General features: G+C 47.3%; 116 protein-coding genes, 3 tRNA genes, 2 pseudogenes, 2 riboswitches and 1 other annotated feature (1 of these 124 only partly in view). Of the genes and pseudogenes, 37 read left to right on the forward strand and 84 right to left on the reverse strand.

The annotated features are described in order from the left end of the window. The first annotated feature begins 50 nt into the window (after positions 1–50). The 3 genes from AC5LIL_RS11600 (at position 51) to AC5LIL_RS11610 (ending at position 2,986) form a co-directional block, all read left to right on the forward strand. Positions 51–311: a hypothetical protein gene (locus AC5LIL_RS11600; protein ID WP_026826759.1), complete on the forward strand. Its 261-nt coding sequence runs from the start codon at positions 51–53 to the stop codon at positions 309–311. 78 nt (positions 312–389) lie between these two features. Further along, positions 390–1,091: a lysophospholipid acyltransferase family protein gene (locus tag AC5LIL_RS11605; protein WP_214696387.1), complete on the forward strand. Its 702-nt coding sequence runs from the start codon at positions 390–392 to the stop codon at positions 1,089–1,091. Further along, complete coding sequence (locus AC5LIL_RS11610; protein WP_499824182.1) at positions 1,088–2,986, forward strand: ABC-F family ATP-binding cassette domain-containing protein; 1,899 nt, start codon at positions 1,088–1,090, stop codon at positions 2,984–2,986. The genes AC5LIL_RS11605 and AC5LIL_RS11610 overlap by 4 nt, the downstream gene beginning before the upstream one ends. An 83-nt stretch (positions 2,987–3,069) precedes the next feature. On the opposite strand, the gene AC5LIL_RS11615 is transcribed toward AC5LIL_RS11610, so the two are convergent. The 7 genes from AC5LIL_RS11615 to AC5LIL_RS11645 all read right to left on the reverse strand — a co-directional run bounded on the left by AC5LIL_RS11615 (position 3,070) and on the right by AC5LIL_RS11645 (position 8,127). Further along, entirely contained in the window at positions 3,070–3,999 is a 930-nt protein-coding gene (locus tag AC5LIL_RS11615; protein WP_499824183.1) for an NADP-dependent oxidoreductase, read from the reverse strand. 98 nt (positions 4,000–4,097) lie between these two features. After that, the gene (locus tag AC5LIL_RS11620) at positions 4,098–4,649 is read right to left on the reverse strand and encodes a GNAT family N-acetyltransferase (protein WP_499824184.1); all 552 of its coding nucleotides are present in this window, start codon (positions 4,647–4,649) and stop codon (positions 4,098–4,100) included. Further along, a complete protein-coding gene (locus AC5LIL_RS11625) occupies positions 4,646–5,281 on the reverse strand; it encodes a response regulator (protein ID WP_015880838.1) in 636 nt (211 codons plus the stop codon). Before AC5LIL_RS11625 ends, AC5LIL_RS11620 begins: the two co-directional genes overlap by 4 nt. A gap of 2 nt (positions 5,282–5,283) precedes the next feature. Continuing rightward, positions 5,284–6,306 carry a sensor histidine kinase gene (locus AC5LIL_RS11630; protein WP_499824185.1) on the reverse strand — a complete coding sequence of 341 codons (1,023 nt, stop codon included), beginning with the start codon at positions 6,304–6,306 and terminating at the stop codon, positions 5,284–5,286. Continuing rightward, complete coding sequence (gene liaF, locus AC5LIL_RS11635; protein WP_015880836.1) at positions 6,303–6,992, reverse strand: cell wall-active antibiotics response protein LiaF; 690 nt, start codon at positions 6,990–6,992, stop codon at positions 6,303–6,305. The genes AC5LIL_RS11630 and liaF overlap by 4 nt, the downstream gene beginning before the upstream one ends. A gap of 78 nt (positions 6,993–7,070) precedes the next feature. Beyond that, positions 7,071–7,715, reverse strand: a complete 645-nt coding sequence (locus tag AC5LIL_RS11640; RefSeq protein ID WP_499824186.1) for a PspA/IM30 family protein — start codon at positions 7,713–7,715, stop codon at positions 7,071–7,073. Positions 7,716–7,737: 22 nt separating this feature from the next. Further along, positions 7,738–8,127, reverse strand: a complete 390-nt coding sequence (locus AC5LIL_RS11645; protein WP_339963415.1) for a lmo0954 family membrane protein — start codon at positions 8,125–8,127, stop codon at positions 7,738–7,740. A gap of 244 nt (positions 8,128–8,371) precedes the next feature. Between AC5LIL_RS11645 and rsgA the strand changes: the two genes are divergently transcribed. Both rsgA and AC5LIL_RS11655 read left to right on the forward strand, forming a co-directional pair. Continuing rightward, positions 8,372–9,337 carry a ribosome small subunit-dependent GTPase A gene (gene rsgA / locus AC5LIL_RS11650; RefSeq protein WP_499824187.1) on the forward strand — a complete coding sequence of 322 codons (966 nt, stop codon included), beginning with the start codon at positions 8,372–8,374 and terminating at the stop codon, positions 9,335–9,337. Positions 9,338–9,482: 145 nt separating this feature from the next. After that, positions 9,483–10,715, forward strand: a pseudogene (locus AC5LIL_RS11655) (Nramp family divalent metal transporter); the annotation flags it as partial. Positions 10,716–10,782: 67 nt separating this feature from the next. Here AC5LIL_RS11655 and pflA read toward each other — a convergent pair. Beyond that, positions 10,783–11,499, reverse strand: a complete 717-nt coding sequence (gene pflA / locus AC5LIL_RS11660; RefSeq protein ID WP_499824188.1) for a pyruvate formate-lyase-activating protein — start codon at positions 11,497–11,499, stop codon at positions 10,783–10,785. Between the two features lie 56 nt (positions 11,500–11,555). Beyond that, on the reverse strand, positions 11,556–13,802 hold the full coding sequence (gene pflB / locus AC5LIL_RS11665) for a formate C-acetyltransferase (protein ID WP_339963412.1): 2,247 nt from the start codon (positions 13,800–13,802) through the stop codon (positions 11,556–11,558). A gap of 361 nt (positions 13,803–14,163) precedes the next feature. On the opposite strand from pflB, the gene AC5LIL_RS11670 reads away from it, so the two are divergent. The 3 genes from AC5LIL_RS11670 to AC5LIL_RS11680 are packed head-to-tail and all read left to right on the forward strand — an operon-like array spanning position 14,164 to position 16,447. After that, positions 14,164–14,586, forward strand: a complete 423-nt coding sequence (locus AC5LIL_RS11670) for a hypothetical protein (protein ID WP_214785699.1) — start codon at positions 14,164–14,166, stop codon at positions 14,584–14,586. Between the two features lie 53 nt (positions 14,587–14,639). Further along, positions 14,640–15,806 (forward strand): DEAD/DEAH box helicase, encoded by a 1,167-nt coding sequence (locus tag AC5LIL_RS11675; protein ID WP_214696412.1) that lies wholly within the window; start codon positions 14,640–14,642, stop codon positions 15,804–15,806. Next, positions 15,803–16,447 (forward strand): hypothetical protein, encoded by a 645-nt coding sequence (locus AC5LIL_RS11680; protein ID WP_015880828.1) that lies wholly within the window; start codon positions 15,803–15,805, stop codon positions 16,445–16,447. The genes AC5LIL_RS11675 and AC5LIL_RS11680 overlap by 4 nt, the downstream gene beginning before the upstream one ends. A gap of 22 nt (positions 16,448–16,469) precedes the next feature. Here AC5LIL_RS11680 and AC5LIL_RS11685 read toward each other — a convergent pair whose 3' ends face one another. The 26 genes and pseudogenes from AC5LIL_RS11685 to AC5LIL_RS11810 form a co-directional block, all read right to left on the reverse strand. Continuing rightward, positions 16,470–17,582 (reverse strand): hypothetical protein, encoded by a 1,113-nt coding sequence (locus AC5LIL_RS11685; RefSeq protein ID WP_499824189.1) that lies wholly within the window; start codon positions 17,580–17,582, stop codon positions 16,470–16,472. 9 nt (positions 17,583–17,591) lie between these two features. Next, positions 17,592–18,398, reverse strand: coding sequence for a hypothetical protein (locus AC5LIL_RS11690; protein ID WP_214785702.1), 807 nt, complete (start codon positions 18,396–18,398; stop codon positions 17,592–17,594). Further along, complete coding sequence (locus AC5LIL_RS11695; protein WP_214785703.1) at positions 18,395–19,075, reverse strand: ATP-binding cassette domain-containing protein; 681 nt, start codon at positions 19,073–19,075, stop codon at positions 18,395–18,397. The genes AC5LIL_RS11690 and AC5LIL_RS11695 overlap by 4 nt, the downstream gene beginning before the upstream one ends. Beyond that, positions 19,053–19,445: a GntR family transcriptional regulator gene (locus AC5LIL_RS11700; RefSeq protein ID WP_214822164.1), complete on the reverse strand. Its 393-nt coding sequence runs from the start codon at positions 19,443–19,445 to the stop codon at positions 19,053–19,055. The genes AC5LIL_RS11695 and AC5LIL_RS11700 overlap by 23 nt, the downstream gene beginning before the upstream one ends. A gap of 139 nt (positions 19,446–19,584) precedes the next feature. Then, complete coding sequence (locus tag AC5LIL_RS11705; protein WP_214785704.1) at positions 19,585–20,175, reverse strand: kinase; 591 nt, start codon at positions 20,173–20,175, stop codon at positions 19,585–19,587. A 163-nt stretch (positions 20,176–20,338) separates the two neighbouring features. After that, positions 20,339–21,685: pseudogene (locus AC5LIL_RS11710) on the reverse strand (IS1182 family transposase); the annotation flags it as partial. A 329-nt stretch (positions 21,686–22,014) separates the two neighbouring features. Continuing rightward, positions 22,015–23,700 carry a b(o/a)3-type cytochrome-c oxidase subunit 1 gene (locus AC5LIL_RS11715; protein ID WP_214785705.1) on the reverse strand — a complete coding sequence of 562 codons (1,686 nt, stop codon included), beginning with the start codon at positions 23,698–23,700 and terminating at the stop codon, positions 22,015–22,017. After that, positions 23,701–24,171, reverse strand: a complete 471-nt coding sequence (locus AC5LIL_RS11720; protein ID WP_074033048.1) for a cytochrome c oxidase subunit II — start codon at positions 24,169–24,171, stop codon at positions 23,701–23,703. It abuts the gene before it with no gap. Between the two features lie 24 nt (positions 24,172–24,195). Then, positions 24,196–24,351 (reverse strand): cytochrome c oxidase subunit 2A, encoded by a 156-nt coding sequence (locus AC5LIL_RS11725; protein ID WP_143406615.1) that lies wholly within the window; start codon positions 24,349–24,351, stop codon positions 24,196–24,198. A gap of 142 nt (positions 24,352–24,493) precedes the next feature. Beyond that, on the reverse strand, positions 24,494–25,204 hold the full coding sequence (locus tag AC5LIL_RS11730; RefSeq protein WP_214785707.1) for a Crp/Fnr family transcriptional regulator: 711 nt from the start codon (positions 25,202–25,204) through the stop codon (positions 24,494–24,496). 153 nt (positions 25,205–25,357) lie between these two features. Beyond that, entirely contained in the window at positions 25,358–26,743 is a 1,386-nt protein-coding gene (locus AC5LIL_RS11735) for an aldehyde dehydrogenase (protein ID WP_214785708.1), read from the reverse strand. 149 nt (positions 26,744–26,892) lie between these two features. Beyond that, positions 26,893–28,038 carry an MFS transporter gene (locus AC5LIL_RS11740; protein WP_214785709.1) on the reverse strand — a complete coding sequence of 382 codons (1,146 nt, stop codon included), beginning with the start codon at positions 28,036–28,038 and terminating at the stop codon, positions 26,893–26,895. A 121-nt stretch (positions 28,039–28,159) separates the two neighbouring features. After that, positions 28,160–28,873, reverse strand: coding sequence for a purine-nucleoside phosphorylase (gene deoD / locus AC5LIL_RS11745; protein ID WP_074033044.1), 714 nt, complete (start codon positions 28,871–28,873; stop codon positions 28,160–28,162). Positions 28,874–28,888: 15 nt separating this feature from the next. Next, on the reverse strand, positions 28,889–29,599 hold the full coding sequence (locus AC5LIL_RS11750; protein WP_214696432.1) for a response regulator: 711 nt from the start codon (positions 29,597–29,599) through the stop codon (positions 28,889–28,891). Continuing rightward, positions 29,596–31,347, reverse strand: coding sequence for a sensor histidine kinase (locus tag AC5LIL_RS11755; RefSeq protein ID WP_499824190.1), 1,752 nt, complete (start codon positions 31,345–31,347; stop codon positions 29,596–29,598). Before AC5LIL_RS11755 ends, AC5LIL_RS11750 begins: the two co-directional genes overlap by 4 nt. 102 nt (positions 31,348–31,449) lie before the next feature. After that, entirely contained in the window at positions 31,450–32,667 is a 1,218-nt protein-coding gene (locus AC5LIL_RS11760; protein ID WP_499824191.1) for a M48 family metallopeptidase, read from the reverse strand. A gap of 96 nt (positions 32,668–32,763) precedes the next feature. Then, entirely contained in the window at positions 32,764–33,861 is a 1,098-nt protein-coding gene (locus tag AC5LIL_RS11765; RefSeq protein WP_499824192.1) for a PQQ-dependent sugar dehydrogenase, read from the reverse strand. Positions 33,862–33,898: 37 nt separating this feature from the next. Then, entirely contained in the window at positions 33,899–35,359 is a 1,461-nt protein-coding gene (locus AC5LIL_RS11770) for an MDR family MFS transporter (RefSeq protein ID WP_499824193.1), read from the reverse strand. Between the two features lie 63 nt (positions 35,360–35,422). Next, positions 35,423–36,142, reverse strand: coding sequence for an ABC transporter ATP-binding protein (locus AC5LIL_RS11775; RefSeq protein ID WP_499824194.1), 720 nt, complete (start codon positions 36,140–36,142; stop codon positions 35,423–35,425). Continuing rightward, complete coding sequence (locus AC5LIL_RS11780; RefSeq protein ID WP_499824195.1) at positions 36,139–36,915, reverse strand: hypothetical protein; 777 nt, start codon at positions 36,913–36,915, stop codon at positions 36,139–36,141. The genes AC5LIL_RS11775 and AC5LIL_RS11780 overlap by 4 nt, the downstream gene beginning before the upstream one ends. A gap of 18 nt (positions 36,916–36,933) precedes the next feature. Next, positions 36,934–37,494 (reverse strand): nitrous oxide reductase accessory protein NosL, encoded by a 561-nt coding sequence (locus tag AC5LIL_RS11785; RefSeq protein ID WP_214696446.1) that lies wholly within the window; start codon positions 37,492–37,494, stop codon positions 36,934–36,936. Continuing rightward, on the reverse strand, positions 37,481–38,665 hold the full coding sequence (locus tag AC5LIL_RS11790; RefSeq protein ID WP_499824196.1) for a NosD domain-containing protein: 1,185 nt from the start codon (positions 38,663–38,665) through the stop codon (positions 37,481–37,483). Before AC5LIL_RS11790 ends, AC5LIL_RS11785 begins: the two co-directional genes overlap by 14 nt. A gap of 146 nt (positions 38,666–38,811) precedes the next feature. Further along, a complete protein-coding gene (locus AC5LIL_RS11795; protein WP_499824197.1) occupies positions 38,812–40,104 on the reverse strand; it encodes an ABC transporter substrate-binding protein in 1,293 nt (430 codons plus the stop codon). Positions 40,105–40,266: 162 nt separating this feature from the next. Further along, positions 40,267–41,247 (reverse strand): aspartate--ammonia ligase, encoded by a 981-nt coding sequence (gene asnA, locus AC5LIL_RS11800; protein ID WP_499824198.1) that lies wholly within the window; start codon positions 41,245–41,247, stop codon positions 40,267–40,269. 69 nt (positions 41,248–41,316) lie between these two features. Next, positions 41,317–41,557 (reverse strand) — a binding site (T-box leader). A gap of 110 nt (positions 41,558–41,667) precedes the next feature. Continuing rightward, positions 41,668–42,570 carry a carbohydrate ABC transporter permease gene (locus tag AC5LIL_RS11805; protein ID WP_499824199.1) on the reverse strand — a complete coding sequence of 301 codons (903 nt, stop codon included), beginning with the start codon at positions 42,568–42,570 and terminating at the stop codon, positions 41,668–41,670. After that, a complete protein-coding gene (locus AC5LIL_RS11810; RefSeq protein WP_074033036.1) occupies positions 42,567–43,472 on the reverse strand; it encodes a carbohydrate ABC transporter permease in 906 nt (301 codons plus the stop codon). The genes AC5LIL_RS11805 and AC5LIL_RS11810 overlap by 4 nt, the downstream gene beginning before the upstream one ends. A 243-nt stretch (positions 43,473–43,715) precedes the next feature. Here AC5LIL_RS11810 and AC5LIL_RS11815 point away from each other — a divergent pair, with 243 nt between their 5' ends. Both AC5LIL_RS11815 and AC5LIL_RS11820 read left to right on the forward strand, forming a co-directional pair. After that, positions 43,716–45,401: a formate--tetrahydrofolate ligase gene (locus tag AC5LIL_RS11815; RefSeq protein WP_499824200.1), complete on the forward strand. Its 1,686-nt coding sequence runs from the start codon at positions 43,716–43,718 to the stop codon at positions 45,399–45,401. A gap of 14 nt (positions 45,402–45,415) precedes the next feature. Continuing rightward, the gene (locus AC5LIL_RS11820; RefSeq protein ID WP_499824201.1) at positions 45,416–46,318 is read left to right on the forward strand and encodes an alpha/beta fold hydrolase; all 903 of its coding nucleotides are present in this window, start codon (positions 45,416–45,418) and stop codon (positions 46,316–46,318) included. A gap of 51 nt (positions 46,319–46,369) precedes the next feature. Here the strand turns inward: AC5LIL_RS11820 and AC5LIL_RS11825 are convergent, their stop codons facing one another. The 3 genes from AC5LIL_RS11825 to AC5LIL_RS11835 are packed head-to-tail and all read right to left on the reverse strand — an operon-like array spanning position 46,370 to position 47,696. Beyond that, on the reverse strand, positions 46,370–46,783 hold the full coding sequence (locus AC5LIL_RS11825) for a DUF3805 domain-containing protein (RefSeq protein WP_074033032.1): 414 nt from the start codon (positions 46,781–46,783) through the stop codon (positions 46,370–46,372). Next, positions 46,780–47,334 carry a hypothetical protein gene (locus tag AC5LIL_RS11830; RefSeq protein ID WP_499824202.1) on the reverse strand — a complete coding sequence of 185 codons (555 nt, stop codon included), beginning with the start codon at positions 47,332–47,334 and terminating at the stop codon, positions 46,780–46,782. Before AC5LIL_RS11830 ends, AC5LIL_RS11825 begins: the two co-directional genes overlap by 4 nt. A gap of 2 nt (positions 47,335–47,336) precedes the next feature. Further along, positions 47,337–47,696: a hypothetical protein gene (locus AC5LIL_RS11835; protein WP_214696459.1), complete on the reverse strand. Its 360-nt coding sequence runs from the start codon at positions 47,694–47,696 to the stop codon at positions 47,337–47,339. A 130-nt stretch (positions 47,697–47,826) separates the two neighbouring features. On the opposite strand from AC5LIL_RS11835, the gene AC5LIL_RS11840 reads away from it, so the two are divergent. The 4 genes from AC5LIL_RS11840 (at position 47,827) to AC5LIL_RS11855 (ending at position 49,559) form a co-directional block, all read left to right on the forward strand. Beyond that, positions 47,827–47,900: transfer RNA gene (locus tag AC5LIL_RS11840), tRNA-Gly, on the forward strand. Positions 47,901–47,914: 14 nt separating this feature from the next. Then, positions 47,915–47,988: transfer RNA gene (locus tag AC5LIL_RS11845), tRNA-Gly, on the forward strand. Between the two features lie 156 nt (positions 47,989–48,144). Further along, positions 48,145–48,945: an MBL fold metallo-hydrolase gene (locus tag AC5LIL_RS11850; protein ID WP_499824203.1), complete on the forward strand. Its 801-nt coding sequence runs from the start codon at positions 48,145–48,147 to the stop codon at positions 48,943–48,945. Between the two features lie 407 nt (positions 48,946–49,352). Continuing rightward, complete coding sequence (locus AC5LIL_RS11855; protein ID WP_015880796.1) at positions 49,353–49,559, forward strand: DUF3006 domain-containing protein; 207 nt, start codon at positions 49,353–49,355, stop codon at positions 49,557–49,559. 48 nt (positions 49,560–49,607) lie between these two features. Here the strand turns inward: AC5LIL_RS11855 and AC5LIL_RS11860 are convergent, their stop codons facing one another. Continuing rightward, positions 49,608–50,174, reverse strand: coding sequence for a TlpA family protein disulfide reductase (locus AC5LIL_RS11860; RefSeq protein ID WP_274664937.1), 567 nt, complete (start codon positions 50,172–50,174; stop codon positions 49,608–49,610). Positions 50,175–50,248: 74 nt separating this feature from the next. On the opposite strand from AC5LIL_RS11860, the gene AC5LIL_RS11865 reads away from it, so the two are divergent. Beyond that, the gene (locus tag AC5LIL_RS11865) at positions 50,249–51,103 is read left to right on the forward strand and encodes an aldose 1-epimerase family protein (RefSeq protein WP_499824204.1); all 855 of its coding nucleotides are present in this window, start codon (positions 50,249–50,251) and stop codon (positions 51,101–51,103) included. Between the two features lie 37 nt (positions 51,104–51,140). Here the strand turns inward: AC5LIL_RS11865 and AC5LIL_RS11870 are convergent, their stop codons facing one another. From AC5LIL_RS11870 to AC5LIL_RS11880, 3 genes are all read right to left on the reverse strand, one after another. After that, entirely contained in the window at positions 51,141–51,359 is a 219-nt protein-coding gene (locus tag AC5LIL_RS11870; protein ID WP_074033027.1) for a PspC domain-containing protein, read from the reverse strand. Positions 51,360–51,379: 20 nt separating this feature from the next. Further along, a complete protein-coding gene (locus AC5LIL_RS11875; protein ID WP_074033026.1) occupies positions 51,380–52,087 on the reverse strand; it encodes an SDR family oxidoreductase in 708 nt (235 codons plus the stop codon). A gap of 79 nt (positions 52,088–52,166) precedes the next feature. Continuing rightward, complete coding sequence (locus tag AC5LIL_RS11880) at positions 52,167–53,390, reverse strand: LCP family protein (protein ID WP_499824205.1); 1,224 nt, start codon at positions 53,388–53,390, stop codon at positions 52,167–52,169. Between the two features lie 196 nt (positions 53,391–53,586). Here AC5LIL_RS11880 and AC5LIL_RS11885 point away from each other — a divergent pair, with 196 nt between their 5' ends. Continuing rightward, positions 53,587–54,501 (forward strand): hypothetical protein, encoded by a 915-nt coding sequence (locus tag AC5LIL_RS11885; protein WP_074033024.1) that lies wholly within the window; start codon positions 53,587–53,589, stop codon positions 54,499–54,501. Between the two features lie 185 nt (positions 54,502–54,686). Here AC5LIL_RS11885 and AC5LIL_RS11890 read toward each other — a convergent pair whose 3' ends face one another. Next, positions 54,687–54,914 (reverse strand): hypothetical protein, encoded by a 228-nt coding sequence (locus AC5LIL_RS11890; protein WP_214785729.1) that lies wholly within the window; start codon positions 54,912–54,914, stop codon positions 54,687–54,689. 274 nt (positions 54,915–55,188) lie between these two features. On the opposite strand from AC5LIL_RS11890, the gene AC5LIL_RS11895 reads away from it, so the two are divergent. Then, a complete protein-coding gene (locus tag AC5LIL_RS11895; protein ID WP_224863328.1) occupies positions 55,189–56,058 on the forward strand; it encodes a hypothetical protein in 870 nt (289 codons plus the stop codon). Between the two features lie 66 nt (positions 56,059–56,124). Here the strand turns inward: AC5LIL_RS11895 and AC5LIL_RS11900 are convergent, their stop codons facing one another. Then, positions 56,125–56,496 (reverse strand): hypothetical protein, encoded by a 372-nt coding sequence (locus tag AC5LIL_RS11900; protein WP_074033021.1) that lies wholly within the window; start codon positions 56,494–56,496, stop codon positions 56,125–56,127. A 102-nt stretch (positions 56,497–56,598) separates the two neighbouring features. Between AC5LIL_RS11900 and AC5LIL_RS11905 the strand changes: the two genes are divergently transcribed. Beyond that, the gene (locus AC5LIL_RS11905; protein ID WP_371743058.1) at positions 56,599–57,012 is read left to right on the forward strand and encodes a VOC family protein; all 414 of its coding nucleotides are present in this window, start codon (positions 56,599–56,601) and stop codon (positions 57,010–57,012) included. Positions 57,013–57,024: 12 nt separating this feature from the next. Here AC5LIL_RS11905 and AC5LIL_RS11910 read toward each other — a convergent pair whose 3' ends face one another. Next, the gene (locus AC5LIL_RS11910) at positions 57,025–58,071 is read right to left on the reverse strand and encodes an NAD(P)/FAD-dependent oxidoreductase (protein WP_339963518.1); all 1,047 of its coding nucleotides are present in this window, start codon (positions 58,069–58,071) and stop codon (positions 57,025–57,027) included. A 178-nt stretch (positions 58,072–58,249) separates the two neighbouring features. On the opposite strand from AC5LIL_RS11910, the gene AC5LIL_RS11915 reads away from it, so the two are divergent. After that, positions 58,250–58,804 carry a methyltransferase family protein gene (locus tag AC5LIL_RS11915; RefSeq protein WP_499824206.1) on the forward strand — a complete coding sequence of 185 codons (555 nt, stop codon included), beginning with the start codon at positions 58,250–58,252 and terminating at the stop codon, positions 58,802–58,804. A gap of 34 nt (positions 58,805–58,838) precedes the next feature. Here the strand turns inward: AC5LIL_RS11915 and AC5LIL_RS11920 are convergent, their stop codons facing one another. Further along, entirely contained in the window at positions 58,839–59,648 is an 810-nt protein-coding gene (locus tag AC5LIL_RS11920) for a DUF368 domain-containing protein (protein ID WP_074033017.1), read from the reverse strand. 73 nt (positions 59,649–59,721) lie between these two features. Next, the gene (locus AC5LIL_RS11925) at positions 59,722–60,297 is read right to left on the reverse strand and encodes a GNAT family N-acetyltransferase (protein ID WP_224863336.1); all 576 of its coding nucleotides are present in this window, start codon (positions 60,295–60,297) and stop codon (positions 59,722–59,724) included. 100 nt (positions 60,298–60,397) lie between these two features. Between AC5LIL_RS11925 and AC5LIL_RS11930 the strand changes: the two genes are divergently transcribed. Continuing rightward, positions 60,398–61,147 carry a sugar nucleotide-binding protein gene (locus tag AC5LIL_RS11930; protein ID WP_499824207.1) on the forward strand — a complete coding sequence of 250 codons (750 nt, stop codon included), beginning with the start codon at positions 60,398–60,400 and terminating at the stop codon, positions 61,145–61,147. 56 nt (positions 61,148–61,203) lie between these two features. Here AC5LIL_RS11930 and AC5LIL_RS11935 read toward each other — a convergent pair whose 3' ends face one another. Then, positions 61,204–62,436: a cytochrome P450 gene (locus tag AC5LIL_RS11935; protein ID WP_339963519.1), complete on the reverse strand. Its 1,233-nt coding sequence runs from the start codon at positions 62,434–62,436 to the stop codon at positions 61,204–61,206. A gap of 87 nt (positions 62,437–62,523) precedes the next feature. Here AC5LIL_RS11935 and AC5LIL_RS11940 point away from each other — a divergent pair, with 87 nt between their 5' ends. Then, positions 62,524–62,889, forward strand: coding sequence for a potassium channel family protein (locus AC5LIL_RS11940; RefSeq protein WP_015880779.1), 366 nt, complete (start codon positions 62,524–62,526; stop codon positions 62,887–62,889). A gap of 17 nt (positions 62,890–62,906) precedes the next feature. On the opposite strand, the gene AC5LIL_RS11945 is transcribed toward AC5LIL_RS11940, so the two are convergent. Both AC5LIL_RS11945 and yidD read right to left on the reverse strand, forming a co-directional pair. Then, a complete protein-coding gene (locus AC5LIL_RS11945) occupies positions 62,907–64,259 on the reverse strand; it encodes an alanine/glycine:cation symporter family protein (RefSeq protein WP_214747338.1) in 1,353 nt (450 codons plus the stop codon). 129 nt (positions 64,260–64,388) lie between these two features. Next, the gene (gene yidD / locus AC5LIL_RS11950) at positions 64,389–64,658 is read right to left on the reverse strand and encodes a membrane protein insertion efficiency factor YidD (RefSeq protein ID WP_015880777.1); all 270 of its coding nucleotides are present in this window, start codon (positions 64,656–64,658) and stop codon (positions 64,389–64,391) included. Between the two features lie 192 nt (positions 64,659–64,850). Between yidD and AC5LIL_RS11955 the strand changes: the two genes are divergently transcribed. Next, positions 64,851–65,639 carry a pyrroline-5-carboxylate reductase family protein gene (locus AC5LIL_RS11955; RefSeq protein WP_499824208.1) on the forward strand — a complete coding sequence of 263 codons (789 nt, stop codon included), beginning with the start codon at positions 64,851–64,853 and terminating at the stop codon, positions 65,637–65,639. A gap of 33 nt (positions 65,640–65,672) precedes the next feature. Here the strand turns inward: AC5LIL_RS11955 and AC5LIL_RS11960 are convergent, their stop codons facing one another. From AC5LIL_RS11960 to AC5LIL_RS11985, 6 genes are all read right to left on the reverse strand, one after another. After that, complete coding sequence (locus tag AC5LIL_RS11960; RefSeq protein WP_224863342.1) at positions 65,673–66,371, reverse strand: DUF554 domain-containing protein; 699 nt, start codon at positions 66,369–66,371, stop codon at positions 65,673–65,675. A 149-nt stretch (positions 66,372–66,520) separates the two neighbouring features. Continuing rightward, a tRNA-Val gene (locus AC5LIL_RS11965) sits at positions 66,521–66,593 on the reverse strand. Positions 66,594–66,680: 87 nt separating this feature from the next. After that, positions 66,681–67,238, reverse strand: coding sequence for a GNAT family N-acetyltransferase (locus AC5LIL_RS11970; RefSeq protein WP_214696843.1), 558 nt, complete (start codon positions 67,236–67,238; stop codon positions 66,681–66,683). Between the two features lie 71 nt (positions 67,239–67,309). Next, positions 67,310–67,624, reverse strand: a complete 315-nt coding sequence (locus AC5LIL_RS11975) for a DMT family transporter (RefSeq protein ID WP_074033008.1) — start codon at positions 67,622–67,624, stop codon at positions 67,310–67,312. After that, complete coding sequence (locus tag AC5LIL_RS11980; RefSeq protein WP_214747352.1) at positions 67,621–67,965, reverse strand: DMT family transporter; 345 nt, start codon at positions 67,963–67,965, stop codon at positions 67,621–67,623. Before AC5LIL_RS11980 ends, AC5LIL_RS11975 begins: the two co-directional genes overlap by 4 nt. Further along, positions 67,958–68,548 (reverse strand): TetR/AcrR family transcriptional regulator, encoded by a 591-nt coding sequence (locus AC5LIL_RS11985; protein WP_224863346.1) that lies wholly within the window; start codon positions 68,546–68,548, stop codon positions 67,958–67,960. The genes AC5LIL_RS11980 and AC5LIL_RS11985 overlap by 8 nt, the downstream gene beginning before the upstream one ends. 105 nt (positions 68,549–68,653) lie before the next feature. On the opposite strand from AC5LIL_RS11985, the gene AC5LIL_RS11990 reads away from it, so the two are divergent. Beyond that, positions 68,654–69,436, forward strand: a complete 783-nt coding sequence (locus AC5LIL_RS11990) for an alpha/beta hydrolase (RefSeq protein WP_499824209.1) — start codon at positions 68,654–68,656, stop codon at positions 69,434–69,436. 37 nt (positions 69,437–69,473) lie between these two features. On the opposite strand, the gene AC5LIL_RS11995 is transcribed toward AC5LIL_RS11990, so the two are convergent. After that, positions 69,474–70,712, reverse strand: coding sequence for an aminopeptidase (locus AC5LIL_RS11995; protein ID WP_499824210.1), 1,239 nt, complete (start codon positions 70,710–70,712; stop codon positions 69,474–69,476). A 113-nt stretch (positions 70,713–70,825) separates the two neighbouring features. Between AC5LIL_RS11995 and AC5LIL_RS12000 the strand changes: the two genes are divergently transcribed. From AC5LIL_RS12000 to AC5LIL_RS12010, 3 genes are all read left to right on the forward strand, one after another. Further along, complete coding sequence (locus AC5LIL_RS12000) at positions 70,826–71,233, forward strand: YkvA family protein (protein ID WP_499824211.1); 408 nt, start codon at positions 70,826–70,828, stop codon at positions 71,231–71,233. A gap of 75 nt (positions 71,234–71,308) precedes the next feature. Further along, positions 71,309–72,175 carry a YitT family protein gene (locus AC5LIL_RS12005; RefSeq protein ID WP_499824212.1) on the forward strand — a complete coding sequence of 289 codons (867 nt, stop codon included), beginning with the start codon at positions 71,309–71,311 and terminating at the stop codon, positions 72,173–72,175. Between the two features lie 106 nt (positions 72,176–72,281). Beyond that, positions 72,282–74,897 carry a putative bifunctional diguanylate cyclase/phosphodiesterase gene (locus AC5LIL_RS12010; RefSeq protein ID WP_499824213.1) on the forward strand — a complete coding sequence of 872 codons (2,616 nt, stop codon included), beginning with the start codon at positions 72,282–72,284 and terminating at the stop codon, positions 74,895–74,897. A gap of 31 nt (positions 74,898–74,928) precedes the next feature. On the opposite strand, the gene AC5LIL_RS12015 is transcribed toward AC5LIL_RS12010, so the two are convergent. Further along, complete coding sequence (locus AC5LIL_RS12015) at positions 74,929–76,998, reverse strand: alpha-amylase (RefSeq protein WP_499824214.1); 2,070 nt, start codon at positions 76,996–76,998, stop codon at positions 74,929–74,931. Positions 76,999–77,150: 152 nt separating this feature from the next. On the opposite strand from AC5LIL_RS12015, the gene AC5LIL_RS12020 reads away from it, so the two are divergent. Further along, on the forward strand, positions 77,151–77,774 hold the full coding sequence (locus tag AC5LIL_RS12020) for a hypothetical protein (protein ID WP_499824215.1): 624 nt from the start codon (positions 77,151–77,153) through the stop codon (positions 77,772–77,774). Positions 77,775–77,815: 41 nt separating this feature from the next. Here the strand turns inward: AC5LIL_RS12020 and AC5LIL_RS12025 are convergent, their stop codons facing one another. Together AC5LIL_RS12025 and AC5LIL_RS12030 are read right to left on the reverse strand one after the other, a co-directional pair. Next, a complete protein-coding gene (locus AC5LIL_RS12025) occupies positions 77,816–79,861 on the reverse strand; it encodes a heavy metal translocating P-type ATPase (protein WP_499824216.1) in 2,046 nt (681 codons plus the stop codon). Positions 79,862–79,969: 108 nt separating this feature from the next. Continuing rightward, positions 79,970–80,332 carry an ArsR/SmtB family transcription factor gene (locus AC5LIL_RS12030; RefSeq protein WP_214747369.1) on the reverse strand — a complete coding sequence of 121 codons (363 nt, stop codon included), beginning with the start codon at positions 80,330–80,332 and terminating at the stop codon, positions 79,970–79,972. A gap of 152 nt (positions 80,333–80,484) precedes the next feature. Here AC5LIL_RS12030 and yhfH point away from each other — a divergent pair, with 152 nt between their 5' ends. After that, positions 80,485–80,643 carry a protein YhfH gene (gene yhfH, locus AC5LIL_RS12035; protein WP_214747372.1) on the forward strand — a complete coding sequence of 53 codons (159 nt, stop codon included), beginning with the start codon at positions 80,485–80,487 and terminating at the stop codon, positions 80,641–80,643. Between the two features lie 36 nt (positions 80,644–80,679). Here the strand turns inward: yhfH and AC5LIL_RS12040 are convergent, their stop codons facing one another. The 3 genes from AC5LIL_RS12040 to AC5LIL_RS12050 all read right to left on the reverse strand — a co-directional run bounded on the left by AC5LIL_RS12040 (position 80,680) and on the right by AC5LIL_RS12050 (position 82,695). Continuing rightward, positions 80,680–81,021, reverse strand: a complete 342-nt coding sequence (locus AC5LIL_RS12040; protein ID WP_499824217.1) for a fluoride efflux transporter FluC — start codon at positions 81,019–81,021, stop codon at positions 80,680–80,682. Next, positions 81,018–81,410, reverse strand: coding sequence for a fluoride efflux transporter CrcB (gene crcB, locus AC5LIL_RS12045; protein WP_499824218.1), 393 nt, complete (start codon positions 81,408–81,410; stop codon positions 81,018–81,020). The genes AC5LIL_RS12040 and crcB overlap by 4 nt, the downstream gene beginning before the upstream one ends. Before the next feature lie 82 nt (positions 81,411–81,492). After that, the gene (locus AC5LIL_RS12050; RefSeq protein ID WP_074032995.1) at positions 81,493–82,695 is read right to left on the reverse strand and encodes an ornithine--oxo-acid transaminase; all 1,203 of its coding nucleotides are present in this window, start codon (positions 82,693–82,695) and stop codon (positions 81,493–81,495) included. 155 nt (positions 82,696–82,850) lie between these two features. Here AC5LIL_RS12050 and AC5LIL_RS12055 point away from each other — a divergent pair, with 155 nt between their 5' ends. Next, a complete protein-coding gene (locus AC5LIL_RS12055; protein ID WP_499824219.1) occupies positions 82,851–84,905 on the forward strand; it encodes a sensor domain-containing protein in 2,055 nt (684 codons plus the stop codon). Between the two features lie 18 nt (positions 84,906–84,923). Here AC5LIL_RS12055 and AC5LIL_RS12060 read toward each other — a convergent pair whose 3' ends face one another. Next, positions 84,924–86,327 (reverse strand): basic amino acid/polyamine antiporter, encoded by a 1,404-nt coding sequence (locus tag AC5LIL_RS12060; protein ID WP_499824220.1) that lies wholly within the window; start codon positions 86,325–86,327, stop codon positions 84,924–84,926. Positions 86,328–86,550: 223 nt separating this feature from the next. Between AC5LIL_RS12060 and AC5LIL_RS12065 the strand changes: the two genes are divergently transcribed. Next, positions 86,551–88,176: a peptide ABC transporter substrate-binding protein gene (locus AC5LIL_RS12065; RefSeq protein ID WP_499824221.1), complete on the forward strand. Its 1,626-nt coding sequence runs from the start codon at positions 86,551–86,553 to the stop codon at positions 88,174–88,176. Between the two features lie 367 nt (positions 88,177–88,543). Here AC5LIL_RS12065 and AC5LIL_RS12070 read toward each other — a convergent pair whose 3' ends face one another. The 3 genes from AC5LIL_RS12070 to ade form a co-directional block, all read right to left on the reverse strand. Next, positions 88,544–90,136 (reverse strand): Na+/H+ antiporter NhaC family protein, encoded by a 1,593-nt coding sequence (locus AC5LIL_RS12070; protein WP_499824222.1) that lies wholly within the window; start codon positions 90,134–90,136, stop codon positions 88,544–88,546. 112 nt (positions 90,137–90,248) lie between these two features. Beyond that, positions 90,249–90,423: riboswitch (Lysine riboswitch) on the reverse strand. Positions 90,424–90,480: 57 nt separating this feature from the next. Next, on the reverse strand, positions 90,481–90,765 hold the full coding sequence (locus tag AC5LIL_RS12075) for a hypothetical protein (RefSeq protein ID WP_015880753.1): 285 nt from the start codon (positions 90,763–90,765) through the stop codon (positions 90,481–90,483). A gap of 118 nt (positions 90,766–90,883) precedes the next feature. Then, positions 90,884–92,593 carry an adenine deaminase gene (gene ade, locus AC5LIL_RS12080; RefSeq protein WP_499824223.1) on the reverse strand — a complete coding sequence of 570 codons (1,710 nt, stop codon included), beginning with the start codon at positions 92,591–92,593 and terminating at the stop codon, positions 90,884–90,886. Positions 92,594–92,712: 119 nt separating this feature from the next. Here ade and AC5LIL_RS12085 point away from each other — a divergent pair, with 119 nt between their 5' ends. Continuing rightward, positions 92,713–93,249 (forward strand): gamma carbonic anhydrase family protein, encoded by a 537-nt coding sequence (locus tag AC5LIL_RS12085; protein WP_499824224.1) that lies wholly within the window; start codon positions 92,713–92,715, stop codon positions 93,247–93,249. A gap of 109 nt (positions 93,250–93,358) precedes the next feature. Continuing rightward, positions 93,359–93,544: a hypothetical protein gene (locus AC5LIL_RS12090; protein ID WP_499824225.1), complete on the forward strand. Its 186-nt coding sequence runs from the start codon at positions 93,359–93,361 to the stop codon at positions 93,542–93,544. A 96-nt stretch (positions 93,545–93,640) separates the two neighbouring features. On the opposite strand, the gene AC5LIL_RS12095 is transcribed toward AC5LIL_RS12090, so the two are convergent. From AC5LIL_RS12095 to AC5LIL_RS12145, 11 genes are all read right to left on the reverse strand, one after another. Next, positions 93,641–94,195, reverse strand: a complete 555-nt coding sequence (locus tag AC5LIL_RS12095; RefSeq protein ID WP_499824226.1) for a nitroreductase family protein — start codon at positions 94,193–94,195, stop codon at positions 93,641–93,643. A gap of 95 nt (positions 94,196–94,290) precedes the next feature. Beyond that, positions 94,291–95,583, reverse strand: a complete 1,293-nt coding sequence (gene lysA / locus AC5LIL_RS12100; protein ID WP_271306075.1) for a diaminopimelate decarboxylase — start codon at positions 95,581–95,583, stop codon at positions 94,291–94,293. Continuing rightward, positions 95,553–96,641, reverse strand: a complete 1,089-nt coding sequence (gene alr / locus AC5LIL_RS12105) for an alanine racemase (RefSeq protein WP_499824227.1) — start codon at positions 96,639–96,641, stop codon at positions 95,553–95,555. Before alr ends, lysA begins: the two co-directional genes overlap by 31 nt. Positions 96,642–96,655: 14 nt before the next feature. Then, on the reverse strand, positions 96,656–97,582 hold the full coding sequence (locus tag AC5LIL_RS12110) for a branched-chain amino acid transaminase (protein WP_427373531.1): 927 nt from the start codon (positions 97,580–97,582) through the stop codon (positions 96,656–96,658). A gap of 49 nt (positions 97,583–97,631) precedes the next feature. Further along, positions 97,632–98,339 (reverse strand): 2,3,4,5-tetrahydropyridine-2,6-dicarboxylate N-acetyltransferase, encoded by a 708-nt coding sequence (gene dapD / locus AC5LIL_RS12115; RefSeq protein WP_499824228.1) that lies wholly within the window; start codon positions 98,337–98,339, stop codon positions 97,632–97,634. Further along, positions 98,317–99,066: a 4-hydroxy-tetrahydrodipicolinate reductase gene (dapB, locus tag AC5LIL_RS12120; protein ID WP_214785755.1), complete on the reverse strand. Its 750-nt coding sequence runs from the start codon at positions 99,064–99,066 to the stop codon at positions 98,317–98,319. Before dapB ends, dapD begins: the two co-directional genes overlap by 23 nt. Further along, complete coding sequence (gene dapA, locus AC5LIL_RS12125) at positions 99,063–99,944, reverse strand: 4-hydroxy-tetrahydrodipicolinate synthase (protein ID WP_214785756.1); 882 nt, start codon at positions 99,942–99,944, stop codon at positions 99,063–99,065. The genes dapB and dapA overlap by 4 nt, the downstream gene beginning before the upstream one ends. A gap of 12 nt (positions 99,945–99,956) precedes the next feature. Then, entirely contained in the window at positions 99,957–100,952 is a 996-nt protein-coding gene (locus AC5LIL_RS12130) for an aspartate-semialdehyde dehydrogenase (RefSeq protein ID WP_214785757.1), read from the reverse strand. A gap of 12 nt (positions 100,953–100,964) precedes the next feature. Next, on the reverse strand, positions 100,965–102,164 hold the full coding sequence (locus tag AC5LIL_RS12135) for an aspartate kinase (RefSeq protein ID WP_371743064.1): 1,200 nt from the start codon (positions 102,162–102,164) through the stop codon (positions 100,965–100,967). A gap of 114 nt (positions 102,165–102,278) precedes the next feature. Next, a riboswitch (Lysine riboswitch) is annotated at positions 102,279–102,458 on the reverse strand. A gap of 78 nt (positions 102,459–102,536) precedes the next feature. After that, positions 102,537–102,965, reverse strand: a complete 429-nt coding sequence (locus tag AC5LIL_RS12140; protein WP_427373528.1) for a GNAT family N-acetyltransferase — start codon at positions 102,963–102,965, stop codon at positions 102,537–102,539. Further along, a complete protein-coding gene (locus tag AC5LIL_RS12145) occupies positions 102,959–104,119 on the reverse strand; it encodes an alanyl-tRNA editing protein (protein WP_499824229.1) in 1,161 nt (386 codons plus the stop codon). Before AC5LIL_RS12145 ends, AC5LIL_RS12140 begins: the two co-directional genes overlap by 7 nt. Positions 104,120–104,215: 96 nt before the next feature. Between AC5LIL_RS12145 and AC5LIL_RS12150 the strand changes: the two genes are divergently transcribed. Then, a complete protein-coding gene (locus tag AC5LIL_RS12150; RefSeq protein ID WP_074032977.1) occupies positions 104,216–104,944 on the forward strand; it encodes a GntR family transcriptional regulator in 729 nt (242 codons plus the stop codon). A 218-nt stretch (positions 104,945–105,162) separates the two neighbouring features. Here AC5LIL_RS12150 and AC5LIL_RS12155 read toward each other — a convergent pair whose 3' ends face one another. The 4 genes from AC5LIL_RS12155 to AC5LIL_RS12170 form a co-directional block, all read right to left on the reverse strand. Then, complete coding sequence (locus AC5LIL_RS12155; RefSeq protein WP_499824230.1) at positions 105,163–106,266, reverse strand: LCP family protein; 1,104 nt, start codon at positions 106,264–106,266, stop codon at positions 105,163–105,165. A gap of 150 nt (positions 106,267–106,416) precedes the next feature. Continuing rightward, positions 106,417–107,181 (reverse strand): glucosamine-6-phosphate deaminase, encoded by a 765-nt coding sequence (gene nagB / locus AC5LIL_RS12160; protein ID WP_214747440.1) that lies wholly within the window; start codon positions 107,179–107,181, stop codon positions 106,417–106,419. Next, entirely contained in the window at positions 107,181–108,326 is a 1,146-nt protein-coding gene (gene nagA, locus AC5LIL_RS12165) for an N-acetylglucosamine-6-phosphate deacetylase (protein ID WP_499824231.1), read from the reverse strand. The genes nagB and nagA overlap by 1 nt, the downstream gene beginning before the upstream one ends. A 117-nt stretch (positions 108,327–108,443) precedes the next feature. Next, positions 108,444–109,805, reverse strand: coding sequence for an MATE family efflux transporter (locus AC5LIL_RS12170; protein WP_214696765.1), 1,362 nt, complete (start codon positions 109,803–109,805; stop codon positions 108,444–108,446). A gap of 39 nt (positions 109,806–109,844) precedes the next feature. Here AC5LIL_RS12170 and AC5LIL_RS12175 point away from each other — a divergent pair, with 39 nt between their 5' ends. Beyond that, a complete protein-coding gene (locus AC5LIL_RS12175) occupies positions 109,845–110,618 on the forward strand; it encodes a CHAD domain-containing protein (RefSeq protein WP_427373523.1) in 774 nt (257 codons plus the stop codon). On the opposite strand, the gene glsA is transcribed toward AC5LIL_RS12175, so the two are convergent. Both glsA and AC5LIL_RS12185 read right to left on the reverse strand, forming a co-directional pair. Next, positions 110,615–111,556: a glutaminase A gene (glsA, locus tag AC5LIL_RS12180; protein WP_074032972.1), complete on the reverse strand. Its 942-nt coding sequence runs from the start codon at positions 111,554–111,556 to the stop codon at positions 110,615–110,617. The two genes, AC5LIL_RS12175 and glsA, sit on opposite strands and share 4 nt — an antisense overlap. A gap of 48 nt (positions 111,557–111,604) precedes the next feature. Next, positions 111,605–111,766, reverse strand: a complete 162-nt coding sequence (locus AC5LIL_RS12185) for a hypothetical protein (protein WP_214761720.1) — start codon at positions 111,764–111,766, stop codon at positions 111,605–111,607. 118 nt (positions 111,767–111,884) lie between these two features. On the opposite strand from AC5LIL_RS12185, the gene hemG reads away from it, so the two are divergent. The 3 genes from hemG to AC5LIL_RS12200 all read left to right on the forward strand — a co-directional run. Further along, positions 111,885–113,249, forward strand: coding sequence for a protoporphyrinogen oxidase (gene hemG, locus AC5LIL_RS12190; protein WP_499824232.1), 1,365 nt, complete (start codon positions 111,885–111,887; stop codon positions 113,247–113,249). Further along, positions 113,246–114,328, forward strand: a complete 1,083-nt coding sequence (locus AC5LIL_RS12195) for a TIGR04053 family radical SAM/SPASM domain-containing protein (RefSeq protein ID WP_499824233.1) — start codon at positions 113,246–113,248, stop codon at positions 114,326–114,328. Before hemG ends, AC5LIL_RS12195 begins: the two co-directional genes overlap by 4 nt. A 72-nt stretch (positions 114,329–114,400) precedes the next feature. Beyond that, positions 114,401–114,595, forward strand: partial view of a hypothetical protein gene (locus AC5LIL_RS12200; RefSeq protein ID WP_499824234.1) — the 5' portion only. Its footprint extends 108 nt past the window's final position; the window shows 195 of its 303 coding nt (coding positions 1–195); the start codon lies at positions 114,401–114,403; its stop codon lies beyond the right edge, outside the window.

A 114,595-nucleotide genomic window follows, 5' to 3' on the forward strand; every position in this document is an offset into this window, starting at 1 on the left:
GGAACAGACAACGTACATTGGATTTATAATCGCAGGAGGCACACAATCGTATGAATGAAATTCCGTTATCGAATGAATGGCTACTTCGTTATTCACCCGTCATGGAGCTTTGGTTAAAGGAAGATGGAATCTTACTTGTCGATGACGACAATCGCATCCGCCTCACCCTTGAAATCGGGAACGACCAAGCCATGCAAATTAAAAGTATTGAACAAGACGGCGCTTATTTCGTCGTCGATCCTGTGAATAAACGCATTACGTTCGAGCTTGAGGAAGAGGAAGAAGAGAGCGATTCTCGCTTTTGGGAATAAGGATTCATGCCGAAGGGTCGGATTCTCGTCAAGAGAAGAAGACTCTTTCTTGTTGTCATTATGAGAGGAGAAAATAAAATGATTCGAACAGCTGTATGGTTTTTCTCATTTTTTGCGGTGTTACCGATCACCGTCCCATTTTTACAGAAGGCGAAAAAAATCGATCCACCAAAGCGTTATCGCTATGTGCAAGACATCGCTTATAAATGGGCACAATTCTTGTTGAAAATTGCCGGTGCCGACATTCGGGTCCATGGACAGGATCATATTCCGGATGAACCGGTCGTCTACGTATCAAACCACCAAGGAAACTTTGACGTTCCCATCATGTTGACGGCCACGAAACGACCAAAGGCATTCATTTCGAAAATTGAAGTACAGAAATTCCCGATTATCCCGCGTTGGATGGAATTGATGGGCTGTATTTTTATCGATCGAAGCGATCGTCGTCAATCAATTAAAGCGATTCGCTCAGGGGTCGAAACAATCCAATCCGGTCAGTCAATGATCGTCTTCCCAGAAGGAACACGCTCAAAAGGCGGTCCTATGAAAGAATTTAAAGCTGGAAGTTTGACACTCGCGACGTCAAGCGGTGCGAAGATTGTTCCGGTTGCCATTCAAGGGAGCTACAAACTGTTAGAAGCTAAAAATCGAATCACTCCGGCAACGGTCGACGTCACTTTCTTACCCGCGATCGATCCGGCTGACTTACCGAATAAGGAAATCGCTGCAACGGTCGAAGCAGCCATTCGTCAACAGATTGAAGGAGAGAACGCATGAGTTTATTAATGATTGAGGGCATTCATAAAGAGTTTGCCGACAAAGTCTTATTTGACGATGTGACAATGACGATTCATCCAGGAGACCGTATCGGAATCATCGGAGTGAACGGTTCTGGAAAGTCGACATTCATGAAAATCATCGCTGGTGCCGAGACGGCAGACAAGGGAACGATGCAACATCCGAACGATTATCGCATCCGCTATTTGACTCAGACGGTCCAGTTCGATGAAGGTCAAACGATTCTTGACGCCTTGTTCACAAGCGATACACCGTCCGTTCTAGCACTGAAACAATTCGAACGTTCCCGCCAAGCGCTCGAAGCGGATCCAACGAGTGAGCAATTACTCGAACGTTTCATGAAAGCTCAGCAGGCTGTCGATGCCGCAGACGCTTGGGAAACGGAAGCAAAACTGAAGTCGATCTTGAACCGTCTTGGTCTTCCTGACGTGTCCGTCGATGTGAACGCCTTGTCAGGTGGACAACAAAAGCGTGTCGCTCTCGCCGCAGCGTTACTCGACGAAGCAGACTTACTGCTCTTAGATGAGCCGACGAACGAACTTGATGCCGACACAATCGCATGGCTCGAGACGATGCTTGCGGATTATCGGGGAGCCATCCTTCTCATCACCCACGATCGTTATTTCTTAAATCGTGTCACAAACCATATCTTAGAGATTGCAGACGGAACGAGTTATTTCTATAACGGGAACTATGAGCTGTTCCTTGAGAAGCGAGCCGAACGAAAAGCACGGGCACAATCGATGGAACAGAAACGGCAAAATATTTTACGTCGTGAACTCGCTTGGTTACGTCGAGGCGCAAAAGCACGAACAACGAAACAAAAAGCACGCATTCAACGTGTCGAAGACTTGAAACATCAAGAAAGCTTGGCCGAAGAAGAGTCACTCGACGTTTCCGTCGGATCTCGCCGACTCGGTAAAAAGGTCATCGAAGTCGAGGACTTGTCTTTTGGCTACGACGATTCGCTCCTCATTCAGCAGTTCAATTGGATTTTCGGACGCCGTGAACGCTACGGCATTGTCGGACCGAACGGGAGCGGGAAATCAACACTTATGAACCTGCTCGCCAAGCGTTTGGAACCGACAAACGGTACCATCGTGCACGGGGAAACAGTCCATCTCGGCTATTACGGTCAACAAGTCGAGTTTGAAGACGAATCACGACGCGTGATCGACGAAATCGAGCGGATTGCGAAAGTGATTTATACGCCGGACGGCGAGACAATCACGGCCGGTCAAATGCTCGAACGCTTCCTCTTTTCACCGGACGCGCAATATAAACCGATTGCGAAGTTATCCGGTGGAGAAAAACGACGCCTTGTCCTCCTGCGGATTCTCATGGACGAACCGAACGTCTTGTTCCTCGATGAGCCGACGAACGATTTGGATACGGAAACGTTATCCGTGTTAGAAGACTATTTAGAATCGTTCCCTGGCACCGTCATCGCCGTCAGCCACGATCGTTATTTCTTAGACCGTGTTGCCGGACAGTTGATCGCATTTGAAGACGGGACCATCCAGGTGTATCATGCAGAATACAGTGACTACTTGACGATGCGCCATGAAGAGGTTCGTCAAGTGAAGAAAGAGAAAGAACCAAAAGAGAAAAAAGAACGAGCGAAGTCGGAAGTCGTGAAATTCACCTTCAAAGAACAGAAGGAATGGGACACGATTGAAGAAGACATCGCCGCGCTTGAAGAACAGATTGAAGCACAAGAAGCGACGCTTGCGACCGCGGGCAGCGACCTCGGAAAAGTGAATGAATTGTACGCAACAATCGCCGAACTGAAAGAATCACTTGATGCCAAGATGGAACGGTGGACATACTTGTCTGAAATCGATGAACAGATACAAGCACAGAAAAAGGGCTGACCGCCACATGAGGTAGCCTCTCAAATCAAATGAACAAAAGGTGGACTTCCGGCGCGCGTTCCGGAAATCCACCTCTTTTTTTATTACTTCACTTTAATGACGATTTTCCCTTTGGCATGCCCTTCTTCTCCATAATCATGAGCAAGTTTCGTGTCCTCTAAATCAAAGACACGGTCAATCACAGGTTTCAGTTCGCCTTTTTCAACAGCTTCCGCAATTTTTTTCAAGCGCTCCCCCGTCGGTTGCATGAAGACATACTCCGCGCGGGCATTCGCCTGTTCGGCTTCTTCTTCATTCGGTGGTGTGGAGATGGAGACGAGCATCCCATTTTCTTTCAGCATTCGATACAGTTTGCTCTGTCCGTCTCCTCCCATCGTATCGAATACGAAGTCAAGATCGCGGACGGTTTCTGATGGATCTTGTCGTTTATAGTCGATGACCTCGTCGGCCCCAAGTTCGCTGACCCAGTCCACGTTCGGCGTACTGGTTGACGTGACGACATACAATCCGTGTGCTTTCGCAAGCTGGATGGCAACCGTTCCGACACCACCTGAACCAGCACCGATGAAGATTCGGTCACCCGGTTTCGCATCCATCACTTCGAACATGACTTGCCATGCCGTATGCGCGACGAGCGGAAGTGACGCGGCCTCCTCGAAGCTCAATGAATTGGGTTTCTTGACGACGAGATGGGCATCGACCGCCACGTATTCGGCATATGTGCCTTGCCTCGCAATATCCGGACGGCTGAATACTTCCTCGCCGACCTCAAGCTCGGTCACATTCGCCCCGACTTCTTTGATGACTCCCGATACATCCCATCCGATGACGAGCGGCATTTCGAAATGAAGCATTTCTTTTAAGTATCCTTCACGCAACTTCCAATCCACCGGGTTGACACTTGCGGCATGAACCTCAATCAATACGTCATCTGCACCGATTGTCGGTTGCTCAAGCTCCCCTACTTTGAATTCATCTGATCCGCCATACTGTTCGATATATGCTGCTTTCATCCTATCGTCCTCCTTTGAGCGAATAACTCACCTTTACTCGGTTCCCATTTTGTTTGTCTCACAAACGAAAAAGCACACCACGCGTAATGCGGGTGTGCTCAAATCGACGGATGAGTCAGTTCGGTTGTCATATAGCTATAGACATAGACGTCATGGGCTTGTCCCCGCTGACGCATGTAATTATGTAGTCGACCTTCTTGAACGAACCCATTCTTCTCAAGCATGCGTTGCGATGCGAGATTGTCGATAAAGACAATGGCACCGACACGTTCAATCTCACATGTCTCGGCAAACTGTAGGGCCGCATGGAGGGCTTCGGTCGCATAACCTGAACGCCAATATTCTGGTCTGAGTTCATAACCGATTTCGGCGCGACGGTGTGACGGCGCCCGATTGTGAAAACCGATTGTTCCAATTAACGTTTTTGATTCTCGATGTTCAATCGCAAAACGGATGATGGTCCCCGTTTCAATTTGAGCGAGCATGTGGGTAAGCATCTGCTCCGTCTCTTCAAGCGTTTGATGCGGCTCCATCCCATAATGCTGGAGCACGCGTTCATTTGAAAAAATGGCGAATACGTGTGGAATATCCTCCATTTGAAGGGGGCGCAGTCGAAGACGTTCCGTATCAATCACCGGGAGCCGATTCATCCTTTACTCACCAGATTATGTTGAAACGCATACACGACAGCTTGTGTTCGGTCATAGACATCAAGTTTCGTCAAGATGTTCGAGACGTGCGTCTTCACCGTCTTCAGTGAAATAAACAATTCGTCCGCAATGACTTGATTCGACTTCCCTTCTGCCATGAGTTGCAAAATTTCTCGTTCACGTGCAGTCAAGCTCTCATGGAGGGTCATCTCCGGGTGACGTAGACGTTCGAGCATCTTTCCTGTCACTTGGGCAGCCATAACGGGATTGCCGGCAGCCGTCTGACGAATCGCGTCGGCAATTTCATTGGCGTTTGCCGTCTTGAGGACATAGCTCATCGCGCCGGCTTCAATCACCGGATATACTTTCTCGTCATCCAAGAAACTCGTCACGACTAGAATCTTTGCCTCTTTCCAGCTTGCTTTGATTCGTTTTGTCGATTCAACCCCATCCACAGGTTCCATGACTAAGTCCATGAGGACGACGTCCGGTTTTTCCGCAATCGCAAGCTCCGCTCCCGTCGCGCCGTCCGATGCCTCACCGACGACTTCAATGTCCGGTTGTGTCGATAAAAAGGCAGACACGCCCGCTCGGACCATTTCATGATCATCAATTAATACAACTCGAATCATCATTACCCCTCCACTTGTTGTTTCACACGTACTTCGATTTGTGTTCCGACATTCGGCACACTGACCAATCGTAACGTCCCACCGACTTCCGCCGTGCGCTCTCTTATCGATTGTAATCCATATGAGGCGACTTGTGTATCGTCCACGTTAAATCCGATTCCGTCATCGTTGATCTTTAAAATAACCGTCTGTTGCACGGTTCGCATCTCAATTTCTAGGCGAGTCGCCTTCGCATGCCGCAACGTGTTACTGATTGCCTCTTGGACGATGCGGAACAGTTCATTTTCGGTATGCCGTGATAGCTTCACTTCTTCTAGACGCCAGACGAGTTCAGTCGACTGTTTACGCGACAGTTCTTCTAATAGGCGTTCGATCCCGGTTTTTAACGTCATGCCCTCTAATTCCACCGGTCGTAGTTGTAGGAGTAACGAGCGCATCTCTGCCTGTGCCGTTTGAGCCATGAGCTCCACTTGCTCCATTTGTTTACTCGCTAATTCCGGTTTCGTTTGCATCGTTTGTTTGACCGCAGTCGTCATCATCGAGATGGCGTAAAGCTGTTGACTCACGGAGTCGTGCAGTTCGCGAGCGACGCGACGTCTTTCTTCGACGACCGCTTCACTACGCGCCTCTTCGACACTGACCGGGCGTTCGCCAACTCGTTTCGCCATTTCAATCATCTCTTGACGTTGTTTTGAGACGCGAACGATTCGTTCGAGCGTGTCTCGGTAAGGAGACAACGGTCGGAACGTGATCTCTTTTTGGTTCTCTAGTTTCCAAAGGGCGTTCGCGACTTCTCGAAAGTCTCGACGTAAGTAAAAGTATGATGCGACTCCAAAGATACTGCCAATCAAAACGGCAATTACCAAAATGGACACAACGAAAGGCAACCCTTCTTCACGCGAAAATAAGTCGCTAAGTGAAGTCGAGTCACCTATGAGAAACGCTACTGTAATCAAGAAAGCCGTCAAGAGGCTACTGAACAATTGATGCCAGACGACCGTTCGTGGATAAGAATCCTTTTTCATACCGTCATCACCTCAACACTTCCGCTCATGAGCACGATATGAATACGAACTTTCCGCGTAGCCTGGACATAATCATCAGACGCCGTATAGAAGCGACGGTTAAAAACCGGTGAATAGTTCGAATCATCGACTTGGACTTTTCCAAATCCAATCGACGCATCGATTGAATAATCGTAACCCGCTGGAATGAGGATTCGGATGTCTCCCGCAAGTCCGTTTAGGAGTAAAAATGTCTCTCCTTCAGGAATGATGGCTTGTGATAAATCCATCTCAACATCACGTAGCAAAAAGAACTCATTCGTATCGCGTAACACATAGTGTCCCGATTCTTTCATACCGAACGAGAAGGCTTGTTCCTGACGAAGCGGTGTCCGAATTTTTGATTCGACCGGTCGATTCTTATAGAGTCGGTACCCGAAAAGCAACAACAGACCCGAGAGCACAAACCCAAACGCGGCTGACGAGAAGATCAAGCCAATCAAGAGAATGCCTCCGATGGCGTAAAAGATATAGCTGGCCGACTGCTTACCTCGACGACTGAAGCGTCTTCCAATATAAAGAAGAAGCAATGGGAGGATCATGCTGAATAAGACGCTATTCCCACCCGTCACGATGTCGATAAAGAGTCCAACTGAAAATAAGATAATCATGAATCCAATGATTTGACGTGTGTTCCAACGTTCCATGTCCATTCCCCCTTTCTGTTCATATGTATGAAGCAAAGAAAGCGATGACCTTGTTCAGGTCATCGCCGAACCGTCACCTCACTCTTGTTTAAAGCGACGCTCCAGTTCTTTTAGTTTTGCTTCAAAATCATCTTCATCTGCTTGCGTATCTTTCTTCTCTTCAGCAGGTTGTTCTTTCTTCTCTTCCTCAGTAAACGGATGAGACTCCGACGTGTTTTGACCGAAGATTTGGTCGAGTGCCCCTTTTAGAAGATCTAAGTTTTCACGCATCGCAAATTCATATCGTTTGTTTTGCATTTCATCGAGCTTGAGTTTCATCTCGAGTGCACGACGCTCCAGCGCATCCAATTCACGCTCTCCCTCATCGATCAACCCTTCGAAGTAACGATACTGTTCTCCGTAGTGTTTTGACTCAAGAGCTGCACGTTCTGCCAACTTCTCTTCACCAGCTTGTTTCGCCAGTTCTGTCTGTTCATATCGTTTATCTGCCATCTTTTTGGCATCATCACGCTTTTCAGCAAGCTCTGCAAGTAGTGTGCGTTGACGTTCGACGAGACGCTCAACCGATAGCGCTTCCTTCTCCGCTCCACGGATATGACGGTTCAATTCCGCTTCTCCACTCGAACGTGGCATCTCTTTATCTTGATACTTCTTCACTTCTTTTGAAATCTCTTTCGTCAATTCATTCGCTAGTTCACGAAACTGATCAAACGGTGTCTTCATGGTGAATCCTCCTTATGAAATCTTAACGACGATTAACAAATTTTTGCCACACTTGATCGAACTGTTGGAAGCTGCTACGGCTAGCACGCGTTCCGTCGGCATTTAAAATTTCGACTTCCGGGTCGCGCTTCTCACCTGTATACATCATATACCCTTTAAACAACAACCACGCGACAATGATTCCGACGAGTGCCCAAATGTTTGAGAGCATCGTCCCAATCCCGATGACGGCAAGGATTCCGAAACCAACTTTAGCACCGATGTGTGTCACAGCCTGAAAACGGACTCCAGCCCAAAGCGTCAAGAGCGCTCCTAATCCGAATAAGATCATATTCGGTAAAGCACCGATCAACACGAGCACTAGAGCGATCGCGGCTACGATGAACAACACCTTTTTCACTTGGTGATTCATCTGTCATCCCTCCTTGTTAAGTACACTCTTATCATAATACGTTATTTTGTATAGGTCGACGAGCGGAAGGCTTGTTTCGCCTCGGTCTTTAGACTGAGATGTTACCGTTTCCAATAACTGTGGTACACTGATGCTATCGAACAATGAAAGGATGATGTTTTATGAGCAACATGATGCATGTACGTCACCAAATGTCAGCGAATCGGAGGGCTGTCGTCCTCCATCATTAAAAGGAGGATTCTTTTTGAATCAACAAACTGAAACGGGACGTGTCACGGCACAGTTCCAACATCTTTACACGGTATCAATCGGAGAGAACGCCTATATGTGCGGGGTTTCCGGAAAATTTCGACATGAGGCGACGAGCGAACGGGATTACCCGGTCATAGGCGATTATGTCACGATTCAAGTTCGCGAGCATGGTCAAGGTACGATTCATCATCTCCTTGAGCGTCGGACCGTTCTATCACGAGCGGCCGCCGGCAACGAGACGCGTGAACAACTGATCTGCGCGAACGTCGACTACGTCTTGATCACGATGGCATGCGGACACGACTTCAACATCCGCCGCCTTGAGCGCTATACTCTAGCTGCGTGGGACACCGGGGCAATCCCCATCATCGTTCTGACGAAGACCGACCAAGTCGAATCGGTCGACACACTGCTCGAAGACATTGAGTTAAATGCACCTGGGATTCAAGTATTTCCTGTCAGTGCCGTTACGGGAGAAGGGGTTACTGAACTTCGTCAGGCGTTACCGAGTGAAACTACGATTGCCTTCGTCGGTTCGTCTGGAGTCGGAAAATCTACACTGACGAACGCCCTAGCTCACGAGACACTTGCCGCCACGCAAGCTGTCCGGACGCAGGACGAGCGCGGGAAACATACGACGACACACCGCGAACTGTTCCGAATCGATGATTTATACGTCATCGACACACCAGGGATGCGCGAGTTCGGACTATGGGAAGGAAGCGAGCATCTCGATGAGACGTTCCGTGATATCGAAGCGCTTGCCGAGACATGCCGCTTCCGCGACTGCTCTCATCATAAAGAACCGGGTTGCGCCGTCCAAGAGGCGCTAACGAACGGTACGTTAGATGCGAAACGCTATGCAAGCTACGTCAAACTCGGGCGTGAGCTTCTCTACATGGAGAAGAAGCAAGCAGAGCAAGCACGGGTATTAGAAAAGAAAAAACGGCGGATATAAGTTCGTTGGACTGTGAGCGAAGCTGCTCGCAGTCCTTTTTTATTGTAATTTGACAGGTTCTCTAGGCAGGCGTAAACTTGCCATATACTTAAAAAGTTTACCTAAGTAAACAAATTAACCATTAGGCAAGAAAGAAGGATCTGTCATGTTGAATGAAGTCGAATTAATTCGAATACATCGCTCGATGACTCAAAAATTAAAAACACTTCTCCCTTTTCTAGGTCCAGCTTTTGTCGCTTCGGTCGCATACATCGACCCTGGAAACTATGCAACTAATATTGCAGCAGGCTCTCAATTTGGTTATTTACTCTTATGGGTCATTTTAATCGCAAACTTGATGGCCGGATTAATCCAAACGCTGTCTGCTAAAATCGGAATCGCGACTGGGAAAAACTTACCTGAAATTTGTCGTGACCGCTTCTCTAAGAAGACCGCAGTCTTTTTATGGATTCAAGCCGAATTAATGATTATGGCCACTGATTTGGCAGAATTTGTTGGTGCGGCACTCGGGATCTACCTTGTGTTTGATATAACGCTCATTCAAGCAGCACTACTTGCCGCGGCCGGTTCTTTTGCCATCTTAGAAGTACAAAGACGTGGCTATCGACCACTTGAAACGCTTGTGACTGGGATGCTACTCGTCGTTGCTCTTGCGTTTGCCATTCAAACGTTTAGCTCTCAGCCCGAAGTGAAACCCCTTTTGTCAGGTCTCCTCATACCTCGTTTTGACGGGACAGAGAGTATTTTATTAGCTGCCGGAATATTAGGTGCAACTGTCATGCCGCACGCTATTTATTTGCACTCTGCTTTGACACAACGGCGAATCAAGGGAAAAGATGCGGTAGCACGAAAACGCATCATGAAATTTGAACGAATTGATGTGACAATCGCAATGGTCCTCGCTGGTGCAATCAATGCCAGTATGTTGATTATCGCAGCTGCCGTCTTTTATAAGAATGGGATGTTCGTAAACGATTTAGAAATCGCTCACCAGCAGTTTGACTCTTTTTTAGGATCACCAATTGCCATGTTATTTGGCATCGGCTTAATGGTTGCCGGATTATCAAGTGCATCTGTCGGAACATTGGCCGGGGATGTCGTCATGCAAGGGTACATTCAAAAGCATATTCCGATTTATATACGTCGTGCGATTACGATGGCTCCTCCACTCTTACTCATTCTTTCCGGTGTCAACTTGTCAAACGCTCTCGTTTGGAGTCAAGTCGTTCTCTCTTTCGGTATATCATTCGCCCTCATCCCTCTGCTTCTCTTTACGAGTAATAAAGAGTTAATGGGCGGGCTTGTGAATCATCGCTTTACGACATGGATTGGATGGGGCATCACAGCGATTGTCATCTCATTAAATTTATTTTTGATTGTCCAAACCTTTATCTAATTTCTAAATATAAAAAATAAGCGCAGGCCGAGCGGCCTGCGCTTATCTTTTATACAGTTCCCTGCAAGATTCCTTCCGCCCATTCGACTTCATCAGACGTCGGGGGTTTTGTTCCTTTGAGGGGATAATCGAGTCCGAGAGCCTCCCATTTATAGACGCCCATCTCATGGTAAGGCAGAATCTCGACTTTCTCGACATGGTCTAACTTTTGAATGAACGCGGCGGTACGACGAAGCACCCCTTCTTCAAGCGTCCATCCAGGTACGAGGACGTGGCGAATCCACATTTTCGTTCCGCGCTCGGAAAGGTGTTCGGCAAGCGCGAGCGTGTTGGCATTGCTACGTCCCGTCAATTTTTTACACATGTCGTCGTCGATATGCTTGATATCGAGTAAGACGAGATCGGTGTGATCTAAAATCGCATCCAAGTTAGGAGGACGGAGTGCACCGGACGTATCGAGTGTCGTATGGAGCCCATGCTTTTTCGCTTCACGCAGCAGTGCCTCTAAAAATTCAGGTTGCGCGAGTGGGTCACCACCTGAGATTGTGATGCCGCCGTTCGATGCCTCCATGAACGGTCGGTAACTGAGCGCCTCTTGAATGACGTCTTCAGCCGAGCGGTGGTTATTCTTTTTGAAATCCCATGTGTCCGCGTTATGGCAATAGAGACAACGTAACGCACAACCTTGTAAAAAGACGATGAAGCGAATCCCTGGGCCGTCAACTGTTCCGAATGATTCGACCGAATGTACATATCCCATTGTCATCGAAATGACCTCCTAACGAATGAGCGGCCCTCCGTGGAAGGCCGCTAAGCCTTTACTTACAACGAACCGTGGAACGTACGGTTGATGACATCAATCTGTTGCTCACGTGTCAACTTGATGAAGTTGACCGCATATCCAGATACGCGGATCGTGAGTTGTGGATACTCTTCCGGATGTTCCATTGCGTCGAGAAGCGTCTCGCGGTTGAAGACGTTGACGTTCAAGTGATGTCCTTTGTGCTCTCCACTCATATACCCATCGAGAAGTGCCGCCAAGTTGAGTTCACGTGCGATTTCTTCTTTTCCGAGTGCTTTCGGTACGATTGAGAACGTATACGAGATCCCGTCTTGTGCGTGTTCAAATGGAAGTTTCGCAACAGATGAGAGCGATGCAGCCGCACCTTTCGTATCCCGTCCATGCATCGGGTTGGCACCTGGAGCGAATGGTTCACCAGCACGGCGACCGTCTGGCGTATTCCCTGTTTTCTTACCGTAGACGACGTTCGATGTGATGGTGAGGACCGATTGCGTATGAAGCGCGTCACGGTATGTTTTATGTTTCCGTACTTTTTCCATGAACGATTCGACGAGTTCCACGGCAATCGCGTCGACACGGTCGTCATTGTTACCGAATTTCGGGAAGTCGCCTTCCGTTTTGAAGTCGACGATGATTCCTTCTTCGTTACGAACGGGTTTGACGCTTGCATATTTGATTGCTGAAAGACTATCTGCCGTTACAGAGAGACCCGCAATCCCACAAGCCATCGTCCGTAAGATTTCTGGATCGTGAAGCGCCATTTCGATGCGTTCGTACGCATATTTATCATGCATGAAGTGAATGACGTTGAGCGTATTCACGTATAGTTCTGCCAACCAGTCGAGTGTACGGTCAAAGTCGGCATATACTTTTTCGTACGTGAGCACATCTTCTGCATTCATCTCCCAAGCAGGAGCGATTTGAGCACCGCTCTTCTCGTCACGTCCGCCATTCATGCTATAAAGAAGGGCTTTCGCCATGTTGGCACGCGCACCGAAGAATTGCATCTGTTTTCCGATCTTCATCGGTGACACACAACATGCGATGCCATAGTCGTCACCGAATTGCGGCATCATCAAGTCATCGTTCTCATATTGAATCGCTGACGTTTCAATCGACATTTTCGCACAGTATTGTTTGAAGCCTTCTGGTAGCTTCGTCGACCAGAGAACGGTCAAGTTCGGCTCTGGAGCAGGACCGAGGTTTGTGAGTGAATGTAAGAATCGGAACGAGCTCTTCGTGACGTTCGAGCGACCATCTTCACTCATCCCACCGATTGACTCCGTTACCCAAGTCGGGTCACCTGAGAACAATTCGTTATAGTCTGGTGTCCGTAAGAATTTGACGATCCGAAGCTTCATGATGAAGTGATCGACGATTTCCTGAACGTCCGACTCTGTTAAACGACCAGCTTCAAGGTCACGTTCAGCGTACACATCAAGGAATGTCGAGACGCGTCCGAGTGACATCGCGGCACCGTTTTGTTCTTTAATCGCAGCAAGGTATGCCAAGTACACCCATTGATACGCTTCTTGCGTGTTTTCAGCAGGGCGGCCGAGGTCAAATCCATAAGCGGCTCCGAGTTGCTTGAGTTCTTGAAGCGCACGAAGTTGTTCCGATAGTTCTTCCCGGTCACGGATGTCTGATTCAGATAAGAATCCACCCCGTTTCGCCAAGTCTTTTTTGCGTTCTGCCATCAAGAAATCAATTCCGTAGAGCGCGACGCGGCGATAGTCACCGATGATGCGTCCACGACCGTACGCATCCGGAAGACCTGTGATAATCCCTGATTTACGAGCGGCCCGCATTTCAGGCGTGTAGGCATCGAACACACCTTGGTTATGTGTTTTACGGATCTCTGAATAAATTTTTGTGATTTCTTCATCTGGTTCGAAACCATATGATTCGAGTGCGGCATCCACCATGCGAATCCCGCCATTTGGGTGAATCGAACGTTTGAACGGCTCATCCGTCTGAACGCCAACGACTTTCTCTAACTCTTTGTTTAAGTAACCTGGTCCATGCGACACGATTGTCGATGGTGTGTGTTGATCGACGTCCCAAACGCCTCCGCGTTCACGCTCTTCTTTTGTCAGTTCCATCACACGATTCCAAAGAACGTTTGTCGCTTCTGTCGGACCTGCTAAGAACGTATCGTTCCCTGTGTATTCATGACGATTCAAACGGATAAACTCACTGACATTGACTTCATTCGTCCACTGACCAGGGATAAAACCTGACCATGCGGATTTGATTTCGGTTGCCATGTTGATTCACTCCTCATTCTCGAAAGTAACTGCGTGTTATCTATACTGTGAGTGTACGTGAAAACGTGAACAATATGTTTTACATTCTTGTGAAACTTGTAACAATCTTATGAACGTGATGAAATAGCCGTTTTTGAAAGCGTTTTACAAACTGTTATATTCGATTAATTATATAGTTTGAAACAGCTAAATCCCATTTCATTAGGGTCGAACTATGATCTGTACTAATTTGATTGTTCTGTGACGAACTATACAGTTTTTGGGGTGATAAATCTCACATCACTCGGTTAGAACTTGAATTTTTGTGTCGTATCAGACACAATGAAGGCAGAACATTGTATAAGAGGAAGGGGTTCTACTCATGACGTACGAACCATTAACACCAAGCCACGCCTTTCAAGTCGGCGATCGCATCTCATTGAAGGTCGAAGAAGCCGGTGAAAAGCGTGATGGATTTATCACAGAATTTGAAGATGGAGGGTTTTGGATTCGCTTTGACGATGACATCGAGAACGAAGATTTTATCGATTATCGCGACCAATTACTCGCCGGACTTTTGTCGCGTCCAATCCATGTCATCACGACACATCCGGAACTGAAACCGTTCGAGAAAATGACGTCCGAGTTACAGTATCGCGTTTATCAAGGATTCACGATTGAGAAAGTGGAATTGACAGCAGAAGGCGCGGATGCCCACATCCAACTCATCGAAGACGGTCAAACGTATACACAGACGTTACGTTCTTCAATGGAAGATGGTCAGGAACATGTTCGCTATATTTGACGAGGGAGCGCTTTCGCTTCCTTTGTTTTTGCCTAAAGATAAGGAGACCTATTATGAATTTTACAAAACCTTTTATTAACGAGACGTGGGAACGGATGGGCTTTAACGAGCCGATGCCGGTCCAAAAAGAGGCGTTTCCCCTACTATTAGATGGAAAAGACGTGACAATCGAGGCACCAACCGGAACGGGTAAAACGCTCGCATACCTGCTCCCAGCGATTGAAAAAATTGATCCCTCGAACGATCGAATCCAAGTCGTCGTCGTCGCTCCAACTCGTGAACTTGTCATGCAGATCCAACAGGTCGCACAACGCTTCACCGAAAAAGGCGATGTTCGCATCGGCTCGTTCATTGGCGGTGTCGAATTGAAACGTCAAATCGATCGAATCAAGAAAAAGCCGCATTTAATCGTCGGGACACCGGGACGTCTCGTCGAATTGATTGACAAGAAAAAGCTGAAGCTCCATGAGACACATACCGTCATTCTCGATGAAGCCGACCAAATCATCGACAGCGGTTTGACAGAGGCGGCTGAGCGCATCATCAAGCATACCGCGCATGAGCGTCAACTTGCACTCGTCTCGGCAACACTCACCGATTCACTCAAAGAATGGTCGGCACCGTTCATGAACGAGCCGGCACATATCAAAATCGAACGTGCTGTCAGCGATCAAGTGACGTACGGTTACTTGTTGACGACGCGTCGCTACAAACCCGAACTGTTACGCCGTCTTTCGCACGTCGATGGCGTAAAGGCACTCGCGTTCATCAATAACCGCTCGTTCTTGCCACCACTTCGTGGGGAGCTTGAAAAGTTGAAAGTGGACTACCGCATGCTCGACAGCTTGAAAGGAAAGCGCGAACGCGTCGAGACGCTTCGTGAATTCCGTAAAGGCGAATACCCGCTCCTCATCACGACGGGTCTCGCGGCACGCGGGCTCGATATCGAAGATGTGACGCACGTCGTCCATTTCGATTTACCAGAATCCATCGATGACTTTATCCACCGCTCAGGCCGTACGGCTCGTGGTAACGCAGGCGGGACCGTCCTTTCTCTCGTGACGACGGACGATTTACCACACTTGAAATCATTCGCGCGTCAACTCGGTGTCGAATTGAAAGAACTCGAGATTTACCGTGGCGATGTAATCGAGAAACGGATTGAGGAGAAGCCTCCTGTCGTCAAACGTCCTGCGAACAAGCGAGGACCGCGCCGATGAAAAAAGACCGGAAAGTAATTCCCTTCCCTTTGCTCGTCGAAGAGTCCGAATTGCTTGCCGAACTGAAAAAGTTATATGAGCAAGCAGCTCTTGCGCGAAGCACACAATGGACAAACTATATTCAAGAGATCGCGTCGGAAGGGACATGGCATTTGAAAGATGCCGAGCTCTTCCGTGACCTCTTCATTGATTGGGCCGTCTTCTTTGAAACGGACGAAGACGGCATGACGCCTCATGGTCGCTATTTGGCTGACCACAAGGGCGACATGTCACCTGCTCTTTATCACGCACTCCGTGGACTAGCCGTCCCGCGCTGCAGCATCTTTGAAGTGACGGAAGACGGTCAGTTGAAAGACTGGGAGTCAAAAGAGACGTACGCTGTTCAGTTACCCGAAGAACGCGAGACCGGCGACCTCGTCCTCGGAAAGTTACTCGACATCCGAGGCAGCTGGCGCTTCGGTTCGGCGTTCCTCGCCTTACCTGCGAAAATGTCTGGAAACGTGGCCGACCTATATATCGACTTTACGGATGAAGTCGGTCCCGGTGCCTTTTTGGAGCAGTTTCCGGAGTTCTGCGCGGAACTGATCGACTTGTTGCTTGATTTAGAAGAAGGCGTCATCATACCGAAACCATCAAAATAAGCAAAGGGCCGCGGCCCTTTGCTTATTTTTGTCTGACGTACACGTCAATCTGTTTGAGTATGTCACGAGCTTCTTCATTTTCAGGCGTGATTGCCGCACTTGAGATTTGTTCCCCATCCTCGTATACATCGATGACGACACCATCTTTCGCTTGACGCGTTTGGTACAGACGACCGTTTGAATAGAAGGAGTGATCAACCGAGTCGAGAACGCTTCGGGTCATGTTCTTCCCTGTGTTCAAGTCGATGACGACTTCCTCGCCATCTTCATTTATCGCTAACAGGTTTTGGCCCGACGTTGTATAATCCCAAAAGCCTTGGTCTTCAGCCAATTGAACGACTTTCTCCGTTTTCGTGTCATAAGCGAATTGACCTGGCAATCTGTCTTCAACATTGAACTTATCTTCTCCTTCTTCGATAACATCGTAGAAGCTAACACCGACAGGGATATAACGTGTTTCTGTCATATGAGAGGATACATCGGTAGCGTAAAAACGATTCGTATTGATGACATGGGTGATAAATCCTTTGTCCATGTTCAATTCTTTGACGCTTACGTCATTCATCGCTTCATTAAACGTGGCAATCATTGTTTTTACGTCTTCGTCACCATCATATTCATCCCGATAGATTAAGTTTAACTGGCCATCATTTAGGAATATGCCTGACCATACCCCGTTCACGATGTCGTATATTTTTGAATCACTTGCATCGAACGCGAATCTCGATATTTCTTTTCCTTTTAATTGTTGAAAAACGATGAGCTCTTTCATCCCATCCTGCCCGACTCCGATATATCCGTCTTGTGTTTGAATCGACTGCGCATACGTCCATCCATTCATGAGTCTATGGATGGAACGTACATCTCCATTCAAACGTTCACGATATTGTTGTCCCTCAGCTATATAGTTCAAGTTTGATGTGATGCGACTTTCATCAGCCGTCACTTCAAACCGTTGATCAACAGCATCATCAGAACTATAAGTCATCTCAACAATTTGATTTTCCCAAACAGCTGGATTCGAACTGATGTCTAACGACCATTCTGCTTTCGGTTCTGTCGCATCAACAGCAAACGTCCCAAGCCCAATCACGATGACCGCACCGAGCGCAGCCACGTTCCACATTCGTTTCATCTTCTCACCTCACACATTCAATTTCGTCTGTAAAAATCTTCGACCTAGCCAAATCGTCACACTTGCCCAAACGACCAATACCATACCGACGTACACGATCGTCTCATCATAAATCAGTCGATTCGACAGGAACGCGTAGCCTAAAATGGGAATAGTTAAGATGACAACTAGAATCGATAAACTAAGTACAGGCGACCACATCGTCCGTTGCCAGAAACTGCGTTCAATCAATACAAATGTAAAAATAAATAACACAACGATGATGATCAACAATTGATGGATGACGAAATTTACGAGTGAAGAAGGATACATGACCGTAAACATCCCATGATAGGAAATCGCTTGCTCGAAGGAACCTCTCATTGGAATCATCTTTTCATCGAACCAACTCGTGAACGCTATGTACTGTAACTTGAGAGCAATCCATTCGATGGCAAACAGTCCCAACGTCATCATCAAAATCGTAGCGAGTTTAGCGAAGAACAAGGTCATTCGTTTTTGTGGCATCGTCAGGAGTCGCAACATGAACGTCCCTCGTCCTTGAAAATCGCGATACCAGATCCAGGCGCTGTATAATAACATCGCCGCGACCGCAATTCCGAGTGACAAGAGATATGGCGTACTGCCGAGATAATCCAAGAACGTATATTGATAGTCCGCGTTCCCTTCACGTCGTAACCGTTCAAATAGATTTGTCTCATCCCATAAAAAGTAACCGAGATACCCAAACTGGACGACGAGGAGGCCAGTAACTAACATCAAGAACGGTTTTGTGACACGCTCGATTTCCCAACTCAAAAGTTTCAATAGATTCATGCCCCGTACTCCTCTCTCATCACATCGACGATGGACTTCCCGTGAATGAAACGGACATCTTCGACATCAAACTCACGGACGATTCTTCCGTTATTCAACATGACGGCCTTGTCGATCAAGTACTCGATATCTTCAATCTCGTGTGTCGTAATGAGCACGCCACGATTCTCCATGACCTCGCTCGAAAATAGTTCGACAATCTGTTCTTTTGAGAAGACATCGATTCCTGAGAACGGTTCATCAAGCAATAAATAATCCGGGTCTTGCGCAATCCCGAGTGCGAGGTTCGCTTTCGCGAGCGTCCCTTTCGATAACTCGCTCAACTTATCTTCCGGAAACAACTTGAAATCATCGACGAGACGGGTAAATAATACCGAATCAAATGTCGGATAAAAATCTTTCATGAACGCCTCACATTGTTCGATTGTAAAGTGAATCGGGAACATCGCATGGTCGGCGACGAAGGCGACACGATTCAAATCAATCGGTTTCCCATCGATCAATACCGAACCTTTGTCGAAAGGTGTCAATCCCATGATGCCTTTCAACAACGTCGACTTCCCCGTACCGTTCAAGCCGATGAGACACGTGATTTCACCTTTATTCGCTGTGAACGATACGTCTTCAATGACTTGTTTCCGCCGATAACGTTTTTTAACTCCCAACACTTCGATCATCGTACATCCCCTCCTTGTACTGTCGTTTGATTTTTTCAACAAGTTCGTCTACCGAGACATCAAGTTCTTGAATCGATTCTACAAATACGGCGACCGCGTCATCTACGATTTCAGAGCGGATTTGTGCCAATACCGTACCATCTGTCGTCACGCGACTCGGTCGATTTCGTTCGGTCGTAATCAATTGTTGGTCCTCCATTTCCTTGAACGCTTTTTGAACCGTGTTCGGATTAATTTTTAAATCATTCGCAAGCTCACGCCGAGATGGCATCTCATCCCCGGCTTTCAGTTCACCGAGCGCCATCTTCTTTTTGAAGTAATCGACGACTTGTAGGTAAACCGGTGCCCTCGTATTGAATTGCATGTTCATCACCTTTCTAAGTGTATGACATGGTTAATACACTTTCTAACTGTATTATTAGCATAATACACTTTGACGTCAATCATTTTTTCAAATTTTCTCCAAATTAAAAACACCTGACGCACGCGTCAGATGTTGAAACGTTCAGTCAGAGCACGATATCTGCTCCTCTTTTCGGGTCGACGAGTTGAAGATAAAGATCTTCCCCTGGCCAATAGCGCCTCTTGTATTTCGCAAGCCGTTCCTCCGGGACGCCGAGATATGTATCTCGATTCAATACCCGTTCATACCGAACCTCGCGGGGACAGTCGAGATAAACCACGTAATCGTAATATGGTCGCCATTCCGGTCGTTGTAGAAAAATCCCTTCGACGACAATGGTATAAGCAGATGACACATCGATTACTTCTTCAACGATGACATCTCGTTCATGATCATATCGCGGTAATGCTAACTCCTTAACCCCTTCTGTTAAAGGACGGAACAGTTCGTTCTCAAGACGCGACACGTCCCATTGAAGTGCGTAATACTCGGTCGATTCAGGCTGTCCGGTCTCATAGCGTTTGTCTCGTTCGACAATATAGTCATCAATGTGAAGAACAAGTATAGTCGGCTCTTCGCTCAAACGCGAGACGAGCGTTGTCTTGCCCGCTCCACTCAATCCATCAATCGCCACGACAAACGGGCGATTGGCTGAATGCATCGAACGCGCTTCATGGATGACGTCTAATACGTTCATATCGTTCCTCCCCACACAAAAAAGTCAGCTCACGTATGAGCTGACTCAGGCTGTTGACGAACCAGATCGCAAGATGCGATCTGGTTCGTCTTTTTTTATGTTCAACGAGCTTGAGGCGTTCTGTCCGACAAAAGATTGAAGAAATGTTATGTAGACAGTCCTTTCTGGCCAACAGGTTGGCCAGCTTCTTCATGTTTTGTGCGGTGGCTGCCACCAGATTGGCGCGTTGGACCTTCGCGGTCCCCCTGTAGAAGGTGAAACGGAGCCCGTGGAGCTCTTTCCCATCGGCGAACGAGCGCTCGACGGTCTGTGGCCGCAGTCGGTAGAGGGATTTTCCAGTCGCGGACAGGCGGTTCTCGTTCACCTGCTCACGGTAATGTTCATCGACGTGGCGTGTGATGTCCCTTCGGTGCGTCCGGCTGGACGTGCACTTCTCGAGGAGAGGGCAGTTCTGACAGATGGAGGGGTCGGACACGTAATGGTGATAGCCGTGGCGGTCCGTCGTCTGATAGGTGAGGCGCTGTCGCGCCGGACAGAGATATGCATCTTCCTCGGGCAGGTACGTGTACCGGGTCTTGCGGAACATCCCCTTCTTTCCGCCGAAACGCCTCCGGGCGATGACCCCGAAGATGCCCCGTTCGACGAGCGCCTTCGCGATCCCGGTCGTGAAGTAGCCGGCATCGAGTGCGACCGCCTCAAGCGGGAAATGGAAACGTTCGAGGACATGGTCGAGCCGATTGAGATAGACGGTGCTGTCCGAGACGTTCCCGGGTGTGACGTGTACATCGACGATGAAATTGTGCTTGGCGTCGACCGTCCGATGCGCCAGCCAGAAAAAGCCTTCCGGCTTCTGGTCACGATACATGTATCCCGCATCCGGGTCGGTCCGGCTCATCTTGACGAGCCGGCGCTCCCTCTTCTCAGATGCCGGTTTCAGTTCTTTTTTCCGCGTTCGGCCCGTTCCTCGTTCACGCGGGTGAGAAGCTCGTCCTCGATCGCACCGACGACCCGTTCGACCTCTACCTTGTCGAATTTCTTCTTGTTCGCGTTCGCTCGGATGTGCGTGGAATCCGTTATCAGGATGCGTCCGGAGACGAGACCGTGAGATTCCGCCTGTCGGACGATGTCCTCGAAGATTTGTTGGAACACGTCGTTCCCCTGGAAGCGTCGGCGGTAGGCCTGGCTGATCGTCGAATGGTCGGGAACCTTCTCATCGATGCCGAGACCGAGGAACCAACGATAGGCGAGGTTCGTCTGAACCTCCCTCACGGTCTGGCGCACGGAACGGATGTTGAACAGGGGTCCGAGTAGGATAATCTTGATGATGATCTCCGGATCGATGCCGGGCGTACCGGTGTTCGAATAGAGCGGGGCGCAGAGCCGGTGCACGATCGAGAAGTCGATGTGACGGTCGAGTCTCCGGACAAGATCGATCCTGCGGGACCAGCTGGTCCAACGTGGTCTTCGACTGGATCGGTTCATGTCGTTTCTCAGAATGGGCGCGATACATATCGGGTTCCTCCTTTTGATGACGGGCGAACTTGTTGTTTACCTTCTTCTTTCCCTGTTTGTAAGGGTTCGAAGTATGTATCAGGCTTTTTCTTCGGCCATCGAGGCCTCAGAAAAAGACAAACGGCCGTCAGATGACGACCGTTTGCGTTGCTCGCCCAACGGCGCCCCGACTCCGACAGGAAAGCAATCCGACGGAGACCCAGCAGCGACCTAGGTCGCGATGCGGCTCCGGGATTGCCTGCGGAAAGCGTGGGCGCCGGACAGGCGAGCGATATGATTCATGTTAGTCAACAAGCTGAGTCAGCTCACGTATGAGCTGACTTTAGTTTACCAGAGTACCCAACCACGCGCTCCAGGAGGCGCACTCTCAATCAAGTGCCAAATTGGAACCGTGTATGCAAATGCAATCAAGACGAACGTTACCGTAATCCACAATTTCCAGTTTTCGAAATAGCGCGGTGTATCCATCGCCGCCTCTTCTGTCTCAGCGAGCGGGAATTCCTCTTCGCCTTTTGGAGCGAGGAATGACAAGTTGAACATCGAGTAGACGAAGATCAGAACCGAGATGAATAAAATCGTTCCTCCAATCGCCATCATGACGTGGTACGGAATCCATTCACGCGTCAATGCATCCGAGAAGTAAGTTGCTGGACCCGTACGACGTGGGTTACCATTCAATCCTGAAATGTGCATCGCATATGACATGATGGCCATACCGAACGCCCACGTCCCTGCTTGAATCAATCCAAGCTTGTTCATCGCTTTTGTCAACGTGCGACCACGAAGTACTGGTACGAGCCAGTATGCCGTTCCGAAGAACGTCAAGGCGACAGCCGTTCCGACTGTGATATGGAAGTGACCTGTGACCCAAAGCGTATTGTGAACCATCGCGTTCAATTGGTGAGACGCGTTGATGATCCCACCTGCACCGGCAGGAATGAAGAATAGCATCCCGATGAATGGTGCGAGGAAACGAACATCACCATACGGCATTTTCTTCACCCAACCGAACAATCCTTTCGCGCCGAGCGCACGTCCACGAAGTTCGAACGTCGCAAAGAGCGAGAATGCTGTCATGAACGATGGGATGACGACCAAGAACGTCAAGATAACTTGAACGAACTTCCAGAACGGTTCAATCCCCGGTTCTGTCAACTGATGGTGGAAGCCGACCGGGAATGAGAAGAGCAAGAACAACAAGAACGCCATCCGTGCCAACGCATCCGAGAAGATCTTCCCACCGATGACTTTCGGCACGACTGTGTACCATACAATATATGCCGGCATGAGCCAGAAATAAACGAGCGGGTGACCGAAGTACCAGAACAATGTACGAGATAACTCAATTCCGACTGTATCTGTCCATCCTAACGAGAGAGGAAGGAGTTGGAAAAGAATCGTTGCTGCGACACCGAGTGTCGCAATGTCCCATAGAAGCATCGTCATAATACTCATATAAGCCGGGAGCGGCGGATGAACGCCTGGGTTGTCGCGTTTGTAGTCCGCATACATACGGAACATCGCGAATGACGACAACCACGTTCCGACTACGAACAGGACGAGTCCGACATAAAAGAGCGGATCTGCCATGAGCGGTGCATAGAATGTATACAATACTGTCCCTTTGTTGGCCAAAATCATGACCGTTACCATGACGGCACCGATAATTATCGTCCAAAAACCGAGCCAAGCGACACGTGTCGGGAATGATTCAAACCGACCGAACGACTTCGCAAGCAACGCATACAAGAGACCGATGATGAACATCGTCGTGAAGACGAGCCCGAGCATAATACCGTGAGCCGTTAGTAATTGATAATATCCAAAGATTTCAGGAATGACTCCGGTTCGAATCAACGTCTGTGTCAAACCGGCCAACGCGCCGATCAAGACGGCGAGAATTGATACGAGAACGTGACCGTATGCAAGGCGCGCCTCTTTCGCTCCGATACTTGGAACAGGAACCCCTCGCTCCATCTCCCATTGTTTCAGTTTAGATGATACGTCGTTCATTTACTCCACCACCTTGATTTTAGTCGACATCATGTGATGCCCTGTCCCACAATATTCGTTACAAAGAATCAAAAATTCGCCAGCTTCCTCGAACGTGTACGTCAATGAGTTAATATGTCCAGGGACAACCATCATGTTGACCGGAGTACCTGTCAACTGGAATCCGTGTACGACATCAGGTGACGTCACAAGGAATGTTACTTTTGCGCCTTTTGGAATTTCAACATTCCCTGGTGTGAACGTAAACGCTTGTGCGATCATGACGAGTTCGTATTCATTCTCACCAATTTGATGAAGTCCTGGTTTGTCGAATGGAGCCGTCTGATTTACTTTGGCCGGGTCAATCAAATCCGCATCCGATGCTGGCTGGTTCCCTGCCGCGAATGCCGATACCCCGAGAACAGTCAAGAAGACCGCGAGTAGGATAATACCAAATGTAAGCCAATACTTTTCTAGTTTATGAATATGCACGATGAGACCCTCCTCCCTACATGTTTATCGTGTGACGAATAAGTAAAATACTGATGACCACATGGCGATGATGACACCTGCAACGATCATGACCGATGTAAACGTTCCTTTTAGGTTCGGTTCTTGCCCATCTTTATGTTCCACGTGTAAGACCCCTTTCGGTTGTTTTTCCACTTTCATTGTATGCAATCACCTAAGGGATAATATGTGACTTTTGTCACTCAAAAAGTGACAATCACATCAATTTTGCGTAGTTTCAACACACAAAATTCACATTTCCATAAAAATAGGTCACAAAAAAACCGCCTTCACATGAGGCGGTTCATAAACGACATATTCCTGATGGACAACCCTCGCAATGACAAAGCTCTTTCAAAAAATCAACATCATGGATGACGATTGATTTTGTCGTCGTACTAATGACTCCTTCTTTTCGCCATTGACTGATCAAGCGGTTCACCGTCTCGCGTGGCGCTCCGATCAATTGTCCGAGTTCTCCGTCTGACGGATGGCGAGGAATGACGATTGTATCCTCTTCCTCCACACCGTGCATAGCTGCCATACGGAGTAGTGTCGAGGCCAGAGCGCCTGGCTTTCCGTACAACAATAAGTCGCGTACCTTCATCTCTGAATGTTTGCGCATCATCGATGTCCATCGCAAAATTTCTCCGGCAAAGCGGATGTCACGTTGCATGAGCGATTCCAATTCGCGTTTTGAAATGGTCCCGATGGTACTTTCCTCAGTCGTCTCGATACTGTATGAGCTAGGGAAAGTTTCGACGATGTCAAACTCACCAAAGAAGTCATCCGAACCATACATGAACATGACGAGTGGATTACCTTTTTTCGTGATTTTTGTGAATTTGACAGAACCACTCTTCAAGTAAAAGAACTTATCACACTTTTCACCTTCCCAACATACGATACTCGCTTTCGGATGATGTTGAATCGTCATCATTTCCAGTAGCAATTGTTTCGTTTCATCTGAGAATACAAAACTGTTCGGTTGGGTCGTTCCACATTGCATTGACATAGGTCGGTGCTCCCTCCACGTTTCATTCGTACGTTCCAATTATGACTTTATTATACAGGAGTGTGACAGGGAGTATCAGAAAAGTATGTGACATTTCAAACAATCTTTTTCAAAAAAAGAGACCCGGCATTCGTACCGAGTCTCTCTATAGCTTTATCGTTGAATCAATCGAATCAATTGTTCGGCCGGTTTGAAGTTCGGATACCGGACTGGTAAATCAAATTTTGTCGTGTTTTTCAAAATAGACTTCGCATGACTAAACGTCTCAAAGCTCGTACGTCCGTGATAGGCACCCATACCGCTCTCACCCACTCCACCAAACGGGAGATTCGGGTTCGTCAAATGCATGATGACATCGTTCACACATCCTCCTCCAAAGGAGAGGTGTTTCATGATCGTTCTTTCCACATCTTTCGATTCCGTAAAGAGATAGAGCGCGAGTGGATGCGGCCGGTCAGAGATGAACTCGATCACTTCATCTAGTTGACGATAAGGAATAACCGGTAAAATCGGACCAAAAATCTCGTCTTTCATCACATCAGCATCTTCTTCGAGATTCGTCATGACAGTCGGTGCAATTTTTAGCTCATCCCGGTTCGTTTCCCCGCCAAAAGCAAGTTCACCTTCTGTCAAATAGTGAGACAAACGGTCGAAATGCGATTCGTTGACGATGCGCGTGTATCGTTTCGTACCGACACCGTTCCCGAACATCGCAAACGCCTCTTGTTTGATCGCCTCTAAAAATGCCTCTTGCTGCGATTCATGCACGAGTACATAGTCTGGCGCGACACACGTTTGCCCGGCGTTCATCCATTTCCCCCACGCGACACGTTTTGCCGCAATGGAGACATTCGCATCTCCGTGAACGATGACAGGTGATTTCCCTCCGAGTTCGAGTGTGACAGGTGTCAGATGTTCTGCTGCCGCTTTATTCACGATTCGACCGACTTGCGTCGAACCTGTAAAGAAAATGTAGTCCCATTTTTGATTCAAGAGCTCTTGGGCTGTGTCTTTATCCCCTTCGACACTGGCTATATATCGATCGGTGAAAGCACGTTCTAGCACTTGTGTCAGGACACGCGCGACGTTCGGTGTCAGTTCTGAAGGTTTGACGACCGCTGTGTTTCCCGCGGCAATGGCACCAATGAGTGGCGCGACCGCTAGTTGGAACGGATAATTCCACGGAGCGATGATCAATACCGTACCGTATGGCTCATATTGAATTTCACTCTTCATTCCAAGATGGATGGCAGTTCCACGTACACGCTTCGGACGCATCCATCGTTTTAATTCGCGTGTCGTCCGGGAAATCTCGTCATAAATGAATCCGATTTCTGTCGTATACGCATCCATCTCCGATTTGTTCAAGTCCTCTTTAAGCGCTTCTAGCAAATCCGCTTCATAATGCTTGATCGATTCCTTTAAAAACGTCAGCATACTTAAACGGAATGCCATTGATTTCGTCGCCTGTGTTTTAAAGAAACGACGTTGTTTTTGGACAAGCTCGTCAATCGTCAATTGTTCAATCGGTGCCAGCATGAACTTTCCTCCTTATGATTCATCACATTGATTTCATTTTATCATCGAGTGAAAAGTGAATCAAAAAAACGCTTTCATCGATGCGAGTTACACTAACCGTTTAAATGTTTAAACATTTAAACATAGAGTAATACATTACTTCTATCGTGTCAAAATATCTGTCTCCTCTTTACCACACTGACAAGAAAGAGGAGGCTCGCCCCCCATAAAATTAAACCAGTCAGCGTGAACTGCTCGACGACTGAAAGTGGCAGAGCACTTAAAAAAGAAGATCCCGCTACCGTACCTAGAGAGAAAAAGGCATAGAATGCCCCGTATGCTTTTCCTCGATTTTGAGGAGAAGTTGATTGAATCAACAATGTGTTGATGGCCGGGAAAAGAATCGCAAACCCGACACCATATAAGGCAAGTACCCCATAAAGGCTCGTTTGTACACCTGCTTGTCCAATTAACATCTGGCACGTCCCAATAATCGCCACCCCAAGTGCCGTCAATTTGGTCGGTGAAAATCGATCGAACAATCGGTTCGTCGGTAATAAAAAGAATAAGACGGCGACCACGCCGAACATACTGAGCAACGTCCCACTCAATCGTGAATCATAGCCAAGCTCCTGCACATGAACCGGTAACAAAAACGCAAGTGCCCCTTGGGAAAACATGAGGAAGAATGCCCCCCAATAGGCTCGAATCACTTTCGGGTCTGGTTTTATCGGTGCTGTATGGGTATCTTTCTTCGAATCCACCGTTTGATTCAGTCGCATCGTTACGATTGTCACGAACAGAATCACCCAGCCGAATAAAGAAACAAATAAAAAGACGGTCGGTGGTGATGTGATACTGGCGACAATTCCACTGAACGCAGGACCGATAATGGCCGCTAATCCGACGAAACTACCGGTGATGGCGACTTTCTTCCCTTGACGATTCATTGCTGTGATGTTCGCAGACAAGGTAAACGCAGCCGGGACGATCAGTCCAGCCATAAAGCCGTGGACACACCGGACAAGCAGTAATATGGATGGCGAGTCGACGAATTGGTAAGCGAGTAAACTTAAGCTCGTCAGAAACAAACCGAGAACCAATACGCGATATGGACCATTCTTGTCAGTCCATATACCGGACAGCACATTTCCAAACGTGTTCGTCAACGAATAAATTGCGATGGAAAAACCAGCGATAAATGAGGATGCCCCAACGGATAACGCAAATGTGCTCATGATTGGAAGTTGGGCGAACAGATCAAAAAAAGCAAAAAATACAATTGCATATAATATAAAACGTGATGGAGTTTTCATTAGACATTTCCTCTTTCTCGGTATCTTATCCTTAGTCTAGCTGGAGCTCCAACCGTTTCATAGGGATGAATGGGTTTGGACACAAAAAATCCCTACAGCCAAAGACTGTAGGGATAACTGTTTAGTTCGTCACTTCAACCGCTGTATCGAGAGCGACACGAATCATTTCATCAAACGTCGTCTGACGCTCTTCTGAAGTCGTCTCTTCACCTGTCAACAAGTGGTCAGAGATTGTGAGGATTGTCAACGCGTTTACTTTATGTTTCGCCGCAAGCGTGTAAAGACCCGCTGCTTCCATCTCGATTGCGAGGCAACCGAAGTCCGCCCACTTCTTGAAGTGGTGGAAGTCATCTTGATAGAATTGGTCCGCTGTGAAGATTTGTCCCACTTTGACCGGGATGCCGGCTTTCTCTGCATTCATATACGCACGATGTAGGAGGTCGAACGTCGCTGTTGGTGCATAGTCCATTCCGTTGAAGCGGACACGGTTTTGACCCATCTCACTTGATGCGCTCATCGCGATGACGACATCACGCACTTTGACGTCTTCTTGAATTCCGCCGGCAGTTCCGACACGGATCAAGTTTTTTGCACCGTACGACATGATAAGTTCGTTCACGTAAATCGACATCGAAGGCACACCCATCCCTGTTCCTTGGACAGAGATGCGTTTTCCTTTGTACGTACCTGTGAAGCCGTACATCCCACGAACTTCATTATATAATTCGACGTCTTCTAAAAACGTCTCCGCGATATACTTGGCGCGAAGCGGATCCCCTGGAAGTAATACCGTTTCTGCAATTTGTCCTTCTTGAGCTCCAATGTGTACACTCATGTTTGAATTCCTCCTTTAAGCTTGTCGTTGAACCTTTTCCCGAAATTCGTTCGGAGTAACACCGACTTGTTTTTTAAAGACCTTCCGGAAATACTTATCGTCCGAAAAGCCGACTGCTTGGGCGACTTCATAGATACGCTGTCTACTCGTCTCTAACAGGCGCTTCGCTTCGTTCATCCGAATCGTCAATACGTATTCGGACAAGTTCACGCCATATTGTTGTTTAAAACGTCGCGAGATGTACTCTCGACTTAAGTAAAATCGTTCGCTCATCCCTTGCAAACTCAGTTCTTCCGAAAAATGCTGTTCAATGAACGTTCCAATCTGAGAAATCGGGTCTTCACTCGATCGATCCACCACGTCCCCTAACGCGCGTGCCAATGTATCATTCAATACATCCGGGTCGATCGGTTTTAACAAATAATCAAAGCTCCCATACTGGATGGCGCGTCGCATATACGAATATTCATCGTATCCTGTCAACACGACAAGCTTAGAAAATGAAGCATGGTCGTGTACCCACTCCATCAGCTCGATTCCATCACAATGGGGCATTTGAATATCGGATAAGATGAGCGCTGGACGTTCTTGTTCGATGAGCGCCTGTGCTTCACGCCCATCCGTTGCTTCAAGAACCGTCGTCACACCGAACCTTTCCCATTCACCGAGTAATTTCACCGCTTCCCTTACCGGAGATTCATCATCTACAATCAATACTTTCGTCATGACGCCACCCCCTCAGAAGAAGCCGGGAAACGCATCATAATTCGAAAACCGCCTGTTTCAGGTGTAGCCAACATAAATTCTGCCTCCCGATTATAGTTTAACATGAGTCGATCGCGAATGTTTCGTAATCCTGTGCCTTCCGTGTCATAAAATGTCGAATCACTTTGTTCAATCCGTGACATGACTCGTTCCCATTCCTCGGTCGTCAGCGAACGACCACTGTTCTCACAACGAATCACGAGTGACGTGCCGTCCATCCAGGCCGTCACATCAAATCGATTCGCTAAAGCAGAGCCGTCCCGCTCGAACCCATGCTTGAAAAAGTTCTCTGCCAACGGCTGCAAAATCATTTTTGGAACAATCAGTTCATGGAGATCTTCAGGAACTGAAACGGTCACTTGAAACTGATTTGGAAATCGTACGTCTTGAAGACGAATGTATGAATTCAAATGCTCGATCTCTCGTTTCAGTGTCACCATCGACTCTTCTGGATGCATCGTATACCGCATCATCGAAGACAGTTGCGTGATCAATCGATAGACCGTCTTGCCATCTCCCTTCAATGCCAATGTTCCGATCGACTGTAACGTGTTAAATAAGAAATGCGGATTGGTTTGCGCTTGAAGTGTACGAAGCTCGTTCGTCCGATTCTCTAAGGCGAGCTTATACTCTCGTTGAATTAAATCATCGATCCGTTCAATCATTCGCTTGAACTGTCTTCCGAGTACGCCGAACTCATCATTTCCGAGGGAATCAAATGAGACGGTCATGTCCCCTTGCTCGATTCGCCAAATGTTTGAGGTCAACGTCCTGATCGGTGTCGTCAATTTCATCGAAGCATAGGTCGCTCCGATCAGTGCCAAAATGAGCGAGACCATCCCGACAAGCAAGATGATGAATGACGTTCGTGAAGCCGGTTCGGTCAAGAGTTCATCTGGAATCGATTTACCGACATAAAACTGCTGATGGTCAAACTCGAATGTTTTCGTGATCTGATGGTGTTTTCCATCGGTCGAGATGGATCTCGGCTGAAATGAAGACGGAATTTCTCCCTCACCGAGATGGGCAAACACACGGTTGTCTTCACCGACGAACCATAAACTCTCATCCGGACTATTTTGTAAAGAAGCCAGCTGCCCGATGAATAAATTTTCAGGGATATCGAGCGAAAGAATAGCAAGTGGTTCATCCGTTTCAATCTTGTCTAGCCTGAAATGAAGCGTCACGACGTCTTCTTGTGTCATGATCGGTCCGAAATCATGATAGGCAACAAGTGGATGGGATGCTTCCAATAAGATACGACTTTTCGGATTGTCCAATAGCTGTCGTTGGACGGCACTCGGCCCTTTTTTCGATCGTGGTGACACTTTCATTTTATAAGCCGCAAACGAATCCATATCTTCGAGCATTAACAGCTGAATTTGCGCCACATCTTCTCGGGACAGATACATCGCGAGGAGCGCGCGCCGCACTTCAATCTCCGTTTCTCGTAACGAAAGCCCCGGTCCATACTCCAAAATGTCTAATACGTCACGATCAGCGTATAAGCTCGTTGGCAATCGACTCAAATCAGAGATATAGCGTTCCATCTGACGTGTCCCTCGTTCGAGCGACCATTCGGTCATCTCAAGACCACGTTCACGCTCCCGGTCTTGCACGTACCAAAATGAAACAATCGTCGCTAAAATGACCGGTACAATAATGGTCAACGCAATCATCCCTGTTAACTTTGTCCGTATGCTATTCACCGATATCCCTCCTACCCAAACAGTATATCACGCGCTATGCAAACGTTTGCAAAAAACCACAAAAAAATTTTCCTCGTCTCTTTTGAAACGAGGAAATTTCTTTTATTCATATGCTTCCATTAATTCAATGAGTTCAGAACTATGTCCCCAATCACGTGCCGTATCAATCGGTGTCATCCCGCTATCGTTTTGGAGCGTGACGTCAGCTCCGTTGTCTAGCAAGAGTTGAACTGTTTCTTCATCAACCTCATCATTGTAGAACAAGTTGTGAAGTGGCGTTTCGCCATACTCGTCTTGAATATTCACGTCAGCACCATTTTGTAATTCTGCTTCGATCTCTTCATAGCTCGCATTATTATACGTCAATTCTTGGATTGGTTCTTCCCATTCCAACGCCCAATCATCTGCAAGGTCCTCGCTCATCGCCGCAGATACAATCTCCGTCAAATCATCGTTAATGAAGAGAAATGCGATAAGTGCCCCGTTTCCAATAACCGTCAATAGAATCATCGAAATGATCGAAGCTTTCACATATCCAGCCGTCTTGAATACCGGAATGTTTTCTTCACCTGCAGCTGTTGCAATCGATGCGATTCGCTTCGGTAACGTTGGGTGCGTCGACAACAACTCACTATACTTCGCGATAAAACCGTTCTCTCGACTTGCTTCGTACAAATAGTCGAACTCATTCACTTCTTTCGCAAGCGGTCCCCCGATTGCAAGAACCGTTAACGCACGCTTCGCCGCCCCGAAGTCTTGAATGTAATGAGCAGCCATCCGGTCACACGTATACTCACAAGCACGTGAATAGGCAGAACCTAAGAAAGGAATGATACTACCGAGCAAGACGACCCACTGCTTTTGGACATGGTTACGACGAATGTGTGCCAGCTCGTGTGCGATGACAAACTCCACTTCTTTCGTCTGTCCCGTCCGTGTTAATTCCACGACATCCGAATACAGAATGACCATGTTCTTCTGGAAGAAACGTGTGGCAAAAGCGTTTAATACACCACCCGCTTGTAAAATATACACATCTGGCAACAAGCGGATGCCCATATCTGCCCCGACGCGTTGAACCATCTCATGAAGTTCTGTAAACTGACGAGCCGTCACTTTGACACCGTTCGTCCGAATGTACCCGATTTGAATCCAGTGAGTAAAGAGCGAGAGCGATACGATTGTACCGATGATCCATAAAAAGAGACCGAATGAGGCTACTGTCAGCACGATCCCGAGGATTAACATGAGCACGCTTGCTGCAACTAATAGTGAGAAGTATAGTTTTTCTCGTTTATGTACCAAGTTTGAATGATTCATCTATTTTCTCCTTCTTTTTCCAAAATACATGTTTAATTATACCGTTACTTCCAGAAGAAACAACGAAAAAATAGAAACTGACAAAGTCGTCAGTTTCTAGCGAATCGTTACTTGATAAAGTTGATCGTCTTGAGGCTGTGGGTTGCCTCGTCCGTCCGTATTGTTCGAAATAAAATACAAGGTGTCATCTTCTAACCACACATCACGAATCCGACCTACATCTTCGACAATCGTCGTCACTTGTTTCGTTTCCCGGTCGATGGCAACAAGCCGCTCGTTCCGAAGCGTCGCCATATAGACGTACTGTTCATCCGTCGCGATACCAGAAGGTGCCCAAGACGTCTCGCCTACTTCAAACCACGGTGTGACAAGGCCTTCTTGTTCCTGATTCGCCTCAATGATCGGCCATCCATAATTGTTTCCTTCTTCAATCACGTTGACTTCGTCATGTCCGCTCGCCCCGTGTTCGCTCGCATAAAGAACTTCATCAATTTGACTCAATCCTTGAGGGTTGCGGTGACCGAGCGAATAGATCCAGTCGGTCGGTTCACCTTCACCCGATAATGGGATTCGTAGAATCTTTCCGGCTAATGATGATTCGTCTTGTGCAAGTTCAGGCACGAGCGCATCTCCCGTCGTCACCCAAAGATGCTCACCGTCCAGCAATAGGCGACCTCCGTTATGAAAACGTGCACCTGGAATCTCATCAAGCAAGACATTCGTCTCCTCAAAGCGTTCTCCATCCCACGTCAACTCGACCACACGATTTTGAACGTTTCTTCCCGACGATCCATACGTATGATACGCGTAAAGGATTCCGCTCGATTCAAAATCTTTGCTTAACGCAAGACCAAGGAGCCCTCCTTCACCAATCTCGAATACACTTTCCTTGAAGTTCACGTCTTGTCGGGTTGCGCGACCCGAACTGTCAATCACGGTGATGGTACCACCGCGTTCGGATACGAGCCATCCCTCCTCTGTTCGAGCGAGTGACCACGGAATGGACAAGTTCTCGGCAATGGTGGTCACTTCTCCAATCTCAAGATTCGACTCTTCCGTCGTACTCGTTTCACTGTCAGTCTCTGACTCACTTCGTGTCTCTTCTGAAGTAGGTGGTTCTGCTCCTTCGTTCGTTTGTTCTGGCGCACACCCCATCAGAAACAACAATGTCACAATCCCAATTTGACGTTTCATGTCGGTTCGCCTCCCTTTTCTTCATCATACCCTTGTTTTACGAGCGCTGTGAAGGTTCCGGTGGGCGAGCCGGCAAGCGGGACGCGATAACGAACGCGATGATCGCGGCGACCATCGCTCCGATAAAGATGCTGTTCAATCCGGTCGCAATGATCTGTTCCCCTTGAAGTCGAACCGAAGCGTTCAACGTCTCCGTGACGCTCTGATTGAAGAAGTCTTCTAATGAAACTTGAGATAACGCGCTGTTCTCTTTAAAGTCGTTAAGTACAACAAAGTTAAAGACTGCTCCGAACACCGCTACACCGAGCGTTTGACCAACCGTGCTTAAAAATGAGTTGGTCGCCGTTGCCGTTCCACGCTGTTGATAGGAGACGACAGTTTGTAAGACGACGATAAACATCGGTTGAGACAATCCGAAGCCGACGCCAATCAGCGCCACTGCACCGTATACCCATAAATCTGAACTAGATTGTGATAACAGTGTTAAGGTAAGCGTCCCGATGATGAGCAATCCCATCCCGATCAAGGCGCGTCGTCTCGGAGAAGCCACTCCGAGTGTACGCCCCCCGATAATCGATGTGAACGTCCACGCGACCGATAATGGCATCAACATAAATCCAGCCTCTGTCGCTGATTTCCCTAACACAGCTTGTGCCCAGATTGGAATGTAAGCAGACATGGAGACGAGCACCCACGCCGCAAAGAAGACCGAACCGTTGATGGCAGCAATCGTCGGTTGCTTGAGTAATTCAAACGGCAATAACGGAGATTTTGCTTTTCGTTCAGATACGAAGAAACCAACCAATAAGATGATACTGAATACCCCACTGGCAACAATGGTCGTCGTCCATTCATTCGTTTCACTGAATGTGATCAGGGCGTATAAGAATGCTGTCGTCCCACCTGCGAACAAAAGCGCGCCTTTCAAGTCAATCCGTTCAGTCGTCTCAGCGACATTTTCTTTATAGAAGATGATAATCATGATAAACGAAAGTAACGCAAATGGTACGTTCAATAAAAAAACGTAGCGCCAAGATAACGTTTCGACTAAAAAGCCGCCGATGACTGGACCGAGTACACCCGACACGCCCCATACGGCACTTAAAATCCCTTGAATCTTTCCGCGTTCCTCATATTTGTATAGATCGCCGATAATCGTCATCGAAATCGGAAGGACCGCACCGGCCCCTAGACCCTGTAGCGCCCGAAAGACAATCAGCTGTTCCATCGACGTGGCTAACCCACATAAGAGTGAGGATAGCGTGAACAACCCGATGCCAAACAAGAGGACACGCTTCCGCCCGAATAAATCCGCCACTTTCCCATATATCGGTGTCGATACTGCTGTAAATAGTAAGAAGGCAGCAAATACCCAACTGACGAGCGTTGCCCCGTTCAACTCACTGGCGATGACAGGCGTCGCAACTGATACGACCGTCCCTTCGATCGCCGCTAAAAAGGTTGCCAATAAGAGGGCAACCGTCACATTTTTTCTCATCCGTTCCATCTCCCCAAAAAAATAGTGGCGTCGGAAGGTTCCGAGCACCACTTCAACTGTCTATTATTTTGTGCGAGCCACGTTCATTTGACAAGTGTCATCTTCTGATTCGAAAAAGAATTTTCTTAGACGTTCATATACGGCTTGTTCTTCATGGACATGCACCTTCCCACAAATAGAACCCGCTCTCATCATCCAGACTTCATCTGACAACATAGCGGCAACATCTAGTTGATGAGTTGAAAATACGATGGTCGTCCCTCGCTCCGCCTCTTCACGTAGTAAATCTTGAAGCATTCGCATCCAGATCGGATCTAGACCGTTCGTCGGTTCATCTAATAACAGGATAGCCGCCTCATTGACGAGCGCTTGTGCCAAGAGGAGACGTTGGCGCATCCCTTTCGATAATTCGGCGATTTTCTTGCGCTTATGTTCATATAACCCGACCCGTTTGAGAACTTCAGCAGTCGGACGGGCGCCTTGCAAGATGGCGTAGTAGGCGAACGTCTCTTCAACCGTCCATGTGCCATCAAATGAAAAATCGTCCGGCATATAGCCAAAGCTCTCATTGTATTTCGTTCGCTGCGTTGTCGTGTAGCCATTCAACTGAACGACCCCGGTACTTGGTTCGATCGTTCCATTCATCAGATTTAAAAGCGTCGACTTCCCCGCCCCGTTGCTCCCGCATAAAGCAATGATTCGCCCTGAGGTAATCTCTTCACGAATCGGATGGAGCGACCACGTATCGCCATATTTTTTCCCTACATCTATACAGTGAATCATGATGCTTTCCTCCAAGCCACTTTCGAAGCAAACCACAACAAGACACTACTCATCGTCACCAAGGTAGTCCAGACGACGATGGATCCAATCGGGCGATTCATCCAATTTAACCAGTTGAGATACACCTCTCCAAACACGTCTGGAGATGACACTGTTGTACTGGCCCAAATGCGCATCAAATCAAATCCATTCACAAACAGCGCAAGGATCATTCCATTCACCTGAATACCGTATGGAAGCAAGGAAATAACCGTCACGAGAATCGTCGGCCACAATAGTACGAGGACGACCCACGTTAAAAAGGCGAGTAACATCGCCCGGATTCTCGTACGACCGAATAGTCCGATTAACGTACCGAGTGCCGTCGCATACGTTGTTAATCCGGTCGCGTAGGCAAATAGGATGACCCATGTTGTAAACGATTGAACGACGACGAGTGATGCGATGAAGAATGCCAATAATAGAACAAGTACTTGTATGACCAAAAACGAACTGAAGCGGATGAAAATGAATTTCCACTTTGGATACGTGAATGTCGAAAGCAAACTTAGTCGTTTCGATTCTTGTTCTTGTCCCCAATGAATCGCTGTAGTTAGTAAGATGAAAAGCGGAAGCAATAGACCGAGCACCGTGATCAGCGTTGCACTGATGTTCGTATAGTCGGCAGCAATCGGTAGCGCTTGTCCAAGTCCTCCGAGTAGAACGAGCGTGAGAATCCACGTCAGGAGAAAAGCATAGTTCTCTCGCTTTCGAAGGCTGCGTGCCCATTCCATCCTCCATAGAGACATCGGTTACTGCCCTTCTTCTTCCGTATCCATCTCCATGTCCATCTCACTATCTTGATTCATTCCGTCCATCGAGCCTTCGCCATCCATCATCATGTTCATCTCGCCACGTTCCCATGTATGATCTTTCAATTGATCGAAGTCCATCATCTCGCCGCCGTTCTCTTCCATATATGCTTCCGCGTCCGCCTCTTTTGCGAACGATAGAATATTGTAAGCCATCGGTGTTTTCGACTCTTTGTCGTAAACAAACATCGCTTCGTCTAATTCGACCCAATCTTTTGTATTGAAATCTTTCACATACATGGCAGCAATATCGTCTTCTTTTTGTTCTGGATACCAATCACGCATCAAGCATCCAATATCATCGAACGCATAACCTTTTTCATTCTCCATGATTGCTTCCGCTGCGAACTGCTCATCCATGATTTTCATCTTACACACTTCGCATTCCGTTTCGCCCCATTTGATTTCAAACGGTTCTGCCGATGCACTCGAACATGCACCAAGTGCCAACGATAATCCTGCTACTGATAATAGTCCTGCTACTTGTTTATACGATTTCATGTCGTTTCCTCCCAAATCTCCAAATGATCATGAGCAATAAAATACTTCCTACACTCCAGACCGAACCGTTCCACTTCCACATCGGCGAATAAGTTTGTGGTGAAACATCTGTCAACGATACGTCTTCCGGGCTCCTTAGTATACTTTTTAGTAAAAGAAGACCAGGTGACCCATACAATAATTCGAATGCCTCATATGAATCTGTCAATAAGAATAAATATGGGTCTGTGCGAAATGGAACCTCACTATAGCCGTCGCCATTCAGGTCAAGGGTTATGTCACCCCACACATTTCCTTGCACGATGTTTTCAGATGACTCGACCATCGTTACGGGTTCTCGATTCCCCAATAGATTATTTTGAAGAATCATCATCCCTCTTGCTTGCTTCAATTGAAAGCCAATGTCATTTCCATTAATTGCATTCTGTTCGAGCGTCGTCCCAGTCGACTGCTCCGCATATAAACCGATATGATTCCCATAAATACTCGTCTTCTCAATTGTTGTATCGATGGCTTCATATAACATCAGTCCCGTCGCCGTTCCACCGACTTGATCATGCACATTTCCATTTTGGAAAGCGACTTGATTCGTCCCCATAATCATCGCACCCGTCAGGTTATGATGTAGTTCAGGTACAGAAATCATAACGTCAGTCGGAAACATCAAGTGAATGCCATAGCGTGAATGCGAGACGACTGGTCGCACAATCGTGTGCTGAGATCCGTTTTCTATGTATATCCCGTCTCGCACCTCTTTCGCGACGACTCCTCTGAGCTCTGACGCTTCGCTATTGAGAAGTACAATCCCATCTGCCTGTCCGTTTCCTTGAATTGATGTTCGAATGACACGTACGCCGTAACCATTCTCAATCAATAGTCCAGTGCCCGAGGATTCGATGGATACATCGATTAGTTGGTGTCCGAGACCCGATACTTGAACGGCGGGTACACGATCACTCTCGCACTGTTGAACCGATACACGTTCAAGAAGAGCACCCGTTCCTCGAAGAATGAACGCCGGATGTCCACAACTCGTATATGTTTTTCCGGCCCCATCAAATACTTCGTTTGATTCGATGACGATTGGTTCGGTCAATGGAGTCAGCGTTTCTTCCGCATTCACATGCGGCACCCAACACATAAATAGAATCCCTACTAGTAATCGTTTCATGCCCCCTCCTTCTCTCAACCGCTTACATCACTTATTCTACTGAAACCCCCGTGGGTATGTGTGTGGTTTATATGGGATTCTTGTGACAGTTTCTTCATAAAAAAAACACAGACGGTGAAGGGGTCGTTTCACCGTCTGTGCGTCGCTTATTTCACTTTGTCTTGCCATACTTTCGTGAAGTCTTGAAGCATCTCTTCACCTGTTTTTTGCCCACCGACATATGCCTGCATGAGGGCACCGTATTCATTCACCGCACCATCCGGGTACTTGAACCAGTTCCACGAGATGGTCTTTCCTTCATTCGAGTATGCGAGGATGTCATCCGCGAGCGGTCCGAGGTCGTTCGCTTCAATCGACTTGAATGCAGGAATAAACTTGAACTTGTTGACCATATAGTCTTTCCCAGTATCAGATGTCGCCATCCATTCTAAGAAATCTTTTGCTTCTTCTTTATACTTCGAATTCTTGTTGACGACCCAGTTGTTCGGGACACCAACCGGTAGGCGGTCCATTTTCTCGGCATCGTCGTTGATTGGAATTGGAACGAAGCCCATTTCCATATCCGGATTCACATCGAGAATCATCTGTTGTGCCCAGTTCCCTTGTTGGAGCATCGCTGTCTCACCTTGGGCGAATTGTGTGACTTGTGTATTATAGTCTGTCGTCAATGGATTCTTATTTCCGTATTTGATCGTCAAATCAAACAGCTTCAAAAACTCTTGGAACTGTTCGTTGTCTTCAAACTTCGCTTTATTTTCGTTCAGTGCTTGAATGAACGCATCCGGATCATCTTGCTGCGCCATCGGAATATTTAAGAGATGAATGCCTAAAATCCAAAACTCTGCATAACCGACAGAAAACGGTGTGATCCCCGCCTTCTCTAATTTTTCTGCCGCTGCAGTCAATTCAGAAAGCGTTTTTGGTAACTCATCGATCCCGGCCTTTTCAAACAGTGCCTTGTTATAAATAAAACCGTATCCTTCAAGGTTCATCGGCATTCCGTAAAGTTTACCATCCATTGTCATCGGTTCTTTGGCGACTTCCGTCAAATCTCCGACCCACTTCTCACTCGACAAGTCTTCGAGTTTGTCTTTCCACGTCTGTGCTTCTGTGAAGCCGCCATTATTGAAGATGTCCGGCTCATTGCCCGAAGCGAATTGAGATTTGAGGGCTGCGCCGTAGTCCGCACCGCCACCGACCGTTTGAACGGTCACTTTGACACCAGTCTCTTCTTCATACTCTTTCGCCATCGCTTCAAGATCTTTGGCGATCTCCGCTTTGAACTGGAAGACGTTCAACGTGACGTCTTTCTTGTCGCCATTGTCCGCATTTCCTTCAGAAGAACCTTCATCCGTGAGTGATCCTCCGCCACAAGCCGTAAGTGTTAAGACCATTCCAGCCGTCATGACCGCTGTTGACAATTTCCACTTCCGTTTCATTTCATTTCCTCCCTTAACCTGATCCATTCTTTACAAAATCAACTTTAAATGAAAACGCTTCCACTATGTAGGTGTCAAATTTGACGAATTGGGTGGAAAATGTTGCACAGAAAAAACAGGACTCACGTTTTGGAGTCCTGTTCCGAGTTTCTTCTTATTATATTACAACAAGCTGATGCCAGCTGCTTCGCACGACTGAATCACTTCTTGTGGCCAGACCGACGTTTGTACTTCTCCGATATGGCGCGCACGCAAGAGATACATCGCCACACGTGATTGACCGATTCCTCCGCCAATCGTCAGTGGAAGCGTGCCTTCGAGGACACCTTGGTGGAATGGATATGCCCGTTTCTCGTCCGCACCCGCTTTCTTCAGCTGTGCGTCAAGAGCCGTTTCATCTACCCGGATCCCCATCGATGATAACTCAAATGCCGACTCGAGTTCCGGATGCCAGACGAGGATGTCACCGTTGAGTGACCAATCGTCATAGTCAGCCGCACGTCCATCGTGCTTCATGCCAGATGCGAGAAGGTCACCAATTTGCGAGATAAAGACGGCGCCATGTTCTTTACAGATGGCACTCTCACGTTCTTTCGGTGTCATCGTCGGATATGCGTCCTCCAACTCTTGACTCGTGATGAAATGGATGGCTTCCGGAAGGATTGCTTTAATGCCATACGTTGTTTCCACTTCCGATTCTGTTTCACGGAGTGCCGCATAGATCGACTCGACCGTTGCTTTTAAATATTCCATCGTCCGCTCTTCCCGAGCGATGACTCGCTCCCAGTCCCACTGGTCGACGAAGAGCGAGTGTGTCGCATCGAGTTCTTCATCACGGCGAATGGCGCGCATTTGCGTGTATAACCCCTCTCCGACTCCGAATCCATAACGTCCGAGCGCCTCACGTTTCCATTTCGCAAGCGATTGAACGATTTCAAGTTCATGTCCCGGATACATCGTATCGAACTGAATGATGCGCTCCACGCCGTTCAGATGGTCGTTGACACCACTTGCTGACTCTACGAATAGTGGTGCCTGCACTTGCGTGAGTCCGAGTTCACGTGAGACCTTCTCCTCGAAGAGTGCCTTCACTGTCGCGATTGTCTGCTGTCTTTCCTTCATCGTGCTTGTTGCTGTTGTCATTTTCCGTTTCCTCCAATTGTGGAATATTTGAAAATGAAGCCATGAAAAAAAGCCCTCCATTCCCATTGAACATGGGACGGAAGACTTCGGTTCCGCGGTGCCACCCAAATTAGTAGACGAATCTACTCACTTTTTCGAGACAATCATCTCGTAACTCCGATAACGGGGAGCGGTCCGGCTACGTCTACTGGCAAAGCGTTCGGGTAGCGACTCCAGGAAGTTTTTCGACGAAGGGTTAAGACCGGGCTCACACCACCCCCGGATCGCTTGACTCACTACCTTCGTGTACTCGTCCTTTCGACGTCGTTCACAATTGAATTGAGTTCATTATTATAAATATTCAGACTAATGTCAACGACTTTTTTCAAAAAAAAAAAAATTAATCCTCCGTGTAGCGAACGGAGGATTCCCTTGGGAGGGTTATTTAATCGAGCCACTTGTAATCCCTTTGATGATATGTTTTTGCATACCGAAGAAAAAGACTAAAAGTGGAACGATTCCTAACACTAAACCAGCTAACGCCAAATCCCATTGCTTCGTGTACTGCCCAAAGAAATAGAACGTTGCGAGCGGGATGGTCCGCAACTCCACATCACGGAGAACAAGTGATGGCAATAAGAAGTCGTTCCAAATCCATAGGCTATTCAAGATGACGATCGTCACCGTGATCGGCTTGAGTAACGGGAAGACGATGCGCCAAAAGACGCCCCATGTTGAACAACCATCGATGATTGCGGCTTCTTCAATCTCTTCGGGAATCGATTTCATGAATCCGTGGTATAGGAACACGGAGATTCCAGAACCAAATCCGAGATACATGACCATCAGTCCCCAATGACTGTTGAGTAGCCCGAGAATGCTTGAGACTTTCACAAGCGGAATCATGATCGATTGGAACGGAATGACCATCGCTGCCACGAATAAGAAGAAAATCATCGTAGAAATCCAATGCTTCGTCCGAACAAGTTTCCACGCTGCCATCGATGTGAAGATGACGATGATTGCATTCGCCCCGACTGTAATGAACAGCGAGTTTAAAAACACACGTCCATAATTCATCGCTTCCCATGCTTCCGTATAGTTTGACGTCAACCACTCATTCGGCAACGCCGATGTGTTCGTAAAGATTTCAGCCATCGATTTAAACGAATTGGCAACAACGTAATAGAACGGGACCAAATAGAGAAGTCCAAGCAAGATGGCGACGAGCTCAATGATTCCAAGGTTCCAAGAATATGTTCCCGGGCGAAGTGGACGTTGCGGAACGCGCTTCGGTGTTTTCTCTGTATTTCTCTCGACATGTTCCAATTTCTCAGTCGTCATGCTTCTACCTCCCGTTTCTTCGTCACGTACACTTGTGTCACCGTAATCGCAGCCACGACCAAGAAGAAGATGACCGCTTTCGCTGACCCAAGACCATAGTTATTATTCACAAAAGACTCCGTATAAATATTTAAAGCTAACATCTCCGTTGATTTGAACGGTCCGCCGTTTGTGAGTGATAAGTTCGTATCAAACACTTTGAACGACCAAGAAATCGTCAAGAATAAACAGATGGTGATGGACGGCATAATCATCGGCAACGTGATGTGACGAAGCATTTTGAAACGGTTGGCTCCGTCAATCCGAGCCGCCTCCATCAAATCCGTCGGTACATTTTGTAACGCCGCGATGTAGATGACCATGACATAACCGCCGCCTTGCCAGATCGCGACGATCACGATTCCCCAGAATGCTGTTTGCGCATCCCCGAGCCACGGTAGTTCAAACAAACTCCAACCCGTCAACGCTCCGATTGAGGCAAAGCCTTTTACATAAATGAACTGCCAAATGAATCCGAGAATCAACCCACCAATCAAGTTCGGCATGAAGAAAATCGTACGCAAGAAATTTCGTGTTTTAATATTCATCGTCAACAGCAATGCCAACGAGAATCCAACGATGTTCGTCAGTAAAACAGAGATGATCGTGTATTTTGTCGTTATCCAAAATGAAGCGCGGAACTGCTCATCTTCAAGGAACAATCGCTGATAATTATCAAATCCAACAAAATTCAATTCTCCGGTCACACCGTTCCAATCCGTAAAACTATAGTAGATCCCATTGAAGAACGGAATGAGCACGATCGCGACGAACGCTAGAAAAGCAGGTCCGACAAATGCTACAAAACTCGCTGGTTTCTTCCAATTTCGTCTTCGTTTCATCCGTTTCGAAGTTTCAGTCATGTGTATCGCCTCCACTATCAATATATCGTGAAGAATCTTTTATGAAAACGGATACATTTGACGGGAAGGGTGGAAAATATTGAACGGAATGAATGAATTTCACGATCTGATGAGTTATGATAAAATCAATGATATTACGAACGGGTTGGACATGAATTCATTCGTTTCGTGCTTAAAAACACCAAAACCGAATATTAAATAATATATAAAAACATATCGTTCGAAAAACGGAGGTACTTTTTTATGACAACAACGAAACCATTATCTGACCTAACCATCGCACAACAAGCTAAAACATTGCCCATCAAAGAGATTGCAGCAAAAATCGGATTACAAGAAGACGATCTTGATCTTTACGGAAAATACAAAGCCAAACTCTCTTATGATGTCCTCGAGCGTGTGAAGACAAAAAAAGATGGAAAACTTGTACTCGTTACAGCCATCAATCCAACGCCAGCTGGAGAAGGAAAATCGACGGTTACGGTCGGACTCGGCCAAGCCTTGAACCAATTGAATAAACAGGCAATCGTCTGCCTTCGCGAACCTTCACTCGGACCGACGATGGGCTTAAAAGGTGGAGCGGCTGGCGGTGGTTTCAGTCAAGTTCTCCCGATGGAAGACATCAACCTCCACTTCACAGGGGACATGCACGCCATCACGTCAGCTCATAATACGATCAGCGCCATGATTGACAATCACCTTCATCAAGGAAACGACCTCGGCATCGATGTTCGTCGAATTGTTTGGAAACGCGTGCTCGATTTGAACGACCGCGCCCTTCGTCACGTCACTGTCGGTCTCGGTGGTCCCGCTCATGGCGTACCACGTGAAGAAGGATTCGATATTACTGTCGCCTCTGAAATTATGGCCATTCTCTGTCTCGCAGATTCTTTAAAAGACCTCGAAGATCGGATTAAGCGAATCGTCGTTGCTTATGATCATCAACAAGAACCGATCACCGCTGAACATATCGGAGCAGCTGGTGCGGCAACATTGCTGTTGAAAGAAGCGTTCAAACCAAATTTAGTTCAGACGATTGAACAAACCCCTGCCCTCGTCCATGGTGGACCGTTTGCGAATATCGCCCACGGCTGTAACTCGCTCATTGCGACAAAAACAGCATTAAAACTAGGCGAATATGTAGTGACAGAAGCAGGATTTGGAGCCGACCTCGGAGCAGAAAAGTTCTGCCATATCAAGTCTCGTGTTGGAGAATTAAATCCAGATGCGGTTGTGCTCGTTGCGACCGTTCGTGCTTTGAAAATGCATGGCGGTGTGGCGAAAGACCAACTCCATATCGAGAATGTCGGTGCGGTCGGTAAAGGAATGAAACTGCTTGCGAAACATATCGACACGATGAAAAAACTCGGTCTCCCGACTGTCGTTGCCTTAAATCGTTTCAATTCAGATACCGAAGAAGAGATCGCAGCGGTACTTGACTGGTGCACAGCACATGAGATTCGTGCTTCACTGAGCGAAGTATGGGCAAATGGCGGACTCGGTGGGCAACAACTCGCTGAAGCTGTCATTGATGCGGTTGAGTCAAACGAAAGTAAACTATCACCACTTTACGAATTGACCGATTCGATTGAACAAAAGATTAAAACGATTGCCCGGGAAGTATATGGAGCGGCCGATGTCACGTTCACAGCAAAAGCTAAAAAACAAATGCTTGAGATTGAACAGAAAGGTTGGGCAGACCTGCCAATTTGTATGGCGAAGACACCGTTCTCTCTATCGGACGACCCTTCCAAATTCGGTTATCAACAAGGATTCACCATTACGGTACGCGAATTAAAACCATCAGTAGGAGCAGGTTTCCTCGTTGCTCTCACAGGTAACGTTTTAACGATGCCGGGCTTACCAAAACATCCAGCTGCCCTCAATATGGGCATTGATGAATCTGGAAAAGCAATCGGACTTTTCTAATAGGAGGATGACACATGGTTCTTTCGGAGTTGACGTATCCAGACGGATATCAGACAGAAGTAATGGAAATTCGAGCAGAGCAGTCCATTGGAAAAATATTCATCTTTCACGGAATGCTTGAACACCATGAAAGATATATTGAGTTCGCTCGTTTTCTAACAGAAAATGGATACGATGTGTTCATATGCGACTTACGAGGGGCGGGTTCAAGCGCCCACGAACAACAGACTTATGGACACCTCTCTCCGGGCGAGGGCTTTTTGCAACTTGTCGAGGATGCTCAATATCTGATTAACCGCTACGAAGATGAGCGCCCTACTTATGTATTAGGTCACAGTTTCGGTTCTCTGCTCGTTCGTCGACTTGGTCAAATCATGGGGCATGCCTTGGCTGGAGTGATTGTCGTCGCGCCTCCCCCACATCCTGGGGTTGCAGGCGAAGTCGGGCATCGTTTAATCGCTTCCGTCATGAAACGTAAAGGTGCCACGCATCAATCACGTTTCTTTGAACGCCTTTTGTTCGGGCGCTACAACCTTAAGTTTTTGCCTGCTCGAACGGATAGTGACTGGCTATCAAGCGTCCCCGAGGAAGTTGATTCGTATATCGATGATTCGAATTGTGGGGGGCTTCCCTCACTCGGATTTTTACACGAAGTGACCCGTGCCTCACTTGATGTCACGACCGTCGCACGCATTCATGAGCATCCGAAGTCTCTTCCGATGTTGCTCGTCGCCGGGATGGACGACCCTGTGATCCATGACGGGGAGGGATTGAACGGAATCATCGAAAAATATCGCAATGCGGACGTCGAACTGTCCGTTGCGACATATGACGATGCCCGACATGAAATTTTGCGTGAAGCGGACCGGGAACAAGTATGGTCAGACATACTCATGTGGATGAATCAAATAAGATAACTAGACATGAAAAATGAGACACGCGCCTCTAACTTGGCGTCGTGTCTCATTTTATGTCCATTCGACTGAGTCGATGATGGATTCAATCTCCATTTTTTCATTCGTCACTTGATCAGCAACGTACGTCATGAATAAAAGGCGTTTTCCGTCCGTCAAAGACCAGACATCTAAATGCATCCCATCTTCGATGCCACTTGCATAGGCCGTCGTCATGTCACCTGTCTCGTCAGTCACGCTTGGCGCAATTTTTACGTCGATCGGGAACTCTCCTAAAAAGGTGTTTAACTCGCGTAAGACGGCTTCTCTTGGCTCTTGTGAATCCTCAGACTCATAGATGGAGATTTGAAGCGTTCCTTGCGCATCCTCTTCTGTTGAATAGAAGCTCACGTAGTCTTCTTCTTCACTGTATTCGTAATGTTCCGGATACGTCAGGCGGAACCACCCATCAATTTCATACTCTTTCATGCTGTTTTCTCCTTTACTTGCTTAAATGCCAGTCCTGTGACCATTTTTGCTTGTAGTGCATATTTTAGTCGTTCGGTCACATACAGACGTTGGCTATTTACATCTTGGGCAATCATATGTCCAAATAAGTTCATTCGAACCGTTTGATTGGATAGGAAATAGAATCGATTCGTACTTAACGGGCGAAATTCGTTCGAGTGTTCGAGGTATTCGATTTCAAAGCGTCGGAGCACATTAAGCGCGCAGTAGCGATCTGTCTTCCCTGTACTTGTATGAAGCTCGACACGGACGAGCTGAACGTCATATGGACAGACATTCATAAAGATTGGACTGACTCGCTCATGAATCAAGAGGATGCCCATATCGGTTTCAATCAGATCAGGTAAAGACCCTTCATCTTGCGAAATGCTCAATACGACATACGGCCGGTTCGATGGTGCGAGCAATTCGCCTTTGTAAAATCGAAATCGCTGAATCCCTGTTAGAACCCGGGCCCGCCAAGCACTCCCTCGTGCTTCCGCCTCCATTCGATACAACCTCTCTTCACTCACGCTTACTCCCCCTTCACTTGTTTGAGCGCATCGACGAATGTTTCCCATTCTAGGTTGTCACAAACAACCTTATTTTCCAATCCCCATTCTTCATCGATTGTCAAACGTACTTCGTTCGATTCAGGGTGACGTATAATTCGAAGATTCCCAATTTGAATCGAATCAAGAGCAATATCAAATGTATGACTCGGCAATCCGACCCACTTGACACGATTCGAACGTAACACGACATACCATTCATTATCGTGATGAATCGAGAACGTCCAGCTTCGAAGAGACACTGTTTGATCCGTTTGTTTAGACTGCTTCAACATTCGAAATCCTTCGCCCATCAGTTGTAAATATGATTTTCGTTCACTCATATTTGATTTCTCCCCTTTTTTCTATTATCTTCGTTGTGGATAGGATTCTGCAACCTAAAAAGTTTTTTAAAAAAGGGTTTGCAAATAGAATCTGATATGCTATTATATCAAAGTAACGTTAAGACGTAACGCGGGTGTAGTTTAATGGTAAAACCTCAGCCTTCCAAGCTGATGACGAGGGTTCGATTCCCTTCACCCGCTCCATATTTTTTCTTCATGCGGGTGTAGTTTAATGGTAAAACCTCAGCCTTCCAAGCTGATGACGAGAGTTCGATTCTCTTCACCCGCTCCAATATCGACATATACGCGAGAACCTCTCGCACACATACAATGCACGGTTGAGACCTTGCAAAAGCAGAAAGTCTTCTGACTTTCTGCTTTTTTGTTGTTCCATTGATTGTTTTGGGGAAAAGAGTGAATGACTCTAATCAGATGAGGAGGAACTCTTTTGATTCAAGCGAAACTTCAATCATTCACGATTTACGAAAGTGCGTTGATGCGAACGACATCCACCTTGATCGATACACCAGACGCCATTCTTTTGATTGACCCCACGTGGCTCCCTGAAGAAATTGCCACGATTCGTCGGGATATCGAGCTAAGACGCGATGATCGCCCACTTTACGTCATCTTCACCCATCATCATTTCGACCATATTATCGGGGCTTATGGTTTTAAGGATGCGACAACGATTGCCTCACAGGCATTTGTAGATGCCGACTCGTCCGATCAGCTCGATGAGATTCGCGAGTTCTATGAACAGCACTACATCGATCGCCCGATTCAAAAACCTGAAATCGATATCATGGTCCAACCGAATCAGACACTTCTACTTGGATCGTTACCCGTTACGTTCATCCCGACACCTGGCCATGATGCAACTCACCTATCTGTTCTAATCGAGCCGATGCACCTACTCGTATGCGGAGATTACGGTTCGAATATCGAGCCACCTTTTATCGAGCATGATTCGACTGCATATCTCGAAACATTACAAACGTTGCAAACCCTCATTTATGAACATGAAGTTCAATGGTTCGTGCCTGGACATGGTGACCTATGCGACAATCGTAGCCAAATGATTGAACGGTTGAGTGCGGCAGAAGAATACATCTTAGCACTTCCCGAAGAGCGCCACTGGTCTCCTATGTGGCCAGAACATTCTTTTTTCGACCGTGTCCATGAACGTAATCGAAAAATGGTGGAACAAAAAGAGACCGATCGCCGGTCTCGTCAACAAGACTATTAAAAAATCGCAACGTCTCCCCAAGACGTTGCGATTTCCCCCTATGTAGACCTATTTCTTTGTGACGCGTTCTGAGCGGACCGTGAACATACGGTCAACCCCATAGATCGTTACTCCCGTCAGAGCGAGTAACCCAATCATTGCAGAAGAAAACATGACCATCCCCCCATTGTTCACAGTTTCGTCATAATCACCCCGTGCTTTCATTATAGAAGACCATTTTAAAAAAAGAAAGCGTTTTCTTCAAACTTCCTTCACATTTATCAAATTTATCCTCTTGTGTTTCTTGGAATAACTTCCCTTATCCGATTGGACAGACACTCGTAAAAATGTGTAGCTTTTGTGGAATGTGGGAATACATGATGTAAGGATAAAAAGAGACAGAAGCTGCTCGTCGAGGAGGAAGAGGCATGATTAAGTACGGTACATTGGTGCGAATCGAGGGAAAATATGCCGTATTGAGATGGAATAACGGCTCAAGTTTCATTCCTAGACGATTCTTACCTTCCGAAGCACGTGTTGGTGATACAATCATTCGAGACAATCATCATTATTATCTTGAAGAAGATATGACCCCAAATTTTGATGCATTGATCAAGCAACACTATAAAAGCTGAACGATCTGCCCTCCCATTAAGGGCAGATCGTTCAGCTTTTTTGAAATATCACATTGACGTCTTTTCAATCTGTTGCTGAATCCACGCTTCGTCGACGGGACCTGTCTGCTTCGCCACAATGACTCCTTGTTCATCTAACACGTACGTTGTCGGTAGCGCGACGACACGATACTGTTGCTCTACGACCGCTTCTTCATCTAACAAGATTGGAAAATCAACCGGGTACTCCTGTAAAAAAGCCTCGACGTCCGCTTTTCCTCGTCGTTCATTTTTGGTGACATTCACACCGAGAACCGGAATGCCTGTCGCTTCTTCAAACGAAACCAGTTCAGGGAACTCATCTCGACAAGGCGGGCACCAAGAAGCCCAAAAATTAATGACTACCGGCTGTCCTTGGAACTGTGAAAGGGTCAGACTCTCACCCTCTAGCGTATTCAAGGTAAAGTCCGGAGCTTGTTGCCCCACTTCGAGCCCTCCTAATACCGATTCATTTTGGACGATTGGAACCGCTTCTTCTTTCTTTTGTGTCGTCATATATTCTTCGTAGCCCTTGTAGGCAAGCCCAGCAATCAATAGAAGGATGAGCGTTCCGATTACGATTCTTTGTAAGCGCATCATTTACCCCTTGTTTGTTTTACTTAAGATTTCTACACTTAACTTATCACAAACCGTAAAGGAGCGTATGTATTGTGCAACTTCAAAACAAAAATGTTCAGATTACGTTAAAAGCACAGGGTGCTGAGATGACTAGTTGGAAAATAGACGAAACGGAATACTTATGGCAAGGTGATCCTACGTTTTGGGGACGACAGGCCCCCATTCTTTTCCCGATTGTCGGGCGATTATTGGATGATCAATATGTATATGAAGGCAATACGTATACGATGAGTCAACACGGATTTGCTCGTGACGCGATTTTCGACATCGAATCATCGAATGAAACTTCCGTTCGTTTCACCTTGAAAGATACACCTGAATCAAGACAACATTACCCTTTCCCGTTTACTCTGAACATATCGTATCAACTTGTAGGAGAAGAAGTCATTGTCACCTATCATGTTCATAATCCAGGGGAAACCATGTTACCGTTCAGTATCGGTGGTCATCCCGCATTCAATATCCCTTTTAAGGGTGGTGCGTTCGAGGACTATACAATCGACTTCGGAGAAGTACGTACACTTGACCGCTATCTATTAGAAGGACCTTATTTGACAGGAGCCTATCAACCACTAGGCGAACGGCAATACATCCCACTTACCCGTTCTCTATTTGACGACGATGCATTGATTTTCGAAAATGTGGAGTACGCCGCGCTACGTCATCAACCGTCAGGAACGGCAATTGTGATGGAAAGCCCTTCATTTACTCACTTTGGCATTTGGTCACCACCCCATAAGGATGCTCCATTCGTTTGTCTTGAACCGTGGTTCGGTCACGCAGATTACAAAGGACACCGAAAAGATTTTCTACACAAAGAAGGAGTTCAACTCCTTGCCCCAGACGAGACGTTCGAAGCAAGCTACACCTTATACATCGAAAAATAAAAGCAATCCGACAGTCATGTCGGATTGCTTGTTTTCGTTAAAAACGATCTTCTTGTTCCGCCTCATATTCTGATGGCGGCTTTTTCATGATGATGGCCAGAACGATATAAATCAGAAGCCCTGGACCACCTAATAGTGCCATTGCCACAAACAGAACACGCATGATTGTGACGTCCACTCCTAAATAGTTCCCGAGCCCCGAACAGACTCCGGCAATCATTTTATTATTCTGATCTTTATACAATTTTCGTTCCATATCATCTTCTCCTCAACTCGTTATGATCGTTGTGGTCGGCGTAACGTCGTTCTACCTCCGTTCGCCACTTCTCCACGGCCTTCAAAATCAAGAGCTTCATTAATCGGCGTACTACCCGACTTGATTTCGATTCGGCGACCGTATAGTCCACGGTTGTCAAGAGATGCAGAGATGACAGTCGCGACATCTGTCTCGGAAATCGTCGCACCGTCCGCATCGTTCAAGTCTTCAGATGCTTCGATGGAACCTTTACTCGGTTCATCGACAATGGTCACTGGGCAAATGATCGTATAGTTCAAACCGCTATGTTCGATGTATTCGTCGGCGGCATTGTTGGCTGACAGAAAGTTAAAGAGTTCCTTTGGTGCGGCATTCGGTTGGTCCGCGCCATATGCACTGAGCAAGACGACGTGACGTACTCGTTCTTTTTTAGCAGCATCAATCGCGTTCATCGCGACGTTTCGGTCGAGCAGTTCAATTTCGGTACTCGATCCGTCTGCGCCAGCAGTCGCCGCAATGATGACTGCATCTTGTCCACTTGTCGCCTCATGAACTTTTTTCTCAAGCTCTTTCTCGACATCAACCGTCAATACGCGCGCACCCATTTTCTCGTACTCTGCTTGTAGTTCAGGATAACGAATTAAAGCGGTCACTTGATGGGTCTTCGCTAGACTTTTCAATACACGTTTCCCGATCTTTCCTGTTGCTCCAATGACTAATACTTTCATTCAAATTTCCCTCCTCAAAAGAGTAGTTCATTTGTTTAAAATTCCTCTTTCAAGTCAGAATCAAACCCTTTTCTTAAAATTATCTGACCGTGCCCCACATCGACAAATCGAGAGCATCCCGAATGGATTGCACACTCTCTTCTAACGGTTCGTAGTAATAGACATTGTTGATATAAGCATCTTGTCCTTCAACTTGCATCTTATTCACGTCCGGGTTCGAGATCATCGTCAGACCGACAGACGCCATTTGTAAGACATTCATCTCAAGACCCATTTCCTCTTTCATGAAACGATACGTTGCCGGAATCTTCGTCCAGCCCGAAGGACTAGCCAATTTTTCTGCGACGGCTGTCATGACTTCGGTTTGACGATTCGAACGGGCGCCGTCCGTATCCGACTTACGGTGTCTCGCATAGGCAAGTGCCATGTCTCCATTCATCGCGTAAGAGACACCTTCCGTATACTCATACGTCTGGTTGAACCCTTTCTCACTGAATGAATGCGTTGCTGTCACATTGACACCACCAATCAAATCGATCAATTCCATGAACGACTCAAATGTGATCACGACTTGTCCATCAACCGACGCATCGGTCAGTCCTTCAACAGCACCTACCGTACACGTTGCACCACCATAAGCGAAAGCATGGGTGATTTTATCGCCATCCCGGTCTGGCTCACATGGAATGGCCGTATACGTATCGCGTGGAATCGACACGTTTTGAACAGTACGTGAACGAGGGACAAATTCCATCAATTGTAGAGAATCTGTGCGGGACCCCGAGAGGGATTCTCCAACCCGTGCGTCACTTCCCATAATGAGGAACGTGAACGGAGAAGTCGCGACATACCCTCCGACAAGCAACATGAGAATGAGAAGAAGGGCCACTTTCCCTTTCCATTTACGCTTTCGTTTATTTGTTGGTTTTGCTGTTTGATCGACTTCACGTTTTGATGGTTTTGACGGATTGGACGGTCTCGATTGCTGCGCCGCATGATTTGACTTCGGGCGAGACGTTTTGCGCTTTGGTTTTGAGAATGACAGCATTCGAGGCATCCGTTTTCGTCGGTTTTTCGATGTTCCCTGATTTGGTTTCGACGACTCTGACGATTTTTCGTTTAAGAAAGGATGTTCCGATTGAGACGTCGTCCTTTCTTGATGTCGATTCGGTTCCGATACTTCATTTATGTTCTGTCGCTCGTCCGATGATTGCTCATGATTCAAACGAGACGCTTCGAGTTCTTGTTGTTCGAGTTCGCGCTTTCTACGTTCTACACGCGATAAACGTTGATCATCTTTCATATTTTCAATCCTCAACTTTATCAATTTTTCTCTATTATCCCGAACCCGCATTGATCTGACAACGTTTCTAAGGAAAATCCGTCTTAAGCATGAGACCATATGATTGTTTCAGATGAAATCCGGGAAAGGAATATTAATTGGTGTCTGCCCAAATCAGAGATGCATACAATAAGTATGAATGAAAGGAGGAGAGCTGATGCGCATCGGAAAATTACGCATGTTGTTGGAGCAATATGGTGAGGCGACGTTACGTGATTTATTGGTCGAGATGTATCGTCATACTCCAAAAGATGTGATTGATGATCAAGACTTTGATTTTATGATCAGCCAGTTCACACGCTATAAAGAAAAAAAACATTCGGAAGAGCGTCATTCGCTCTCACAAACGATTACGTTAGCTGAACGTTTTGTCGATTCAGCATATGAACATTTATATATTCGTCCCAATCAAGTCATGTCCGATCGTGATCAAAAAAATTGGTATATCCACGCCAAAAAAATCATCCGCGATTTAGCCCACTATGCCGAAGAATATACAGAGGCACGCACGATGTATGAAGAGATGTTTTATCTTCTGTCAACGTCAGCCGGAGAAGAACCTCTCTTTTCAACGAGCGACCCGTTTCGCCTATTGAAAATCTCACAAGTCACGATGCTCCAAAAACTCATCCACTACTACCAACTAGACGCACCCATTGATACCGTCTGGATTGACCGCGCTTTATATACTGCCCTCCACGTGCCAAAAGACGTGGATTCCACACGAATCGACTTACTATCAACCTTGCCGATTGAACACAGCCAAGCTAACACGAGAAAGATTCTTCACGCACGCATTCTCAAACTGTGTGAGCGGATGTTGGAAAAATCCCAGACAGAAGATACCGCACTTGAAAACTATCAAGCTCTTAAAATGTTAGAGCTCCGCCTCCTCGTCGCCGAAGGTAACTTACAAGAAGCCGAACAGAAGCTATTTTCAGAGTACATCCCTTTCTTTTCACATCGTTCCGAACCGTTCCGTGTCTACGTCGATTTCTTAGAGAGCCATGGCCATACGGATGAAACAAAACGATTAAAACGATTAGCAAAAGAAAAACGTATTCGATTTTAGATAGACAAAAAAGGGAGTCAATCGATGACATCGGTTGACTCCAATACATGATATGAACGAGGGGTGTTCATTTGAAAAGGAGGACAGAAAGTTGGTGCAGAACTTCCTTCCTACACATATAAGTATAAAGCAACGTTTGTAACCGTTACCAAACGACTTATTGCGTTTTTGTGAACGTTTTCACGTTATTCGATCGTGTTCATGATTCCTAAACCAACGACAGATAATAACACGATTAATACGAAGACGTACACCATCTCATTGGGTGATTGAAATCCTTCGTGAATCTCTACCTCTTCTTCGACAATGATGTTCTCATGAATCACTACCGGTTCTGTTTCGGCCATAACCGTCGTGGGCGCACCAATCATGAACAACATAGATACGAGAATCAGTTGATAAATATATTTCATCATAAACTCCTAATTGATTGGTTTCATTGTGATTAAGTATATCATGTCTTCGACGCACGTTACGTCTGACATTTGACGAAACTCACAGATCTATCAGCGTAACTAATCAGTTTTTCTGAATCGGATGCTTACAATCTATTTAATTTCATGTTTTTATGAAAGTTGTTGATTATTTTCATCAATCAGGTTTCATGAGAATGCCATACAATTTTAAGTAAGATAGCGCTTACAATTTAATTGTACTTATTAACTCATTCAGAAAGAAGGATTCTCCTTGAAACGAGCGCTACGCTTTGTAGAATGTAGGCAATTAGCTATGCAGGAACGCATCTCCATTCAGTCGTTATACCCCTTATCGAAGACACCCCCGCTCCTTTCCTTACCTCCTCATCAGCACGTGTACATCGCTTTAAACAAAAATAATCCATTAGCTGCTTTTGTTGCGAATGACGAGCATTTAGAAGCGTTTCAAATCATTCAACTCTCAAAGGTCTCATATATTGATCGTCATGTGTTTCGCGGGTTGCTTGACCGAATCATGTATGAACGAAGTCGAGAAACCACACACCCGATTACGTACTATCTTCAGGAAGAGGACTATCATAATCAAGATAAGCTTCGAATATATGAGGCAACTGGGTTTCAAGTATTCCATCAAACGAATACGTATCACTTGCCATTCATTCCTTGTGAGAAAGCATCGCATACGTACTGGACCCTCGAATTGATAGACTATTCACGTAGAGCGGATTGGCTCACTTTTCGTAATGCGCATTGTCATGTCTTGCCGGGCGCCATCCCGATGACGGATGAACAATTCGCACATGCAACTCGGCAACAAACACTGTTCTACACATTAAACTGGTGTCACCAACCAATCGGAATCATGAAAGTACGACTACATATGTATCACGTGTGCGTCCAAGAAATTCAATTAGATTGTGACGAGTCTATGTTGCAGGATGCCCTTTCCTTTCTTCAACAAAAATTTTACGATGCATTCAGATATATCGACGAGGCTCGTATTTCTACGACTAACCTGCAATCTGACTTGAATTTTGCACTTCGAAAGCAAGGTGCTCAAGTGTCGTCAGGCGGGATATATATGCTTACACAACAAGTGCTACCGGCTCCACTCTATTGATCAATAAAAAAGACGTCGATTGTATCAACTCGTTCTCACACGAAAAAGTTGTTCATTCGACGTCTTTTATTCTGCAGCAGTTGTCGACTCCATCGCCAAAGGCGGCATTTCCTTAAACAGTTCTGTCCGGAGTCCCGTGTCTCTCAAATCGAGCGATTCAATCCGATCAAATTTGATTTGGCGATCTACGACACTGAACCAATACGTGATGTTCGGTTCATCCTTGAAACGAATCGCATAATTCGATCCATTCAAATGAAAATCGACCTCGGTAGACAGCAACTCTGTCGGACCAATCTGTTTATGGGTGGTTAACCGTTCGAGCACAACTTGCTCTTCATTGATGCGATAATCGACAAACGTCGCAAGCGAGAGTCCAAACACAAATGATACTAGGGCGAACATGCCCACCAATCCCATTGTGATTTTTCCGTTCATTTCGCTGTCCCTCCCTCTCTTATTATATCGGATATGGTCGAAACGTTGTGAAGTGACATTTTGTTCAACTTTAGGCAAACTGAAGATTGAGGAGGAATGTTTATGCAAATCGATCATACTGGAATCGCCGTCCGTGATTTAGACGAAGCGATCACATTTTATACAACTGTGCTTGGTGGAGAGCTGATTGACCGTTATACGAATACAGCCATTGGGGTGGAAACCGAGCTAGCTGTCATTCACATCGGTGAAGATGTCATCGAATTGTTGCGACCAACAAGTAATACGAGTCCGATTGCGCGTTTCATGAAAGCACGAGGAAAAGGCGTCCATCATATCGCATATCGTGTAGAAGATTTAGACATCGCCATCGCTACACACAAACAAAATGGCATCACTTTTTTAGAAGATACACTACGTACGACCGCAAAAGGTCGACGTTTGATCTATATGGACCCACGTCATTCAGGTGGTGTCATCACCGAGCTTTGTGATTATCCTACGCAAAAGCAGTAAGAGACGTCTCTCTTACTGCTTCAATAAAGTATCTTCTATGATTTGACGGTTCTTTTCTTTTAGACGTTCGTTATGAGAAGAGACCATTGCCGTAGCGGTCGCATTCGGGTCAATATACGTTTTGGCCCGATTCACCGCATTCGCCGCATCTTGGAATGCCCCTGCAATCAAATGGACCTTTCCTTCATGCGTCAGAATGTCACCTGCAGCATATAATCCCGGAACGGACGATTCACTCCCCGCGTTCCCTTTCACATAAAATCCATTGACCATTTCTACGTTTAATTCACTGTTTCGAAGAAGTTCTGCATCTTGTTCGTACCCATGATTGATGACGACCTCATCGACATCGACCACACTCGTTTCTCCCGTGTCAATCTGTGTTAACAGCACTTGCTGAATCGATTGCCCATCATGAGAAATCAAGTCCGTGACTTTTGACTGGGGGCAACAATCGACTCGGCTTTCTTTAATCTTCTCGACTTGCGCTTCATGACCTCCGAGCTCTTCTTTTCGGTAAACCAAAATGACTTGCTCCGCAATCGGCTCGAGCGCATTGGCCCAATCGACGGCACTATTTCCGCCACCTGAAATCAAGACCCGCTTCCCTTTGAATCGTTCTAGTGACTTGACCGTATAATGAAGGTTTGACAATTCAAATCGCTCTGCACCACTGATTTCGACCTTGTGTGGTTTCAAAATACCGCTCCCGGTTGCGACGATCACCGTTTTGGATACGTGATGACCATTCGACGTGTCGATCCCGAATAATCCATCCTGGCGTTTTGAAATCGACTCCACTTTCTCCCCTAGGATGACTGTCGGCGAAAAGGTGAGGCCTTGTTGGACGAGTTGATCGATCAGATTTGCTCCCGTCGTCGGAAGGAGCCCCCCTACATCCCACACCATTTTTTCTGGATAAACGTGCAGCTTTCCACCTAGTTGAGGTTGAAATTCGATTATTTTTGTTTTCATGCCTCGTAATCCACTATAAAAAGCAGCATATAACCCTGCCGGACCCCCACCGATAATCGTCACGTCGAATTGTTCTTCGCCCATCGTCGTATCCTTCCCTTCTATGTAGATGATCTATTCACCTTAAAATGATAATCATTCTCATTAGATGATAACCCGTTTCTTTGTCTTTTACAAACTTTTTCCCAACACTATTCGCCTTTGGTTTTTCTTCATCGAAGGTCGGGTAAGGAAAGATGAATCAAAAGGAAGGATGTGCGCTATGGAGTGGATGGATCTTGCATTGATCATCGTGTCCTGTTTTTGGCTTGTGGAGACATGGAAATTTCGTAATCGAAAAGAGGCAACGGACGGTTCCGTCGAGCGAAAAAGCTTTTATTTCGTAGCGTCGACGATGATTGTCATGTTCTCTTTGTCTATCATCTATTCAATCTTTGTTGAGGCGCGTCCATCAATGGCTCAACGCATACTTGCTCTTTCGTTTTACATAGCGGGTGTATCATTACGGTATTGGGGAATTTTCCACCTTCGTCATCAATTCACCCGACACGTTGTCGTTCGTCCTCAAGACGAGCTCGTCAGCTCTGGCCCCTATCGTTTCTTACGCCATCCCTTATACACAGGATTATTATTCATTACGTTAGGCTTCTCATTGTATTTTCTTCATTGGGCAGTCACTTTGATCGGTACCGGTCTTACGGCTCTTGCGTTACTATATCGGATTCGGATTGAGGAAGGGATGCTGACCCGTCACTTCGGTCAATCGTATGTATCATGGTCAAAGTCACGCAAACGATTATTTCCGTTTATCTATTAAAAAGGAGTCCGGTGATCCCGGACTCCTTGCTGTTTTATACGGAGTAACGACTGAGCAATCGGACGACAACAATCCCTGCGATGAACGCGATGACACTGAGTGCCCACATTAGACCTGTGGCCGGCACTCCTGGAAATACGACAGCGAGCGAACCCACTACCAATCCGATGATGACCGAAAACGTCATTCCTGGGAAATTCGCCAACAAATAGCGAATCACTTTACTACTAACAATAAAGCCGACCGCAACGCCTGCCCCAACAATTCCGATAATGAGCAAATTGAAGTTCGAGATGGCGCTGATGACTGTCGGGTAGACCCCAATCAGCAATAACACGAATGACCCGCTGATTCCAGGAAGTAACATTGCCATACTTCCTAACCACCCAGACAAGAACAAGAGGAGCGCTGTCCCAAAGGTAACGTCCGTAATGATAGACGAATCAACCGGATTGAGAAACGCCATGCTCGCTACGAGTACCGTTGCTACAATCATGGCAATCACATGAATGGGACGAATCGATGCACGTGACTTAAACTCTACAAAAAGTAACGGAATGATCCCTAAAATCAATCCGATAAAGAAGAATTGTGTCGGCGCATAATATTCGAGCAACAAATACTCGATAATTCGACTTAAGGCGATGATGGCTGTTCCCATCCCAATCGCTAGCGGGATTAAGAAACCAATATACTTTTTCCAATATCGGCTGAATACACCGCTGATTGCTTCAATCAATTGATCATAGATGCCCAAAATAACTGCGATGGTACCTCCACTTACACCAGGAATCAAATCACTCGTTCCCATGGCCATTCCCCGCCAAATGTTCTTCCACTCCATAATGTATCTCCTTTACATATATCTTTCCTCAAGCACTTAGTATAGTCGAGAACGAGCGTTTGCGCATCCGCTTTTAGACCGAGAAAGGAGTCGAGCGGGTCTCTTTTTTCATATAGTCAAAACGAGATCCCGAAATCATAATTTCCTTTTCTTTGTGGAATCCGAGTCGCGTATACAACCGATGAGCCGCTTGATTGTCTTGATCCACGTTCAAGGTGACGGCCGGGACACCACGTTCTGCCGCGACAGTACAGATCTGTTCAATCAACTTCGTTCCGATACCACGACCACCATACGCCTCTAGTACAGCGAGTGAATCGATGTATTGAACGAACCCCTCCGTCTCAACATCTAATTCCACTTTGCTCCCATGCGCCTTTAACCATTCCCGAATCGGGCGATCTAATGCTTCCGCCTCGTCCCCTCGATACGAAATGATCATTCCCGCCACTTCCCCTTCTACATCGGCGACCCATATATTTTCGTGGCTTAAACGATTCTTCGGTTTTTCCACCCACATCGCCAATCGCTCTAATACTTCATCGGTATTCGTTGACCCCGTCAACGTATACGCGATGTCATGAATCGCCTGATACATGAGCGGTGCGATTTGTGTACAATCTTGCTTCGTTGCTTGTCGAATGTTCATCATTGATCCCTCCATCACCTAGTCTAGCATAGGCAAACACATCGATTGTTTGTCCACGCCCGTTTTGTGGCATGATATAGAGAGAAAGGGGCGAAATGAAATGAAAGCAATCATTACTGGAATGAACGGCACGGTAGCACCGGTTGTTGCCGAAGCGTTACAGCGTCATGGCATTGAGGGGATTGCATGGAATCGTGAGCAAGTGTCCACGACAGACGAGCAGGAGATGCGACAATTCATTGAAAGCATCCGCCCGGACTATTTTTTACATATCGGTATGGGACCGGTTGAATGGGCCGAGACGCTCGCTCGTTTATGTGGGGAGATGAAGATTCCGTTCTTGTTCACGAGTACAGTGTCGATTTTTTCAGATGATGTGACTGGACCGATTTCACCGGACACGGCGCCAGATGCTGAAGATGACTACGGAAAGTATAAACGTGACTGCGAACGAGCCATCGTTCGTGTCAACCCGGGTGCTCAGATTGTTCGTCTTGGATGGCAGATTGGGGATGAAGCCGGATCGAACAATATGATGGACTATTTTACGAACGAGATGAAACAACGAGGGGTCATACAAGCGAGTGAGCATTGGTATCCATCTTGCTCATTTTTACCGGATACAGCGGAAGCTTTATTCGAAATCGTGACGAAACGCGGACCCGGCATCTATCAGCTAAACGGGAATGCGAACTATTCGCTTTATGACATTGCCGTCGGACTAAAAGAGCTTCATGACGCCGATTGGCAGATTGAATGCACGGATGAACCGAAACGGGATAATCGAATGATTGACCCTTCCGTCCCAATCCGTCCGATTTCAAAGCGTCTCAATTTACAAACGAAATAAACCGCACTCCATACTAAACGCCTACTCCATCAAGAGTAGGCGTTTACTTATTCGATTCATTTTACATCAGTCAAACGCAGTTTACTTTTCGGTAGACTCGGCATATCAACGAAGCTATAACTCAAATCTTGAGGAGGAACGGTATACGAGAACTCCTCCGTAAACAATTCAATGACTTGTTCTAGAATCGCAATCGTCACATGCTCCCCTGCACAACGATGTCCAAAATCTACATCTCCTCCTCCTTGCGGGATAAAATTGAACGGACTCTCCTTCCAGTCCATAAAGCGAGCAGGATTAAATTGATCGGGTTCAGCCCAAATCGCAGAGTCGTGATTCGTTCCATAAAGATCAAGGAGCGTCAGTGTTCCTTCGGTAAACGTATATCCGTCCCATTCAAAATTTGTTTTGACTCGAGCTGCCGCAACAGGAAAGAACGGATAGAAACGTCTCACTTCTTGGACAAAGGCCGTTTTCGAAAACTGTCCTTGCTTTACTTGTTCTCTTTCTTTAGGGAATTGATGAAGCGCTAGAACCGTAAAAAGAACGTAGACCGAGATGGCAACAGTCGGTCGCAAAATGTTTAACACTTCGACAGCCACTACTTCTTCAGGCAACAACTCACCTGATTCATCTCGATGCCACGCGAACTCATAAAGTGCCGTCTGTTTATTCGGTAATAATCGATTTGACCGTACTTCTTTGACCATCTGTCGAATCCACGCCTCGGCCGAACTTCTTGCCTTCCGCCCTTGCAAATAAGTTGGACCTAACGAAGTACCCGATTCAAATAACAATCTCATTTCATCGGTCCGCTTCGCTACTTCATCTCGCGCAAGTGGAACTCCCGCCCACTCACAGACGGCTTTCATCAATACCTGTTGTGCCTCGTCATATAAAACGATTTCTTCTCCAGCATGTCGGATTTTTTTCCATTCACGGTCCGTCAATCGAAGCAGACGATCGATGTTTTCCTTCGTCATCAATGACATGAACATACGTTTTCGGTGCGTATGTGCCGTTCCATTCAATGTTTGCACCCCATCTTCCCCGAATAGGGTTTTGAGAAGACGTTTCGGCGCGGCATCCTGACGTGTAAATTTGTCCGCATCATAGAACAAGGCAGCAGCGTCCTCTCCTCCGAGACAAATCACGCGTTCTCCGAGCAAACGCGTTTCAAAAATATTCGACTGAAAACTTTTACGTCGATTCGCCACAAACAAATATCCTTCCCGTAGAAAATCGACACTATGGTCGAGCCCTTCTTGCTTTGGAATGACTTTCCCCATCCTACTCACCCTTTCTCTTTTTTCGAACTATAAAGGATGTTCCCCCGTTGTTAGCGAACAAACCTAATATCGAAAGGAGCGAGTGACATGCTACCGTTCTTACTGACATTACGCCGGATTGTCCGCGGAATTTGGCGCGGTCTCCGCGACCCCGAGTTTCAAGTGTTATTTAGCCTTGCCTTTCTTACCGTTCTGTCCGGTACGCTTTTTTACACACGGTTCGAGGCGATGCGTTGGTTGGACGCACTTTACTTCAGCGTCATCACATTGACGACCATCGGATATGGTGACTTCGCCCCACAGACAGATATCGGCAAAATTTTTACAATCGGATATGTGTTAACGGGGGTCGGCATTATGGTCGGTTTCATCACAAAAGTATTTGACCACTTACAAAAAGCACGACTCGATGAATTAGAAGCGAAACAAAAGACGCCACCCTCTGATTCATGAGGATGGCGTCGATGCGTTTAGGATACTTTTCGATTCTCAATTTCAAGCTGTTGATTGAATCGTTTCGTTTCGGCAATGACAACGCCCGACAAGAACAAGAGACCAATCAAGTTCGGAATGGCCATCAAACCGTTGAAGACGTCGGATAGCGCCCATACCAAATTCAAGTTTGTCGTCATGGCACCGAGTCCAGCGACGAGCACGAAGGCAATCCGATACGGAAGAATCGACTTTTGCCCAAACAAGTAATGGATGGACCGTTCGCCGTAATACGACCAACCGAGAACGGTCGAGTAAGCGAATAGGACGAGACCGATCGTGACAATGTAGCCACCTGCCGGACCGAGGAACAGTTCGAATGTGGCTGAAGTCAATTCGACTCCTTCTAGTCCTGTCCCGATTTGACCACCCATGACGAGTGTCAACCCTGTCACCGAACAGACGACAAGCGTGTCCAAGAAGACTTGTGTCATCGAGACGAGCGCTTGACGACCCGGCATATCTGTTTTCGCTGCCGCTGCAGCAATCGGAGCGGAACCGAGACCTGCCTCGTTCGAGAAGACACCACGCGCGACACCATATCGAATGGCCGCTCCGATGGCTCCCCCACCGATTGCTTCCGCACTGAACGTACTGCTAAAGATGAGTGCGAACGCATCTGGAATAAGCGAGTAGTTCATAATCATGATCAAGAGACCGCTACCTAAGTAGAAGGCAATCATGACCGGGACGAAGTAGCTGACCACTTTCCCGATCGAACGTACGCCTCCAAGGATGACCGCGCCTGTAAAAATCATGATGAGAATTCCTGATATGTAGAGTGGTACATCGAATGTCGTTTTGAGCGCGAGCGCGACAGAGTTCGTCTGGACCCCATTTCCAATCCCGAACGCCGCAATCGAGGCAAATGCCGCAAACGCTACGGCTAACCAACGTTGATTCAATCCTCGTTCCAGATAATACATCGGTCCACCAGCCATCTGACCGCGTTCATCGGTGACCCGATACTTAACAGCTAGAACGGCCTCCGCATATTTCGTTGCCATCCCAAAGAATCCGGACACCCACATCCATACGATGGCTCCTGGTCCTCCTAATACAACTGCTGTCGACACCCCGACGATATTCCCCGTACCGACGGTCGCCGCAAGCGCGGTCATGAGCGCCTGGAAGTGACTGATATCCCCTTTTGAGGATTGATCCTGATTTTTTGAAAACGCCAACTTCAATGCATACGGTAATTTGGTAATTTGAATACCACCTAGACGCACCGTCAAGTAAATGCCTGTCCCCACAAGCAAAATTAAAAGCGGTGGTCCCCATACAAAATTGGATGCCGTACTCACCCATTCACTAAATGATTGCCCCATACAAAGTATCCCCTTTCCCCGAAAAATAGTGTACATCCCTATTTTTTCAGAATACTTAGAACAATGCAAAAGTATTGTGCTAAAACAACTGTTCGAAACGTACTTCTGTATACAAACAGCGAGACGAACTTAATCGTCTCGCTGTGATTCAGGCTTCTCTCGTTGTAAAGGCGCTTTCCAATCAAATGTATCCGGTACATAATCGAGCCCACCTGGGTGAAACGGTTGGCAACGGATCAGTCGGCGAGCGGTTAAATAACTCCCTTTGACGGCCCCGTGTTTTTCAATTGCTTCGATCCCATAATGCGAACAGCTCGGATAAAATCGGCATGTCGGCGGCTTTAATGGTGAAATAAAACGTTGATAACCTTGAATCCCTTTTACTAGTACACGTTTCACACGATTTCGCCTCACTCTTTTGAATTAGTGCCATCATAGCGCGATTTGAAACGTTTGTCATGTGCATCGTTTTATGTATCAAATCCTTTTCCATCTCCTTACAAATGAGCAAGATGGGCGATATTCGAGAGCAGGTTTGTTATGATAGTCAACATAACTATTGACCGAATCGAAAAGAAGAGGTGACGGATGATGAAACAATTACTAATGGTCGGCGCAGGATCTATGAGTGAGGCACTCGTTCGAGGATGGATTGACTCTGGGATCGAACCGACAAACATCACGATGACGAACCGAAGCGACCGGGAACGATTACTCGCACTACAAGACGAACTCGGCGTACACATCGTTGAAGAAGAAAATGTCAACGACTATGAGATCGTCGTATTAGCGATGCAACCGGACGGTGTCATTCCATACGTGGAGTCGAAAGAGTGGAACAACCCACTTCTTGTATCTGTCGCGGCACACATCGAACCGAGTCAATTAGAAGAAGCTTCAGGGCTTCCTGCCGTATGCGCGATGCCAAACACGCCTGTCACATATCGGAGCGGGATGACAGGCTTATGGTTCGGTCCTGAAACAGATGAGACCGATCGCGCGAAAGCAACTGCCCTCTTTGAACGTGTCGGTCGAACGGCCATCACGGATGCGAAGACGATGTCTGCATTTATGGCAGCCGCAGGTTGTAGCCCAGCTTTCTTCTATGAAATCGTCGGGGCGATGACTCCGGTCTTGACCGATGTCGGATACGACGAAGCGACGGCTCGTCAAATTGTGGCTCAGGCGATGAAAGGCTCTGCAGAGTTACTGTCACATGAAACACGTGAGACGAATGAACTCATTGCTGACGTCGCTGCTCCAGGCGGACCGACCGACCGTGGTGTCGGCGTATTACGAGACCGCAACCTTGCCGATGTGATGTCTTCAGCCTTACGCGAAAGTGCCAAAGAAGATCATGAAACAATTGAGAAACCATAAAAATGGACGGAAGCCACGCTTCCGCCCATTTTTTTATGTCATCATATGTATAACCGACACAATGAGTGCCACTACTAAAATCCCTGGCAATAAGTTCGCCACACGAATTTTTGTGATTCCGACCAAATTCAAGCCAATCGCCACGATCATCACACCACCGGTCGCAGTCATCTCTAAAATAAAGCTGTCCATGAGCGACTCCGGAATGAACTTCATGATTTGAATGGCGAGTAGTGCAATCCCACCTTGATACAATAACACCGGAACGGCCGAAAACATGACCCCGATGCCGAGCGTCGAACTCAACACGAGGGCTGTAAATCCATCAATCAACCCTTTCGTATACAGGACGTCATGGTCGCCACGTAATCCACTATCGAGCGCCCCAATGATTGCCATCGCGCCGATGACGAAGATGAGCGTTGCCGTAACGAACCCTTCCGCTACACTCGATTGACTTCCAAGACGCCGTTCCAGCCGATAGCCGATTTCATTTAATACTTCATCTAGCTTCCACCATTCCCCGAGCGCAGACCCGACGACAAGACTTCCGATGACAATCAAAAAGTTTTCACTTTTCATCCCCATTTGAATGCCGAGCAAGATGACCGCAAGCCCGATTGCTGCCGTCACCGTCTCTTTCATACGCTCTGGAATGCGGTGAAATAAGAGACCTAACAATGCTCCGATGACGATTAGTCCGGCATTGACGAGGGTTCCTGTTAGCACCATTTTGCATTCCCCGTTTCATTATGTATTGAAAGGAATATACCAATTGCTTTCGCGCCATGTCAATATACAAAAAAAGAGCCACTTCTCGCAAGAAGTGGCTTCGCGGAAACCCATGTTCCGGTGGGTTTCTCGAGGGTTTGGCACCCAAGTGATTCTGACTGGGCTCGAACCAGCGACCTCTACCCTGTCAAGGTAGCGCTCTCCCAGCTGAGCTACAGAATCAGGTCGTGTCCTCTTTTAAGGACACTATTAATATATCAAGAAACTATTAAGTTGGCAACAACTTTTTAAAAGTTTTTTGTACTTTTTTTAACGCGTCATTTGTTGGCGATCAATATGCCGGCAGAGGCGTTCCAAATCACCTGCATAAACGGAGACGAGCATGTTCTGATATAAGGTGTCACGGTCCCAATGAAGACCATTCGCTTTAGCCACACGCTGAGACGGAACGTTTTCTGGATGAATGAGTGAAATGATTTCCTTCTCTCCTTCAGTGAAGGCATACTGCATCAATCGCGCGGCCGCTTCACGTCCGTAACCCATATGCCAATGCTTCGGTGACAACCAATAGCCGACTTCTAGCTCGAGTTTACCGTCTAACTCATGAAGCAACGTACCTGCATGACCAATCGGTTCATCACTTTCAAACGTCATCAGCTTCAATAGCCCTGTCTGGCGTCCCGTTTCATAGCGGGCCAATTGACGTTCGAACCATTCGATTGTTTGTTCGTCTGTATACGGTCTCCCATCCGGACTGATGAAGCGCATCACCCGAGGATCTTGGAGAAGCGACTTAACAAAATAGAAATCAGAGATCGTGTACGGTTCAAACCGCAAACGTTCGGACTGCAACTCGACAAGATGCATCGTTTTCCGCCCCTTTCTTCCATCTCATAATCTGAATTATTCAATTCCCGTTTTCAGCTTGTTTCAATCCTTTACGATACAACTTTTAAACCGACCACACTGCCGATAATCATCATTAGATAAAAGATGCGCCAGCGGCTTTTAGACTCATTTAAATAGAGCATGCCTAGAATGACGCCACCTGCCGCTCCGATTCCGACCCAGATGGAGTAAGCCAAGCTTAACGGAATGTCTTCAAGCGACTTCGATAGCCAATAAAAACTGAGCGCGAACGACAAAATCGATAAGATTGACCATTTTAAAATTTGATACCCTTTCGATTTCCCCATAAAGAAAACGGCTGTCATCTCAGCAATCCCTGCACCGATCAAATATACCCAACTCATGCTTCTTCTCCTCCTGTCACTTGTTTCAACCCGATGATTCCGATGATCAACGTCGTCACAAGTAAAAGTTTCCAGCCGCTGAGCGCCTCGTCAAAAAGAAGAGCACCGACAATCACCGTTCCAACCGCTCCGATTCCCGTGAAGACGGCATATCCTGTACCTGCAGGTAAAACCCGGAATGCTTTGGCGAGTAAGCCAAAACTGACAACCAAGAGTACAATCGTCCATAACGTCGGACCAAGAACGGTAAACCCTTCAGACAATTTCATCGTCGTTGCCCAAATGATTTCAAGCAATCCTGCGAACAAAAGAGAAATCCAGGCGACTTTTTCCTTATCCATTCCAACCCACACCTTTCTTGAAGATTCGGAAAGCGGCTTGTTGTCGCATCTCCCGCTCATCTTCAAATGTAAATAGAGACAATAAGGCACCATCTAGAAAGCAATAGTACGCAGCATAGAGCTCATCGAGTGGTTGCGATGGTAAGTCTCCACGTTCCATCGCGAGACGAAACTGTTCTTTTTCAAACCGCTTTAACTCCGTCTCTACCTTTCCGATGACTTCTTCAATATAGTCTCGAAATTCTGGGGGTGGTACGAGGAGCATCCGTTTCGTCAACATCCACGTCTCGTGATCGCTAAAGAATGACGTGAGCATCCGAACGATCGACTCAATCCGTTCTAAAGGTGGTCGATCTTTAGTATCCTCACATGTCTGTTGCCATGCTTCTTCGTAACGATTCGCCATATCGGTCACGACTTGCTTAAACAATTGTTCTTTCCCATCGATGTGAGCATACAAAGAAGCCTTTCGGATGCCAACGTCTTCGGCAACCGCCGCAAGTGATAATCCTTCATATCCTTCACGGGCAAACCGTGTCCGAGCGGATTGCATAATTTTCTCTTTTGTATTCACGCGTCTCACTCTCCTTCCTCCTCACCTTACCTAACGAACGGTAGGTAGTCAAGATTTGTGTTTGTCTTTTCGCTCATGATTCTCCACAATACAAGGTGAAAGAGGTGATGAAGAATGATTGATCAATTGAACGTATCGATTCCAACGGAGAAGGTCCGTGGTCAAAAACGGATCGTCCGCGTGTTTCGACCAGACTGGGTCAATGCCGACACCCCACTTCCTGTCCTTTATATGCATGATGGGCAAAATGTATTCTCAGGAAGCACGGCTACATATGGAGAAGGATGGGAAATTGACCGCTGCATCGATACACTCCAGCTTCCACTTATGGTCGTCGCCATTGCAAGTGCTCCGAACTGGTTAGATCGTTATGACGAATATTCATATGAAGAAGATGAGATGTTATATCGCCGTATCGGACCGGAACTTGCGAAAACGCGCCCAACCCTTGGTGGTCAAGGTCGTTTGTATGCAGAATGGCTTATGAACGACTTAAAACCACGAATCGACAAGGAGTATGCGACAGATCCAGAAGATGTCGGCGTCATGGGGAGCTCGATGGGAGGTGTCATCTCTTTATATATGATGGCAACCTACCCTTCCATCAAAAGAGTCGGATCCCTCTCCACCGCAGCATGGGCGAATCTGGATCCATTGATCCAGGCTATTCAGCAAACCGATATCTCTGGAAAACTGTATATGGACATCGGAACGAATGAAGAGAGCGGACCAATCACAGCGAAGGATTACTTGTTCACGAATGCAAAACTGATTGGAGCCATCGCTAAAAAGGGTATCGCTTTCCGATATGAAGTGGAACCGGATGCGATTCATCACGAATCAGCTTGGCGCCGCCGTTTGCCTAACGCCCTTCGTTATTTGTACGACGTCACATGAAAAGAGCGAATTCCTTTTACGGAATTCGCTCTTTCGTTTAGATGACCCAGTTGCCGTCACGCATGATTGCTTCGCGCGTGCCGTCTTCCCGTTCACCATCGATATTCATTTCAGCTGACCCAATCATGAAGTCAACATGTGTCATCGAGTCATTCGCGCCGTTCGCCGCGAGTTCTTCTTGCGACATCGAAGGACCACCTTCGAGACATGTCGAGTAGGCACGACCTAATGCCAAGTGGCATGATGCATTCTCGTCAAACAACGTGTTGTAGAAGAGAAGACCTGAGTTTGAGATTGGCGAATCATCTGGAACGAGTGCCACTTCACCGATGCGGCGTGCTCCCTCATCCATGTTCAACAACTCATCAAGAGCCGCTTGTCCTTTTTTCGCTTCTGCCTTGACGACTTTCCCACCTTCAAACCAAAGCGTGAACTCGTCAATCAAGTTTCCGCTGTAGCTGAGTGGCTTCGTGCTCGACACGTGACCTTCCACAGAATCTTTATCCGCGAGCGTGAACACTTCTTCTGTCGGCATATTCGCGATAAAGTCGATGCCATCGACGTTTGGACCGCCACCGCCAAGGAAGACGTGCTTTTTCGGAAGTCCGATTGTAAGTTCAGTGCCTGGTGCTTGGTAGTGCAACTTCGCGTACTTCTTCTCTGTCAGCAACTTCGCACGGCTACGGAGTAATTGATCATGTGTATCCCATGCCGCGACCACGTCTTCTTGATCCATGCGTGTTGCTGCGAAGATCGCTTGCCATAACGCTGCGACCGCATCTTCACGCCCCGGAAATACTTTTTCGGCCCACGCATCTGACGCACCTGCGACGATCGACCAACTCACGTTGTCACTCATCACATATTGACGCCATTTCGCAAGTGCTTGTCCGGCTGCACGGTTCGCATCCGAGATGCGTGACGATTCAACGCCGTTTAAAGCATCCGGGTCGTCACTGACGATGGACAAGAATGCCGTCTTCTCTTCAGCCAATTGCTCAAATCGAGCCTTTAACCAATCTGGAAACTCTTTGAAGGAGTCTGCTGGTGCATCGAAATAACGAATCTTCGATGTCTCCTCATCGCTCCAATTAACAAATACTTGTTTCGCACCTGCCGCATACGCAGCTTTCACCACGTGACGGACAAGTGGCGCCTGGCTAATATCGGCACGTACCTCTAGCTGTTGACCCGGTTGAATGTTGACACCTTTTTTCACAGCTAGCTCTGCATAGCGTGCAAAATCTGCCTCGGTCGGCATAGAAATCATAGACATATGTATCGTTCCTCCTTTTCAGTTATCTTTATTTTCTTAAATTTCAGGAAAAGTTGCAACCAATGCGCAAAAACGGGCATATTAGTAGATGAAGAATGAAGGAGGAATCTACTATGGCAGATTGGAAATCAACCTACACACACTTTTTGAAACAAGCGAAAGAAGATATCCACGACCGAGAACAACTCGGCGACTTACTCGTCCAAGGTGAACGCGCCCTCGCAAAAGTGACCATAGACGTGGCATCCAATGAAATCAGCAACATCGAGCGCGAAGAAGAACTGACGCTCTACTTCCAGATGAAACAAATGCTGAATATGTTGCGTGCGCTATACAATGATCAATTTGAAATGCAACCTGACAAACAAGAAGAGCTTGTCGCGGCAATTCTATACTTCGTCTCACCGTTCGATGCGATTCCGGATGATGTACCGCTCGGACTATTCGATGATGCTCAGGTGATCGATTATGTACATGAACAATTGGCGAGTGATATCGACCGATTCCATAACGAATTGTGACTTGAAATGAGGAACGAGTAGCAGTACGCTAGCAGAAGACTTACTAAAAGGAGGCGTAAGGCCTAGCCATTATCTATGTATGCTAAATCGAGAAAACGGGTTGCCCTTGAAACGGTACTGTTCATCATTGCCGGGACAATCCTTCAGTCTGTCTTTGTCAGTTTACTGCTCAAACCCAATGAAATCGGTTCGGGGGGAATCGTCGGAATCACATTGATTACGAACGAACTATTTGGAACGCCAATCGGGATGACTCAGCTCGTGCTCAATATCCCACTTTTCATCTTAGGGTTAAAATACTTAGGACGTCGCTTTATTTTGATGACGGGGATTGTTGTCGTGCTTTCTTCTATCTTGATTGATAGTTTACCGGTCCTCATCCCACCGACCCCACTTGACGATCCACTTGTCGCTTCCGTGTTCAGCGGAATCGTCTCGGGTCTCGGACTTGCCCTTCTCTTGTTCGCAGGCGCTTCTACTGGCGGTCTCGATATTTTAGGGAAAGTCATTTATATGAACAACCGAAACTTGTCGTTACCTAAAATCTTTTTGACACAAGATATTATTGTTTATGTTTTAGTCTTTATCGTCTTTGACATCAAAGCCGTTATGTATGCTCTTGTGTTAAGTTTTGTCCGATCACGCACGTTACTCACAATCCATAAGTTCTTCTCCGCTCAAAAGCAATGTTTCATCATTTGCAAGAAAGCGGATGAAATCAACTTGGTCATTAAGCAGAACTTAAAACGCGGCGTCACCATCATGGATGCGACAGGAGGATATTCAAACGATTCGAAAAAAATGCTGTACGTCGTCGTCCAGAACAATGAAATCCCTCGACTTCGTCAGATTGTTTCTGAAATCGATTCTGAGGCATTTGTCACTGTATCCGAAATCGATTCCATCGTAGGAAACTTCAAAGAACACTCATATACACTCTGATTTCAACTTATTCGACAACAATCTCGTATTGTTGTCGATTTTTTTGTGTAATCTTCAGTCACCTATTCCGATAATAAATAAGAGACCCATACATATAAAGAAGGAGGTGCATGAGTTGTCAGTTCACTCGTTGCGCCAATACGTTCCGGCGATTCTCATCGGAACATTTTTGACCGGACTTTTATTATTATTTTTGACCCCTCATGATTTACGAGACAGCACGTTGCTCATCTATTATCTCATTATTTCAGGAGCGGCCACCCTATTCAGTGGAGTAGCAATTTTTAAACATAGAGGGATGAGAAGATTTATTCATGTTTTGATTACTGCGGGAAATGTGTGCTTCGCACTTTATTTACTAATGCACTATGATTCGACAGGTGCGAATACTCAATACCTCTTGTTTTTACAAAATTTCTTTTACTTAATCATGGCTCTGATTGTCATTACTCAATCCATTGAGATTCGCACGTTGAAATTACGTACGTTTGACTTGTTCGCCTTATTTAGTTTCTTTGTGATTGGTGCACTACATATCTGGTTTTATTCCACACAAGACGTGTCACTCGTATCTCAGTTGAGTGGCTTTGAAGAGCAGATGCTCCTGATCAGCCTGTACATGATGCTATCCTTCTTGTATTTAAATCGCGTCGTCTCGGCTGGACAGCAATTCCGGATCCTTGTACTCGTCGGAATTTTAAGCTTCACGGTCGCCTCAATCGCGAACACACTCTTTGTGTTTTCAGGCATCACACATGAACTAGTTCATCTCGTTCAAGTCAGTAGTATCCTTATGATTTCCATCAGTTATTGGGTCGAGGATATATCAGGAGACGCCCTTGCTTACGATTCCATTTTGGATTACATTCTGTACAGTATCGTCGTCATGCTATTTTTACTTGCTTCAGACCGCCTTCTCGGTACGTCTGTAACGGATTCAATGATTGCGAATGCCGTGCTTCTCTTGCTCATTCGCCAGTTCGTCGTTTCAAAACAGAACGCGCTCATCAGCCATCGTCTTCATTCCGTCAATACAGATTTAGAAGTGGCCGTGTCGACAAAGGCGCATGAACTCGAGATTCGTGAACAGCAATACCGCTCGCTTTTCGCCTATCATTCAGAACCAATTTTCTTATTCGATTTGCACGGCGAAGTGTTGTCGGTCAATGAGGCAGGAAGTTCGATTCTTGGATTGACGACGGACAAGTTACTTGGGTCAAATATCCTCGACATCATCGAATCGAAAGATCGTGCACCGTATACGATTATTCTTCAAGAGTTATCAAACGGTCGACCGAGAACGATTGATGTACGGATTATGACCGAAGAAGGCGAGACACGTGTTTGGCAACTCGTCAATGTTCCGATGATCATCGACGGGGAAGTCGAAGGTATTTACGCTATCGCGAAAGACATCACACAAATGATCGAGCAGCAAGAACAAATTTTATACCAAGCCAAATTCGATAGTCTGACAGGACTTCACAACCGTTACGCGCTACAAGAGCAAATTGAACGTTTGATCGAAGAAGGTCGCACGTTCACGCTCATGTTCTCTGATTTAGACGGCTTCAAAGAAATTAACGACCAGTTTGGCCATCATATGGGAGACGAGCTTCTGCAGCATATCGGAAAACGACTGCGGACCGCACTCCTTCCAAACGAATATGCAGGACGTCTCGGTGGTGATGAATTTATTGTCGTCGCCGAGCACGGTGATGATGAAATGTTGACAGAACGCTTACGGCGTCTCGTCTATCGCCCACCTTATTATATGGCTGGGACACTGGTTGAAGTGCATGCCTCGATTGGAATCGTCCGCTTCCCGGAGCATGGTAAGAAATTGAAACACCTGCTCTCGAACGCCGATCTCGCCATGTATCGCGCAAAAGACAAAGGTCGTGACGAAACCGTCATGTTCGAACCAGAATTACGGGAAGACAAGGAAGAACGGAAAGTATTGATGGAAGGACTTGATACCGCACTTGAAAAAGGAGAGATTTCACTTTTCCTCCAACCTCAAGTCGATGCGTCTACGAAGGCAGTGATTGGAGCGGAGGCGCTCATGCGTTGGCAACATAACGGGACGTTCATTCCCCCGAGTCAATTCATTCCGATTGCTGAAGAAACCGGTCATATCCACGATTTAGGTCGCTGGATGATTCATGAGACGTTCCAACTGATTCACGTATTCGAACAAGGAGATATTCATTTGCCGAAGCTTTCGGTCAACTTGTCCGTTCGGCAATTGTTTGATGAGCATTTAATTGATTATTTGAATACGTTGTTCGAGCGATTCCCAATTGATCCGTCCCGACTCAATTTTGAATTAACCGAAACGGTCGCCGCTCACCATTCCGATCGCGTCTTGAATCGAATCCTAGAATTAAAGTCGCTCGGTATCAAACTTTCGATTGACGATTTTGGGACAGGTTATAGTTCGCTGGCCTATCTCGTTCGTTACCCAATCGATGAATTGAAAATCCCTCGTGAATTCACGATGCAACTTGAAGAGAATCGTGAATATCAGATGGTCACGACGACCATCGTCGCCATGGCACGACAACTTGGTATGGCACTCGTCGCCGAAGGTGTAGAAACTGAATATCAAGAGACGTTCCTTCGTAAAATTGGATGTGACTCCATGCAAGGCTATCGCTATGCAAAGCCGATGCCACTTGATGAGTTCGTCATTTATTACATGAAACACGCAACGCCCTGAACCGAATGATGTATTGGTTCAAGGCGTTTTTTCATTTCATCTCATATACTTTGACTTCACCAGGTTTTAAATCGACGTGGAGATTCCATTGTTCATCAAACGCATGTTCCGCATATGGCCATGAAGTTGGTGAATAGACCATCTCCGCAAAACGACTCGCATTCCAATTTCGACGACGTACACCATCAAGGGAAACCACGCCTCGTAACGACTCCCACATATTTGTGTTCGCTACAACGAGCAACGTATCGTTCGTCTCCGGACGTAACCACGCGAATCCGATAAACGGTGCAAATGGCTCGTCTAAAATAAGTGGTTCAAAATGGTTCGGATCAACGAGTACATCAAGCCAACGGCGACGAATCTCTGCCACTTGATGCATCACTTCAATCATCTCATCTCGCTCTGGATGATCCCAATGGAACTGATACGCATCAAAGAACGCGAGTTTTCCGAAATACGGGTCGGTCGGGAAGAGTTGATACGCTTCTTCAGGACGGCAATCGAGTCCGGTATTCATCGGCTGCGTTTCATATAATTCAAGTCCAGAGTTTGTCATCGGGACGCCATTCGGCATAAAACCGTTCAGGACTGTCAACAATCGACTTGCTTGTCGTCCCCCTTCTCGCGTAGCAAGGCGACGTGTATCCGCTGTTTCCCCTGCCGCGAATACTGGAAGTGGTAAAAAGCGTGAGTCGTATAAAAATTGATGGGTCTCATGCGTCTCGAATCGAGGTTCTTTATAAAAGCCATATCCGATAATCATGTTATAACCGGCATCTTTCGCCGCCCATGCTCCTGCTTCAATCAATTCTTCCGCGATAAAGCTGAAATTCGAATCGAGCGATCGTGGTTTTGCCAAAATGCGTTGTGCCAAATCGACAGGAAGTGCATGGCCCATATCGATACGTGCGCCGTCGATGCCATATTCGCGTTGATAGTGTGGAATGATATCGGCGAGCATCTCCCAGAGTGGCTCGTTAATCACATTTCCCCGGAATTGATTGGACTTGATTGAATCAAACAGAATATAAGGAGCGATGTTCGCATCGTTCACATAAGGTGCCGCCGCAAGCGGATGGTCTAAGAAGAGGCGGAAGTAAGTCACGTCCGACCAAGGCGGTTGCGGATCGTTGATACAATCTGAAAAGGCAGGTGCTGTCGTCAATCCGAACTCCTGTTCAATCGTCGCGAGTACGTTTTTTTCTGGATGTTCGATTAGAAAAGCACGAACACGCTCCCACTTTTCGGCATCGATCAAGTTCGGAGCCATCGAGAATCGTCTTAAGTGTTGCCAGACATCTTCTGAATTGTACACCATTGGTAAGAAAGCAAATTCTGGTTTTACATTCTCTCCAATCCCCGGCACAGATGGTGGATGATAATAATCGACTTCGGCCAGCGGAATCCAATAGAACCACTCTGGATTTTCAAGGATGAGTCGGTTGTCTCGTGCACATGTCCGAGGGATGACGTCGATGACGACACGAATTCCTACCATGTGACAAGCTTCTACAAATGCTGAAAACTCTTCTTCGACAGTCATCGCATCGCCAGTCAACGTTTCCTTTAACTCTTCATCAATGGCAAAGAAATCTTGAACGGCATAAGGAGAGCCAAATTCACCTTTCTTGTTTTTATGGCTATGCTGAGAAATCGGTAACAGGAATAAGGTATCAATCCCCATATAAAGGAGATGTGGAATGAGCGCAAGCGTTTTCACAAATGTGCCTGTGTCTTTCATCCCTAGTGAGTTCTGCATCTCCACATAACCCGATCCATCATGATCCCAGGAAGTTGATGTACGAACTTGCATCGAATAGACAGAGGCACGCTTAATCCAATCGCCACCCGTCTGTAAATGGCCATCTGCACTCGCGATGGACGTATGATATGCTCGACTTTCTACCGCATATGGAAGAATCGCTTTCTCTATTGTTTCTACTAAAAAATCATACGGATTTACACGCTCGACCCCGTCACGAATCGGTTCAGAAGGAAAACGCATTCGATTCCATAGACTCGGAATCTCGTAAGTAAGGTTCGTACGCTGATCTTGTAACACCTGGTACAACTTGTGTAATGATGAATTCTCTGACATATTGACTCTCCTTAAGCTTCTAATGGTCTTCTGTTGTATAAAGTTCTTACACTAACTGATTATACATTTACCCGTTTTTTCCTTTTTCAAAAAAATATTTTTCTGTCGATTTTTCCAAAATCATGTACGATGGAGTAGAAAGGAGGGTCACGATGTCACAACGAAAGTGGATTTTACTATGGATCAGCCTATCCGTGCTATCCATCTCGATTATCGGTATTTTTATTTTTCAATTGAGGGAGACGAATGAGCGGCTAGAAATCATACAAGATGAACAATTCGGCTCTTACGAGGCGATTGAAGATATCATGTATTATAATATTGAACGTGCAAACGCGATCCGTGGTTTACTCGCCTACGAAGATCGACATTTTTTAGAGATGTACTATAGCATGTCTCGGCAAGCTAGGGCATTGAAACAGTCCGTCATCGATGACCCGGACACTCCAAGTTCCGTCCTCGATTTACTCGAGCGAGATGCCGTATGGGAAAAAGAAGCCGACCGTGTACTCGTCATCTATGAAGAAGGTGACCTTGTTAAAGCAACAGCAGTAGCCGAGACGATGACACAACTACGACAGACTATCCTAGAAGATTTACGGTCGCTTAAGCAGATGCAGTATAAAGATATCCAAAAAGAGTTGATTGCAGCAGAAAATCAAGTCTCCTTCTTAACTCAAGTGCTGTTTACCATCACGTTTTTATTGATTGCCATCATCGTCATCCTCACCTTTTTGTTGGCACGTATCAAACCCCAACAGGAAACGGTCGAGTAGGAAAAGGAGTGTCTCAGACTGATGCTGAAACACTCCTTTTGTCATGATGACGTCATTCGTAATAATCTCGTCGCATTCGCGATGGCAAGCAGTGCCACACCGACGTCTGCGAAAACAGCCTCCCACATGGTCGCAATTCCGAATAATCCTAAAACCAACACAAGCGCTTTCGTTCCGAACGCAAAGAAGATATTCTGCCAGACGACACGTTTTGTCTGTTTCCCGAGCTTGATGGCTCGAACCACATCGTTCGGGTCGTCATGCATCAAGACCACATCTGCTGCCGTGACCGCCGTATCACTTCCAACTCCCCCCATAACAAGCCCGACATCAGCCCGTGCCAACGCTGCCGCATCGTTCATTCCATCTCCGACAAATGCAACTTTTTGGGAGGCGGTCATCTGTTCAATCGCTTCTACTTTTTCGTGCGGAAGCAATTCGCCTCGCACCTCATCTAGTCCTAGTCGTTCGCCGATTGTTGTAGCGACTTCGCGGCGGTCTCCCGATAACATCACCGTCCGATATCCGGCTTCCTTCAACGCTTGGATTGCAGGATACGCATCCGGCTTCACCGTATCCATTAATTCGATTCGCCCTAGCCAACGATTGTTTTTCATCACGTGAACACTTGTCCCAATCGATGTATCCTCAATCGTTTGACCTAAATACCTCATATACCGAGCACTGCCCACATAAATATGATCATCGCCATCATGGGCATGGAGACCATATCCCGGCTCTTCTTGAATCGATTCGAACGCCTGAACGTCTCCGACTCGATTGACGATGGCTTGCGCAAGCGGGTGATTCGAGGACTGTTCGACGCGAGCGGCAAGGTGCAATAATTCTTCAGCATGTACCCCTTCTGTCGTCACAACATTTGTTACTTCAAATCGCCCTGTTGTCAACGTTCCTGTCTTATCAAAAACAATCGTGTCCACTTCTGTTAACGCGTCTAGATATTCTCCACCTTTTACAAGAACGCCTTGTTTAGAGCCCGCTCCGATTCCACCAAAATAACCTAATGGAATCGAAATGACGAGCGCACATGGACAACTGATGACGAGGAAAATGAGCGCACGGTAGACCCACTCTGATAAGTCACCGACAAATAGCGGTGGGACAAATGCGACGATTGTCGCCATGACGACAACGAAAGGCGTATAGACTTTTGCCAATCGGGTAATCATCTGTTCTGTCTTCGCCTTTTTCCCGTTCGCCTCTTCTACGAGGGCAATCATCTTTTGAAGGCTCGATTCGGCGGCGAGCTTCGTCGTCCGGATGACGAGTCGTCCCTCCAAATTGATCATCCCCGCCAACACCTCTTCACCTGCTCTCACTTGACGAGGAACCGCCTCACCTGTCAATGAAGCTGTATCGAGTGAACTCGCACCACTGAATACAACCCCATCCATCGGAACGAGTTCTCCGGCACGGACAATTAGGTGTGAACCGATTACTACATCTTCTGGCAATCGCTCAACTTCTTCCTCACCAACTAGTACGCGAGCGAGTGTTGGTCTCATGTTTAACAAAGATTGTATCGACTTCCGCGAAGCGCGCACCGCACGCCCTTGCACGTATTCTCCAAGTTGATAAAACAACATGACCGCTACGGCTTCCGGATATTCGGCAATCGCGAATGCCCCGATGGTCGCGATGGTCATTAAGAACTTTTCGTCAAACCATTCCCTGTGCCATACATTTCGGACGGCACCAGAAACGACATCATATCCAACTAGCCCATACGCTACGATGTAGCCTGGAATGGAATCCATCCAAAGGGCAATCGAAAATATAAGGGCAGCCGCAAGGAATCGCCAAAGGACCGTATCTCGTTGTTCGGTTTGATCTTCCTCTGTTTTGATAAACTTCGCACCCGGTTCGATTCGTTTCATCGTCTGCTCGATTGACTCGAGCATCGCTTTGCGTTCAGAGACATCAATCCATTCAATCACCATTCGACTCGTCGCGAAATCAATTTGACAAGATGCCACTTCTTCGCGTTTCGTGATATCCCGCTCGATTTTCGCAGCACAGTTCGTGCAAGTGATTCCAGACACAGGTAACACGTCTCGGTTTCTCATCTCGTTCCCCCTAACATTCAAACGTTCATTTGAATATATCGTATCGCGAAATGAAATTCATGACAATAGGAAAAAATGACCGAATCCTAAAAGGATCGGTCATTGGATTCAAACATCTTTCTGTTCTTCGCTATGGGCCAGCGCAATTTCAACAAGCTGTCTGACATGTTCGTCGTCTAATGAATAATACACGACTTTCCCCTCTTTTCGATATTTCACTAGTCCTTGTTCGAGTAACGTCCGTAAATGATGGGATGCGGTCGCATTTGAATGACCAATGACGGCGGCAACATCACAAACGCAAAGTTCATGTTCGAGCGTCAGGACATACAGTACTTTCAAACGAGTCGGGTCAGCGAACGCTTTAAACAACCGACTGACACGCGGGGCATCCAATTGTGCCAAGGCAGTTTGTAGCGTCGGTACGTCTTCTGATTGGATCCCAATCGTCTCACATTGGGGCACTTTCATATTTCTCACCTCGTCTTTTATGTGTATATAGTGTAGCAAAAATTCGTTGATATATCTGTTATATATTATAGTTGACTTATATACTTCTGTTATAATACAATCATGACAACAACCTAAACTGTCAGACAATTTACCGAAGGAGGCATTTTCATATGAATGAATGGGCGAGCCGACTCGAATCATCTGTCGAGTTTTATCAAAAATTACCGGATAAGACATGTCAGGAATGCGGGAACCATATGGACGAACAGTGCGAGTCATACGAAACGACATGTGCTTCATGCACAGAAAAGCTTCAACACGCAGAATAAACACAACACCCCTTCGATTGAAGGGGTGTTGTGTTATTACATCGACCAACCGATGTAAGCCGCAATAAGTCCGAACAGATAGGTCGCAAGCAAATAGAGGCCGAATCGAACCCAGTCTTTTGTCGCAAACCGCATCAATTCCAGTTTTAAAGTCGAGAACGTCGTAAACGATCCAAAAAATCCGATGCCTAAAAAGAGGATGAGCGATTGGTAATCGGTGTGCGCGTACAAGTACCCGAGACCAAATGACCCTGTCACGTTGACGAACAACGTCGCCCAAGGAAAAGTTGAATCAAACCACTTTTTCATGACCTGACCGATTGCGAAGCGGAGAATCGCACCGATGAAAGCACCAGCTGCAATCCAAATAAGCGTCATTTCACTTCACCTCTTGTCGACGTTTTTGTTCCGATGCGATAACCGAACCAGGAACTCCATAAACCGAACGTGATGCTGAGGAATACATATGTAACAGCGAGAAGTACATGATCATGTTCAACTAATTGAATCGTTTCTACACTAAACGTGGAAAACGTGGTAAATGACCCAATCATTCCGGTTCCGATAATCGTGACGATTTGAGGAGAATGTTTTCCCCTTTGAAGGAATCGATGCGTCAGCCATCCTAACAGAAAGCTTCCAATTAAATTGATGAGGAGTGTCGCGACTGGAAACGGGCTCGTTCCGAAAGAAGCGATTAGTAATACAAGTCCGTACCGTGCCAACGCTCCAACTGCACCTGCTAACCCAACGTATACGTACAGCATCCTATGCCTCCCTCCACGAAAAAGACACCTGCAACATGCAGGTGTCCATTCAACTGAGGCTATTATACCAAGCTGTCCCTGTTTACGAAATAGCTGCCGGAGCAAGAACTGCTTCGATTGCTTCAAACGCTTGGTCGAGCTCTTCTTTCGTGATGACGAGAGGTGGCGCCAATCGAATGACTGTCTCATGCGTTTCTTTGCAGAGGAGTCCACGTTCTTTGAGTGCTTCACAATATGGACGAGCTGCTTCCGTCAATTCGATGCCGATGAATAATCCGCGTCCACGGACGTCGCGAATCATCGGATTATCGATTGATTTCAAACGTTCCATGAAATACGTCCCTAACTCTAACGAACGCTCGACAAGTTTCTCTTCTTCCAACACTTCGAGCGCTGCGACTGAGACCGCAGAAGCGAGCGGATTTCCACCAAATGTCGAGCCATGTGATCCTGGATTAAATACGGAGAGAATCTCTTGATCCGCGGCAACGCATGAGATCGGGAAGACACCGCCTCCAAGCGCTTTTCCGAGAATGTACATATCCGGTGTGACATCTTCCCACTCGATGGCAAACCATTTTCCTGAACGGCCGAGCCCAGACTGAATTTCATCAGCGACGAACAGGACGTTGTGTTGTTGACAGAGTTCAGATGCACGTTTCAAGTAGCCTTCTGGTGGAATGATAATTCCTGCCTCACCTTGAATCGGTTCCACGATAAACGCTGCTGTATTCTCTGTGATTGCCGCTTCAAATGCATCGATATCGCCATATGGTACGACTTTGAATCCTGGCAATAATGGTCCAAACCCACGTTGGTACTCTGCTTCAGTCGACATCGACACAGCAGCCATCGTCCGTCCATGGAAGTTTCCCGTACATACGATGATTTCAGCTTGACCTGGAATCCCTTTCACTTCATATGCCCAACGACGAGCAGTTTTTACTGCTGTCTCTACGGCTTCTGCGCCCGTGTTCATCGGCAACACCATTTGTTTCTTTGTAAGCGTTACCACTTTGTCGTAAAAACGTCCGAGTTGATCGTTGTAAAAGGCACGTGACGTCAACGTAATCTTATCCGCCTGATCTTTGAGCGCTTGAATGATTTTCGGATGGCAGTGTCCCTGGTTGACTGCAGAGTATGCACTTAACATATCCATGTAGCGATTCCCCTCAGGATCGGTTACCCAAATCCCTTTCGCCTCCGAAATAACGATCGGTAGTGGATGATAGTTGTGCGCCCCGAATTTTTCTGTCAGCTCAATCACATCATGTGTTTTTGACATATTGCTTCCCCCTTATTCAAAACTATCTTACCCTTTCAGTATATGATGTCCCTCTTTCTTTTGACAATGGCGAACTTAAGCATTCCTTGAATTGGCAAAATCAGGTACACTGACAGTAGAATATGCATTTAGCATGACAGATTGGAGGAAATGATGTGGCTTCATTGCATGATTTATCGATTGACCAATTCATCGATGCTTTATCTGTACCATGTTGTTATATTTCTCAGGATGGTATGGTTCTGTTATGGAATACACATGCCGAAGTGTTATTCGGCTGGGAACGTGAAGAAGTCCTCCATCAACCGCTTCCTGTCGTTCGGCAGTTGGAACATGCTTTAGAGACATGGACACCGCTTCTCCTTCAATACCCATTTTCAACGACGGCGATGACGCCGTTTCAACATAAAGATGGGTCCGTCATCTACGCGACCGCATACTTGCAATCTTTTTCACTCGAAGGGATTAATGGCTATTTCCTCGCCTTTCTTCCGAAAGGGTTTGGACCGCTCATCAGTACAGAGCAGTTCAATTTGCTTCATCATTTTCAAGAAATGATCAAGCAATCGACCCATTACTTGGCGACGAACGCAAAAGGGGAGATTGTCGATATCAATCCATCCTTATGTCGTTTACTCGATGCAACGGAGCAGCAACTAATCGGACGAAACTGGTTCGATCTCATTCATGACGCAAGTGACCAGAACAGGATTTCACGTGATGTCTTAAAGTCCTTGGCGACAAATCGCATCTGGAACGGAGAAATGCCGATATCTTGCAAAGAGCATAATCTGGAACCGTGCTGGCTTAATTTGACCGTCGTGCCGATTGTGAGTGAAAAAAGTGATGTGATTCAGTATACGGCGTTCGGATTCGATGTTTCCGAAAAGAAACGTCTCGAAAAAGAGGTCCAATTCCTGGCTTATCAAAACGAATTAACAGAACTCTACAATAAAAAAGGATTCTTACGTCAATACGATTCAATCCTTCAACAAATCGATGAGCGAGAAGGACTTCTCCACATCGCCTTATTTGACATCGATCGCTTCAAAATCATAAACGAATCGTTCGGATCTCGCGTCGGGAATGAGCTCCTCGTCCAAATCAAGGAGCGCGCACTCCACCTCATCCCGGAATCCGCTTTATTGTTCCATCCGACGGGCGGACTATTCGGTGTCATGTATTTTGAAGAGTCGAAAGAAGAAGTGTTTCAATCACTCCGCCATCTGCAACACGAGTTGCAACGACCATTCAGAATCTATCATCACTCGATCATGGTCTCGATTTCGGTCGGCTGTGTGTTTTATCCGTCTTCTGCGAGTTCACTCGAAGAACTATATACACGTGCTGAAAGTGCCCTTTTCAAAGGAAAACAGATTGGGGTCGGTACGATTCAATTCGTGACAAAAGATATGGATGCCGCATTCTCAAGACAAATTCATATCGAGAAAGCCTTATACCGTGCGTTAGAAGAAAAACATTTTTATCTCGAGTATCAGCCGAAATATGAGTTGGCGACAGACCGTCTCATCGGCTTTGAAGCACTCCTTCGCTGGCATCACGAAGAATTGGGACAAATCCCACCTTCCGAGTTCATTCCGCTCGCAGAAGAGATGGCGCTCATCGTTCCAATCAACAACTGGGTCATTTTAGAGGCGACAAAACAATTGAAGACATGGAAAGCTGAATTTGACCAGCCTCTCTCGATGGCGATCAACATTTCACCAAACCAGTTCCGAAGCGACAGTTTCTTGAATACGCTTCGAAACATTAAGCAACAACTACAACTTGACCCGACAGATATCATATTAGAAATTACAGAAAGTTTGGTCATGCAACAAACCGATGAAATCATTGAGCGCATGGAGCAAATCAAGCGACTGAACTACCGACTGTCGATTGACGATTTCGGAACGGGATTCTCATCCTTGCAGTATTTGAAGTCATTCCCAGTCGATGAACTCAAAATTGATAAAGTGTTCCTCGACGATTGGATGACATCCAAATCTCACTTACTCGACGTGATCGTCCATCTCGGGAAAAGTTTAAACCTTCATGTTGTGGCCGAAGGAGTCGAAGACGAAGAGATGCTTCAGCATTTAAAGTCTACCGCGTGTGATTCATTCCAAGGTTACCTGTATGCAAGGCCTGCTTCTCCAGAGGCAATCGAACAATTACTCCGGTCATCAAAAAACTCACCGAACGCATGAAGCGTTTGGTGAGTTTTCTTATAATGCAATCGATGATGTCGAAAGACCATATATGCCATACGTGGCACACAACAAAATAATGACGGCGATGATCGACTGCGTACGTGTTAAGAACGGGCGTCCCTGTTCCCGCTCTGCTAAAAGAAAGACAAATACACCAGGTGCGTAAAGAATCATCGCAATCAGGACGTATTCGATTCCCGATGCATACAGTAGCCATGTGGCGTATAACGAAGCGATGGCAGAGATGACCATCATCCGTAACGATGCCGTCCGCTTCGCTTCCATCCATCCATAAAGTGCCGAGAAAAGATATGGAACGAGCGCTGCGATCCCAGCGATACTCGACAAGACAAGGTACGTCTGCTCCGAGAATAATGCAACAGCTGTGACGATTTGCGTAAACACCTGTGTGATCAATAATGCGTTCACTGGCGTGTCGTTTGCGTTCAGTCGATTGAACACTTTCGGGAAGACACCATCTCGACTAGCGACATATGAAATTTCTGTCGCTAAAATCGTCCATCCAAGCAATGCGCCTGTCAATGAGATGAGCAACCCGATATTGATCAATGTCGCACCAAACGGTCCAACGACCGCTTCTAACACATAGGCCATCGACGGTTCCGGTAATGCCGCAAGTTGCTCTTGTGTCATGACACCGAACGAGAAAATTGAAATCATCATATAAATCACCAAGGTACCGATTAAACCGATGACAGTCGCTCGACCTACATCTTTTTTCTGTCGTGCACGTGAAGATAAGACGACTGCGCCTTCAATACCAACGAACGCCCATAGTGTCACGAGCATCGTAGATTTCACTTGCGGAAAGACATCTGCAAAGACGAATCCCGAATCGCCCCAAAAATCGACCCGGAACGTGTCAATCTGAAACGCAAATAAAATCAGTACAATGAACAAGAAAATCGGAACGAGCTTCGCAATCGTCGTGACGATGTTCAACAGTGCCGCTTCCCTCATTCCACGGGAAATGAGCCAAAATAATCCCCATACCAAGATTGCACTGACGAACAAGCGGAACAAGCGATGTTCTGCCGAGAACACAGGGAAAAAGTACGCCAACGTGCTAAAAATCAAGGTGATGTTTGCCACTGTTCCAATCCAAGCAGACATCCAATAACCCCAGCCACTATTAAACCCGACGAATTTACCGAATCCTTCCCGCGCGTAGGCGTAAATGCCACCTTCTAACTCCGGACGTGTGTCCGCTAAAAACTGAAAGACGAAGGCGAGCATAATCATCCCGATCCCGGTAATGCCCCATCCAATCAAAACAGGTCCTACTCCTGCCCCTTGTGCCATGGCACCAGGGAGATTAAAGGCCCCTCCACCAATCATTGTCCCGACGACCATCGCCGCAAGACCAAAAAAGCCGATTCCGGCTGAATGTTGTTTCAAATTAACGCCTCCACTACTCTACAATCTTATCGAATAACTATACAAAAATATTGTATAATCATTCGTTGATTTTTCTATTCTACTTCCTAAAAGGATTGAGCGATAGACATTCTAAATAAGTTTATATTTTCGAATAATTTGAAAAATTTCATTGCACATTCATCCTAGATGTAGTTTAATTACAACATATTCTAAATTATCAGAATTTTCGGGAGGTTGTATAATGCGTAATAAAAAGTGGTTAGCTTTATCGGGGGTCGCATTATTAGCGACGGCAGCTTGTAGTACAGGGGACGATGCATCAAGTTCAGAAGACTCATCTTCGAGCGATGCGAAAAAAGAAATTTCGATGGTATCAGCAACGGACTTGCCACAGCTCGATCCAACACTTACAACGGATTCGACATCCATCATCGTCACGAACAACGTGTTCGAAGGGTTGTATCGTCTAGACGAGAACAATCAGCCGACACCAGGAATCGCCGAGGATGTCGAAGTATCGGAAGACGGTCTTACATACACGTTCAAACTACGTGACGCGAACTGGTCAGACGGTTCACCAATCACAGCCGAAGACTTTGTCTACTCTTGGAAACGCGCGCTCAATCCTGAAACAGGTGCAGAATATGCGTACATCCTTCAAGACTTGAAAAATGCGAACAGCATTCTTGCCGGTGAGGCATCGCTTGATGACCTCGGTGCAAAAGCGCTCGACGAGAAGACACTTGAAGTTCAATTAGAAGCACCAGCACCATATTTCTTAGGATTGACTGGTTTCCCAACTTATATGCCACAAAAACAAGAATACGTTGAAGAACAAGGCGAAGAATTCGCGACTTCTGTCGACAAGACGCTCTATAACGGTCCTTACGTGTTGAGCGAGTGGCAAGACAATGCGGGATGGGTCTATAAGAAAAACCCTGAGTATTGGGATGCTGAGAACGTCAAGATGGATACGATCAACGTAAAAGTCGTAAAAGACGTGTCAACAGGTGTCAACTTGTTCGAGTCTGGCGAAACAGATTACACGCTCCTCTCTTCTGAATTTGTACCACAATTTGAAGACAGCGACGAGTTCAAGACACGTGCCGATGCACGAATCAACTTCCTTCGCTTCAACCAAAAGAACGAAGCGCTTCAAAACGTCAACATTCGTGAAGCACTCGCAAAAGGATTTGACAAGCAAAGTGTGACGGATGTCATCTTGACGGACGGTTCACAACCTGCGAACTATATCGTGGCGAAAGACTTCACGTTCACCGAAGATGGTGCTGATTTCCGTGAGAAGTATCCTGACCTCCTCAGCTACAATGTCGATGAGGCGAAGGCTGCTTGGGAGAAAGGACTTGAAGAGCTAGGCGTTGAAACCATCGAACTCGAGTTCCTCTCGCGTGACGAAGAAGCGTTCAAGAAAGTCAACGAGTTCATCAAAGGCGAACTCGAGAAGAACTTGCCTGGGTTGACGCTCAACATTAAGCAGCAACCGTTCAAAAACTTCTTGGACCTCGAAGGAAAAGGCGAATATGACGTTTCTGCTGCTGGTTGGGGCCCTGACTATCAGGATCCAATGACATACCTCGACATGTGGGTCACAGACGGACCATTCAACCGTATGGAGTACTCAAACGACGAGTATGATCAATTGATCCAATCAGCGAAGAAAGAAGCCGATCAGATGAAGCGTTGGGAAACGATGCAAGAAGCTGAACGTATCCTTCTTGAAGAAGACTTCGCAATCGCTCCGATTTACCAAAAAGGTGAAGCATACTTAGAGCGTTCAAACATCGAGAACATGTACCGTCACCCGTTCGGTGCCGATGCGAGCTTCAAGTGGCTTGACGTCAAATAATGTGAGAACATCCTTGACCTCTATATGGATCAAGGATGTTTTCTGTCGTGAAAGTGATTTTTACTTATGAAGAGTTGGAGGCTATGGCTCACCCTATTGGCTACCGCAATCTGCATCCTCAATATTTCTGGATTGGATGACAAGAACATCTTATTATTTTTATCTTCGCCTCCATTCTGGTTGCTCGAGACACCTTGGTTTTCTTCGCACGTCATTCATCCGACCGTACTTCCGAAATGGACGCTTTATGTTCTGACAATCTCTTTTTGGTTCATATTCGGGGTACTACTCGATTATCTTGTACGTTCAAGGAAAGCCGTATACAAAAAATGACTTCCATCAAATCGATGGAAGTCATTTTCGTGTATTAAGCCTCACGCTTCGCGCGGAGTTCTGCAGGTACTTTCCCACGTTTTGAAATCACTTCTGCGATTCCAACCAATACGATAAACGAAATCAATGCCGCGAAGAATCCGATCCAAATCGACGCTGTAATCCCGAGCACCAAGTAACCGATCGCCGAGACGACCGCTGCAAGAATAGCGTACGGCAATTGTGTCACCACGTGGTCGATATGGTGTGAGCCCGCTCCTGTTGAGCTGAGAATCGTTGTATCTGAAATTGGTGAACAGTGGTCACCGAACACCGCGCCGGCCAATACAGCCGCAAGTGACGCGAGAAGGAGCTCTGGTTCCACTGCCATGATTAAGTCTGCCCCGATTGGAAGCATCAAACCAAACGTTCCCCAGCTCGTCCCTGTCGAGAATGCCATAATCCCAGCAATCAAGAAGAGAAGAAGTGGCAAGTACGAAGCGGCAATCGTATCCGTGACGAAGCTCGCCAAGTATTCCCCTGTCTTCATGTCACTGATAACTGCAATGATTGTCCAAGCAAACAAGAGGATGAGGACGGCTGGCCACATCGCACGTACGCCTTCCCATGCCGCTTTTCCATAGTCACGCGCCGGGATTTTACGACCGACAAGCAAAAGGAGTGCGACAATCAAGCTGATGACGACACCTGCGACGAGTGAACGTGTCACGTCTGTCGATTCGAACGCCCCAATCAATGAGAAGTCTTGACCATCTGCTGCAAGTGCTTGTCCACCTGTGTAGAGCATCGCCGAAACAGTCGCAATAATGAGTGTAATGATCGGAACGATCAAGTCGCGAACTTTTCCACCTTCGTGTTCATGCAAATCTTCGCTCATTCCCATTGGCTTCCCTTTTGCTGAATCATACAATTCACCTTGAAGGGCACGGAGTTCATGCGTACGCATCGGTCCGATGGCAAGTCCAGTGAAAGCCACATACGCTGTCAACAAGAGTGCGAAGACGGCATAGAAGTTCATCGGAATGATTTGAATGAATGCAGAGAACGATGAGTAACTATCAATCGAATATTTCGTCAAAATCCCAGCGATGATGGCGATGATGTACGCACCCCAACTCGAAAGCGGGCTGATGACACAGACAGGCGCTGCTGTTGAGTCAATCGTGTACGCAAGTTTCGCACGCGAGATGTTTTTACGGTCTGTAAGCGGACGACTGATGTTCCCGACTGCCAAACTGTTGAAGTAGTCATCAATAAAGATCAAAATACCAAGTCCAAACGATACGAGACGCGCACCGCGTGCTGTCTTAACGTTCGCAGCAGCCCATTCACCGAATGCGCGTGCACCACCTGACGTTTGAATGATTGACGATAAAATCCCGAGAAGGAGCAAGAACGCAATCAACAAGACGTTCCATTCGTTAATGGCTCCATCCGACCAGAATAGAGCGATAATGTTCGACCACAAGTATTGAATCGAATCAAGTGGATTGAAGCTATGCAAGAGAAGTACCCCTGCGACAATCCCGACACCGAGTGATGGGATGACCTTTCTTGTTGTGATTGCCATAATAATTGCGAGTAATGCCGGTACGAGTGAAAGTACCGAAGTTGAATAATCTACCATGCTGAATTCCTCCTTTTTTATTAGGATGAGGCCCCCCTATGCTTAAAAAAACGCAAAGCGAGGGCATCGGCAACAAAGCCGACACCCTCGCTGGATGTTCCGTCTTTCTTAGCCGACTTGGAGCGCTCCATACGTAAATATGTATGGCAGTCCGACGAGTGTTTCCCGTCAGCCCAGCACAACCCCACGGACATGGTGTTGCACTTCGGCGATTCTGCCTTTTTGTAGTCCTCATCGTTGTCATCCTCCGACTACTTACTCATCAGCATCGCACCTCTACCTCATCGATAGCACGAATATTCATTTAAAGTTACGTCTAAATTATCACAAGTTGACGTCACATATCAATAGTTTTTTTCATCACGAATGATTCGCTTCAAAACAGCAAGCGCTTCTTGGTCATTCGTCTCTACTGCTTTAAAGAAATCGTTGAAGAAGTGGTATAACACGAATCGGTCAGCGTGAGACTTCGTCTGTTCTTTAATCGTAGAAAAGATGAGTCGCCGTAAACGGCGTTTCGTCTGTGTTTCTTCTGGCAGTTCTTCACATCGGTCCTTGAAAGCACGATATACAGAATTGATCAATTCCTCATGTTCATCATACGACCGATTGTAAGCAACTTGTTCCATCTGTAATATCCCCCCTTTCAAATTTGACCCGATGAAACTTGTCGTAACTATACCAACTTCCTGTCAGTCATTCAATCGTTATCGACCGTTCTTAACAAAAATCATACGTTAGACCGAGTCAAGCGTTGATGAATGAGAAAGTGGTCACGTCGAACAATCCCATGTCGGTCAATTTCAAATCTGGAATGACCGGTAAGGCAAGGAATGACATCGTCAAATATGGGTTAAAGTGACGGTGTGCACCGACAACGTCGAGCGCATCATTTAACTGTTCGAGAATATCTGCGACTTCACGATAAGGACGTTTCGTCATGAGACCACCGATTTCAAGCGGGAGAACGGCGAGCACTTCCCCTTCCGATACGGCAACGACTCCTCCGCCTACTTTTTCAAGTGTTCTCGCTGCGAGTAACATATCTTCCGGGCTGACTCCAGCGATGACCAAGTTGTGGCTGTCATGGGCAACAGTAGCTGCAAGTGCACCTCGTTTTAATCCGAATCCTGTGACGGGAGCCAACGCCATGTGACCTGTCCCATGATGACGTTCGATGACGGCGAGCGTGGCGATATCCTGTGATAAATCTGCCCCTGACGCATCTGGTTGGAACGTGAGACGTTGTCGTTTCGTCAACAAACTGTTCGGGAGCACTTGAATGACATCCACTTCCTCTTCGCTCGGAGCAATTCGGAACGAGTCGGCTGTCAATTCAGGTAACGCCAGTTCACCTTTCATCGGCTTCGGCACTTCAATCCCCTCAGCGTCAAATGTCGCATTCCCCGCTTCGGCGACGAGCGTACCGTTGACGTACACCTGCTCGATTCTTACCGATTCGACGTCTGACAAGATGACGAAGTTTGCTTTCTTCCCAGGTGCGATGGCCCCGATTTCTTTTAACCCATAAGCTTCTGCAGCGTGTAAACTCGCCATCGCATAGGCCGTTTCTGGCTTGACACCTTGCTTGATTGCTGTACGAATATTGTAGTCAATTCCACCTTCTGCGACCAAGTCATCCAAATGCTTATCGTCTGTACAGAAGAGGAAACGATGGGCATTGCTTTCTGTCACGGCCAAACTGACCTTCTCCACATTTCGTGCAACAGAACCTTCGCGAATTTGAACGTAGAATCCACGTCGTACCCGTTCAATCGCCTCTTCTGCAGTCGTACATTCATGGTCCGTCATGATTCCTGCTGAGCGATATACATTCAATTGATCAGGATTGAGACCCGAAGCATGGCCATCCACGACTTTGCCCGCTTGTTCCGTCTGCACAATCTTTTGAAGCATATCCTCGCTTCCTGCTTCGACCGATGGATAGTCCATGACCTCACCTAATCCATGTACACCAGGGTCTCCTAAAAACGGTGCCAAGTCCTCTGCGTATAACTTTGCACCTGCATGTTCGAATGGTGTCGCCGGCACACAGCTCGGTAACATCATGCGGACGTCAAGCGGTAGCCCTTTTGCATCCGCTAACATATATTCAATCCCAAGCGCCCCGTTCACGTTCGCAATCTCATGCGGGTCCGCAATGACCGTCGTGACCCCGAGTGGCAAGACCGCTTTCGCAAACTCATGAGGTGGGACCATCGACGACTCGATATGGACGTGCGAATCGATAAAGGACGGGGCAAGCGTCCAAGTCGGGTTATGATATTCGACCTCTCCATCGTATCCTTCCCCAATTGCCACGATATACCCGGCATCGATGGCGACGTCCGTACGAATCGTCTCACGACTGTACACGTCAATCACAGCGACGTCTTTAAAGACGACGGCCGCTTTCTTTTTCTTTGCGGCGATGTCAATCAAATGTTGTTTCTCCATCTTTTGATCTCCTTATTCAACGTATTTTAACTATCTTACCAAGAATATTCTTTTCGTTGCAATTTCTTTTTCAAGTTGTGCGACAATGATAGCATATTGATCTGAAAGGGGTTACAACGATGCAATACAAACTAGGAGAACTGACACCACACGTCGATTCGACGGCTTATCTTGCACCAGGATCACATGTCATTGGCGATGTGACAATTGCGGCACACTCAGGAGTATGGTTCAATACCGTCATCCGTGGCGACGAGGGTCCGATTCGAATCGGTTCTTATGTCAATATTCAGGATGGTTCGATGATTCATCAATACGAGGGTTCACCAACCATTATCCATGACCGTGTCTCGATTGGTCATATGGCGATGATTCACGGGTGTGAGATAGAGGAAGATTGCTTGATCGGGATGCACGCTACCGTGCTCGATGGTGCAAAAATCGGGAAAGGGTCATTCGTGGCTGCGGGTGCGCTCGTCACACCGAATATGCAAATCCCTGAAGGGGTGATGGTGATGGGCGTACCAGCAAAAGTCGTCCGTCCTCTGAACGACGAGGACCGCTTCATTATGGAGAGAACCGTTAAGAAGTATGCGAAACGTGCTGAACAATACCAACAATCGTGCGTACCTGTAAGCGAAACGCACAGTTTATGAAAGCGTTTACAAGATTCATAAAATGTTAACGTTTCTCTCGAATTTTCTAAACAGTTCCTTTGTATACTAATAGTGTAGCCAAGCTGACGTATTGAAAGGAGCCCACTCTATGTATCCGAACCACGATCGACTCATGTTAGACCTGTACGCCTCATCGATTAACCCAAGTTATGGCCTTCATATCGATGATTCTTTCGATGATACGCTTCATGGTGCACATCGTGAGGTTTGGGAACGTATGCATTTGGATAATAGTAGAGAAGAAGATTCTAAAACTGGAGGAACGACTGGATGATTCCAACACCTGTGATTCAAGATTGGCTCGCAACTAAATTAAAACGATAACGGCTTCATATAGACGACGAGCGAAGGATAATCCTTCGCTCGTTTTTCATTCGAAAATGGTCAAGTGTGCATCAATCGGTTGCCTTGCTTTTGGTGTCGGAACGTCCTCGGTGTCATATTTCCCGATTTGAAGTAAACCGATAAACGTTTCCCCTTCCGCCCCAATCATTTCTTTCAAACGTGCATCGTCAAAAAGTCCACCCGTACGCCAGACCATTCCGATTTCCCGCTCACTGAACAGGAGTTGAATATTTTGAATAAATGTCGCCGTCGCGAGCAACGCATCACGATTCCCTTTTTCCGTTTCAAATCGCTTTGCCGTCACATACATACACGTCGCTGCATTCAAGATTCGTCCTGTCACCTTTTCACGCTGTCCTTCTGACGCCTCCGAGAAGGCGGGCTCGAGCGCATCGAGTAACACTTGTTTGCCATCCCCGTTGAACACATATACGTTCCATGGCTCGACTTTATTATGAAACGGTGCGTGGTGTGCCGATTGCAACACCTCATATAGCACCTTCGTATCAATCGGTTCTTCTTTGAACATACGAACGGTGCGTCTTTCTTCAATTAACTGTTGTGCTGCTGTCTTTGTCATGACCGTCACTTCCCCTTTTTTTCTCTTCTCTATCATAATTGAAAAACGTTCTCATTTCAAAATCAAAAAAAAAGACTACAGATTGCTCTGTAGCCTTAAATCGATTGGCCAATGACCTCGCATGCCACCAAGTCTTCAAACGTTTGGCGACGTACGACGAGGCGATGATGCCCATCCTTGACGAATACAACGGCAGGACGAAGCATTTGGTTATAGTTGCTCGCCATCGAGAAGTTATACGCTCCCGTTGCTTTGACGAGTAGCAAATCACCCGGTGTGACAGGAGGGATCAAAGAGCGGTTCGAGATGATGTCTCCCGACTCGCAACACGCTCCGACAATTTTTGCCTCGAGAGTCTTCTCTTCATTCATCCGAGTCGCTGCCACGACTTCATATTCTGCGTCATATAGCGCCGGACGAATGTTATCTGTCATCCCACCATCGACGGACACAAACGTGCGTACGCCACTCACTTCTTTGACGGTTCCCACCTCATAAAGCGTGGCGCCTGCATTGGCGACGAGCCAACGACCAGGTTCAATCCCGATTTTCGGAAGTGGCAATTCACGTGCCTCGACCTCCTCAACCAACGTCTCCATCACACGCTCCATCGTTTGTGCGAAGTCGAGACGCTCGTCTTCATCCAAGTAAGCGACACCGAAGCCACCACCAATGTTTAACACATCCGTCGTATAGCCGGTCTCTTGACGAATCGTATCCATGAAGCGCACCATCGTCTTCACCGTGTTGATGAAGAGGGTCGGATCTTGAATTTGAGAACCGACGTGACAGTGAATGCCCTTCAACTGTAAATGTTCCGCTTCCAACGTCGCACGAACTGCATCCAAATACGTATCGTCATGCGTCGGGAAACCAAATTTTGTATCAACCCCACCCGTTTGAATCGCCGCATGAGCACCTCCAACGACTTGAGGCACGATGCGGAGAAGAACATCGACTTCACGATTATATTCAGCCGCAAGTCCTGACAAGAGGCTGATTTCACGCATGTTGTCGATGGTAAAGTGTGTAATCCCCTGTTCGAGTGCGAACGTGATATCCAAGATCGTTTTGTTCGATCCGTGGACGTGAATGCGCTCTGCCGGTACACCGGCATGCAGTGCCACGTACATCTCACCCCTTGAGACGACGTCGACACTTAAACCTGCCGCCATTACTTTTTCATACACGGCCGCAATCGATAACGCTTTTGACGCGTATAACGCATACGTGTTCGGATACTTGTCTAGGAACGCATCCTGGACAATCCCGAGGCGACGCTCTAGTTCTGGCTCACTCATGATGTATAAAGGTGTCCCGTACGTCGCTTGAAGTTCACGGACGGACACACCTTCGATCAAACATTCTGATTGATTGGTGGTGTACATACAATTCCTCCTTCAAAGCGATGGGGGACACGCCATGAACGAGCACAGAGCTGTTCTGAATTGTTGGCATAGCCAACACGTGTCACGTCATCGATTTTCGTTTCTACCCCATACAGTGTGACCCGATCGCCGATTTGTACGTCGTCGTCCACTTTGATGAAGCTATGACTCATAAAGATATTGCTGACGAACGGATAGGCTTTCCCTTCAATATGAACAGGCAAGTGACGTCTCGCTCGCATTAACCCATCTCCGTATCCGACAGGAAGAACGGCGACGCGTTCCTTCGTTTCGGCCGTGTATCCCGTCCCATATCCGACGTGAGCGCCTGCTTCAATGTCATGGACCGCGACCACTTCCGTCTCCCAATAGAAAGCGGGAACCAACCATTCAACGGGTTCGACCGATGAATAGCCATATAAGAAAATTCCGACACGCACATGTGTGCAATGATGCAAGCGCGCGTCATCTTGAAGCGTGGCTGCACTATTTGCCGCATGGATCAATTCAAACGTATGACGTTCCATCAAACGCGTCGACCAGTCGGCAAAACGTTCGACTTGCACGCTATGCTCGACTTCCGCGTTATCTGCATCCGCGAGCGGGAAGTGCGTACATAATCCGACGAGGTCCAGTCCTTCATTTTGACAGAAGGCGACGATTTGTAGCGCTTCTTCAAACGTTTTGGCACCGAATCGGTTCATCCCGACATCTAGTTTCAAGTGTAGGCGAACTCCATCGAGATGCTCTCGCTGTGAGACGAGCCATTCATATGACCCGATGGCGACATCAAAGTCATGGGCATGCACGTGTTGCCACGTATAGACCGGATTCATGACGAGGACACGAGCCGCTTCTGCATGCGTTCGAACTTCGATCGCTTCTTCGATTGTTGTCACCATGAAGTGACGGACCCCTTCATCATACAAAGTCGTCACAACTGGCTCCATCCCTAGGTTATAGGCGTTGTTTTTCACGACTGCAAACACGGGGCGCCCAAGCGCTTCAATCCGACGTTTGTTCTCGCGAATCGCATTCAAGTCAATTGTGACTCCCATCGTTCAAAACTCCTTTACTCTTTAACTGCTGATTTTACAAACGTGACCCAATCACGGTGTTCCGGAAGTTGTCCTGTCACGGCTTCACGATAGCGTGTCAACATTTCTGTCGCGACCGACTGGATGCCGCCACCGATTGAGATGTGGTCGACCTCGATGACACTCGTCACCTCGGCTGCCGTTCCCGTCAAGAAGATCTCATCGGCTACATATAGCTCATCACGCCCGATGTGACGTTCTACGACTTCGTAACCTGCTTCACGCGCAAGTTGCATAATCGTCTGACGCGTGATGCCATCGAGTACGGAGCAATCGAGCGACGGTGTCGTGATTGTCTTCCCTTTGACGAGGAAGATGTTCGCGACGCTCGCCTCACTGACGTTTCCGTTCATATCGAGGGCGATCGCTTCATCAAATCCGTCACGAAGCGCTTCACCTTTTAGTAACTGAGAGTTCATATAGTTCGATGCCGCTTTCGCTTGCATCGGCATCATCGTAGAAGATACGCGGCGATACGAGGCTACTTTCGCCCGAATTCCGACTGTTTTGCTGAAATATTCGCCGAGCGGCCAACACGAGATGGCAACATGTACCTTCGTCTCTGCTGTCGGCATAAGTGCTTGCCAAGGTGTCCCGAGGAAGACGAACGGGCGGATATAACATGCTTCAAATCCGTTTCGTTCAATCAATTCCATCGTCGCTTGTTCGAGTTCGTCTACCGTGTAAGGTAGTGTGACGTGGTAGTATGCACACGAGCGAACGAGTCGCTCCAAGTGTTCACGTAAGCGGAAGATGGCTGGGCCTTCCTCCGTGTGATACGCGCGAATCCCTTCAAAGAACCCGCTTCCGTAGTGAATCGCGTGTGTCATGATACTCGTGTTTGCGTCAGTCGGCTCAATCCAAGCCCCGTCTTTCCACATCCATTGTCCATACTGTTCCATAATGCAACTCTCCCATTCCTCATTGTTTATATTTTCTGTCTATTATACGTTAGAGAGAGCGTAAGTCATCAACAAGTTGCGTTTTTTCAGAAGTTTTTTCATCTTTCTGCTTGATGACTCGTGCCGGTGTACCCGCGACGACCACACCCGGAGGCACATCTTGCGTGACGACACTGCCAGCTGCGACTACCGCATTTTCCCCGACGCGCACCCCTTCCAAGATGACAGCATTCGCACCGATCATGACACCATCTTCAATGATGACTGGATCTTTTGAAGGTGGCTCAAGGACACCGGCGACCACTGCTCCTGCTCCGAGGTGAACGTTTTTCCCGAGCGTCCCGCGCGCTCCGATAACAGCGTTCATATCGACCATCGAACCGTCTCCGATGACTGCTCCGATGTTGACGACAGCACCCATCATGACAACAGCGTTGTTTCCGATTTGAACGTGGTCACGGATGAACGAACCTGGTTCAATTCGTGCGTTGAGTTGTGTCGTATCGAGCATTGGAACGGCACTGTTGCGACGATCATATTCAAGGTGTGAATCGGTGATGACAGACGCGTTCGCTTCTAAGAAAGTCGCCGCGCGCTCCGCCGTCGTCAAGAACAGTTTCGACTCGTCCGTACCGAATGCTTTCGCTTCTTCGATTTCAAGACCTGCCAATTGGCCATTGACGTAAAGTTTTACCGGTGTTTCCTTTTTAGCATCTTTAATATATTGTGCGATTTCATAAGCGTTTGTGAGTAACATGAGTAGCCTCCTCGTATAAGTTCGATAGATTATAAAGTCCTGCTGGGCGATCGATGATCGTTGCTGCTGCAGCGAGTGCCCCGTTTGCAAACACGCGTTTGGATAACGCGGTATGTTTCAATTCAATCATTTCATCATCTCCAGCGAAAAGCACCGTATGCTCCCCGAAGATTGTGCCCCCACGAATCGAGTGCATCCCTAACTCTTCGGCGCCACGCGCTTCCCGGCGTGATGTTCGTTCGTAAATCGGTGTCACCTCTCGCTTCGCTTCGATGGCGCGGGCCAACAGCTCCGCAGTGCCACTTGGTGCGTCCACTTTCTTTCGGTGGTGCGCCTCGATGACCTCGATATCATAGCCGAGCGTGAGCGGAACGAGTTGATCGAGTAACTGCTTCAACAGAGCAATCCCATACGATGTGTTATACGACTGAAAAATCGGGATGTCTGATGATGCTTCTTCAATCGCTGCAAGTTCCTCAGGTGTGAATCCTGTCGTCGCGATGACGAGCGGAATGTTGCGTGACCGTCCGAATGCAAGCAAGTCAGGAAGTAATGCCGGATTTGAAAAATCAATGACGACGTCGATATGAGCATCTACCTCGTCTAATGATGCCAGATGCTCGTCACTTCCCGGTGATACGATTGCCGAGACGTTCACGCCTTGCGCGTTGGCGACTTCTTCAACGATTCGTCCCATCGCACCAAACCCGTGGATGAGTACATTCATTGTCTCACCTCGTTAAACTGCTCCATCGCCGATAGCAATTTCGCTTCAGCTGTCGCGCTCATCGGGACGAGCGGAAGGCGTGGCGCACCAAACTCAAACCCTCTCGCTTGAAGTGCAGCCTTCACAGGAATCGGATTCACTTCTGCGAAAAGTTCGTCAATCACGGGGAGCAGGCGTAATTGCCATGTGCGCGCCGTCTGAAGATCACCTGCTAAAAGTGCTTCTGCCAAGGCGACGGTCGCACCCGGGTAAACGTTTGATAACACTGAAACGACCCCTTGAGCGCCCCAAGCCATATATGGCAAGATTTGATCGTCATTTCCGCAATAAACGGTGAATCCTTCCGGAAGGTGAGCCATCATCTGTGCCATGACCGAAATATCTCCACTCGCTTCTTTCAAGGCCGTGATACGCGGATGTTCTGCGAGCTCCCCGACCGTTTCAGGCGCCAACGCGACGCCAGTCCGTGACGGGACGTTGTAGAGCATGAGCGGAATCGGTGACGCATCCGCAATCGCTGTAAAGTGAGCAAGGAGCCCAGCTTGTGTCGACTTGTTATAGTACGGGGTAACGACCATCGCCATTTCCGCTCCAAGTTCTGCGGCGCGCTTCGTTTTTTCGATACTGACAGCCGTGTTGTTTGATCCCGTTCCCGCGATGATGACCGCTCGACCGTTAGCGACCTCTACTGCTCGAACGAGCAAAGTCTCGAATTCCTCATTCGTCAGTGTCATCCCTTCACCGGTCGTTCCGCCGATGACGAGTCCACTGACTCCCTCTTGAATTTGGTCTTCAATCAACGCCGTCCATGCCTCTATGTTTAACTGCCCATCTTCTTGAAACGGTGTCGCTAGTGCTGTTGCCACTCCTGTGAACATGTCATCTCCTCCTTATTTTGTCGCTGTTTGACTGATCATGCATTGTGCGATTTGTACCGCATTTGCCGCTGCCCCTTTTCGAACATTATCCGCAACACACCACAAATGGAATGTATTCGGCTGTGAGTCATCCCGGCGGATCCGACCGACATACACCTCATCGGTTCCGTTTGCATCGAGTGGTGTCGGATACGAAAGTTCGGCCGGGTTGTCCATAACCACGACACCAGGTGCATCCGCGAGTACAGCTTTGACTTCTGCTACTGTCGCATCTCGTTCGAGCGTCACCGTGATGGATACCGCATGGCTGTTTCGTACTGGGACTCGGACACAAGTGGCCGTTACACCAAGGTTCGGCGCATTCAAAATTTTACGCGTCTCTTCTATCATTTTTTGTTCTTCTTTCGTGTAACCATTTTCTAAAAACACGTCGATGTGCGGCAACACGTTATCATAAATCGGATACGGATAATTCGTCGGATCCTCACCACGAGCACCGCGCTCGAGGTCATCAATCCCTTTTTGACCCGAACCGGATACGGCTTGATAAGACGTATAGGCGACTCGCGTCAATCCATATACTTCCGATAGTGGCGCGAGCGCGACGACTGATTGAATCGTTGAACAGTTCGGGTTCGCAATGAGTGTCTTCTCCGGGCTGAGTTCGACTCGATTCACTTCCGGTACGATGAGCGGAATTCCTTCTTGCATTCGGAATGCGCTTGAGTTGTCGATGACGATAACCCCTTGTTCGCTTAAGCGTGGCGCATACTGTTCGCTGATACTCCCACCGGCAGAGAACAAGGCGATATCGATTGGATCGGCATAGATCGAATCGTTCAACTCACGAATCACGACCGATTGTCCGTTCACTTCGACCGTCTTTCCTGCCGAACGGGCTGAAGCGTATAGTCTCAGTTCACTGATTGGAAATTCGTATTCGGTTAAAACCTCAATCATTTTTTGTCCGACGGCGCCCGTTGCGCCGACGACAGCTACGTTATACATCGTGCTACCCCCTTATAAGTTGAAGCGAGCCGCAATGGCTGCGACTGCCGCTTCCACATCTTGTTCTTGAATCGTGTAGGAAATGCTAATCTCAGATGTCGTGACTTGGTAGAACGGAATCCCCATCTCGCGGAATGTCGCGAAGAGTTCTGATGCGACGCCGGTCGCGTCTCGCATGCCAATTCCGACGACCGAAATTTTTGCGTGTTCCGTATGACGATCGATTTTGATTTGTGGCAAGGTCGCTGTTAATTCTGCGAGTGCCTCTTCTAAGAACGCCTCTTCGTCGAGTGGACATGTGAACGAAAGGAACACTTCGCCATCGAACGCCGTCTGTGAAATCATATCGATATTGACGTGACGTTCAGACAATCGTTCAAAGATGTCCGCGACTCCGGCTGCCGTGTGCGGGATGTGTTTAATCGAGACACTGAGTACGTTTTTGACGACACTCACACTCGTGACTGCTTTCTGTTCCATTGCTTGCGTCGTATCCATGATCCATGTTCCTCCTTCGCTCGAGAGCGTCTTTCCAACAAAAATATTCACGTCATACTTTTTCGCGAGCTCGACGCTTCGCATTTCCATGACTTTAGAGCCGAGTGCACTCATCTCCATCATTTCATCATAAGAGACCGTGTCGAGGCGCTTCGCCGTCGGATGAATCCGCGGGTCCGTCGTATACACCCCAGCCACATCCGTATAAATTTCACAACGTTGACTGAGGACGGCCGCAAGTGCGACTGCTGTCGTATCCGAACCGCCACGCCCGAGTGTCGTAACGTCTCCCGCTTCATTCACACCTTGGAAACCAGCGACAATCAAGACGTCATATTGACGCAACTTCTCATGCAATACTTCTTTACGAATCGCTTTGATTTTGCTCTTCGTATGGATGCCCATCGTATCAATTCCGGCTTGTTGTCCGGTGAGTGAAATGGCAGGTACGCCTCGCGAGTTCAAGGCGATACTGAGTAGACTAATCGTCTGTTCTTCCCCGACGGCGAGTAGCCGATCGAGTTCACGAATCATCGGGCGCTCCGTGATTTGTTTAGCGAGCGACAGGAGCGAGTCCGTCGTCTTGCCCATTGCTGATACGACGACGACCAATTTTTCACCGGTCGCCACACGTGTTTGTAAATAGTCTGAAATGGCTTGTATTTGTTCGATTGTGGCAACAGAGCTGCCTCCAAATTTCAGTACGGTTGTCATCAAGTTCCCCACTTTCAAGATGTCCACCAACAGAAAAAGCGGCAGACCGGTAGGAAGCACTCTCCCTACGGCCTGCCGCTTGTACGCGCAGTTGAAAAACGATTAAAGAATCGTTCCGTAGATAGCGCTCCATGGTAGTTGACCATGGCAGTGTAGGCGTTATTCACGACTACCCCAGCCTTCGTTCACACGCACGTGAACGTCGACTTCGGCGAATTTCCCCTTTCGGCTCGGTCCGGAGTGCGTCCGTTTCAACCAAGCTTACTCATGTCATTCGCAACCTCTATCTGTCAGTTGTTAGTATTAGTTATAACAAAACGAAATCTTCTTGCCAACCTTTTTTTAGAAAAATGGGATATTTCAAAAAAAGAGTTACCACGTTTTCCGCATCATACGGTGTGGGATATTGGCATCTAAAAATTCATCTCCGAACGCCTCGTACCCGAGTTTTTCATAGAACGGAAGCGCCGTTAACTGTGCACCTAGGCGCAGTTCACTTAATCCTTGCTGTTTTGCGACACGTTCGACTTCGTCCATGATCTCTTTTCCATATCCATGACCTCGGGCCGTCTGAATCGTCGCCACCCGCTCCACTTTCCCGACAGTCGAGTCTACCGGGCGAAGACGTGCTGTCGTCACCGGTTGCGCATCAAGGAGACCGACCACGTGCGTACAAACATCATCTAAATCATCGTATTCGAGACTCGCATCGATTCCTTGTTCCTGAACGAATACGATTTCCCGTACTTGCTTGGCCTGCTCGATTAACTCAGCTTCTTTTCCCGATTGAATCGTCAACATGGTAAGACCCCCTCTTGTAATCGTCTCACGATTTCTTCCATCCCTTGTTCAAGTTCCATGACCGAAGTGAATCGTGCTTGTGCCTGCTTATGATTTCCACCACCGCGACCAATCTTCATTTCTTGAAGGGCCGCACGAAGAAATGTTCCGACCGCGATGTCATGAGTCCCATCATGCATGACAAATAATTTTTGCGTACTGTAGTTGGCTCCGACCGCGATTCGTCCGGTCGCTGCGATTCGTTCAACAATTGCGGTCGTCAACGTTTCGGCTTCCGTTCGTCCCACATGTAATGCTACATAGTTGTCTTCTTGTAAGACTGCCTTCACTTTCGCTTTCGCAATCCGTTCTTCGAGCGTCTTGATTTCTTTTTCACGTTCAAGACGAATCGTGTGTTCTTCAATCACACGCGCCGCCACCGATTCATTCGTCGTCGAGAACGTGTGGTGGATTGTCCGTAACGCTTCTCGTGCTCGTTGTGTCGCTTTCAACGCCCGATTACCGGCCACATACGTCAAGCGGATGTTTCCTCTTACTTTTTTGAGCGTCGTCACGTGAATCGTACCAAGTTGCCCTGTCGTTTCCACGTGAGTCCCACCGCACGCGTTATAATCAAGCCCTTCGATTTCGACGATTCGAATCATCCCTGTTCGATCGGTCGCTTTCCGTAAGCGCGTCCGGTCCACTTTTTCTTCTGCGATTTCATACACATGAATCGGATAATTCTCGAAGATGAGTTGCTGCATCTCTTGCTCAAGTGCTTCAACTTGAGCCCAGTCCATCCCTGCCGTCTCAATCTCAATGGACGAATCTTCTTCCCCAATTCCAAAACTGAGCGTACGAATGCCATGACAATCTTCTAAAATCGCCGTTAACAAGTGTTGGGCAGTATGCTGGATGGAATGGTCTCGTCTCACATGTTCATTGATTCGAGCCACTACTGGTGTTCCGGTAGGTAATGCTGCTGACAACAGATGCCACACTTCACCTTCCTTGAGTTGCACGTCTAATACGTCGTGCGAATCAATCCATCCCCGGTCTGCCGGTTGCCCCCCACCTTCCGCATAAAAAGGACTATGCTCGAGTGTATGCCAATGACCTTTTCCATCCTCACTTACTGAGGTCACGATTGTATTGACTGTATGTTGATTCATCTTGTCCTCCACCTTCTCTCTATAAATCTGTTCAGACAACTAGTCTAATTTCGTCTATAATGAAACATACATCTTCTCAGTCAGGAGCGAAATGATATGTTAGAAATCGATAAACAATCTCCGTTACCTATTTATTATCAAATTGAAGCGTACTTAAAGCAACAAATTGATGACGGATTGTTAAAGCCAGGAGACACGCTACCTTCAGAACGTGAATTCTCCGAACAGTTTCATGTCAGTCGCATGACGATTCGTCAAGCCATCATGAACCTCGTCAACGCCGGTTATTTGAGCCGTCAAAAAGGACGAGGGACATTCGTCGCGAGTCAAAAGATTGCCATGACGTTGTCCGGACTGACGAGTTTTTCTGAAGAAATCAAACATCGTGGCATGCGACCACTCAGTCGTCTTTTGTCCTATGAGGTCATCCCGGCAACGGATCGAATCGCCCAACAACTGAGCATCCCGAATCAAACACCCGTATATGAAATGAAGCGGCTCCGACTCGCAGACGACCATCCGCTCGCGCTCGAGACTGCCTACATTCCTGTCCGTTTATTGCCTGACCTGACGAAAGAAGACGCAACCGGTTCCATTTATGCGTACGCCGAACAGCACGGTTTACGTTTGAAAAATGCAACACAGACACTTGAAGCCCGTAGCGCCGGCCCCGAGGAAGCGAAACTGCTGACCATCTCTCCAAACGCACCGGTATTGCTGATTGATCAACGTACTTATCTCGAGAACGGTGACATGTTTGAATATAGTCGCTCGCTCTTTCGTGGAGACTCGTACTCCTTGACCGTCGCGATGGATCGCATATAACGCACGAAACAGAAATATGACTTGACCATGACACTGATGTGGAGGATGTAGATCGCTGTCCTTACTGTGAGACCAAATTTTTGAGTGGGAACATCATTGACTAAATCAATTTTCAAGCAATCCCACACAAAAAAGCAATCTGACCTGAAATACATTGCCACATAAAAAACGCTCAGAAAATGAATTCTGAGCGTTTTGCATTTTTCGTAAGTGAAACTTTATTGCGCTTCGTACGTGACCCCACTCGGATCTAACGTGTAAGACTCTAATTCCGTATCCGTCATCGGTTCCACAGGATTGCCTGCGTCCGCCTGTTGCACACGGTAGCGTACTTCTTCAAGAAGCGGTTCATTTAAGAAATAGTAGAAGTGGCCGTCATCTGCACGGGCGCCTTCACCTGTCAATTGATATTGCACCGTATTGTGTAGCGCGCCGACGTCTTCAATCAAACGCATATAGTCATTCGGTCCAAGCGTCGTCTGCATGTTATCGTCCACGGCTTTCAAGACCTTATCATAGTTATTGATGAGTGACGTACCAAGTGACTGTTCGAGCACGGCATTGATGACTTCCATCTGGCGTTGTCCACGCCCGATGTCTCCACGTGGGTCGTCATATCGGTTACGGACATAGGCGAGTGCCTCTTCACCAGAAAGTTTCTGAAGTCCCTCTTCGATTTGTACGGTCTCACGTGAGGCGTCATAGCTGTTTTGTTGTGATGAGAATGGAACGTCGATTTCAACACCACCGACTGCATCGATGAAATCCACAAATCCTTGGAAGTTGAGCGAGACGACATGGTCGATTTCAACACCGACCAAATCCTCAATCGTGTTTGTTGCCATACGCATCCCGTTGTTCGGGTTCGATTCATCCATCGAACCGAAGTAGTAGGCATGTGTAATCTTATCTTGATCAAGACCCGTCTTTCCATAAGGGATATTGTATCCTGTGTAATCGATATTGACGTACGAGTCACGCGGGATACTGAGCATCGTCGTCTGCTTTTCTTTCTTGTTCAAAATGACGACGATCATGACATCCGAGCGTCCATACTCTCCACGTGCTTTCTTTTGTGGAGAAAGGTCTGTACCTAAAATCAAAAATGACTCCGTATCTTCTTTGTCAAAGCGAGTCGGTTCAACCGTCGGGTCGTCCTCTAGCGTGACTTGAGTGCCGGACAACATGTTGTGGGCTTTATAAAATGCGGTACCGTAAATGCTAGACCCAGCAATAATCGCAATCAGCACAAGGGCACTAAAGACTTTATAAAACGCAGACGGACCTTTGCGCTGTCTACGAGTATGTGTTCTAGAATTCATAATGGTCTCCTTCGAGTCAAAGTAATGAGCTTCACTCATTATAGAGGAAAGTGTGAAATTTGTCGAAAACGTTTTGATGACAAATTCATTTCTTTACATTTTCCCACAGTTGAAAACAGAAAAACCCACGGAGATGTCTCCGCAGGTTGATTAAGCCCGGATGGTGAAAAATCGTGTTGCTGCCTCTTGTCCTCGTGCTTGAAGGGCTTCCGCACAGCGCGATGCTGCCGCTTCGTCGAGTACAACCGTCACACCTGGATGCGCTTGAAGGATCGTCGCCGGCCAGTCGACCGTCGGTACACTTTCAATCATATGTTGTACGGCCTCTGCTTTTCGCTCGCCCGTCGCCACCAGGACAATCTCACGCGCATTCATGATTGTATCGAGTCCCATTGTGATCGCATGCGTCGGCACGTCTTCCAATCGGTCAAAAAAGCGACGGTTTGCCTCTCGTGTGGATTCGGTGAGTTCGGTCACATGTGTCTTCGCATCAAGCGCCGTGCCCGGTTCATTAAATGCGATGTGACCATTTTCCCCGATACCAAGAAGTTGTAAGTCGACACCAAGCTTCCGAACGAGTCCTTCGTAGCGAGCCGCCTCCGCTTCAGGGTCTGGCGCATCGCCTTGAGGGAGATGGCTTTGTTTGAACGGCACTTCGTCAAACAAGCGATCTTTCATAAAGCGGTTGTAGCTTTGTGGATGCTCTGGTGATAGACCGATGTATTCATCTAAATTGACGCTCGTCACATGGCTACAATCGAGCGCGTCTTGTTTAAACATTTGATACATCCCGACCGGCGTGCTGCCTGTCGCGAGACCGAGTACGAAGTCATGCTTCCCTGAAATCCGTTCTTTAATGAGCGAATAGGCGATACGTTCCGCGTCATTCGCTGTCTTTGCGACTAATACGTTCATCATTGTTCCTCCCGTTCATATGCAATGTTTCCTTTGACGATTGTCATTTGAACATGTGCACTGTCATCCCAAACGACAAGGTCCGCATCAAACCCCGATTTGATGTCTCCTTTTGTCGTCAATCCGAATTCTTTTGCCGCATTCGTCGAAGTCATCTTGACCGCTTCTTCCAGCGTACATCCCGTATACGCTTGAATATTTCGGAACGCCGCATCCATCGTCAAGACACTCCCAGCGAGATTTCCTGCTTCAAGACGGGCAGCGCCTCCTTCTACGCTGACGGGTTGACCCCCAAGTTCATACTGTCCGTCAGGCAGACCTTTCGCCCGCATCGCATCCGTGATGACGACGAGTTCATCCGCTCCTTTTAAGCGGTAAGCAAAATCGACCATCTCCGGACTACTGTGAATCCCATCTGGAATGATTTCGGCCATGACCCCTTTCTCTAAGAGACAATATCCGACCGTTCCCGGTTCCCGATGATGCAAGCCACGCATTTGGTTATATAAGTGTGTTCCATGTTTGACGCCCGCCTGCTTATTCTCTTCAAACGTCGCATTCGTGTGTCCCGCAGAACCGATCGCACCCGATTCACGAAGGGCTGCTTCAAATGCTCGGGCTCCTGGTCGTTCCGGTGCATACGTGACGAGTCGGATATGACCACCGGCAAGCTGTTGCCATTTTCGAAATTGTTCCGCATCCGGGTCAATGATATGTTCTGCTGGTTGTGCACCCGCCATCTCCACATTGACGAATGGTCCTTCCAAATGAATCCCGACGATGGTCGTATCCTCTGATTCAATGACATTCCGAACTGCTGTCAACGCCCGTTCAATCGCTTCTTTCGACTGGGTAATCGTGGTCGCAAAGAATGACGTGACGCCCTCTTGAAGCATGTCTTCACTTAATTGACGAAGCCGTGACTCGTCCGCGTCCATCGTGTCGACTTCATATCCCCCGTGTATATGAACATCGATGAGGCCAGGCGTGACGAGCGCACCCGATACATCGATGACGCTCTCGTCTCGTTGCTTAAATTGTTCCATCGATCCGATTTCTTCAATCGATTGACCATTCCACTTGATATATCCTCGCTCCCACGTTTGTTCCGCTGACACGATATGAGCATTGATCAATGTCCCCATCGCTTCACCACTCCTTTTTGTTTTCCTCTATGTTATCATATCCGATAAAAGTATAGTTGTATAGACCAATTTCTTTATAAATAAAAAGATTGTTCACAATTGTGAACAACCTTTGTATCATGACGTCGACTGAAGCGTACCGAAGCGACGGACAATCCACACTAATCGGAGGAATAATAAGACCGCTCCGGCAGCCAGTCCAGCAATCAATCCAATCCAGTAGCCATCCGGTCCAAATCCAGCATGCTCCGCCAACACATAACCGAGTGGTAAGCCGATGACCCAATAGGCGACGAGAGAGAGGACCAACGTAATGTTGACGTCTTTGAACCCTCGTAAAATTCCTTGAATCGGTGCGGCGACAGCATCTGATAACTGGAAGAACACGGCGAAAATCATGAAGTGTGCCGCAAGGTCCACGACTGTCGGGTCATTCGTATAAATGGCTGCGACCCGTTCATTTTGCCAAAACAAGAAAGCACCCGAGAAGATGGAGACACCTAGACAAAGCGAAATCCCAATCTTCGCATATCGAACGGCGTCCTGTAGTCGTTTCGCACCAAGTTCATACCCGACGACAATCGTCAACGCGCTCGATGCCGACAACGGGAGCATGTACACAAACGACGCAAAGTTAATGGCCGCTTGGTGTGCCGCGACGATTTGGTCACCGTATGAGCTGAGCAGTAGTGTGACTGCCGCAAAGATGCTGACCTCGGCGAAGATTGCTAGCCCGATTGGTGTCCCGAGTTGTAACAACTCTTTTTGTCTGAGCCAGACGATTCGCTCCGATGTCCGTAAGAACTTGTACTCGCGGAACGGTTTTCCGTTTCGGACGAAGAAGAATGCCATGAAAAAGAGCAACCAATAGGTGATGCTCGAGGCGATTCCTGCTCCGACGCCACCGTACGCCGGAATCCCGAGTTTTCCAAAGATGAAGATGTAATTTAAACCGACATTAATGGGTAACCCTAATAGTATGAGGATCATCGAGACCCTCGTCTTGCCAAGCGCATCCATGAGCGTGCGAAGCACGTTGAACAAGAACATCGGTAAGACACCGAAACCAAGCGCAAGTAAGTATTGGGTCGCGATTCGCTTCCCTTCCGTACTAAGCCCCATCCCTTCGATTGCGAGTGGCACGAGGAAAGATCCTAATGTCAGCGTGATAACACTGAGCATGATGGCTAAGTAAATGCCTTGAAATAACGTGCGTTGAATTTGTTGACGGTCCCGCGCGCCGAGCGCTTGCGACACAATCGGGGCAACTGCCAACAAGATTCCGCTAAGCCCGGTGTAAACGGGCATCCAAAGACTCGAACCGACACCGACACCGGCCAAATCGACGGCGCCTGCGCGTCCGGACATGACGGTATCAAAAAAGCTAATCAAATAAAAAGACACTTGCGTGACTAGGATTGGAAAGAAAATCGTAAAGAACAGTTTGATTTTTTCGTTCAATGAATGTGTTTGGTACATGGACAACCCTCATCTCTTTTTCAGAAAGGAAACAATATCATGAATCAACGGCATGCAGAAAAACTTAAATTTGAGCTATTAGAAACGTGGAATACATTCAACCACTACGTGACCGAGGCCCTCTCGTTCAACAATTCCGAGGACATTCATCGCGCCCGCGTTCATTTACGAAAGCTGATCACGTTCATGCAGATTTTTGAGACAAAGCCGGCGACGTTCCGGCAACTCAAACAATTGATGGAGGCACTCGGTCATGTGCGTGACCTCGATGTCCTCATCGAACAGTTTGATGTAAAAACTGAGCTTGATGAAGCATTTCTACAAACAATGGAAAAGCAACGGGCCATCGAACGAACCATTCTCTCGACACGAGTCAGTGAAAAGATGACCCCCTCACTCGACCAACAAATTCGTCGTTTCATCGGCGGACCGTTGTTTCGTGCGTTTAAAAAAACGAACGCCTCTCCGATGTTAGAAAAGGCGAAAAGCGAACGCAAACAACGAATTCGCATCTATCATGAACAATCGAGTGGAAAAGAACAAATCGAAGCGCTTCATAAGGTTCGCTTAGCCGTGAAACGTGAGCGATACTTGCATGAATATTTGTTAAACTACGAGTCGGACGCGTCAATCGACACCGTCCGTACGTTAAAAAAGATGCAAACCGAACTCGGTGAGATGAATGACCATGATCAACTGTTGAAGCGTTGGCTGGCCTTCACCCCTCCTACCGACCTGCAATCCCCATATGACAAAAAAGTTGAAGTCTTACAGCAGGAACTTGATGAATCCGTGGAGCACCTATCAATTTAACGCGATGTATACCGTTCAATCAATAGTTCAAGCAACTTCATCCCCGCGATCGAATTCCCTTTTGAATCAAGCGCCGGACCGAAGATGCCAAACCCGACGTTATTCAAATCCAGTTCGTGGTTCCCGACTGCTAAAATCGCACCCGACACCCCACTCTTTCCGGGAAGACCGACACGGACGGCGAACTCGCCTGATGCATCGTACATGCCACATGTCGTCATGATGGCTTTGACGATCCGGACGACACGACGGGGAATTAATTCTTCACCTGTCTCCGGGTCTTCCCCGTTCCCTGCGAAGACACGCCCGATTCGTGCTAAGTCAAAACAATCGATTTCAATGGCACATTGTTTCGTATATACGTCGATAATCTCATCGACGTCTCCTTCTACAATTCCATGATGGCGCATGAAATAGAGGAGTGCGCGATTCAAGTCGGTCGTCTCGTATTCAGAGCGAGCGACTTTTTCATCGTACGTAATCTCCTCTACGGGTCGATTCAACAAGGTCGCTAAAAATTGGCGGAACTGATAAATCTTTAAGTCAGCCGTCTCCCCTAAAATCATACTCGTCACCGCTAACGCTCCTGCATTGATCATCGGATTCAATGGTTTTGACGGGACCGTCTCCTCGAGTTTCGCGATCGAGTTGAACGCATCTCCCGTCGGTTCCATCCCCACTTTTGAAAACACATAGTCTTCCCCAAATTCCATCAATACATAACAAAGCGTCAGCGCCTTCGATACACTTTGAATCGTAAACTTGTGATGAACGTCCCCAGCGTGAATATACGTACCGTCCGGCAAACAAATCGCCACCCCGAGTAAATCGTTTTTCACATGCGCCAGTTCTGGGATGTAGTCTGCCACTTTCCCCTGAGCCGTATACGGACGACACTCATCAATCAAGTGGTTCAACTGTTGTTCGAGTACATTCATTCGATCACCTCATGTTCCATCAAATTTCAACCGGGTCATCTTATCATATTACCCGTCTGGCGGTCCATCTTCTTTATACCACTCTTCATCCGCCCAAATCATCGGTGGACTTTCTTCGTCCCCGACCAATTTTTCCCCATGCCGATTCATCGTCACAATAAAACCAACCACACCTGACACAATGACAGTCGCGACAATGATGAAAGCCATCATTTCATCGTCCCCTTTCGAATTCGTGACAAATTTGTCTAGAACTCCGTGACACTTATCCTATGTCTGCGTCTATATTCTCGGTACCGTTAATACGACAAGAACTTTACAGAAATGGGTGAATCGATTGAATCAAATCGCAATTATCGGAGGTGGCATCGCCGGGCTGGCCGCCGCACATTATGCCAAAGAAGCCGGCGCACACGTCACACTGTTCGAAGCACAGGATCGTCTCGGCGGAAAAATCAAAACCATCTATCGAGATGGATTTACGTTAGAGACCGGGCCGGACGGTTATATGGCGCGTAAGCCGACCTTGACGTCTCTCATTACCGACCTCGGCCTTGAGGACCAACTCGTTCGTTCTAAAACCGGGACCTCTTACATTTACGTACGTCAACAACTGAGACAAATGCCAGCCGGATCGGTCATGGGTATTCCGACCAAGTTTTGGCCGATGGTAAAAACGGATCTCTTTACGTGGAGAGGGAAATTTCGTGCAGGACTCGACCTTGTCATTCCGCGTGTGTATGAAGGAGAGGACATCTCGCTCGACCGCTTCTTTCGGACGAGACTCGGATCAGAAGTCGTTGACACGATGATCGAGCCCCTTCTGTCCGGGATTTATAACGGAACGCTCGACGATATGAGCATCGAGTCTACTTTCCCTCAGTTTATCACGATTGAACAAAAAACTCGCAGTCTGATTCTCGGGATGAAAGCACTCACGCCCCCTTCTCAGGCTGGAGTGAAACCGTCTGAGACCGGAAAGTTTTTATCCATCGATCAAGGACTCGGTGCACTCGTCGAAGCACTTCGTCCTTCCATTGACCGTCTCGTACTGAAGACAATCGTCAAGTCCGTAAGACCGCATGAAATCACATTGGCGGATGGAACGGTCGAGCAGTTTGACGGGATCATTCTTGCGACTTCCCCAAACATGCTCGGGCCGTTACTCGGTTTTCCGGAAGCCGAGCGTTTGTCGACTCGTAAGCGAACGTCCTCCATGACCGTTCTTGCCGCATTCGACGAATCAGAAGTCGAGGCGCTAGACGGGACAGGTTACGTCATCGCCAAGTCTGAAGGTAACGCTTTGACCGCTTGCAGTTGGATGCATAAGAAGTGGCCACATATGGCACCTGAAGGGAAAGCGTTGATTCGGATGTACATCGGTTCTGATTATGTTTCTTCTTTGTTGCACGAAGAGGATGATACGATTGCGACATTCGCCTTACACGAACTCCGCCGTATTCAACAAGTCGGGACACCACTCTTCACGAAAGTCAAACGTCACGTTCAAACGATGCCCCAATATGAGGTCGGACATAAACAAGATGTCCGCGCCTTTGAAGAAGCACTCGCGAAGTGGGACGGAGTCGAGGCGTGTGGCGCCATTCTCCATGGGGTTGGCTTACCAGATTGTGTCGATTCCGCAAAACAAGCAGTCAACAACCTGAAACTCAAACAGGTGGTGACGGTATGAAGCACATCGACTATAACGAGAACCCGTTTATCGTCATTTGGGAAGTGACACGTGCTTGCGCCCTCTCCTGTGTCCATTGCCGGGCCGAGGCACAGTTTCATCGATACGAAAATGAACTCGACACGGAAGAAGGGAAGGCACTCATTCGTGATATTCATGCAATGGACAATCCAATTCTCGTCTTCACAGGTGGAGATCCCCTCATGCGCGAAGATTTGTTTGAATTGACCGCATACGCCTCATCCCTCGGGATGCGTGTCTCGATGACACCCTCTGCCACACCCCGCGTCACCCGTGATGCCGTGAAACGAGCAAAAGCTGCCGGGTTGTCACGTTGGGCGTTTTCCATCGACGGTCCAGATGCACAGACACACGATTACTTTAGAGGAACACGCGGCAGTTTCGACCGTACCATCCGAGGAATCTCCTACTTCCGAGAAGAAGGCATGTCGTTTCAAATCAATACGACGGTGACTGAATATAACGTCGACCGCTTACCCGAGATGGCAAAACTCGTGGAGTCCCTCGGTGTATCGGTCTGGACGCTCTTTTTCCTTGTGCCGACCGGGCGAGGATCCCTGTTACACCCCATCTCTCCCGAGCGACATGAAGAGGTGCTGAAGTGGGCGTTCTCGTTACAAGAGACGGCGCCGTTCATCATCTCGACGACGGAAGCCCAGTTTTATCGACGGGTGGCACGACAAGAAAATCAGCGGCGAAAAGCAGAAGGACTTCCTCCCATCGGACATCCTCATGATGATTTGGCGAAGGCCCCTCGCGGAACGAATGACGGGAACGGATTTGTCTTTGTCTCGCACACAGGTGACGTCCAACCTTCTGGATTTTTACCGATTCTTTGCGGGAACGTCAGAACGACACCACTCGCCGATATTTATCGTCATCATCCGACCTTCAAAGCGTTGCGTGATCCGGATAGTCATCACGGAAAGTGCGGATATTGCGAATATCGCTATCTATGTGGTGGTTCGCGGGCCAGAGCCTATGCGGTTACTGGTGATTATAAGGAGGCAGAACCGTACTGTATCTATCAGCCAGAACGTCCTCTCATTTCACAATAAAGATTCCCATTTATTTCCTCACAGTGTAAGATGAGACTATATGAATCTGATGGTGAGAAGGGAGTCATGTAGGTGCAGTCATTACCAATCGATGGATTGTTTTATATTGGGCTAGGTGCGATTTTTGTCGTTACGACTTTATTGGGATTTGGAATTAAGCGATGGACGAAACAAGGCTTGTTGGGGTTTTATACGCTACTCGCAACGAGTCTTGGCTTATTCTTTTGGTTACTGCTCTGGTTTCAGGAAGCAACCCGCGCCACATTT

The sequence above is a fragment of the Exiguobacterium sp. RM11 genome (assembly GCF_059821525.1).

What these genes read in the sequence shown, in the direction of transcription:
- AC5LIL_RS11600 (WP_026826759.1), top strand. Translation starts at nt 51, where the DNA reads ATGAATGAAATTCCGTTATCGAATGAATGGCTACTTCGTTATTCACCC.
- AC5LIL_RS11605 (WP_214696387.1), top strand. Translation starts at nt 390, where the DNA reads ATGATTCGAACAGCTGTATGGTTTTTCTCATTTTTTGCGGTGTTACCG.
- AC5LIL_RS11610 (WP_499824182.1), top strand. Translation starts at nt 1,088, where the DNA reads ATGAGTTTATTAATGATTGAGGGCATTCATAAAGAGTTTGCCGACAAA.
- AC5LIL_RS11615 (WP_499824183.1), bottom strand. Translation starts at nt 3,999, where the DNA reads ATGAAAGCAGCATATATCGAACAGTATGGCGGATCAGATGAATTCAAA.
- AC5LIL_RS11620 (WP_499824184.1), bottom strand. Translation starts at nt 4,649, where the DNA reads ATGAATCGGCTCCCGGTGATTGATACGGAACGTCTTCGACTGCGCCCC.
- AC5LIL_RS11625 (WP_015880838.1), bottom strand. Translation starts at nt 5,281, where the DNA reads ATGATTCGAGTTGTATTAATTGATGATCATGAAATGGTCCGAGCGGGC.
- AC5LIL_RS11630 (WP_499824185.1), bottom strand. Translation starts at nt 6,306, where the DNA reads ATGAAAAAGGATTCTTATCCACGAACGGTCGTCTGGCATCAATTGTTC.
- liaF (WP_015880836.1), bottom strand. Translation starts at nt 6,992, where the DNA reads ATGGAACGTTGGAACACACGTCAAATCATTGGATTCATGATTATCTTA.
- AC5LIL_RS11640 (WP_499824186.1), bottom strand. Translation starts at nt 7,715, where the DNA reads ATGAAGACACCGTTTGATCAGTTTCGTGAACTAGCGAATGAATTGACG.
- AC5LIL_RS11645 (WP_339963415.1), bottom strand. Translation starts at nt 8,127, where the DNA reads ATGAATCACCAAGTGAAAAAGGTGTTGTTCATCGTAGCCGCGATCGCT.
- pflA (WP_499824188.1), bottom strand. Translation starts at nt 11,499, where the DNA reads ATGACAATGGGATATGTACATTCGGTCGAATCATTCGGAACAGTTGAC.
- pflB (WP_339963412.1), bottom strand. Translation starts at nt 13,802, where the DNA reads ATGGCAACCGAAATCAAATCCGCATGGTCAGGTTTTATCCCTGGTCAG.
- AC5LIL_RS11670 (WP_214785699.1), top strand. Translation starts at nt 14,164, where the DNA reads ATGACGTACGAACCATTAACACCAAGCCACGCCTTTCAAGTCGGCGAT.
- AC5LIL_RS11675 (WP_214696412.1), top strand. Translation starts at nt 14,640, where the DNA reads ATGAATTTTACAAAACCTTTTATTAACGAGACGTGGGAACGGATGGGC.
- AC5LIL_RS11680 (WP_015880828.1), top strand. Translation starts at nt 15,803, where the DNA reads ATGAAAAAAGACCGGAAAGTAATTCCCTTCCCTTTGCTCGTCGAAGAG.
- AC5LIL_RS11685 (WP_499824189.1), bottom strand. Translation starts at nt 17,582, where the DNA reads ATGAAACGAATGTGGAACGTGGCTGCGCTCGGTGCGGTCATCGTGATT.
- AC5LIL_RS11690 (WP_214785702.1), bottom strand. Translation starts at nt 18,398, where the DNA reads ATGAATCTATTGAAACTTTTGAGTTGGGAAATCGAGCGTGTCACAAAA.
- AC5LIL_RS11695 (WP_214785703.1), bottom strand. Translation starts at nt 19,075, where the DNA reads ATGATCGAAGTGTTGGGAGTTAAAAAACGTTATCGGCGGAAACAAGTC.
- AC5LIL_RS11700 (WP_214822164.1), bottom strand. Translation starts at nt 19,445, where the DNA reads ATGAACATGCAATTCAATACGAGGGCACCGGTTTACCTACAAGTCGTC.
- AC5LIL_RS11705 (WP_214785704.1), bottom strand. Translation starts at nt 20,175, where the DNA reads ATGAACGTATTAGACGTCATCCATGAAGCGCGTTCGATGCATTCAGCC.
- AC5LIL_RS11715 (WP_214785705.1), bottom strand. Translation starts at nt 23,700, where the DNA reads ATGAACGACGTATCATCTAAACTGAAACAATGGGAGATGGAGCGAGGG.
- AC5LIL_RS11725 (WP_143406615.1), bottom strand. Translation starts at nt 24,351, where the DNA reads ATGAAAGTGGAAAAACAACCGAAAGGGGTCTTACACGTGGAACATAAA.
- AC5LIL_RS11730 (WP_214785707.1), bottom strand. Translation starts at nt 25,204, where the DNA reads ATGTCAATGCAATGTGGAACGACCCAACCGAACAGTTTTGTATTCTCA.
- AC5LIL_RS11735 (WP_214785708.1), bottom strand. Translation starts at nt 26,743, where the DNA reads ATGCTGGCACCGATTGAACAATTGACGATTGACGAGCTTGTCCAAAAA.
- AC5LIL_RS11740 (WP_214785709.1), bottom strand. Translation starts at nt 28,038, where the DNA reads ATGAAAACTCCATCACGTTTTATATTATATGCAATTGTATTTTTTGCT.
- deoD (WP_074033044.1), bottom strand. Translation starts at nt 28,873, where the DNA reads ATGAGTGTACACATTGGAGCTCAAGAAGGACAAATTGCAGAAACGGTA.
- AC5LIL_RS11750 (WP_214696432.1), bottom strand. Translation starts at nt 29,599, where the DNA reads ATGACGAAAGTATTGATTGTAGATGATGAATCTCCGGTAAGGGAAGCG.
- AC5LIL_RS11760 (WP_499824191.1), bottom strand. Translation starts at nt 32,667, where the DNA reads ATGAATCATTCAAACTTGGTACATAAACGAGAAAAACTATACTTCTCA.
- AC5LIL_RS11765 (WP_499824192.1), bottom strand. Translation starts at nt 33,861, where the DNA reads ATGAAACGTCAAATTGGGATTGTGACATTGTTGTTTCTGATGGGGTGT.
- AC5LIL_RS11770 (WP_499824193.1), bottom strand. Translation starts at nt 35,359, where the DNA reads ATGAGAAAAAATGTGACGGTTGCCCTCTTATTGGCAACCTTTTTAGCG.
- AC5LIL_RS11775 (WP_499824194.1), bottom strand. Translation starts at nt 36,142, where the DNA reads ATGATTCACTGTATAGATGTAGGGAAAAAATATGGCGATACGTGGTCG.
- AC5LIL_RS11780 (WP_499824195.1), bottom strand. Translation starts at nt 36,915, where the DNA reads ATGGAATGGGCACGCAGCCTTCGAAAGCGAGAGAACTATGCTTTTCTC.
- AC5LIL_RS11785 (WP_214696446.1), bottom strand. Translation starts at nt 37,494, where the DNA reads ATGAAATCGTATAAACAAGTAGCAGGACTATTATCAGTAGCAGGATTA.
- AC5LIL_RS11790 (WP_499824196.1), bottom strand. Translation starts at nt 38,665, where the DNA reads ATGAAACGATTACTAGTAGGGATTCTATTTATGTGTTGGGTGCCGCAT.
- AC5LIL_RS11795 (WP_499824197.1), bottom strand. Translation starts at nt 40,104, where the DNA reads ATGAAACGGAAGTGGAAATTGTCAACAGCGGTCATGACGGCTGGAATG.
- asnA (WP_499824198.1), bottom strand. Translation starts at nt 41,247, where the DNA reads ATGACAACAGCAACAAGCACGATGAAGGAAAGACAGCAGACAATCGCG.
- AC5LIL_RS11805 (WP_499824199.1), bottom strand. Translation starts at nt 42,570, where the DNA reads ATGACGACTGAGAAATTGGAACATGTCGAGAGAAATACAGAGAAAACA.
- AC5LIL_RS11810 (WP_074033036.1), bottom strand. Translation starts at nt 43,472, where the DNA reads ATGACTGAAACTTCGAAACGGATGAAACGAAGACGAAATTGGAAGAAA.
- AC5LIL_RS11815 (WP_499824200.1), top strand. Translation starts at nt 43,716, where the DNA reads ATGACAACAACGAAACCATTATCTGACCTAACCATCGCACAACAAGCT.
- AC5LIL_RS11820 (WP_499824201.1), top strand. Translation starts at nt 45,416, where the DNA reads ATGGTTCTTTCGGAGTTGACGTATCCAGACGGATATCAGACAGAAGTA.
- AC5LIL_RS11825 (WP_074033032.1), bottom strand. Translation starts at nt 46,783, where the DNA reads ATGAAAGAGTATGAAATTGATGGGTGGTTCCGCCTGACGTATCCGGAA.
- AC5LIL_RS11835 (WP_214696459.1), bottom strand. Translation starts at nt 47,696, where the DNA reads ATGAGTGAACGAAAATCATATTTACAACTGATGGGCGAAGGATTTCGA.
- AC5LIL_RS11855 (WP_015880796.1), top strand. Translation starts at nt 49,353, where the DNA reads ATGATTAAGTACGGTACATTGGTGCGAATCGAGGGAAAATATGCCGTA.
- AC5LIL_RS11860 (WP_274664937.1), bottom strand. Translation starts at nt 50,174, where the DNA reads ATGCGCTTACAAAGAATCGTAATCGGAACGCTCATCCTTCTATTGATT.
- AC5LIL_RS11870 (WP_074033027.1), bottom strand. Translation starts at nt 51,359, where the DNA reads ATGGAACGAAAATTGTATAAAGATCAGAATAATAAAATGATTGCCGGA.
- AC5LIL_RS11875 (WP_074033026.1), bottom strand. Translation starts at nt 52,087, where the DNA reads ATGAAAGTATTAGTCATTGGAGCAACAGGAAAGATCGGGAAACGTGTA.
- AC5LIL_RS11880 (WP_499824205.1), bottom strand. Translation starts at nt 53,390, where the DNA reads ATGAAAGATGATCAACGTTTATCGCGTGTAGAACGTAGAAAGCGCGAA.
- AC5LIL_RS11885 (WP_074033024.1), top strand. Translation starts at nt 53,587, where the DNA reads ATGCGCATCGGAAAATTACGCATGTTGTTGGAGCAATATGGTGAGGCG.
- AC5LIL_RS11890 (WP_214785729.1), bottom strand. Translation starts at nt 54,914, where the DNA reads ATGAAATATATTTATCAACTGATTCTCGTATCTATGTTGTTCATGATT.
- AC5LIL_RS11900 (WP_074033021.1), bottom strand. Translation starts at nt 56,496, where the DNA reads ATGAACGGAAAAATCACAATGGGATTGGTGGGCATGTTCGCCCTAGTA.
- AC5LIL_RS11905 (WP_371743058.1), top strand. Translation starts at nt 56,599, where the DNA reads ATGCAAATCGATCATACTGGAATCGCCGTCCGTGATTTAGACGAAGCG.
- AC5LIL_RS11910 (WP_339963518.1), bottom strand. Translation starts at nt 58,071, where the DNA reads ATGGGCGAAGAACAATTCGACGTGACGATTATCGGTGGGGGTCCGGCA.
- AC5LIL_RS11915 (WP_499824206.1), top strand. Translation starts at nt 58,250, where the DNA reads ATGGAGTGGATGGATCTTGCATTGATCATCGTGTCCTGTTTTTGGCTT.
- AC5LIL_RS11920 (WP_074033017.1), bottom strand. Translation starts at nt 59,648, where the DNA reads ATGGAGTGGAAGAACATTTGGCGGGGAATGGCCATGGGAACGAGTGAT.
- AC5LIL_RS11925 (WP_224863336.1), bottom strand. Translation starts at nt 60,297, where the DNA reads ATGAACATTCGACAAGCAACGAAGCAAGATTGTACACAAATCGCACCG.
- AC5LIL_RS11930 (WP_499824207.1), top strand. Translation starts at nt 60,398, where the DNA reads ATGAAAGCAATCATTACTGGAATGAACGGCACGGTAGCACCGGTTGTT.
- AC5LIL_RS11935 (WP_339963519.1), bottom strand. Translation starts at nt 62,436, where the DNA reads ATGGGGAAAGTCATTCCAAAGCAAGAAGGGCTCGACCATAGTGTCGAT.
- AC5LIL_RS11940 (WP_015880779.1), top strand. Translation starts at nt 62,524, where the DNA reads ATGCTACCGTTCTTACTGACATTACGCCGGATTGTCCGCGGAATTTGG.
- AC5LIL_RS11945 (WP_214747338.1), bottom strand. Translation starts at nt 64,259, where the DNA reads ATGGGGCAATCATTTAGTGAATGGGTGAGTACGGCATCCAATTTTGTA.
- AC5LIL_RS11955 (WP_499824208.1), top strand. Translation starts at nt 64,851, where the DNA reads ATGAAACAATTACTAATGGTCGGCGCAGGATCTATGAGTGAGGCACTC.
- AC5LIL_RS11960 (WP_224863342.1), bottom strand. Translation starts at nt 66,371, where the DNA reads ATGGTGCTAACAGGAACCCTCGTCAATGCCGGACTAATCGTCATCGGA.
- AC5LIL_RS11970 (WP_214696843.1), bottom strand. Translation starts at nt 67,238, where the DNA reads ATGCATCTTGTCGAGTTGCAGTCCGAACGTTTGCGGTTTGAACCGTAC.
- AC5LIL_RS11975 (WP_074033008.1), bottom strand. Translation starts at nt 67,624, where the DNA reads ATGAGTTGGGTATATTTGATCGGTGCAGGGATTGCTGAGATGACAGCC.
- AC5LIL_RS11980 (WP_214747352.1), bottom strand. Translation starts at nt 67,965, where the DNA reads ATGGATAAGGAAAAAGTCGCCTGGATTTCTCTTTTGTTCGCAGGATTG.
- AC5LIL_RS11990 (WP_499824209.1), top strand. Translation starts at nt 68,654, where the DNA reads ATGATTGATCAATTGAACGTATCGATTCCAACGGAGAAGGTCCGTGGT.
- AC5LIL_RS11995 (WP_499824210.1), bottom strand. Translation starts at nt 70,712, where the DNA reads ATGTCTATGATTTCTATGCCGACCGAGGCAGATTTTGCACGCTATGCA.
- AC5LIL_RS12000 (WP_499824211.1), top strand. Translation starts at nt 70,826, where the DNA reads ATGGCAGATTGGAAATCAACCTACACACACTTTTTGAAACAAGCGAAA.
- AC5LIL_RS12005 (WP_499824212.1), top strand. Translation starts at nt 71,309, where the DNA reads ATGTATGCTAAATCGAGAAAACGGGTTGCCCTTGAAACGGTACTGTTC.
- AC5LIL_RS12015 (WP_499824214.1), bottom strand. Translation starts at nt 76,998, where the DNA reads ATGTCAGAGAATTCATCATTACACAAGTTGTACCAGGTGTTACAAGAT.
- AC5LIL_RS12020 (WP_499824215.1), top strand. Translation starts at nt 77,151, where the DNA reads ATGTCACAACGAAAGTGGATTTTACTATGGATCAGCCTATCCGTGCTA.
- AC5LIL_RS12025 (WP_499824216.1), bottom strand. Translation starts at nt 79,861, where the DNA reads ATGAGAAACCGAGACGTGTTACCTGTGTCTGGAATCACTTGCACGAAC.
- AC5LIL_RS12030 (WP_214747369.1), bottom strand. Translation starts at nt 80,332, where the DNA reads ATGAAAGTGCCCCAATGTGAGACGATTGGGATCCAATCAGAAGACGTA.
- yhfH (WP_214747372.1), top strand. Translation starts at nt 80,485, where the DNA reads ATGAATGAATGGGCGAGCCGACTCGAATCATCTGTCGAGTTTTATCAA.
- AC5LIL_RS12040 (WP_499824217.1), bottom strand. Translation starts at nt 81,021, where the DNA reads ATGACGCTTATTTGGATTGCAGCTGGTGCTTTCATCGGTGCGATTCTC.
- crcB (WP_499824218.1), bottom strand. Translation starts at nt 81,410, where the DNA reads ATGCTGTACGTATACGTTGGGTTAGCAGGTGCAGTTGGAGCGTTGGCA.
- AC5LIL_RS12050 (WP_074032995.1), bottom strand. Translation starts at nt 82,695, where the DNA reads ATGTCAAAAACACATGATGTGATTGAGCTGACAGAAAAATTCGGGGCG.
- AC5LIL_RS12065 (WP_499824221.1), top strand. Translation starts at nt 86,551, where the DNA reads ATGCGTAATAAAAAGTGGTTAGCTTTATCGGGGGTCGCATTATTAGCG.
- AC5LIL_RS12070 (WP_499824222.1), bottom strand. Translation starts at nt 90,136, where the DNA reads ATGGTAGATTATTCAACTTCGGTACTTTCACTCGTACCGGCATTACTC.
- AC5LIL_RS12075 (WP_015880753.1), bottom strand. Translation starts at nt 90,765, where the DNA reads ATGGAACAAGTTGCTTACAATCGGTCGTATGATGAACATGAGGAATTG.
- ade (WP_499824223.1), bottom strand. Translation starts at nt 92,593, where the DNA reads ATGGAGAAACAACATTTGATTGACATCGCCGCAAAGAAAAAGAAAGCG.
- AC5LIL_RS12085 (WP_499824224.1), top strand. Translation starts at nt 92,713, where the DNA reads ATGCAATACAAACTAGGAGAACTGACACCACACGTCGATTCGACGGCT.
- AC5LIL_RS12090 (WP_499824225.1), top strand. Translation starts at nt 93,359, where the DNA reads ATGTATCCGAACCACGATCGACTCATGTTAGACCTGTACGCCTCATCG.
- AC5LIL_RS12095 (WP_499824226.1), bottom strand. Translation starts at nt 94,195, where the DNA reads ATGACAAAGACAGCAGCACAACAGTTAATTGAAGAAAGACGCACCGTT.
- lysA (WP_271306075.1), bottom strand. Translation starts at nt 95,583, where the DNA reads ATGTACACCACCAATCAATCAGAATGTTTGATCGAAGGTGTGTCCGTC.
- alr (WP_499824227.1), bottom strand. Translation starts at nt 96,641, where the DNA reads ATGGGAGTCACAATTGACTTGAATGCGATTCGCGAGAACAAACGTCGG.
- AC5LIL_RS12110 (WP_427373531.1), bottom strand. Translation starts at nt 97,582, where the DNA reads ATGGAACAGTATGGACAATGGATGTGGAAAGACGGGGCTTGGATTGAG.
- dapD (WP_499824228.1), bottom strand. Translation starts at nt 98,339, where the DNA reads ATGTTACTCACAAACGCTTATGAAATCGCACAATATATTAAAGATGCT.
- dapB (WP_214785755.1), bottom strand. Translation starts at nt 99,066, where the DNA reads ATGAATGTACTCATCCACGGGTTTGGTGCGATGGGACGAATCGTTGAA.
- dapA (WP_214785756.1), bottom strand. Translation starts at nt 99,944, where the DNA reads ATGTTCACAGGAGTGGCAACAGCACTAGCGACACCGTTTCAAGAAGAT.
- AC5LIL_RS12130 (WP_214785757.1), bottom strand. Translation starts at nt 100,952, where the DNA reads ATGTATAACGTAGCTGTCGTCGGCGCAACGGGCGCCGTCGGACAAAAA.
- AC5LIL_RS12135 (WP_371743064.1), bottom strand. Translation starts at nt 102,164, where the DNA reads ATGACAACCGTACTGAAATTTGGAGGCAGCTCTGTTGCCACAATCGAA.
- AC5LIL_RS12140 (WP_427373528.1), bottom strand. Translation starts at nt 102,965, where the DNA reads ATGTTGACGATTCAATCGGGAAAAGAAGCTGAGTTAATCGAGCAGGCC.
- AC5LIL_RS12145 (WP_499824229.1), bottom strand. Translation starts at nt 104,119, where the DNA reads ATGAATCAACATACAGTCAATACAATCGTGACCTCAGTAAGTGAGGAT.
- AC5LIL_RS12150 (WP_074032977.1), top strand. Translation starts at nt 104,216, where the DNA reads ATGTTAGAAATCGATAAACAATCTCCGTTACCTATTTATTATCAAATT.
- AC5LIL_RS12155 (WP_499824230.1), bottom strand. Translation starts at nt 106,266, where the DNA reads ATGAATTCTAGAACACATACTCGTAGACAGCGCAAAGGTCCGTCTGCG.
- nagB (WP_214747440.1), bottom strand. Translation starts at nt 107,181, where the DNA reads ATGAACGTATTAGTCGCAAAGACAGCGAATGACGCGGAACGTATCGCC.
- nagA (WP_499824231.1), bottom strand. Translation starts at nt 108,326, where the DNA reads ATGGGGACATTGATCAATGCTCATATCGTGTCAGCGGAACAAACGTGG.
- AC5LIL_RS12170 (WP_214696765.1), bottom strand. Translation starts at nt 109,805, where the DNA reads ATGTACCAAACACATTCATTGAACGAAAAAATCAAACTGTTCTTTACG.
- AC5LIL_RS12175 (WP_427373523.1), top strand. Translation starts at nt 109,845, where the DNA reads ATGAATCAACGGCATGCAGAAAAACTTAAATTTGAGCTATTAGAAACG.
- glsA (WP_074032972.1), bottom strand. Translation starts at nt 111,556, where the DNA reads ATGAATGTACTCGAACAACAGTTGAACCACTTGATTGATGAGTGTCGT.
- AC5LIL_RS12185 (WP_214761720.1), bottom strand. Translation starts at nt 111,766, where the DNA reads ATGGCTTTCATCATTGTCGCGACTGTCATTGTGTCAGGTGTGGTTGGT.
- AC5LIL_RS12195 (WP_499824233.1), top strand. Translation starts at nt 113,246, where the DNA reads ATGAAGCACATCGACTATAACGAGAACCCGTTTATCGTCATTTGGGAA.